The organism is Hymenobacter ruricola, assembly GCF_015694525.1.
Lineage (GTDB): Bacteria > Bacteroidota > Bacteroidia > Cytophagales > Hymenobacteraceae > Hymenobacter > Hymenobacter ruricola.
On the sequence record NZ_JADQDM010000003.1, the window covers coordinates 230686 to 346028 of the forward strand.

A 115343-nucleotide genomic window follows, 5' to 3' on the forward strand; every position below is an offset into this window, starting at 1 on the left:
TCGAAATCAGCGGCTACCCCGGCACGCCCACGCTGGCCGATTTCGACGGCCGCGTGGTGTACGACGACCTGGCCACGACGGGCGAGTTTACCACCTCGAATGCCACTATCAACCAGGTATATAAGAATGCCTACTGGGGCATCCGGAGCAACTACAAGGGCATGCCCATCGACTGCCCGCAGCGCAACGAGCGGCAGCCCTGGCTCGGCGACCGCACCACCGGCGCGTATGGTGAGAGCTTCGTGTTTGACAACTCGCGGCTGTACGCGAAGTGGCTCGACGACATTGCGCAGGCCCAAAAAGCCGACGGCAGCATCCCCGACGTGGCCCCCGCGTTCTGGCGCTACTACGGCGACAACGTGACCTGGCCCGGTACCTACCTCACCATCGCCGACATGTTGTACACGCAATACGGCGACGCCCAGCCCATTGCCAAGCACTACGACTCGATGCGTCGCTGGCTCGTCTACATGCGTGCCAACTACATGACGGACAATAATATCGTCACCAAGGACAAGTACGGCGACTGGTGCGTGCCGCCCGAGTCGGAGAAGCTAATTCACTCGCAGGACCCCGCCCGCAACACCAGCGGCGAGGTCATTGCTACCAGCACCTACTACCACCTGCTGACGCTGATGCAGCGCTTCGCCACCGTGCTCGGCAAGCCCGCCGATGCGCAGGAATACGCCGCCCTAGGTGCCAAAATCAAGGACGCGTTCAACCAGAAGTTCCTGAACGCCCACAACCAGCAGTACGCCAACAACACCGTGACGGCCAACCTGCTACCCCTGGCCTACGGCATGACACCAGATGCCGAGCGGGGCAAGGTATTCCAGAACATCGCCGATAAAATCTTGGTCGAAAACAAGGGCCATATCAGCACGGGCGTCATCGGCACGCAGTGGCTCATGCGCGGCCTCACCGCCGAGGGCCGCCCCGACATCGCCTACAAACTGGCCACTAACCGCGACTACCCCAGCTGGGGCTACATGGCCGCCAACGGCGCCACTACCATTTGGGAGCTCTGGAACGGCAACACCGCCGACCCCGCCATGAACTCCCAAAACCACGTGATGCTGCTCGGCGATTTAATCATCTGGGATTACGAGAACCTGGCGGGCATCAAATCGGCCGCGCCTGGTTTTCAGGAGCTGGAAATGAAGCCCGCCCTGATTGACGGGCTGACGTCGGTGCAGGCTTCTTATAATTCGGTGCGCGGCCTGGTGCGCAGTAGCTGGACGCGCGATGCGAAGCGCTTCACTTGGAGCATTACCGTGCCAGGCAATTCTAAAGCGCTGGTATACGTGCCGGCCAAGGATGCGAAGGATGTGACGGAAGGTGGCAAAAAGACTTCTGGCGCGGCTGGAGTGAAGTTTTTGCGGATGGAAGGGACGCGGGCGGTGTTTGAGGTTGGGTCGGGGGAGTATGCGTTTGTGGCGAAGCAGTAGAGTTAATGCTACAAAAGAAATGTCATGCTGAGCTTGCCGAAGCATCTCTACCGCTTCGTTGAATAGTAACTAATTACCATAATGAGCGACAATCAATTCGATTCTCTACAAGCCTTTTTGACAGGGACTCCTGCTATTGAAGGGCCGATTGGGCAAGGGATGAATGAAGGCATGTGGTGGGTGAAGTTCAGAATTGATATTAAGCATCCGCTGGCTTGGCAGGTAGTTCAAGAAATAGGGCACGTTGTGAATTACCTGTCATTAAATGAAAAGCTGCCAACTACTTTTTATCCGGTTTCGCCACCCCCTTATATGAACGGTGGGCCAGAAGATTTCCTGTCTTGGGTAATTGAAAATACCGACAAGGAGTTTGTCCCAGATACCTTAAAAACGTGGCTTGAAGGAAGATTGCCCCAGCCTGTAAATGATGAATCTGCGTGGCTGACTGATGATGACGAAGAGTAGCTGATTGCAACTGTACTCAACGAAGCGGGAGAAATGCTTCGGCTGCGCTCAGCATGACAAGAGAAAATAAATGACTAAAAATAAAATTATTGGCAAGGCGAAAACAGCTGGCTTGGCCCTAGTAATAGGCGCCACACTACTAGCGTGCCTACCCGCCGCCCACGCCCAAACCCCAGCGCCTGCCATCACGCAAATCCCCGCCACCGCCAAGTGGTCGGAACGCATGGCACTGTCGGTGCTGAAGCGGAGCCCGTGGCTGCAAGACCCCAACCTAGGTGATTCCTGGGGCTACACCCAGGGGCTGCTGATGCACTCACTGGAAGCCCTGGAGCACCAGAACCACGACCCGCGCCTGCGCACCGCCTTGCAGCAGTACGGTGATAAAATGGTGGATGCCCAGGGCGAGATTCACAACAAAGACTACAAGCCGCTGGACAACAGCCTCGACAACATCAACTCGGGCAAGCTCCTGTTTCAGCTCTACACCGATACCAAGCAGGAGAAGTATAAAATTGCCCTGCAAAAGCTGCACGCCGAGCTTCAGCAACAACCTAAAACCAGCGACGGCGGCTACTGGCACAAGCAGAAATACCCCAGCCAAATGTGGCTCGATGGGGCCTACATGGCCAGCCCATTCGTGGCGCAGTACGCGGCGTTTTTCAAGGAGCCGGCCGGGTTTGATGAAGCCGCCAGGCAACTGCTCTTGCTCGAAAAACACCTGCGCGACCCCAAAACCGGCCTGCTCTACCACGGCTGGGACGAGAAGCACGTGCAAGCCTGGGCCAACCCGCAAACCGGCCAGTCGCTCAACTTCTGGGGCCGCGCTATTGGCTGGTACGGCATGGCGCTAGTCGATGTGCTCGACTACTTGCCCGCCAAGCACCCCGACCGCCCCAAGCTGGTGCAGGTACTCGACCGGCTGGCCGTGGCCATGCAGCGCTACCAGGACCCCGCCAGCGGCCTTTGGTACCAGGTAGTAGACAAGGGCGGCCAGCCCGGCAACTACCTGGAGGCGTCCGCCTCGGGCATGTTCGTGTACACCTTGGCCAAGGGTGTGAACAAGGGCTACCTCAACAAGAAGTATCGCCCGGTGGCCCAAAAAGGCTTCGACGGCATCACGTCTAAGCTCATCAAAACCCAGCCCGATGGCGAGCTCAACCTGCTGCAAGTATGCGAAGTGGCCGGCCTAGGTCCCGGTGCCGAGCGCAACGGCTCCTACGAATACTACGTGAGCGAGCGCATCAAAATCAACGATTTGAAGGGGGTAGGGCCGTTCATCCTGGCCAGCCTCGAACTCAATAAATAGCGGCTTCGGCCCGCCAACGTATCGCCATGAGAAACCCCATTTTGCTACTGGCCCTCGGGCTGCTTGCGCACGGCGCATCGGCCCAAACGCAGCCGTGGAAACAGGGCATCGTCACCGACGAATTCATCTTCGAAAAAGCGCCCTTCCCCGAGAGCCACGCCGCCACCATCGCCGAAACGCCGAAGGGCCTCGTGGCCGCCTGGTTTGGCGGCACCAAGGAGCGCAACCCCGACGTGGGCATCTGGGTGAGTCGCCAGGAAAACGGCAAATGGACGGCTCCGGTCGAGGTCGCCAACGGCGTGCAAAGCGAAACCCTGCGCTACCCCACTTGGAACCCGGTGCTGTACCAGGTGCCGGGCGGCGAGCTACAGCTGTATTATAAAATTGGCCCGAAACCCTCTGACTGGAAGGGCTGGCTGCGCATTTCCCAGGACAACGGCCTGACGTGGTCGGCGGCCCAGGCGCTGCCGGAAGGCTACATCGGGCCGGTGAAAAACAAGCCCGTGCTGCTCAAAAACGGCACCTTGCTCTCGCCCACCAGCACCGAAGGCAGCGGCGGCTGGCTGGTGCACTTCGAGGCTTCGCCCGATTTTGGCAAGACCTGGACCAAAACCGCACCCGTGCCCAACGGCGCCACCCAAGGCGCCATTCAGCCCAGCATCCTCACCTACAAAGACGGCCGCCTGCAAGCCCTCTGCCGCAGCCGCGACCGCGCCATCCTCGAAACGTGGTCGACGGACCAGGGCCAAACCTGGTCGCCCCTCGCCAAAACCACCCTGCCCAACAACAACTCCGGCACCGACGCCGTGACCCTAAAAGACGGCCGCCAGCTGCTGGTTTACAACCACGTGCTACCCCCTGGCACCCTCGCCAAAGGTCCCCGCACCCCCCTCAACGTGGCCGTATCGAAAGACGGCAAAGAGTGGTACGCGGTAGCCATTCTGGAAGATTCGCCCATCAGCCAGTACTCGTACCCCTCGGTGATTCAGACTAAAGACGGGCTGGTGCATTTCGTGTACACTTGGCGCCGCCAGCGCATTAAGCACGCCGTGCTCGACCCCAAGAAGATGAAGCTGGTGAAGATTGAAAACGGCGTGTGGCCAGCCATGAAAGGCTACAAAGCGCCGGAAGGCACGGCGGAGATTACGAAGGATTAACCGCACGATAAGCTAGAACGTCAACCAAAAACGTCCGTCATGCTGAGCGGAGCGCAGCGCAGTCGAAGCATCTCTACCTCAATACTAACTCCTGACGCTAGCAACGAAGCGGTAGAGATGCTTCGACTTCGCTGCGCTCCGCTCAGTATGACCGTTTTTCTACCCAAGCTCACATCCCCACCCATGTCCAGATTCTTCCGCCTGCTCCTAGGTTCGCTTTTTCTCACTACCGCCGCCCAGGCGCAAAACTCTGACGACCAGTACCGCGAGCCGTTGCAGCAGGTGCTGGAGGAAATTCAGCAGCGCTACGGGGTGAAAATCAGACCCGATGCGGCCATGGTGAAGGACAAGTACGTGACTTACGCCGAGTGGCGTTTCCGCCCCGACGTGGACGAAACCTTGCGCAGCGTATTGGCCCCGTTCGATTACCAGGCGGCGAAAACCGGCGACAAAACTTACAAGCTCAAGACCTTCCAGTATCATCTCAAAACGCCCGAGGAAGGCGCCGCCCAACTGGCCTACCTCGCTTCGCACTATACTGATGCGGCCAGCTGGGAAAAGCGCAAAGCCGAGCTGCGCAGCTGCATGTGGTCGGCGTTGCGGCTGTCGCCCATGCCCGCTGAGCCGGCCAGCAAGCCCATTATCACCAACAAGCGGCAGTTCGACGGCTACACGGTGGAGAACGTGGCCATCGAAACGCTGCCGGGCTACTACATGACCGGCTCGATTTACAAGCCGCTCAAAGCCAAGGGTAAAATCCCGGTTATCATAAGTCCCGATGGGCACTTCGGCGACGGGCGCTACCGGGCCGATGCGCAGTTGCGCTGCGCCACGCTGGCCCGCATGGGCGCGATGGTGTACAGCTACGACCTGTTTGCCTGGGGTGAGTCGCTGCTGCAATTCAAGGGCGAAGACCACCGCCGTAGCCTCGCCATGACGGTGCAGGCCCTGAACGGCGAACGGGCGCTGGACTACCTGCTGTCGCTGAAAGACGCCGACAAAACCCGAGTAGCCATCACCGGCGGCTCGGGCGGCGGCAGCCAAACCATGCTACTCACCGCCCTGGATGATAGAATCAAGGTAAGCGTACCGGTAGTGATGCTCTCGACCTACCACAGCGGCGGCTGCCCCTGCGAAAGCGGCCAGCCCGTGCACCTCTGCGGCAACGGCACCAACAACGCCGAAATCGCCGCCATGGCTGCCCCGCGTCCCCAACTCGCCATCACCGACGGCGGCGACTGGACCGCCCAGACGCCCGAAGTCGCCTATCCTTACCTCCAAAAAATATACGGCTACTACGGCAAAACCGACCTTGTGCAAAATGTGCACCTACCCAAAGAATTGCATGATTATGGCCCCTCGAAACGGCAGGCCATGTATGAGTTCATGGCCAAAAATTTGGACCTGAATTTAGCTGCCGCCGAGGATAAAACGGGCAAGCTGGACGAGTCGCACGTGACCATCGAAAAGGAGGAAGCGCAGCACGTTTTTGGGCCGAAAGGGGAGGGGCTACCGGCCAATGCGCTACACAGCTTCGAGGACTTGCAGGCGGTTTTTGCAAAGTCAACAGCGCCCTGATGTAGCGTGGACTCTGCGAGTCCGCGTAACGAGCGCAGCGAGTATCCGCGTTTGCGCCGGTCGAATTCAACCCTAATCCAAGCGTAGCCGACAATACTCGCTGCGCTCGTTACGCGGACTCGCAGAGTCCACGCTACTTCCAGCATGACTCGAACGTTACTCATCGCCCTCAGCCTGCTAGGTGCCGCGCCCGCCTACGCCGCCGACATCTGGGTGGCGCCCAACGGCTCCGACCGCAACCCGGGCACTCAGGCCCAGCCGCTGGCTACCCCAAATGCCGCCCTGCGCCAGGCCCGCGACCTGCGCCGCCTGCACGATGCCTCGGTGGCCGATGGCGTGCACATCTGGCTGAAAGGCGGCGAATACCGACTGACGGAGCCGTGGTTCTTCCGGCCCGAAGACGCGGGCACGGCCGCCAGCCCCACGGTGGTAGCCGCCGCGCCCGGCGAGCGTCCGGTGCTGAGCGGCGGCGTATCCGTAACGGGCTGGCACAAGGCAGCTGGCAAGATTGCCGGTCTGCCCGCTGCCGCGCAGGGTCAGGTGTGGGTAGCCGCCGCGCCGCTGCTGGCGGGCCGCCCCCTCAACTTTCGCCAACTGTGGGTGAATGGCCGCAAAGCTACCCGGGCCCGCACGCCCAACAACGACAACCTGCCCCGCCTGCTCACTTGGGACACCGACAAGCGCGAAACCACTGTGCCAGCCGCCGCCCTGGGTGGCATAAAGCAATCCGGCCAGCTAGAAATGGTGCTGCACCAAATGTGGGCCGTGAACGTGCTGCGCGTGAAAACCCTGGCTGTGCAGGGCGATAAAGCCCGCGTGACATTTCAGGAGCCCGAAAGCCGCATCCAGTTCGAGCACCCCTGGCCGCGGCCCATCATCAACGGCAAAAACGGCAGCTCGGCCTTCTATCTGACCAACGCCATCGAACTACTCGACCAGCCCGGCGAGTGGTTTTATGACGCGCCGCGTGGGCAGGTATATTACTGGCCCCGCCCTGGCGAAAACCTAGCCACTGCCCAGGTGGTAGTGCCGGCAATAGAAACGGTGGTGCGGGTAGTCGGCACCCTCGACCAGCCCGTGAGCTACGTACAGTTCAAAGGCCTGACGTTCGCCTACACCACCTGGCTGCGGCCCTCGGAGCAGGGCCATGTGCCTTTGCAAGCGGGCATGTATTTGCTCGATGGCTACTCGCTGGCCAAGCCCGGAACGCCGGATAAAGCCGGCCTCGAAAACCAGGCCTGGATAGGGCGGCCACCAGCTGGGGTAGTGGTGCAAGACGCGCACCACACGCGCTTCGAGCGATGCCAGTTCCTACACATGGGCGCCACGGCGCTGGACTACCAGAGTGGCACCCACGACGATGTAATCAGCGGCTGCACCTTTCGCGACGTGGCGGTGAACGGTTTGCAAATGGGTAAGTTTTCCGACGAAAGCATGGAAACGCACCTGCCCTACAACCCCAAAGACGAGCGGGAAATTTGCACCAACGAGCTAATAGAAAACAATCTCGTCACCGACTGCGGCAATGAGGATTGGGGTGCGGTAGGTATCGGGGCGGGCTTCGTGCGCGGCACCACTATTCGGCACAATGAGATTTCGCAGGTGCCCTACACTGGCATCAGCGTGGGCTGGGGCTGGACCAAGACCGCCAATGCCATGCGGGACAACCACATGCAGGCCAACTACATCCATCACTACGCCCAGCACACCTATGACGTGGCCGGTGTGTACACGCTCTCGGCCCAGCCGGGCACGGTCATCACCGAAAACCGCGTCGATGAAATCGGTCGGGCGCCCTACGTGCACGACCCCGACCACTGGTTCTACCTCTACCTCGACGAGGGTTCCTCCAACATCACGGTGCAGGACAACTGGTGCCCGACCGAGAAATTCCTGGCCAATGCCAACGGCCCTGGCAACTTGTGGAAGAACAACGGCCCAATGGTGAGCGAGACCATCAAGCAGGCGGCGGGGCTGGAGCCAGCTTATCAGGACTTACGCAAAGCACTATCCATAACCAATTAGAACAGTCCTGCCGCGGGCAGCCGAGGCATCTCGCTCGCCCCGTTGCTACGGCACTGATTTCCTCAGCCTCTCCTGCCTCGGCTGCGCGCGGCAGGAGAGGCTATTTACAGAAAAACACATCAACCCACCTGATGAATAAACCTTGCCTGAAACGCCTTGCGGCAGTGCTTCTCCTGTTGCTCTTCGCAGCTTCCGCCAACGCTCAACAGCGCCCGCAAAAAGCCACCTGGATTTGGTACCCCGGCGACCACGAAATCTGGCTGGGCAACCAGATGCAGAACCGCCGCACCGAGCGCGGCACGTTCTTTCCGGTGTTCTGGCGGATGGACAGCCACTACGTCCTCATCGACTTCCATAAGGACTTCGACCTCGCGCAGCCCGAAGAGGTGGAGCTGCACGCCGAGGGCCAGTACAACGTGAAGCTCGATGGCAAGCCGCTGACCGGCGCGCCCACGCGTCTGACCGTGCCCGCCGGCAAGCACCGTATTAATCTCAAAGTTTACAACCAGGCCACGCCGCCGGCGGTGTTCGTGCGCGGTAAAACCATTGCTTCTGATGCCTCGTGGCTGGTGACCTACGAGGACAAGGAATGGATTGACGCCTCGGGCAAAACTTCCGACCAGTCGGGCACGACCTGGCTGCAGGCGGGCGCCTGGAACTTTGACTCGCCCGAGGCGCGGCCTTCGGTTTTTAAACTGCCGACGGAGGTGCGCCGGGCCGTCCGCATGGAGCGCAATGGGCAGGGCATGGTCGTCGATTTTGGACGCGAAACCTTTGGCTACATCAAGTTGCACGGGGTGCGCGGCAAGGGCCAGGTGGCGGTGTATTTCGGTGAGTCGAAGGAAGAAGCCTTGGCTACCGAAACTTGCGAAACGCTGGAGTATTTGCCCGTAGACCAGCCGCAGAAGGGCGACCTCACTACCACTTTATCAAAAGCGTTTCGCTACGTGAACATAAGGCCGGAGGCGGGCGTGAGCCTTGATTCGGTGTCGCTGCTGTACGAATATGCGCCGGTGGCAGAGCGGGGCAAATTCCGCTGCTCCGACGCGCAGCTGAACAAAATCTGGGACGTGGCGGCCTATACCATGCATCTGAATACGCGGGAGTTTTTCATCGACGGCATCAAGCGCGACCGGTGGGTGTGGTCGGGCGATGCCTACCAGAGCTACCTGATGAACTACTACCTCTACTTCGACACGCCGACGGTAAACCGCACGCAGTTTGTCCTGCGCGGCAAAGACCCCGTGACTAGCCACATCAACACCATCATGGACTACAGTTTTTACTGGTTCATCAGCGTGTACGATGCCTACCAGTACACGGGAGATAAAGCCCAGGTGCAGCAGCTCTACCCCCGTATGCAGAGCTTGATGGACTACTGCCTCGGCCGCCGCAACCAGGACGGTCTGATAGAAGGCCTGGCCGGCGACTGGGTGTTTATCGACTGGGCCGACGGCCTGAGCAAAAAGGGCGAAGTGAGCTTCGAGCAGCTGCTGCTGTGCCGCAGCCTCGAAAGCATGGCCCTCTGCGCCAAGCTGGTCGATGACCAAGCTGGCGCGCAGAAATACCAGCAACTGGCCACCGACCTCAAAGCCAAAATTTTCGCCACCTACTGGAATGCCGGCAAGGGTGCCCTGGTGCACAGCCGCGTCAACGGCCAGCCCACCGAGAACGTGACGCGCTACGCCAACATGTTCGCCATTTTCTTCGACTACCTCAGCCCCGAGCAGGAGCAGCAGGTGAAGAAATCGGTGCTGCTGAACCCGCAGGTGCCCAAAATCACGACGCCCTACATGCGCTTCTACGAGTTGGAGGCCCTGTGCGCGATGGGCGAGCAGCCCTACGTGCTCAAGGAAATGAAGTCGTACTGGGGCGGGATGCTGGACCTGGGGGCTACTTCCTTTTGGGAGGAATATGACCCCACCAAAAAGGGCACCGAGCACCTGGCCATGTACGGCCGGCCCTTCGGCAAAAGCCTGTGCCACGCCTGGGGCGCCAGTCCTATCTACCTGCTGGGTAAGTACTACCTGGGCGTGAAGCCACTCACGCCGGGCTACGCTACCTATGAAATCGTGCCCAATCTCGGCGGCCTGCAATGGATGGAAGGCACCGTGCCCACGCCACAGGGCGACATCACGGTGGCCGCCAGCCCCAAGCAGCTGAAAGTGAAAGGCGCCAACGGCACCGGCACATTGCGCTTCAAAAGCAAGTCGAAGCCCAGTTGCAAAGGCGGTAAAATCGTGGCCAAAGGCAGCGGGCAATATGAGCTGACGCTGGAGAAAGGAAAAGACTATATAGTAACTTACCAAGCTTTGCAGTGAACAACTTTTGCCATCTCCTATGAGAAATTCTGTGCTTCCCTGCGGTAACAGTCGTTTGCGCGGCTTGCTGCTAATGCTTCTGCTGTGCCTGCCGGCCCTGCCCAGCCTGGCCCAGGGGCCAATGTCGATAATTGAGCTGGTCGATTTGGATAAGAAGGTGCAGCCCGCCCGCCTGCAACGGCTGTGCCGGCTGAAAGGCTATACCGACGTGAACATCTATTACTGGCACCGGTCGCCCAGCCCCTTTGGATATTTGGTGGCCTATGGTCCCAAAGCCCGCATGAAGCAATTGCTGCCGCTGGTAAAGCAGGCCTACTTTCCCCTCGTCGATTTCTACGATGCGCCCTTTTACAAATTCGACCGCCATTATTGCGCCGACAAAACCACGGCCAAGCAGTGGGACAATATCCTGCTGATGGCCACGCTGGTGAAAGACCCCGCCAAGCAGCAGGAATACCTAAGCCACCACGCCACGCAGTTTCAGCAGTGGCCGGAAGTGGCCCAGGGTTTCTGCAACGCCAGCTTTCAGCAGTTGCTGGTGTTTCGGCAGGAGCGTCGGCTGATGCTGGTTATCAGCATTCCCAAGGGTGACAGCCTGGCCCGTCTGAATCCTAAAACCAGCGAAAACAACCCGCGCGTAGACGAGTGGAACGCCCTGATGAAGCAGTACCAGCAAGGCCTCGACGGCACCGAGCCCGGCGAAACGTGGGTAGTTGCAACGCCAATAGTAGCGGAGAAGCCGGTGCCCGCTAAAAAGTGAAAAAAGAGCCATGCCGAGCGCAGGCGAAGCAGCTCCACTGCTATAGTAATTGATTACTTCGGCACGCGAGATGCCTCGGCTGCGCTCGGCATGACCACCGATTGATAGCCAATAACCAACAGCCACTAATTCCCCCGAAATGCTAACCCTCGGAATCCTGGGCCTCGGCGAAGGCCGCAGCACCATGTCGGCCGCGTTGAACAGCCCGAAATGGACCCTCAAAACCATCTGCGACCGCAACGAAGACCTGTGCCGGCACCGCGCCGAGGAATTCAACTTCCCGCACTACACCACGCAGTACCAGGACCTGCTCGATGACCCGGAAATCGACGCCGTGGCCATTTACACCCCCGACCATCTGCACGCCGAACACGTGGCCCAGGCCCTGCGGGCGGGCAAGCACGTCGTTTGCACCAAGCCGTTTATCGACGACTTGAGCAAGGCCAACGAGCTGCTGGAACTCAGCCGCACGTCGGGCAAAAAGCTGTTCGTGGGCCAAAGCTCGCGGTTTTTTGAGCCCATGAAGCGGCAGCGGGCCGACTACGAGGCGGGCCTCATCGGCGAGCTCATCACCATCGAAGCCTATTACCACGCCGACCACCGCTGGTTTCTGGAAAAAGGCTGGTCGCTGGAAAACGCCTTTAAGTGGCTCTACGGCGGCCTCAGCCACCCCGTCGATTTCATTCGCTGGTACCTGCCCAACATCGAGGAGGTGATGGGCTACGGCATGCTGAGCAGCAACGGCGCCCAGGGTGGCCTTAAGCACCAGGATACCATGCACTTCATCTTCAAAGCCACCGATGGCCGCGTGGCCCGCGTGAGTGGCGCCTACACCGGCCCGGTGCAGCCCGTGACGCGCGATTCGGAGATGAGCTGCATCCTGCGCGGCACCGAGGGCGCCAGCCAGGGCGACTACATGGACCTGCGCTACGCCATCACCGACCGCACCGGCGAGGAGCGCCTCATCACCTGGGAGCATAAGCTGAAGCACTATTTTCGCTTCGAGGGCAAAAGCCACCACGCCGGCGAATACCAGAACTACCTGGAGTATTTCGCCGATTCCATCGAACAGAATTTCACGGCTTATCCTGACTTGAAAGAAGGCATCGGCACCATTGCGCTGCTGCAGGCCATGGATAGGGCGTTAGCGACGGGGCAGCCGGTGAAAGTGCAGGCGCTGCTGGCCGAGCACGGTGTTGTGTTATAGGCAGTTGAATAACCTGTAGCGTGGACTCTGCGAGTCCGCGCGTTGCGTGAACAACCCATTTAATCATCCAACGGTGCGCGGACTCGCAGAGTCCACGCTACATCTCATTCCCTCATGGGCAACAACTTACTCGGCCACCTCACCGCCTGGGACTACGCCATTGTCGTGGCCTACGTCGTGATTCTGGCTGGCATCGGCTACCGGGCCAGTGCCGCTAAGAAGACCGAAGAATCCCTGTTTCTGGCCAATAAATCGTTGGGCTGGGCCAGCATCGGGTTCAACATGTGGGGCACCAACGTGGGGCCGTCGATGCTGCTGGCGTTTGCCAGCATTGGGTACAGCACGGGCATCGTGGCGGTCAATTTTGAGTGGTACGCCTTCGTGTTTTTGTTTCTGCTGGCGGTGGTGTTTGCGCCGCGCTACCTGGCGGCCAACGTGAGCACCATGCCCGGCTTCATGGGCCGGCAGTACGGCGACTCCACGCAAAACATCCTGGCCTGGTACGCGCTGATTAAAATCCTGATTTCGTGGCTGTCGCTGGGCTTGTTTTCGGGCGGGCTGCTGGTGCGGCAGATTCTGGGCATCCCCATGTGGCAGTCGGTGATAGTGCTGGTGCTGTTTGCGGGCGCGTTCACGTTTGCGGGCGGGCTCAAGGCCATTGCCCGCGTCAACGTGTTTCAGATGCTGCTGCTCATCGGCGTGTCGCTCACGCTCACCATCATCGGCGTGATGAAGGTGGGCGGGCTGAGCAAAGTATTTCACCGCGTGCCCGGCCACTACTGGAACCTGCTGCATCCGACCTCCGACCCCAAGTACCCGTGGTACGCCATCCTGCTGGGCTACCCGGTGTCGGCGGTGGCGTTTTTCTGCACCGACCAAGCCATGGTGCAGTCGGTGCTGGGGGCCAAAAACCTGGAGCAAGGGCAGCTTGGCGTCAACTTTATCGGCTGGCTCAAAATCCTGTCGCTGCCGCTGTTCATCCTCACCGGCGTGCTGTGCTACATTTTATTTCCGGACCTCAAAGACCCCAAAGAAGCCTATATGACGATGGTGACGAGCCTGTTTCCGGCCGGCATGAAAGGCCTGGTCATCGTGGTGTTGATTGCTGTATTGGTAGGCACCATCAGCTCGTCGCTCAACGCACTGAGCACCGTGTTTGCCATGGACGTGTACGCCCGCAACATCAACCCGCAGGCCGCCGACGCCGACGTGGTGCGCGTGGGGCGGCGCACGGTGCTGGTGGGCTGCGCCTTCGCCGTGCTCATGGCCCTGGCCATCGACTCGGTGAAGGGCCTCAACCTGTTCGACGTGTTCCAGGCGGTGCTGGGCTTCATTGCGCCGCCGCTGGCGGTGGTGTTTCTGCTGTCGGTGTTCTGGGCGCGCACCACGCAGCGCGCCATCAACAGCGTTTTGTCGTGGGGCTCGGCTTTCAGCCTGGGCGTGGGCGTGCTCTACCTCTGGGTGCTCCCGCCCGACACGCACCCCTTCTGGCCGCACTACCTCATGCTGTCGTTCTACATCTTCGCCGCGCTATTCGCCGCCGCCGTGCTCATCTCGCTCACCGACCCGGCCGGCCAGGCCCGCCGCCAAGCCGTGGACTATGGCGTAATGGCCCGGCCCACGCGCCGCGTGCAGTTCCTCTGGGCCGCGCTGGCCGTGGTAATGGTGGGATTGTACGTGGTGTTCAACGGGCACTAAGGGTGTAGCGCGGACTTTGTAGTCCGTGTACGAGCGACAGCGAGTTACTTGCGTCAGGCTATTCTAGCGTCCATACTCGCTGCGCTCGTACGCGGACTACAAAGTCCGCGCTACATCACCACCACATCCTTGCGGCGCGCCTCCGGCCACACCTTCAATACCTGCACCTTTCCGCCCTCAATTACGGCCTCCACCGTCGTCTGATGCGGCGCGTGCAGCTTGAAATGCACGTCCCACGTTTTGGGCCAGGCGGGCAGCAGGTAAATTTTGTCGCCGTCCGTTTGCAGCAGCATTTCCTGCAATCCAATCATGCCGGAGCCGCCCCAGTTGTGGTCGGGCGCCCAGTCGTAGCCCGGCCCCCAGAAGGCGGGAAAGCGGCGGCCGGAATCCTGCAGCTTCTGCACGGTCAGCTCGGCGGCTTCGTTGGTGAGGCCGAGGCGGGCGGCGAAAATGTTGTGCTGCTTCCAGCCCACGTGGCTACGGAATTTTTGCACGTCGGCATCATACAGGTAAGTATTGCGGGCCGTGTCGAGGCCGGCCTTGCCCACGCCGTAAAGGCCCCACGGAAATACTGGGTAGAGCTGCGGGCTCTCGGTGTTGTTGATGCGCTCCCAGCTTTTGGCCGGCGCGATGGTGGGGTGGCCCTGGCTTTCGCGGAAGCTGATGGCCGGAATGTGGCCCAGCATGGCGGTCCACTTCTGGCGCTGCTCGGGCGTGCCGCAGCGCGGCGGCAGGGCCAGCAGGCGCGTGAGCACGGTGCGCAGACCCGCAATGGTCGAGGTCGAGTTGTAGGCCATTTTGTACGTCTCGGCCCCGGAGCCGGGGTAGAGCACTAAGTGGCCCGCGCCGTCGAGGGACTTGGCACCGCGCTGGCGGGCCAGGTACTGGTAGTGCTCGTCGAAGAAGGTGAGGCAGCTTTCCACGAAGGGCAAATAGGCGGCCACGTCTTGCCCGGCGTAGCGCTCGGTTTCCAGCATCATCAGGCAGAATTCCAGCACGGTGTCCCACTCGTATTCCAGCCAGGCGTTGTATTCCAGGCCTTGGTCGAAGTCGGCGGGGCGCTTCCAGTTGTATTCGGCGGGGTTGGGCAGGCCGAAGTTCTCGAGCTGCTCGGTGAAGCAGGCGCCGGGGTGCTGCCAGTAGGTTTGGCTGCGCAGCTCGGCGTTATGAAGCAAGCGCAGGTAGAAATCGAACTGCGGTTTCAGCAGGTCAAAATCACCGTTTTTCAGCATGGGCCAGTACACGAGGCGCTGGTTTTGGGCGGTGTGGGTGCCGCCGCCCCAGTTGCGAAAATCGGGCGTGAACTTGAGCGTGGAATCCGTCAGCACCGGGTCGTAGGTAAAGAGGCCCCCGTTGAACTTGGTGGGATATTGCCCCAGGGCATTGCAGCCCAGCAGGTACCGCATGAGTTGGTAGTTGCGGCCGGCCTGCCATTCCGGAGTATTGGCCGCGGCTTGATGCGGCTGAATGTGGATGAAGCTGCGCTGCCAATACTCGCGCCACCAGGCCACGGTGCGCTGGCGGGCGGCTTTGGGGTTTTGGTGGGAGGCGGTCAGGGCCTTTTGCACCCCTTGTTGCCACTGCGACAACGAGGGGGTGACTGCAGTGTGCAGCGCCACGACCAGCGAATGATTCCGTGCTGGGGTCTGGCTTTTGAGCTTCCAGGCGGTGTAGGAGGTATTGAGGTACTGGCCGGTGGTGGTGCCAGCCGGCAACATGTTCGAGCCCTGCATCGCGCCACCAAAAATCACTTGATTCAGCGGGTTGTAGAGTTGGGTTTTGATGCCTGCCAACCCTTGTTGCTGCACCGCTACGTCAAAAACCGTTTGGGCCTGGTTCTGGTGGAAAAATTCGACACCCTGCTTGCGGAAGCTGATGCTGTCGCGCCGGGTTTTTACCTCGCCCTGCGGGGCCCATTTGTAGGAGTTCTGGTTGTTCTCTTTGCCCTTGGTGCGGTGGTCGGCGAAGCGCCAGCTTTCATAGCTGGCCTCCGCTGTCAGTTTGGAGCTGCTGCTTATTTCGATGTGTATCACGGGCTTGAAAACATCAACCCAAATGCGTACCTGCGCCGTTGTGGTTCCCACGGCGCTGGTTAGCGTCACGTCACCCGTTTGCAGGGCCAATTCTTGCTTGAACGTGCCCTTCTCAAACGGATTGGGTGTGAGGTGCAGGCGCACGCGGCCGAGTTTCAGCAGAGAATTATTCTCATCAAACGTGCCGCTGCGGGCGATGTAGAATAGCACGTCGCCGTTTTCGGCCCACACGTTCAGGCCAATGTCGCCACCCCCGCAGGGCATTGATTCGCCGGCGTTTTTACTGGGAGTCGTCCAGGTGATGTTGTTGGTGGCGAGTTCGGGCGTTTGGGCTTGAGCTAGAAAGGGTAGGAGCAGAACCAGTAAAAGAGCTTGCCGCTTGTGCATCACCCAGAATAGACCGTCATGCCGAGCGCAGCGAAGCATCTCGCGTGCATGAGTAAATGAAGTACTGCTCCACGCGAGATGCTTCGCTGCGCTCGGCATGACGTTCAAAGGTGTGCTTGCGGTTTTACTCATTGCGCCCAATCATCCGTCCGGAACGACGAAACCGGTAGCCCTTCATTGCTAAACAACGTGGCCCGCGTGAAGTCCTGAAATGCGTAGCGCACCGCCACCGGCGACTTCACCGCATCGGCCGAAACGTTGATGACGCTGCCCGCAATAGCGGCTTTGGCCGGGTACCACTTCTGGTCGGTGCCGGCAATTTCGAAGCCTATCAACTCTTGCCCGAAGCTGGTCATGCCCATCGGCGAGTTCTTGAAGCGCACGGCTACGGTGTTGTCTTTCACGGTCATCGACTCGTAGGTGGGGGGCAGGGCGCCGAAGCCTTTGCGGCCGTAGGTCTGAGCCAGGGCCAGCAGGGCCAGGCGGGTGCCACCGGGCTCCTTGCGCATGGGGTGGATGCTGGTTTCCTCGCCCACATCGAGCAGCACGGCCATGGCCGAGTTGGGAATCTGGTCCTGGGCCTTGCGCTGGGCGTCGCGCAGGAAGGCCGAGTTGTATTTGCCGCCCTTGTTTTTGGAGGTGCGGGTGTAGTCGAAGGGCGCAATCTGGGCGTAGTAGAACGGGAAATCGCCCATGCCCCAGTGCGAGCGCCACAGCTTCACCAGCGCCGCCATCCGGGCCGGGTATTCGTCGGGGTGGTCGTAGTTCGACTCGCCCTGATACCAAATGGCGCCTTTAATGCCGTAGCCCTCAATGGGATGCAGCATGCCATTGTACAGTGTGGTGGCCGTGCGGCTCACCAGCTTGATGGTGTCGCCTTTGGCCGGCACCTTCACGCCGGCAAACTGGCGCACGGTTTCGGCGTCCATCCACGCCTCAATGAAAGAGCCGCTGTAGCTGCAGTGCAGCAGGCCCACCGGCACCTGTAGCTGCTCCTGTATCAAGCGCCCGAAGTAGTAGGCCGTGGCGCTGAAATTGCTCACCGCCTCAGGCTCGGCCAGGCGCCAAGGCGAGGGCTTGCTGTTTTCCTGCGGCTCCGTGACGGACGAGCGGGGCACGGTGTAGAGGCGCAACTGGTCGTTGCGGGAGTGCAGAATGGCCTCGTTGGAGCCCAGCACCGGCTGGCCTTTGAAGCCCTTCATGGGCATTTCCATGTTCGACTGCCCGCCGCATAGCCACACCTCGCCCACCAGCACGTTCTTGAGCTGCACGGCCGGCCCGTCGCCGCTGATGCTCAGCGTGTAGGGGGTATAGCTGGCGGCGGGCGTTTTCACTTTCAGCCGCCACTTGCCGGTCGCGTCAGCCTGGGCGGTGTATTTCTGCTTGCCCCACGAGGGGGTTACGGCAATGGTGCTGCCGGCTTTGGCCCAGCCCCACACCGCGCACTCGGCCTGCTGCTGCATCACCATGTTGTCGGTGAACAGCGAGGAGAGCCGGAGCTGGGCATGGCTCAGCAACGGGATAAACAGTGTGAGGCAGAAAAGAAAAAGGAGTTTGGATTTCATTCTTTGGATTGACGGGCAAAATTGGTTAGCGGGCTGTAGAGGCGCGACACTTCGCGTCTCCTCGTTAGGCGGAATCGAAGCGATGGTGCTCACGCCAAGACGCGAAGTGTCGCGCCTCTACATCGTGTTATCGGCTCACCGGCAGCCACACCTCCATGTCGTGCAGGCCGCGGTTGCCCCAGGCGTAGTACGGCACCAGTTTGAACGGCACGGTGGCGGGTTTTTCCTTGGAAATGGGATGGTAGAGCTGGCCCTTCCAGGCCGAGTTATCAGCAAATTCAGTCTGGCCTTCCAACCACACTACATCCGAGCCGGCAATGGCGGTGTGGCGGGGCGTAAAGACGGTGTTGGCATTCACAATCAGGCCGCTGAGGGACTTGCCGGCGGGTAGGTCGCTGGCTTCGAGGCAGTACACTACCGGGCCGCGGCGCACGGCTACTTGATTGCGGATTTCCTCCACCAGCGGGTTAGCCTCGACCAGCTGCGCGGGCATGGGCAGGCTGAGTTCTACCTTATCGCCGGCCTTCCAGCGGCGGTTGATTTCGGCGTACTGGCCGGGCGTGAGGGTGGCGGCCACGGGCTGGCCGTTCACGAGCAGCGTGGCGCCTTCGCTCCAGCCGGGCACCCGGAAAAACATGGAGAATGGCTCCTTTGGGGCGGTTTGCAGGGTCACTTTCACGCCGCCGTCCCAGGGGTAGTTGGTTTCCTGGGTTAGCTTGAGGGGCGAGCCGTCTTTGAGCTTCGTGTTCAGGTTGTTGCCGCCGTATAAGTTCAGCCACAAGCCTTTATCGGACACATTATACAGGTAATTGTTGACCTCCGAAATGGTGCGCACCACGTTGGGCGGGCAGCAGTTGGAGAGGCTGATGTAGTCGACCCGCTCCTTGGACCAGCGCTGCGCAAACGGCAAATCGACGGAATACGCCAGCGGGTTGGTGTAGAGGAAGCGCTTCCCATCGAGGCTGATGCCAGATAACACGCTGTTGTAGAGCGCCGTTTCCATCACGTCGGCGTACTTGGCATCGCCGGTGATTTGCAGCATGCGCCAGTTCCAGAGCACGTTGCCGATGTTGGCGCAGGTTTCGCCGTGGGCCGTGAGGTTGGGCAACTGGTAGTCGCGGCCATAGGCCTGGTGGATTTTCTGCACCGTGTCGGGCTTGTAGGCCGTGCCGTCGGGCGATATGCCGTCGTAAAGGGCCCCGCAGGCGCCGGTGACGTACATTTTGTGCTGCGTCACGTCGTCCCACATGCGGTCCAGGGTCGTGAGCAGGGTTTTGTCGCCGGTTTCGGCGTACACGTCGGCCGCGCCGGCGAAGAGGTAGTTGGCCCGCACGGCGTGGCCGCCGGCCTTCTGCATCTGCCGCAAGGGCAGGCGGTCCTGGTTGTCGTCGGTGCCCACCTCGGCCACCAGTCCGCGGATGTCAATCAGGCTTTTGGCCAGCTCCAGGTAACGCGGGTCGCGGGTGGTGCGGTACATTTCCACCACGCCCATGTAGTGCGAGGGGCAAATGGCGTTGCGAGCCAGCTCGGGCGAAGCCGTTTTGTAGAAATTATACAGGTAATCGGTGGCTTTTTTGGCCGCGTCGAGTAGGGTGGTCTTGCCCGTGGCGCGGTAGTGCACGCAGCCAGCCGTCATGAGGTGGCCGAGGTTGTAAGTTTCAAAATTCAGCCGGTTCTTGAATGCCGCCTTCTGCCCGGGGTTGTTCCGCTCCGCGATGGTGCTTTGGGTGCTCAGGTAGCCATCGGGCCGCTGCACTTTCACAATCAGGGCAATGGCTTCGTCGAGCTGTTTATCCAGTTGCGGGTCGTGGGTCACGGCGTAGGACGCCGACAGCGCTTCCACCAACTTAAAAAAGTCGCCATCGTGGAAGGGCGGGCCCTTGTGCTCGCCTTGGGCTTGGCCAGCGGCAATCTCAAAGTTTTTATAAGCGTGGTTGCGGTCGGAATGGTAGAGCGCCCACATAGTCGGAATCATCGACTTCTGGCACACGTCGAACCGCTCGGCCCAGAAGCCATTGGTCCACTGCACGCTGCCCATATCCACGCTGCTCAGTTTGGCGTGGGCGCTGGCCGAGGTGTTCACGAGGGCCTTTTGCTGGGCGAAAACGGGGCTGGCCAAGGCCACTGCCAGCGCACCCAGGCCGAGTTTTTTGAGGAATACTTGCATAGTCATTAATCAACTTTGAATGGGAAGGTGGGGGTGCTGCCGATGCCGATGCGCACCGGCCCGAGCAGCCCGGCCGGCAGCAGCGGCTTGGCTGCGGCCGGCGAAGGCGCAGGCGTCCAGGTTTGGCGCTGGTCGGCGGGCCGGGCCTGGTCGCCGATGAGGCGGTTGGCCCAGGTGTTGGTGACGCTGATTTCTAACTGGTTATCGCCCTTTTTTAGCGCTTCAGTAATGTTGAGGCGGTAGGGCGGCGTCCAGGCAATGCCGCAGGGCTGGCCGTTCACCCATACTTCGGCCAGGTTCGCAACCGTGCCGAGGTCCAGGTAGACCCGGGCTGAAGGAGCGCCGGCAAGTTTCCCTTTTTGCTGCTTCAGTTGCTTCGGGGGCTGCCAGCGGAAGCTTTGGGTGTAGGTGGCCGTGCCGGAGTAATGGCTGAGGGCGGCATCTGGACTTTTGCTCCAATCCGTTAATTCGGAGAAATTGATTGGCTGGACTGGTCCGCCCATTTTCGGGTCGAAACGAACTTGCCATTGGCCAGCGAGGGTTTGCACGGGCTGGGTTTCCAACCAATTAGGGCCGTCGTGGGCGCTTTGCTGCGTTGTCGGTTCGCGGAAAACCACGAACATAGAGCCGTTGCGTTCCAAGCGAAGCGGTAGCAAAGTGCGGCCATTGTCCGTTTTCCAATCGGCCGCCGGGCGAATTTCGCCGGTCACAGCGTCCCACAGTTCTGGCCGCCGGCCCGCCACACGCAGGTTCAGGTCGATGGTGCGAGCCGAATCAAGTTGGTTGGAGATGAAGTAGATGTCAAAATCCGAGGCGGTGCGGTGCGTCCAGGCAATGCCCTTGGCACGCTGGCCGCTGGCGGTGCTGTTGGCTAAAACATCCGGCGCTAAGCCAATAGGCTCAAAAGTAGTAGCGCGGTAGGGACCAAAGAAAAGTAGGATTGCATGCTCTCGTAGTATCGTTGTGTCTGACAATGTTTTCACCATTTGCTGCGCCGCTTCATCTGCGGCTGGGTGGCCGCTTAGCGATGGCGAGCGGTTTGGTTTCTTGTCAAGCATAATGATGGCCCCTTCTTCAGCCAACTCTTGTATTTTCTTTGCCACTTGAGGCGACATAGTGGTACTGTCCGGGCTCATCTTTAGTGCCCCCGGCACCACCAACAGGCCGTAGCTGGCCCCGCCCGGCAGCACGATGCGGCCGTTTTCCACCTTGGCCAAGCGTAGCAGCGCGTCCTTGTTAAAGGAATCGTATTTGTAGCCGTGCAGCGGGTCTACCAGCATGTCGGCGGTTTCCATGTTGGCCGAGGCGGATACTTTTTCGGGCTGCTCCCACATGGGCAGGCCCGCGTTGGCGAGGCGCTGGTGCTCGGCGGCCACGGCCTGCGGGCCAAAAATGCCGGACAGGTCATCCACCAAATGGTTGGGTAAGACTGCTCGGCGCGGGGTGTCCTCGCCAGTGAACACGGCTACATCTACCACCGGGCGACCGAGTTGCAGCAGGGCCTGGCAGCGACGGGCGTAATCGACCCAGGCGCGGCCGGGTTTCCACCAGGTTTGGTCGCGCTGGAAGAACAGGCCGATGCCGCTCAGCGTCATGCCCGGCTTGCGGTCGAGCCAGGGGTTGTGCACGAATACGTGGTACACCAGGCGGTTGACGCCCAGCGCGTAGTTGCGGTCCTGCAAGGCCTTGAGCATGCCGGGGTGCTCGTCCCAGGCTAGTTTTAGCTCGGTGAAGGCTTCGGCCTGCACGATGTTTTTGCCGTAGATGTGGGCGCCCGAAACGGCGTCGAGCATGTCGTTGGGTTTGTCGTGGGTGGGGCTGCGCAGCCAGAACTCGCCCATCGGCACGTCGGCGTGCTGGTAGTGCAGCAGGCCGTCGCTCACCATGGTGGGCGCAATGGCTTCGGCCGAAAACGTGCAGCCTTTGGCGTGCGCCAGGTCCTTCAGCGTGACGTAGAATTTATCATTCACCAACTCCGCAATGGTCTGGCGCACATCGGACAGCACGCGCTCCGACTGGTCGGCGCTAGCCAGGGGCACGCCGGCCATCACGGGCAGCCAGGGCAACAAGTCGTAGCCCCGCCGCTGCTTGAACTCGGCCGGAAAGTTTTGCGACCAGTTCTGCGAGCCGCATTCCCAACTATCGACATGGAAGACTTTGAGCACGCGCGCCGCCAGCTCCGGCCCGCCCTGCCGCACCGCCTCGCCAAACCACTTGTCAAACTGCAAGCTCACGGCGGCGGGGTTGAACTTGTCGCATTCCAGCCCGCGCCCGCCGCCGCCGGTGGTGTTGATTTGGCCGGTGCTGGTGTGGCCCATGCGCAGGATGGTCCAGCGGCCGAGCGGCGCGGTCCAGGTCAGGCGGCCGTTGGCGTCGAGCTTGTCGGTCAGGTTGATAACGTTGCCTAGCGGCACACACTGTGCGTTGGGCAGTTGGGCGGGCGTGGTGCGCTGGCTCACGCGCCACACGTCGCCGTTTTTGCCTTCGAACTGGTGAATGCGCGCCTCGCCCGAAAGCTGGATTTCCGACACTTTCAGCGACTGTTTCCACTTGGCCGCGTCGAGGTCTTCCGCGCCCGGCTCCGAGCCGGCGGGGTCGTAGCCGAAGCGGAAAAACTGGGCTGTGGTGGCGGGCAGCGCGTGGGTTACGGCGCTGCTGTCCTGCCAGCCGCTACGGGGAGGTTGTAGCCGCGTCAGCTCGCGGAAGGTGCGGCCGTCGTTGCTCACTTCCACCCGTAGGCGGTTGGCCTGGTAGTTATAGCCGTTGGAGCGAATGCGGATGCTGCGGCAGGTAAACGGCTGGTCGAATGCGTACTGAATCCAGCCGGTTTCGCTGGTTTTAAAGCCTTTTTTGTTGCCGGGCGTGGCGATTAAGTCCAGGTTTTCGCCGGTGAGGCTGCTGGTTATTTGCGGCTTGACAGTGGCGGTAGAAACGCTGCTGCCAGCGGGCGTGGGATAGGCGTACACGGCCACGTCGCGGTAGTAGCCCTGCACCCGGGGCGGCTGGGGCAGCATCAGGCTCAGCTTTTTGCCGCCCGTTACCTGCGTTTGGGCCGATACCACGTGCTGCATCGACAGCTCCGGCGTAATCCACGGCCCGCCCGCCAACGCAAAACCGTCGCTGACGTGCATGGCCAGCTTCAGGCCCAGCCGGTCGGCTTCCTGCATGGAATGCTTCACCATCGCCCACCACTGCGGCGAGAGCTGCCGGGCCGGAGGCGAAACGGCCGGCGGGTTTTCCACGTCCTTTATCGGCATCAGATACGCCCCGCCGATGCCAGCTTCCTTCATGGCCTCTAGGTCGGCGGTGATGCCGGCCGGGGTCACGGCGCCGTTCATCCAGTACCAGAACACCCACGGCCGGGCCGCTTCCGGCGGGTTTTTGAAGACGGATTCCAGGTCGGGCGCTTGCTGGGCGCACACCGGGGCCGGCAGCAGGCCGAGTGTCGGCAGCGCGAGCAACAGGAGCGTCTTGGAAAGCAAGCGGGTTTGCATGATGTTAAAGAGGTAGGGGCGGGGCCTGCCCCCGCCCGTCGTTGAACAGAATCGTTGCCGCGGTGCAAACGTCCGGGCGGGGGCAAGCCCCGCCCCTACACCAGCCGCCCTTTCACCCGGTAGCCGTACATGCCAAACAGCAGAATGACCAAGTAGCAGACCATCGGGATGAGGTAGCCAATCTGGATGTTATCGCCGCGCATATCGATGAGCGTGCCCATGAGGGGAGGCATGATGGCGCCGCCCACGATGGACATTACCAGCCACGACGAGCCCGGCTTGGTGTCGTCGCCGAGGCCAGCGATGCCTAGGGCGAAGATGGTGGGGAACATGATGCTCATGAAAAAGCCCAGTCCGCCCAAGGCGTAGATGACGTAGGCCCCGTCACCGAACACGGCCACTGCGCACAGCGCCATGGCGACAACCGCATAAATCGAGAGCAGCTTCTGCGAGGCGATGTACTTCAGCAAAGCCGTACCAATGAAGCGCCCCACCATGAACAGCAGCCCGTACACGGCCAGGTAGTAGCCGGCCGTTTTCTCATCCACGCCAGCGCCCTGCTTGGCCATCCGGATGAAAAAGCTCGTGACGCACACCTGCGCCCCCACGTAGAAAAACTGCGCCACCACGGCCCAGGTGAGGTGCCGGTGTTTCAGCACGGCGAAGAAGCCGCCGCCTTCCGACGGCTCGGCTTCGGCGGCCCGCACTTCGGGCAGTTTGCTGAAAAAGAACAGTACTGCCACGGCCACCAGCACGCATCCTAGCACGATGTAGGGCAGCTTCACGGCCGCCGCTTCGTGATTGAGGTAGGTGCTGCGGATGGCATCGGGCATGGCGGCCAACTGGGCCTTGGTGTATTCCTTACCCGACAAAATGAGATTGGCGCCGATGATGGGGGCCACGAAAACCGCCAGCCCGTTGAACGAGGCCGCCAGGTTCAGCCGGCTGGTCGAGGACTCGGACGGGCCGAGCACGGCGGCGTAGGGGTTGGCGGCGGTTTCCAGGGTAGTCAGGCCGCAGCCAATGATAAACAGCGCGGTCAGAAATAGGCCGTAGGAACGGGCATCGGCGGCGGGTACAAACAGAAAAGCCCCGCTCGCAAAGGCTAGCAAACCTAGAATGATAGTGAATTTGTAGCCCAGCCGCTTGAGCAGTATCCCGGCGGGAATGGCCATCAGAAAGTAAGCCAAAAACACGGCCGTATCCACGAAGGTTGACTGCCGGTTGTTGAGCTGGCAGGCTTTCTGAAGGTGCGGAATCAGAATGGAATCCAGGCTGTGCGCCATGCCCCACAGAAAAAACACGCCCACTACCAAGATGAAAGGCAGCAAGTAAGTGCGGGCACTAACGGGGCCGCCGGTAGCAACGGGTGGCGGGGTGGAAGCAGGAGCAAGGGCCATTGGGTGGGATATTAGAGATTTAGAACTTAGATATTAGAGCGTAGAACCTAGATTTTGGGTCAATGTGCGGAGCATGAAGACGGAGTTCTATGCTCTGATATCTAAGTTCTGATTCTTGAGCTTCACCACCAGCAGGTGGTCGCAGGCCAGCACCACTTCGCCGTGCTCGTTGATGACTTCCACGTGCTCGGTCACGGTGCCGTAGCCCGGCTTTTTGCCTTCTTCTTTGGCCGAAATCGTGACTTCGGAATGGATGGTGCTGCCGATGAAAACGGGCTTCACGAAGCGCAGCCGGTCGTAGCCCTTGGAGAAGGCTTCGGGGTTGATTTCGGAGGCGGTGAGGCCGATGCCGATGCTGAAAATCATGGTGCCGTGCGCAATGCGCTGGCCAAACGGCTGGGTTTTGCACCACTCCGCGTCGAGGTGGTGGGGGAAGAAGTCGCCGGTGTGTCCGGCGTGCACCACGAAGTCGGTTTCGGTGATGGTGCGGCCGAGGGTCACGCGCTTGTCGCCGATAGTATAGTCTTCGAAAAAGGTCGATTTGAAGTACATGGGAAGTGTAGCTCGGACTCGCAGAGTCCAAGCTACTGTTTGCCGTCGCTCGAAGCATAAGCCGCTTCCACCACGGCCATGGTTTTTATCACGTCTTCCACACTGGTGGGCAGCACGTCGGTTTCCCCGTTTTTGAACCGCATCAGGCTGCCCATTGTGCCCATGAAGGCATCCGGAAACCACGAACCTTCCAGCGCCGTGGTGTGCCAAACCGGCTTTTCGCCCTCGCGCATGAGGCAGTATTCAAACTTGTCGGGCACGCCGTGGGGGTAGTTCATCAGCAGGCCCATACGGGCTTTGATGGCGCCTTTCGTGCCTTCCCACTTAATGAAGCTCTCCTGGTTTTCGGGACCGAAAGAGTGGTCGTGGTTGGTGTTGATGACGGCGTGCGTGGTGTCGCCGTAGTCGAACAGAATGGTGGAGCGTGACGAGGACAGGCTCTTGGCCGGGTGCCGCAGCGTCTTGGCCAGCACGCGGCTGGGCTCACCCAGGAAGCTGCGAATCAAATCGATGTAGTGGATGCTGTGGTACTGAATTTCGAGGCGCGGGTGCACCATCACATGCGGGAATAGCTCCCAGGGCGTTTCCAGCGTCACGCGCACTTCCATATCATACAGCTCGCCGATGAGGCCCTGCCGCAGCATCTCACGGGCGGCGGCCACGTAGGGCGCAAACCGCAGCTGGCAGTTGATGGCGGCCGCCAGGTTTTTGCGGCGGCACACTTCCAGTATTTCCTGGCTTTGCCAGAAGTAGTCACCCATGGGCTTCTGAATCAGCACGCCCGCCCCGTCGGGCAGCAGGTTCAGCATTTCCACAAACTGCTCGGGCATGATGGTGATGTCGTACACGGCATCGGCGGGCGCGTGGGCCACGGCGTCGGCCACCGAGTCGTACACGTGCGGGATGCCCCACGCGGCGGCCAGCTTTTCGGCCCGGGCGCGGGTGCGGTTGGTGATGCCCACCACCTCAAATCCGGCCTTGCGGTAGGCCGGCAAATGCGCGTCGTTCACGATGCCGCCCGCGCCGATGATGACGATGGGCAGCGGCCGTTGTGGCAGCACTGGGAGGTAGGGAATCTCGGTGTTTTCCAGCTTAAACATGGTCGAGCGCGTTAATTTTCTGTTGGCCGATGGCGAGCAATTCAGCTACCGGCGCATTGGTGTTGATGGCCTGCAGCACCACCTCATCGATGATGCTGGCAATCCGGGCCCAGTTGGCTCTGGGCGGCAGGCTCTGGGCCTGCTGATGCAGCATTTCCAGCTTGTGGTAGTAGGGCACGAGGGCGTTGATTTCCGGGTCGTGCCAGGTCGAAAGCCGGCAGCCGATGCCGCCTTTCAGCGTTAGCAGCTTGTCGTTTTCGGGCCGGGTGGCGTAGCGCAGAAAGTCATACGCCACGGCCTTGTGCCGGCTGCCCGCGCCGATGGCGTAGAGCCAGTACACGTTCAGCGAAGCCGACTGCCCGCCCGCGCCGTGCGGAATGCGTGCAATATCAACGTGGCCCCGCACCGGGCAATCCGCGTCCACGTCGCACACGGCCGCAAAGCCAAACCAATTGACCATCAGCGCCGCTTCGCCCCGCGCGAACGCCTGGCCAGCGGCCACCGACTCATACTGCATGGTGTGCGGGTGCACGGCTGCCTGGTCGCGTAGCAACTCACGATAAAAGGCGAGGCCGTCAGCCGCCGCTGCGCTGTCGATGCGGACGTGGCCTTGCGCATCGGCCAGTTGGCCGCCCCGCGTCCAGAGGTGCAGGCAGAAATCGAACACCGTGTTATGGCCATCCGGGAAGCCGGCGGCGACGAAGCCGTACAGGTTGTCGGCGGGCCGCTGGAAAAAGCGCGCCACCGTCTGGAAATCGTCCCAGGTTTCGGGCACTTGCAGCGGCCGGCCGTGCTGCTGCTGGAAGCGGGCTTGCTCCTGCGGGCTATCAAACAGGTCTTTGCGATAGATGAGGCACTCCGGTCCGTCGTGAAACGGCAGGCCCATCACGGCATCAGCAATCCGCTGCATGCCCAGCAACGACGGGCTCCAGCCGGTTGGGAAATCGGCGGGCGGATTTTGCTGAATGTAGGGCGTCAGGTTTTCGAGCGCGCCGGTGCTGGCGGCTTCCGGCAGCCAGTCGGTGTTGATGTGGGCCACGTCCCAGCGGCCGTTTTGCAAGCCCTTGTCGGTGAGTAGGCTGGCGTGCAGCTCGTGCAAATCCATGGGCACCATTTCCGCGGCCAATGGGCAACCGGTTTCCTGGCAGAAGCCCGCCCACAGCTTAGCCATGGCGCTTTCAAACGGGCCAAACTTGCGCACGGCAATCCGGAAAATGGCGGGCTCAGGCGTCATGGCGGGCGGGTTGGAAGGTGGCGATTTCGGCCAGGATGGCGGCGTTGTCCTGGCCCAGTTGGGGCGAGCCGATGGGCGAGGTCAGCAGCTCGCCATCGAAGCGAATGGGGCAGCGCGTGGTGCGGTAGCGGTAGCCGTCGGCCATCGTCACTTCCTGCACCATATCCAGCACCGCGAAACCCTCGTGCGCCAGCAGCCTGTCCCAACTCAGCACGTTGGCACACCAGATATCGGCGGGCTCCAGGATGGCTAGCCAAGCCTCGGTCGTGTCGGTTTTTAGGTGCTCGGCCAGGATGGATTTTATCTCGTCGCGCTGCGTGAACGCCTGCGCGGGCTCCGGGTAGCTCAGCAGCGGCTCGCAGCCCAACAACTGGCCCAACTTGGGTATCGAACCCATGGCCAGGGCCAAAAAGCTGTTGCGGGTCTGGTAGATGCCGTAGGGCGCGCCGAGGTAGGCGTGGGCGTTGTTGTGCTGCGTACGCTGGGGCAGCGCGCCGCCGTCGTTGAAGAAGGTGGTGATGGTTTCGAACTGAAAATCGAAAGCCGATTCCAACATGCTCACCTGCACCAACCCGCCCGCACCGCTGCGGCCGCGCCGCACCAGGCAGGCCAGCAGCCCCTGCGCCAGGTGCGCGCCCGCCAGCATGTCCACAATGGACAGGCCCATGGGCACGGGGCCGGCGTCGGCGTTGCCGCTCAGCCAGGTCAGGCCCGACACCGATTGCAGCAGCAGGTCCTGGCCAGGCTTGTCGCGCCAGGGGCCTTCGGTGCCGTAGCCGGAAATTTCGCCATACACTACGTTGGAATTCTGCGCTTTCACGCTGGCGTAGTCGAAACCGAGACGCTCCATCACGCCGGGGCGGTAGTTGTGCATCACCACGTCGGCGCGCCGGATTAGCTCCCACACCTGGGCTTTGTCGTCCTCATTTTTGAGGTCCACAGCGAAGCTTTCCTTGTTGCGGTTAATGGCATGGAACACCGACGACTCGCCGTTCATAATGACGTTCGAGGTGTAGAGGTGCCGGCAGATATCGCCCGTTTCCGGCCGCTCAATCTTAATCACGCGCGCCCCCAGGTCGGCCAGGCGCAGCGCGGCGGAAGGGCCGGAGAGGAACTGACTGAAATCGACGACCAGCAGGCCGGCGAGGGGCTTGGCCTCCGCGTTAACCTCACCCCCTGATTCGCTTTCCAAAAGAGGGGCGGTACGACTTTCCAATCCTAAACCAAATTCCGCCCGAATAGCCTCGGTATCGTGTCCCGGCGTAGGCGCGGCCTTGTCCGAATACAGCTTCTCGCCATCAATCCGAAGCGGGCAGCGCGTGGTGGCTAATTGCTGACCATCCGTCAAATTCACGAACTGCTTCATGCCCAGCACCTCGAAGCCGGGGCTGCTGGTGGCCTGTTGGTAGTTCAGCACCTCGGCGCACCAGATGCCCAGGGGCTCCAGGGTGGCGAGCCAGGCGGCGGTGGGCTGTTCTCTTAGGGCGGTGGTTAGCCGGGCGGCGATGTCGTCGCGGCCGTCGAACCAGGCACTGGCGGTGGGGTAATCGGCCAGGATGCCCAGGTTCAGCCTGGCGTCCAGCTTGTCGAGGTTGCCCATGGCCAGGGCCAGATGCCCGTCCTGGGTTTGGTAAACGCCGTAGGGCGCGCTCAAGTAGGGGTGAGCGGTGCCGCGCGCCGCGCCGCGCTGGGGCAGTTGGCCGCCGTCGTTGAGGTGGGTGGTCAGCAGCTCAAACTGCATGTCGAGCACCGACTCCAGCAGGCTCACTTCGACCAGCGCGCCCCGGCCGGTGCGCTCGCGCTTAAGCAGCGCGGCCAGCAGCCCCTGCGCGAAGTGCGAGCCGCAGATGATATCGGCCACCGCGATGCCGAAGGGCGTGGGGCCATCGTCCTTGGTGCCCGACAAATACGTGAGGCCCGACATGGACTGAATGAGCAAATCTTGTCCCGGCTTGGTAGCCCAGGGGCCGGTGGGGCCGTAGCCCGTCACCACCCCGTAGATGAGGCGCGGGTTGAGGGCGCGCACGTCGTCGTAGCCGAGGCCAATTTTCTCCATGATGCCCGGCCGAAAATTGTGGGTCATCACGTCGGCGCGGGCCAGCAGCTGCTTCACCTGGGCCAGGTCATCGGGGTTCTTGAGGTCGGCGGCGTAGGATGCCTTGTTGCGGTTGATGGTGTGAAAAACTAGGCTGCTGCCTTCCACAAACAGGTTTTTGATGGCAATCTGCCGGCCGGCCTCGCCGGTGCCCGGTCGCTCGATTTTGATAACGCGCGCGCCTAAGTCGGCCAGCCGCAGGCCCGCCGACGGCGCGGCCAGAAACTGGCTGAACTCGATAACTAAAAGGCCGGATAGGGGAAGGGACATGGATGGTAGCTTGGTTCTGTTTTTTATTCGTCCGTCATGCAGCGCGCAGCGACGCATCTCGCTCGGCTTCGTCTTCACGATTGGATTACTCCCACACGCGAGATGCTTCGCTGCGCGCTGCATGACGATTTTTAGGTTCGCTCATTCCTCACGCCATCGTTCTGGATTTCACATATAGCTCGTTTAGCTGGCGCAGCAGCGCCCGTTCGTCGCCGCCGTTCAGCAGGTACTGGCGCACGGGCTCGCCGGTGTGGTCCTGGAAGAACATGTGGCCGTGGTAGCGCGGGCGTAGGAAAGCGCGCTGCAAAGCCGGCAGAGTGGCAGTGAAGTAGTTGCTGGACTGCGCGTTCACGTGCTCGTCCTGCCAGGCGGTGAGGTGGCCGGGCTGGCCGCCGTTGTCGAAATACAGCGTCTGCTGGCAGGCGGGCGAGGCCACGAATTCGGCGTAGCGCACGGCGGTTTCTACCTGGGTGCATTTGGCTGAGATGGCCAGGCCGGTGCCGCCGAGGGTGCTGCGCAGGCGTGGGCCGCCGGGCGTGAGGCTTACCATGTCGTGGAAGTGCAGCAGGCGGCGGGCGTAGCCGCGGCGAGCGTAGTTGGAGTAGCCGTAGGCGAAGGGGCAGTAGGCCAGGGCGTCGGTGAGCGTCATGGCCTCGTAGGTCTGGATGGGGTTGCGGTGGAAGCAGGCCGGGTCTACCTTGCTGGCGAGCTGGCGGAACAGCCGGAGCACCTGGATGCCAACGGCTTCGCTCACTACTTCGTCTTCGCGCTGGCAGGGGTCTTCGCCCAGCGAGCAGCAGAACATGTAGAAGCTCATCAGCGTGTCGATGGGGATGAGCGAGAAGGCCACCAGGCCGCGGTCGGCCAGGGCCAGCAGGTCGGCGAAAGTTTCGGGGAGGGCGAGGCCGTACTGGGCCAGCAGGTCGGGGCGGCTGGCGGCTACGGGCGTAGCCGCGTCGATGGGCAGCGCCCACTGGTGGCCGTTGAAGCGGTAACTCTCGAAGGAATGCCCCACGGTGTTGGCCTGCTGGTCGGCCATGAAGGCGGCCGGCAGGTGCTCATCCAAGGGCAAGATGGAGCCGGTGCGCGCCGCGAAGCCGGCCCACGGGTGGTCAATCACCAACAGGTCGAACCGCTCGGCCAATTGCTGAATCGACTCATCGGCAAACTGCTGCAACGAGCGTTTCTCCCAAACGATGTGCACGTTGGAATTCAGCTCCGAAAAGCGCTGAGCGGTGGCAGCCATTGGCACGAAGCCGCGGCTGTGGTTCCAGGTGATGCCTTTGAGGTGGATGGGTTCGGTGGGCATTTGGGATGGATTTTCGTGGGTCTTTCCGGTCATGCAGAGCGTAGCATCTCGCCCGCTTCTTTGCAATGGATTACTTCAGCACGCGAGATGCTTCGCTGCGCTCTGCATGACGGTTTGATTGACTATCAAATCGAACGCTCCGCGCCAGCTTGCTCGCGTCCTTTTTGCCGCTTACAGGCAGCAGGTAGAAGCTGTAGCTATAAGGCTTCGCGGGCAGCTGGTACTGGTCGATGGGCGCGGCTTGGGCGTCCCAACTCGTATTGCCGCCGACGCCCATTTGGGCGAGGTCGATGTTGAGGGTGATGAAGCCGGCGTCTTTGAGCTTGTTGGTGTGGCGGGCGGTCTGGATGTTCTGCTCGGTGTGGGGCCAGGCGCTCATGCTCAGGAGGCTGTCGGCCACCACCAGCAGGCCGGTTTTTTGCTGGTCGGCGAGCTGCATCCAGCGCACGTCGGTGCGGTTGGCGTACTCCATGGGCACCACGTAGGAATCGGCAAACTCGCTGAGCGGCTGGGTATAAATACCCGCGTCGAAGCCGTAGCGGCGGTCGATGTAGTTTTCCATCGGCCCCCGACCATAGAAGCTAATATTATCGTAGGCGCGCTTGACGCCCATTTGCATGCCCACGCGCGGGATATTGGGCAAGCCGGCGGCGGGAGCTAAAGCATAAGCTACTTTCAGCGTGCCATCACCGTTCAGGGTATAGGTCACGCGCACGGTGGTTTTGTCCTCGATGAGCGTGTAGGTGCTGGTGAGGCTGGGCTGGCCGGGCTGCGATTTGTCCAGCATCAGGCTTTGCAGCTTAGGCGCGGCCGTGAACCACTCCTTCAGCTTCTTATCGGCTTTCCAGCCGCGGCGGTCGTTGTCGGTGAGCGGGCGGGTGAAATGGGGCAGCAGCGGGGCCGCCAGCTGCTCAGTGCCCTGGTAGCGGTAAGAGGTGAGCGCGCCGGTGGCCTTGGCAATGCTCACCTGGAAGTCCTTGCCACTGAGCACGTAGGCGGCGGGTTCCTCCCGAACGGCCACGGCCGGGGAGGCTTTAGCGGGCTTCGTGGGCTGGGCCAAACCACTCAGGGCAAACTGGTTGCTGGCGACTTCGTGGCCCGCCTCAGCCCAGGCCAGCGCCTGGGGCAACGCGAAGGAAATAGTAGCCAGATACTCCGCCCCAGCCTTCATTTTGGGCAGGTAGGGCTTGAGCGACAGCACCGTGTCGCGTCCGGCGGCCAAACGCAGACGCGGCAGCAGTTTGGTGCTCACCACGCGGCCGTCCTCGCGCACTACCAGGGTCACGGCGTAGTCGGTCAATGACTTGCTGGCGTGGCGGTTTTCGACCTTAATCAGGCCTTGGCCCGCATCCGTCAGCGTGCATTCGGCAGGCTGGTACACGCGCTTGCACTCGTAGATGGCGGCGTGTGGCTTGCCGTCCGAGGCCACGATGCCCTTGATGGTGAAGTCGTCGTAGTATTTCTCCTGAAAGTCGCCCCCGTAGGCGTAGAAGGCGGTGCCGGTCGAGTCCTTTTTCAGCAGGCCCTGGTCCTTGAACTCCCAGATGCAGCCGCCAATCACGCGCTTGGTGGCGCGCCAGCCGTCCCAGAACTCTTTCATGTTGCCGGTGGCGTTGCCCATGGAGTGGGCGTATTCGCAGAAGAAAATGGGCCGGGTGTCGCCGTTTTGCTGGTTGGCCAGCAGCTCGGCCGTAAACAGGCCGGGGTACATGCGGCTCACCATGTCGACGTAGGCCTGGTCACGGGGCGTCTGGATGCGGTAGGCGTGGTTTTTGGGGTAGGCAGGGTCGTTGGGGTCGATGTAGCCGTCGAGGTGCGGGTCGCCCATCGCGGGCTCGTAGTGGATGGGCCGGGTGATGTCGAAATCGTGCAGCCAGGCGGCCATGGCGGCGTGGTTCGGGCCGCGGCCGCTCTCGTTGCCGAGGCTCCAGAAGATGATGCTGGGGTGGTTTTTGTCGCGCAGGGCCATGCGCATGCTGCGCTCCTGGTAGGCGGGCGTCCAGGCCGGGTCGTTGCTGAGTTTGGAGCCCAGGCCGTGGGTTTCGAGGTTGGCTTCGTCGATAACGAGGATGCCGTACTCGTCGCAGAGGTCGTAGAAGTACGGGTCGTTGGGGTAGTGGCTGGTGCGGATGCAATTGAAATTGAACTGCTTGAGTGTGCGCACGTCTTCCCGAATGTCGTCGCGGCTCACGGCCATGCCCTTGGTAGGGTGGTGGTCGTGGCGGTTCACGCCGTAGAGGTAAGTCAGCTTGCCATTAATGAGCAGCTTGCCGTTTTCCTTCGAAAACTCGATGCTGCGGAAGCCCACTTTGCAGCTTTTGGCCTCCAGCACCGCGCCGGTTTTGTCGGTCAGCGTGAGCACCAGCGTGTAGAGGTTGGGGGCCTCGTCGCTCCACTTCAGCGGGTTGCGCACGGTGGTTTCGAGCAGGCCAAACTTGGCATTGTCGAGGCGCGGGTAGGGCTCGTTGATGATGCTTTCGGCGGTGCGCTGCAAGGGCTTTTCCAATACCGCCACGCCCGCTTTATCGAAGAGCTGGGCCTTCACCTGGTAGCCGGCAATGTCGTTGTTGCCGGTCAGGTTTTCGAGGCGCGGGCGGATGCTCAGCACGGCGTCTTTGTACTGTTTGTCCAGCTTGGCCTGCCAGTGAAAGTCGGCGATGCGCAGCTTGGGCTCGGCCAGCAACTGTACCTCGCGGAAGATGCCGCTCAGCCGCCAGTGGTCCTGGTCCTCCAGGTAGCTGCCATCCGACCAGCGCATTACCTGCACCGATACCACGTTCTCGCCCGCCTGCACATACGGCGTCACGTTGAACTCCGACGGCAGGCAGCTGTCCTCGCCATAGCCCAAAAACTTCCCGTTTACCCACACCTTAAACGCCGAGCTGACGCCGCCAAAGTGCAGCGTCACGTTCTGATTCTGCCAGCCGGCCGGCACCGTGAAGCTGCGCTGGTACGAGCCCACGCCGTTGTAGTCTTGCGGCACGTAGGGCGGGTCGACGGGCCGAAACGGGTACTTAGCGCTTTTGTAAATCGGCAGGTCGTAGCCGTCCATCTCCCAGTTTGAGGGCACGGCCAACTGCTTCCAGCCCTTCACGCGGCTCTTGTAGAAGTCACGGGGCGCATCGGCCGGCTTGCTGGCGAAGCTGAAATCCCACAAGCCGTTGAGCAGCTGCACGCGTGAACTGAGGCTGCGGTTGCCGGTCAGCGCGTCTTTTTCAGAGGTGAAAGAGTAGGCTGTGGCCCGCGTCCGGTCGCGGTTGATTTCGGTGAGCTGCGGCACCTGGTAGCCGTCGGCTTCGGGGCCGGGGTAGATGGCGGGGGCGTGCGAAACGTTGGGGAAGAAGTATACGCTGGCTTCCTGGGCGCGCGTAGCAATGGGTAACAAGAAGCCAATCAGAACGATGTAGAGACGCAATACCTTACGTCTTGTCGTTGCTGAATGTGCACCATTATGGTCGTTCTGACGTGACACGCGAAGTGTTGCGTCTTTACAACCATGCAGGCATTCGGGTAAGATATTCTGAGCTAAAAACATGAGGTGGATTAGTTGCTGGTGAGCGTCACGGAAGCCGGTGACAGCCCGTCGGCTGTGGCCTTAATGGTAATGGCTCCCGCCTGTTCCTCAGTCTGAATAATCGTCAGGCACATTCCGTTGTAAGCCTTGCGCTCGGAGGCTTTAAAGGGCTCCATGCTGGCCTGATACCCATTGTCCACGCCCGCCACGAAGCCCGGCCCGCTCACCGTAAACTTCACCAGATTGGCCGCGTCAGGCACTAGGTTGCCCGCCGCATCTAGCACCCGGACTGTTATAAAGGACAAGTCTTTGGCATCGGCCCGTAGCTGGCTCCGGTCGGCGGTTAGCTCGATTTTGGCGGCGGGGCCGGCGGTTTTCACGGTGCTGGTGAGGATGGTTTTGCCAGCTCGGCGCGAGATGGCTTGCAGGGTGCCGGGCGCAAAGGGCACGCGCCACATCACGTGCAGGTCGTCGGCGCCTTTCTTTTTAACTCCCAGCGACTTGCCATTAAGGAAAAGCTCCACCTCGTCGGCCTGGCTGTAGTAGGCCCACACGTCCACGGTTTGGCCGGGGCGCCAGTTCCAGTGGGGCAGCAGGTGCAGCACGGGTTGGGTGGTCCACTCGCTCTGGTAGAGGTAGTAGGCGTCTTTGGGGAAGCCGGCCAGGTCGATGAGGCCGAAGTAGGAACTGCGGGCCGGCCAGGGGTAGGGCAGGGGCTCGCCCAGGTAGTCGAAGCCGCTCCACACGAAGGCCCCGCTGATAAACGGGCTGTTGCGGACGGCCCGCCAGGCGGCCTCGTGGGTGGCGCCCCAGTAGGGCGCAGCGTGGTCGTAGCTGGAGGCGGTGAAGTCGGCGTTGCCGGTGGTGAGCTTGGTTTTGCCGTCCTTGGGCCAGATGCGCAGGCTGTCGGAGGGCAGGTCGTAGTGGCCGCGCGTTTCGTAAGCCGCCGCGATTTCGGTAGCCAAGAATTTCTGGCCGGGGAAGCGCTTGGGCAGCTCAGGGTAATCAGCGTGCTTGTAGTTGAAGCTCAGCACGTCGAGCACGCCGGCCTGGCTGATGAAGTTCTTTTCGGGTACCTGCTCGGTGAGGGCCGAGGTGACGGGCCGCGTGGGGTCGAGGCGCTTCACGGTGGCGGTCAGCTCGCGGGCCAAGCGGGTGCCGGTGCTGTCGAACTGCTCCCGGATTTCGTTGCCGATGCTCCACACAAACACGCTCGGGTGGTTGCGGTCGCGCCGAATCTGGTCTTCCAGGTCGCGCCGGTGCCACTCCTTGAAATCGAGGTGGTAGTCCTGCGAGTTCTTCTTTTTCTGCCACATGTCGAACGCCTCGTCCATTACCAGAAAGCCCATCCGGTCGCACAAGTCCAGCAGTTCCGGTGCGGGCGGGTTGTGCGACATGCGAATGGAGTTGCAGCCCATGGCCCGCAAAATCTGCAGCTGCCGTTGCATGGCGCGCACGTTCACGGCCGCCCCCAGCGCCCCCAGGTCGTGGTGCTGGTTCACGCCCTGAATGCGCAGCGGCTGCCCGTTCAGCAGAAAGCCGCGCTGGCCGTCGAACACGCAGGTGCGCACGCCCAGCGGCGTTTCGTATTCATCCTCAACTGTCTGGCCGGCCAGCACCGTGGTTTTCACTCGGTATAAGTAGGGCTTCGTCACCGACCACAAATGCGGGTTTTTCAGGGTAAGTTTCTGCGAAACAGTAGCCGCCGTGCCGCTCAGCTTCACGCCGCTGGTCAGTTGCCACGCCACTTCCTGGCCGCCGCGGTCCAGCAGCACCGTTTGCAGGCTCACCGTGCGGGGCTGGCCGGTGGCGTTGCGCAGCTGGGTTTGCACGGCCACGGTGGCGGCCTGCGCGCTCACGTTAGGCGTGCTCACGAAGGTGCCCCACTCGTCCACCGCCACCTGGTGGGTGGTCACCAGCCGCACGTTGCGGTAAATGCCCGAGCCGGTGTACCAGCGCGAATCTGGCTGAGCCGAGTTATCGACGCGCACGGCCAGCACGTTGGGCTGGCCGGCGGGACGCAGGTAGGGCGTCAGCTCGTAGCGGAAGGAGATGTAGCCGTTCGGCCGGTAGCCCAGCGAGTGCCCGTTCAGCCACACCTCGCTGTGCTTGTACACGCCGTCGAATTCAATGAATACGTTGCGCCCAGCTGTGGCCGGTAGCACGAACGTCTTGCGGTACCAGCCGATGCCGGTGGGCAGGCCGCCGCCTTCGGGCTTGGCGGGGTTTTTCTCGTCGAATTTGCCCTCAATGCTCCAGTCGTGCGGCAGTGCCAGCGCACGCCAGGCGGCGTCGTTGAAGGCCGCGTCTTTGGCGCCGGCATCGTCGCCGAGGTAGAACCTCCAGCCCTGGTTGAAGTCGGCAGTTACCCGCGCGCCCGGCTGCTCCCCAAAGATGCTTTGGGCGCTGAGTAACAGGAGTAGAAGGAGGGAGAGAAGGCGGAGCATCGGTAGGGAATGTAGAGACGCAACATTTTGCGTCTCGTCGTTGCTGATGTTGTTTAGTATGAGCGGCTTCAAGTGGTTCGGCGCGCTTCCGGTCGTTCAACGACGAGACGCAATATGTTGCGTCGCTACTTCGTGTTGTGTCATTTTTTGGGTTCTTTCGGCCTCTTCACGGGCGGCGCGATGAATGCTACTGTGCTCTTGCCTAAGTCCTTCGACGTGGCCACGGCAATACCGCGTTGGTCGGGCTTGTTGACGGCGCAGTAGTAGTGGTACACAACACCTTTGTATTTCAGCACGAAGGACTTGTGGGCGAACAGCTCGTCGTAAGGCTCGGAGGGCTCCACAAGGTTGGCTCCCGTCCAGTCGGTCCAGTGGGTAAGGTCATAGGAGCAGGCGAAGCGGTTCACGGCGCCCTTCACGCCGGGGTAGAAGGCGCCGAAATAGAACATCGTCCACAAGCCGTTGTCCATCTTTTGCAGGTAGGCGTCGCCCGTAATGCCGGTGTGGTGGTTGAGCACGGGGTTGCGCAGGTACCGCGTCCAGTGCGTCATGTCGTCCGACACGGCCATGCCGATGCGCTCCGCGCCGCGCTTGGCGTTGAGGCTGTCGCCGTTGGCGTTGTAGTACATCACGAACGGGTGCCCGGTGAGCTTGCTTTTATCCCACACCACCGAGCTTTTATAGATGGTGTGGTTTTCCCACCAGCGCACGTCCTGGTCGTCGGGGCGCAGCACGGGTTTGGCCAGGCGCTGCCAGGTGGGCAGGGTGGTCGGGTCCTTATCGGTAGAAGCCAGGCTGATGGACAAAACCCCCTTCTCGTACCCCCGCGAGTTGCCGCCGAAGTACGACAGCCAGTACTTGCCTTGGTAGGGCTGCCACTCGTAGCTGCCGCCCCACTTGGGGTCTTGCAGGGCCACATAGCCGGCTTTTTGGTTGGTGTCCCAATCCGTGGTGTCCGTGAAAGACAGGATTTTGCCTTTCGTTTCCCACTTCAATAAATCCTTGCTGTGCGCCAGCCAGGTTTCGTAGCCGCGCCCGTCGTAGATGATGTAAGTCATCCACCACTGCCCGTTTTTGCGGAACACGCTGGGGCAGTCCATCTTCTTCTTGTTGTCGTCGGTGACGAGCACCAGGCCGTACTTGTAGGGCGTTTTCACCTCCTCGTACACCTGCTGCATCTCAGCGGCGGGCACGGCTGTAGGCTTGGTTTGGGCATGAGCGGAAGTTGGCCAAAGCCCTGCGGTCATGCAGAGCATTCTGCGCATCAAGCAGAGGACGAGGCATCTCGCCCGCACGATTGATTTACTATTCCGAGCGAGATGCCTCGTCCTCTGCTTGATGCGCAGAATGCTCTGCATGACGTTCAGCTTTTTCATATACCCGCAGAAAAATGATAAGTCCCCGAACCGGCCCTGATGCGCGCCCAGCCCTCCGCAAAGCCCAGCGACTGCAGCTCCGCGTGCTTCTCCAGCGGCTGCCCACCTTCCGTGATGCGCGCCGAAGCACTGGCGGGTAGATAAATCGTAGCTGTAGTATTAGCCGGAATGGTGACCGTCAGCTCAAAGCCGCTTGTAGATTTTTTCCAGTCCGTCACAATCAGCCCGTAAGGCGACTGGTGGCTGGCCCGGGCGCTGGTCACGTCGCCCACCGGCTCGGGCTTGATGTCAATCTGGTTGAAGGCCACCGACCCATCAGCCGGCCGAATGCCGCCCAGGCTGCCGTAAAACCACTCCTGCAAATGCCCCAGCATCAGGTGGTTGTTCGATACGGTGGGCAGCGCGGCCCACGACTCGGTGAGGGCCGTGGCGCCGTGGGCCAGCTGGTAGCCGTAGCCGGGCACGTCGGACCGGTTGTTCATCGCAAAAATCACGTCGGAACGGCCCGCGTCTTCCAGCACGCGCAGCAGGTAGCGGTAGCCAATGTCGCCGGCCGTCAGGGAGTTGTCGCGGGTGCGCAGGTCCTGCACGATATTCTCGACCACCGCGGCTTTATCAGCCGGCGCCACCAGGCCCATGTACACGGCCATCGCATTGGCGGTCTGGCTGCCGGTGGCGTACTGCTTGGTTTGGGGGTTGAAAAACTTGGCGTTGAAAGCCGTTTTGACCTCCCCGCCCAGCTTCTCGTAGGCCGTGGCATCGGCGGTTTTGCCCAGCAGCCGGGCAATGCCGGCCATCAGCGTGAGGTCGTAATAGTAAGTAGCCGTGCCGGTTACGCCCAATGGGGTGAGCTGGGAGGTGCCCGGCGGCTTGGGGCCGAGGTCGTACCAGTCGCCCAGGCCTTGCGAGAGAATGTGGCCCTGCGCCTTCGTGCCGAGGTAGGCCACGTAGCGCTGCATCAGGTCGTAGTTCTCGGCCAGCACCTGGCGGTCGCCGTACCACTGGTACACGTACCAGGGCAGGATGATGCTGGCGCTGCCCCACTCCGGCGAGTCGCGGAACATGTCGCCGCCCCACTCAAACTTCACGTATTCGGGCGCGATTTCGGGCACCAAGCCGTCGGCCGTTTGCGAGGCGCGCATGTCGGCAATGGTTTTGCGGCACAGCGTGGCAATGTCGTAGCCGTAGCGCAGCGAAGCGCCCATGAGATGTGTCTGCTCCAGCCAGCCCAGCTTTTCGCGGTGCGGGCAGTCGGTCATCACGCTGGCCAGGTTGCTTTTTACGGCCCAGTCAATCAGCGTATTGGTGCGGTTGAACAGGTCGTTGGAGCACGCGAACGTGCCCACGCTGGCCGCCGCGTTGCGGGTGTGCAGGGCCGTGAGGCGCAGGATTTCGGGCTGGCTCCTCGGGTTGGGCTGGCCTTTGGGCACGCCACCTTCCACCTGTGCGTAGCGGAAGCCGTAGTAAGTAAAGCGGGGCCGCCAGGTTTCTACGCCGCTGCCTTTCAGCACATACGTGAAGTAAAAGCCGCGCCCCGTGTTCTTCTGGGTCACCGTTTTGTCGGCCCCCAGCAGCTCGGCCGGTGTAATGCGCAGCGTGTCGCCCCGCTGGCCCTTCACCTGTAGCTCAACGATGCCCGAGGCGTTTTGGCCAAAGTCGTACACCCACTTGCCGGGCTGGGGCTGGGTCGTGCTTTGGGCCGTGAAGGTATCGAAGGTCTGTAGCGGCTCCTGCTGCTGGGTGAGCAGCTCGGCCGGGCCATCTACGCGGACAACCGGCCGCCAGCTTTTATCCTGAAAAGCAGCCGTGGCCCAGCCAGCGGGCTCCAGGCCCGCGTTGTAGTCCTCGCCGCCATAGATGCTGCTGAAAGTGACCGGCCCGGCCGCGGTGCGCCAGGTGGGGTCGGTCACCACGTCGGCGTGTGAGCCGTCGGCGTAGTCCAAGGCCAGCCGGCAAATTAGCTTCGGGTGCCCAAAAGCCGACTTCAGCTTGCGGTAGCGCTCCTTCACCGGCGGCACGTAGTAGAAGCCGTTGCCGAGCATGACGCCCAGCGCGTTGGGGCCGCTTTTTACCAGGCTCGTCACGTCAAACGTCACGTACTGCGCCTGCTTGTCGTACTTGGTCCAGCCGGGGTCGAGGAAGTGGTTGCCTACTTTCTGGCCATTCAGCACGGCCTCAAACTGCCCCAGGCCGCTGATGAACAGCGTGGCTTTGGTGGGCTTCTTGGCCGTGAACTGCTTCCGCAACAAGGGCAGAATATTATTGTCGCGGTAGGTGTCCTTGGCCCCGTCCACGGGGAGCACGGTCACCCGCTCGGCGGGCAGCTGGTCGTAGGCAATCCACTGGGCGCCTTTCCAGTCGGCGGGCGCAAACAGGCCCGTTTGCCACTCGGCCGGGGCCGACCATTCGGAAGCGCCGCCGTGGTTGTCCCAGGTTCTTACTTTCCAGTAATACGTATGGGCTGGCTGCAACGCCTTGCCCGCGTAGCTCACCTGGATGGATGCGTTGGAAGCAACTTTGCCCGAATCCCAACCGTCGCCCAATCCCTGCCTGAGCTGCTTCGGGCTCTCCGAAACCAGCACCTGGTAGGCCGTCTGCACGGTGTTGCGCTGGCCGGCGCTGATTTCCCAGCTCAGGATGGGCGCGGGGCGCTGCACGCCCAATGGGTGGGCCTGGTACTCGCATTTGAGGTTGAGGACGCGCAGGTTTTGGGTCTGAACCGAAGGCTTCCCCACGGCCCCGATGCCGCCCAGCACCATGGCCCAGCAGCAAAGAGTAAAACGTACAAAACCGGTCCTTCCCATTGCGCCGTGTCTTACAATAACCGGAGAAGGCGGGGACTTGCCTGGCTAGCTGTAAGTGGAATAGTAAATCAGATTATGCCGGTGCAAACAATTTATAATCAATGGATTAATATTGATGGTAAAAGCAGGCCGGCTCTTTACAAATGTAGAGTTTCTGGCCAGCCCCGTGTCCCCCGCTTTGGCAACTTTCTGTAGCATATTAGCATGGCCCAGGGGCCCAGGCAGGCCGCATAGCTGGGCTGGCGGCCGCGTCGAGATGGAAAGTGCGCCCGGCCCGTGGGCCGCCCTGCGGGCGTACTTCCCGCGTTGGTTCTGCCTTGCTTTTGCCCGGGGCTTGGTGGCGCTTATTTCGGCTGCACCATCTTGTAATTATCGGTCGCTTCCCAATCAATCAGCAGCTGGCGCGGGTCGATGCCCGCTTTGGCGGGGCGGGCCGGCACCGTCAGCACAATCGTCTGCTGGCCGGTGCTGATGAGGTGCTTTTTCAAGTAGAGCGGCTTGCCTGTTTCCTTGCCGGCAGCGGGGGCGAAGACGCCGATTTCCACCCATTCCGTCATCGGTCGTTGCGTTTCGGTGCCCACGCTGTCCACCACCAGCTTGCTGGCTTGCAGACCGAGCGTGACCTGCCAGGCGCCGCCTTTGAGCGGCTTGGCGGTGGCGGTTTCCGTGGCCAATTCCCAGAAGGTGTTGGCCTGGAACAGGTCGTGCAGCAACGGTCGGAGCGAGTCGGGCGTGGCCGTTTGCAGCTCCTGGTACAGGTCCAGCGACGTGGCAAAGGGCCGGGTGCCGGGGCGGTGCCTGGCCAGCAGCTGCCGGAGCGCGCCGTTCATCCGGTCGCGGCCCATGTACTGGCTCAAGGCATACAGGGCGAAGGGACCCTTGCGGTAGTTCTGGTAAAAGCCGTCGGCTTGCAGCAGCGGCTTGGCGGCGCGGGTGCGCGGGGTTTCGTTTTCCTCCCGCAGGAAGCTCAGCAGCGCCGGCAGGTATTCCGGGCCGTATTTATCCTCCAGCACGCCCATGGCCGAGTACCAGGCCAGGCTTTCGGTGATGAGGCCGGCGCCCTCCACGTAGGCCTGCTTGAGCTGGTTGCCCCACCACTGGTGGGCCACCTCGTGCGCCACCACGGCCGTCACCAGGTCGAAGCCCCGCTGGTCGGCCGTGGGGTTCATCAGGAAAAAACCTTCCCCCGCCGTGATGTTGATAGGGGAAGCGTGGTTGCCAAAATGATGCCCGGGCTGGGCCACGAAGCGCAACTGCCGGTGCGGGTAGGGCCCGAATTGCCGGGTGTAATAGTCCAGCGCCGCCCGAGTGCTGCTGACCATGCGCGCCGGGTTTTCCGTCATTCCGGGCGGGTAGTAAATCTGAATGGCCACCTCCTGCGCTGCGCCTGCCGACGGATTATGCCACTTGCCTTCCTGCACCGCGTAGTGGGCCGAGAAAAAGGCGTACTCGTTGCGGATGGGCGCGTCGGTGGCGTAGTGGAAATAGCGGCGGCCGGCGGTGGTCCAGGTGCGGCGCAGGGTGCCGGGTGCCACCACCGTCTGGCCGGCATCGGTGCCCACCACGGCCTCGAAGCGGATTTGCTCGGGAAACGGGGCGTAGCGGCGCGCCGCCACGTCGTGGAGCGAATAGGTGGCCGGCCGGGGCGCCAGGCCGTGCGCTTTGCGGGCGCCGGCCTCGTCCAGTTCCCGGTACGGTTGGTAGCCGATGACGGGCAGCCACTCCAGGTTGCGGAAGCTGCTGCCGTTGGCCACCACCTGCACGTCGGCACCGCGGTTGGAAAAGCCCCGCGCCTGGTGCCTTACGTGAAAGCGCAGGCGCAGCGAGTCGCCGGGGCGCAGCGGTCTGGCCAGGGCGAAAATGCGGTAGCCCTGTTCCGCGTCCACCAGCACTGGCCTGGCCGGCTGGTCGAAGGCAAGGGCGGTGGTTTCCACGTCCTCCGTTCCCGTTGCCAGATGCACCGAGTCGATGGCTGCCGGCGTGTTGTTTACCAGCAAGTAGGTGCCCTGTATTTCTGCTTTCTGCTGCCTGGGGTATATTTCTACCCGCAGGTTCACGCCGGTGAGCTGGGGCTGGGGCGCGTGCTGGTAGCGGCGGTAGCGCTGCTCGTAGGCCGCCCGCTGCGCCGCCGAGGCGTTGGTGTAGTCGTGCAGCACGTTGGTGTTATAAAACACAAACCCGCCCAACCCCGCAATGCCCACCGCTGCCACGGCCGCCACCCGCACCAACGAACCCGTGAAGCGCCGGCGCGCCAACTGCAGCCGGGTGGCCACTCCCGCTTCCCGGCCCCGCACCCAGAACAACACCCCCGCCACCGCCAGCAACAGCGCCCACGCCGCCCAGTAGCCCTTGAACCACAGCCACGGCGCCAGCGTCGGCCCGAAGCCAGCCATGTCGGTATACGTCCAGCGCGGGCTGGCGGAAAACACCAGCAGCTTGTGCTCGATGCCCAGCACGGGGGCAAAGACCAGGAACCCGTAAACGGCCAGCACCACCAAGTGGCCAATGAATTTCTGATTCACCAGCACGTGCACCAGCAGGGCCAGCAGGGCAAAAAGCAGGCACTCTACCCACTGCAGTCCGAAGAACGTTTGCAGGTACAGCCCGACTTCCGGAGCCGTGCCACCCAGGAGTACCTGCGCGGTCCCGCCGGCCGCCATTAGCAAGACCAGCCACGCCCCCGCCACCAGGCCCAGCGCCAGAAAGCGGCTCCCGAACAGCACCCATTCCGGCACGGGGGCCGCGTTGGTAATGTCGCTCAAGCCGGCTTCCCGCTCCCGCCACACCAGCTCGCCGGCGTAAAAAACGGTGAGCAGGGTGAGGAGTATCGTGCAAAACTTCGGTTCCGTCAGCGGCGCCGTCAGCAGGTGCAGCACAAAGTCGGTGCGGGGCAGCAAGGGCACGCCGCGGGCCTTCAGGTTGCCGCGGAGGGTGAGCGCGGCCAGCCCGGCCAGCACCGCCAGCAGGGGCAGCCCCGACTTGCTGCGGGCGAGCTGCCAAAACGCGTCCCCGGTGAGCCGGCGCAACTGGCGCAGCTGCGTGGCCACGCCAAACCGCTCCCGGGCCGGTGGGCGCGCGTCTCCCGTGCCCCACTGCGGTTGCTCCCGGGCCACCCGACCCGTTGTGGGCTGTTCGACCGGCTTCGGTTTGGAGCCGGTTTCGGGCAAAACGAAGCGAAAGCGGGCGTACGTAAACGCCAGCAGGCCCAGCGAAACGGCGAGCCAAAAGAGGCGGTTGGCCAGAAAGGAGCCCTCGGGCAACACCAGCCGCGCGTTGCGCTCCAACGGGCTCCACGCGGTCAGGTAATCCATCACCGGGGCAAAGCCCATGGGGTCCACCATGTGCCGCCAGTCCCCGGCCCGCTGCAGCGCGAAGCCCAGCAGGTAGGCCGTTGCCCAGAGGGCCGCGGCGCCCAAGTAGCTGCCCACAGCCCGGCGGCTGAGCGCGGCCACCGAAAACTGTGTGGCCGTCGCAAAAAGGGCGTTGGGCAACAGAATGAAGCCCAAGGTGGCCAGGTAAGCCGCCGGCCGGAGCGGCCCCAGCAGCTCGGCTTCCAGCCCGGAGCCGTACAGGGCCAGCAGCGTGCCCAGCGGCACGGCCAGCACCATAAAGCTGTTGAGAGCCAACGCCGCCAGAAACCGCCCGCCCAGGTAGGCAGCCTTGCTGGCGGTGGCTGGGTAGGTGAGCAAATGCATGCGGGTCTGCACGTCGCGGGCCGCCGCCTCGCCCGCCACGGAGGCCCCGATGACCAGCCAGAAACCGCTGCAAATCACCGCCACCGACGCAATGACGACGGGCGCATTCACCAAAAAGTAGCCGTCGCGCGCATCGGAGGCATAATTGGCCGTCACAATCAGAAACGCGAGGACCAGCAGGGCCCCGAAATAGAGCCAGGTGGTGGCCCGGCGCAGCTGGTAGCGGAATTCAAAGGCAAAAATCGTCTGGAATTTCATCGTGCTATTCCTCCTGGTTTGGCTGCTGATTGGCCGGGGCGAAGCAGCCCGTCATGGCGCTGAAATACACATCCTCCAGGTCCGGCTCCACCGGTTCAAACCTGGGGCCGGGCCGGTCGGGGCTGTGCACGTGCACCAGGGTGCGCCCGCTCAGGAGCTTGGCCGAAATGACGTGGTGCTCCTGCTCCAGGGCCGGCAGGGCCTGTTTGTCGGTCAGCTGGCGCCAGATGCGGCCCCTGAGGGAGGCCACCGCCGCCAGGGGCTGCGCTTCCAGCAGGATGCGGCCCTGGTTGATGATGGCCATGTTGGTGCACAGCTCCGAGACGTCTTCCACGATGTGGGTGGAGAGAATAACCACGCTGTTTTCGCCCAGCTCGCTCAGCAGGTTGAGGAAGCGCACCCGCTCGGCCGGGTCCAGGCCGGCGGTGGGCTCGTCCACTATCAGCAGTTTGGGGTTGCCGAGCAGGGCCACGGCCACGCCAAAGCGCTGCCGCATGCCGCCGGAGTAGCCGCCCAGCTTCTGCTTGCGCTTGTCCCAGAGGTTGGTTTGCCGGAGCAGGGCCTCGGTGGTGGCCCGGCGCTCCGCCCGCTGGGTGAGGCCTTTGAGCACGGCGAAGTAGTCGAGCAGCTCCTCGGCGCTGGCCTTGGGGTACACGCCGAACTCCTGGGGCAGGTAGCCCAGCGTCTGGCGCACGGCGTCTTTTTGGTTTATCACGTCGATATCGCCCAGGAAAACCTGTCCTTCGTCGGGCTCCTGCAGCGTGGCGAGCGTGCGCATGAGGGTGGATTTGCCGGCGCCATTCGGGCCCAGCAGGCCGTACATGCCCGGCGGAACATTCAGCGTCACATTATGCAGGGCTTGCACGCCATTCGCATACTTTTTGGAGATATTGCGGATGGAGAGGCCCAAGGGGTGCGTTCCCATGATATCGGTTTTGCTTCGTGAATTTTTCAGGAGCTGGCTGGAAAGTCCTTTTCTGACCTGCTGAACAGCTTCCTGGTTCAAAGCACCTGCGGCCGGCACGGCTGGCAAAACCCGATATGCTGATGCGCTCAACCACTCTACCAAGCCGGGCTTTGCGGCCGCGAAAGCACTGGCGGACTCCTTTGCCCGTCTCGTAGATTAGCCCTCGCCGCTGGTCGAAACAGCGGCCCGGGCCACCGCCGCAGCGCCCACCTTTGTGCCATGGAGCGCGTCAAAAAAATCTTCTGGCTGATTCACCTGGTCGTCTGGGGCTTGTTCACCTCGCTGGTGGTGTTGCAGCTGAGCGGGGAAACCGATGCCCATTGGCGCAGCACCACGGCCGGATTCCTGGCGACCTGCCTGTACGTCTTCTACACGCATTTCTACCTGCTGACCCGGTACGCCGGCCAGCGAAAAAGCTATTGGCCCCGGCTGGCGGCCCTCGTGCCAACGGGGCCCTTGCCGTTTCTGCTTTTCCACCAAAAGCCGTTCGATTTTGGATATTACCTGATGCACCTCGTTACCACGGTACCCATCTTTCTCTTTCTGAGCGGGCTGGCTCGAGTCACCGAAACGCTGGTGCTCAACACCATCCGGAAAGAGCAGCTGGAAAAACAGGCTGCGGAAACGGAGCTCAATTACCTGAAGTCGCAGATTAACCCGCACTTCCTGTTCAATACCCTCAACAACATCCACACGCTGGTCTACAAGCAGGCCCCGGCCGCCCCGGAGGCCGTCATGCATCTGGCCTCGCTGATGCGCTACATGATTTATGAGTCCAACGCGGCCACGGTGCCCCTGGCGCGGGAGATGGACTATTTGCGGGATTACGTGAGCCTGCAGCAGCTTCGCTACAAGAACAGCCCGGTGGTGGACCTGCAGATAGCGGGCGAGACCGCAGCCTGCCGCATTGCCCCCCTGCTGTTCATTCACCTGCTCGAAAACGCCTACAAGCACAGCCCCGCCCGCCTGGAACCCGGCGACCTAAAGGTGCGGGTAGAGGTAAGCGAAGGTACCCTGGCGTTCAGTGTGCAGAACCCGATGGGGAAAAAGGCGGCTACTGCGCTGGACGAGCCCGGCGGCATCGGGCTGCCCAACATCCGCAAACGGCTGGCGATGCTCTATCCCGGCCAGCACACGCTCGCCATTGAGAACACCGGCGACACCTTTGCGGTCCGTCTCACCATCCACGGCCTTCACGCATTGGCTCATGAAAGAAAAGCTCAGCTGCTGCATCATTGAGGACGAGTACTTGGCCCAGGAAATACTGGAGGAATACATCCGCAAGGTTCCTTTTCTGGAGCTGAAAGGGACGTACATGAGCCCCCTGGAAGCCGCCGCTCCGTTGCAGGCCGACCAGCCCGACCTGCTGTTCCTCGACATTAACATGCCGGACCTGGACGGGCTCAGCTTCATCCCGATGCTGAACCCCAAGCCCCTGATTGTCCTCACCACCGCCTACGACCAGTATGCGCTGAAAGCCTACGACTTGGAGGTGCGCGACTACCTGCTGAAGCCCTTCACGTTCGAGCGGTTCTACAAAGCCGTGCTGCGCCTCTACCAGGAGCAAATCCCGCGCCCGGCCCCCGAAAAAAGGGAGGAGAAAACCGAAGCGAAGCCCGAGCAGGAGTACATCTTTCTGAAAGTGGGCCACCGCATCCAGAAAGTGGCCACGCGCGATATTCTCTTCGTGGAGGGCATGAAAGACTACCTCCGGATTCACACCCGCGAAGAGAAAATCATGACCCTGCTCAGCTTTGCCAAGCTGGAGGAACTGCTGCCATCTCAAGAGTTTGCCCGCGTGCACCGGTCGTTTCTGGTGGCCATCGACAAAATTGACCACATCGAGAAAAACCGAATCCAGATTGCCGACCAACTTATTCCCATCAGCGACACTTATGCCGAAGGGTTTTACAAACTGCTGAGGACGGGGCAGTAAGGGGCCTTTTCTCATCTCGCGGTCTCGTTGGCCCAGGCAGAAGGGGCGGGGCCGCGGCCGCCGGGCGGGGCTGCGGATTGTCCCGAACCGCCGAAGCGCCCGTATAATGAAGCCCTTTCCGTTATTGCTCGTGTCTCAATCCCTTCACTACTTCTCCAACGCCGTGGGCTCGGTCGATTTTGTGCCCCGCGAGTACGTGGCCCTGCACTGGACGGGCGCGCCGCTGAGCAGCCTCGAATTCCGGGCCCTGTACGTGCACGCTCGCAACCTGCTGCGGCGCCACCGCCTGAAGGGCATCTTGGCCGACCACCACGCCATGCCCGAAGCCCCTACCCCCGACGACCGGGAGTGGCTGCTGCGCGAATGGCTGCCCCAAACCCTGGAAGAAACCCCGTTCACCCACTACGCGGTGATTCCCATGCCCGACCCCGCCAACCGCCTGCACACCGACGCCGTGCTGCAGGACCTGCGCCAGCTGGTGACGGTGGGCGTGTTTGATGACGTTGACCAGGCCCGCAACTGGATGCAAGCGGCCTGATTTCGGGCCGTGGGTGCTTCGCCGAGGCTCTGTTTCAGCCGCTTCACCAAGGGCCTTATGCTGAGCGCGCAAAGTCTTTACCAGAAGCGGCGTTCCTGCCCGGCTGAGGCGATGTTGCTCCTTTGCCTCTGGCGCGCGGCAACAGGAAGCCACACGGCCCGTGATTTCTCCAGTTGAGAAAGGGCAAAACAGTCGTTGGTACCAGGAAAGCGTACCTTGCCACGGTTGTGCTGGCCCAGCCGCTTGGGTGGCCGCCCCGCCCACCTCTTGCCGCCGCCCATGAGTGTTCCGCTGTTCCGTTGGCTCCGTCAGCGCTTCGACCTTTCCCATGACATGGCCGACCCGGCCGAAATCATGGCCGATGTGGAAGAGGGCATGGCTTTTCGCGGCACCAACCTGTGGGTGCTCATGTTCGCCATTCTGGTGGCCTCGGTGGGGCTCAACGTGAATTCCACGGCCGTCATCATTGGGGCCATGCTCATTTCGCCGCTCATGGGCCCGATTGTGGGCATCGGGTTCGGAGCAGCCACCGTGGAACTCGACCTCGTGCGGCGCGGGCTGAAAAACTTGTTCATCGCGGCCGGCATCAGCTTGGCAGTTTCAGCGGTGTATTTCCGGCTCACTCCCCTCACCGATGCCGGCTCCGAGCTGCTGGCCCGCACCCAGCCCACCACCTGGGACGTGCTCATTGCCCTGTTTGGCGGCGCGGCCGGCGCCGTGGGCCTCACCCGCCGCGAGCGTGGCAACGCCATTCCGGGCGTGGCCATTGCCACGGCCCTCATGCCCCCGCTGTGCACGGCCGGCTACGGCCTGGCCACGGCGCACTGGGCCTATCTGTTTGGCGCGCTGTACTTGTTTTTCATCAACTGCGTGTTCATCAGCTTGGCCACGTTTCTGGTGGCGCGCATCCTGCCGTTGCCGCACCACACCTTCGTGAGCCGGCAGCGGGCGCGGCGCGTGCAGCTCAGCCTGTGGGCCGTGGCCCTGCTCACGGGCGGGCCCAGCGTGTACCTGGCGTCGCGGATTGTGCAAAGCACGGTGTTTGCGCACAACGCGCAGTTGTTCATCGACGAGCAGTTGGACTTGCCGGGCTCCTACGTCGTCACACGCCGCATCGAGGCCGACCAGCGCCGCATCAACGTGCTGCTGGCCGGACACCGGCTCACGCCCGCGCAGCTGCGGGCGGCCCGCCAGCAACTGCCCGCCTACCACCTCACCCAGGCCAACCTCACCGTGCGCCAGGGCCTCTCGCGCCTCGACTCGACCGATGCCCAAAGCTTGCGCAGCAGCCTGCTGGAAGACGTCCAAAGCCGCAACGAGCAAACCCTGGCCACCTATGACGCCCGCCTTTCCCAACTGCAGCAGGCCCTCACCCAGGCCGACAACCCCGCCCTCACCGGCCTGCCCGCCGCCCCGGCACTGCTGCGCGAAGTGCAGGCCGAGCACCCCACCGTGCGCCAGCTCGGCCTGAGCCGCCTCGTGGAGCCCGCCGCCGACTCGCTCCGCGCCGACACCACCGTGGTGGTGGCCATCCGCACCATTCGCCCGCTGCCCGCCGCCGAGCAGCAGCGCCTGCGCCAGTGGCTAAACGCCCGCGCCGGCGGCAAGCGCACCGTACAGTTGCTGCTGGAGGTGCCGCCCAAGCGGTAGGAGTTTTTTTTCGCCCGCCGGATGTGTCGTCGGCACGGCTGCGAGCGTCTCCTTTGTTCATTTTCCCGGCAGGGAGAATCAGGGGGCGAGGTTTTCCGGCTGCGCCGTCCGGGGTTCCCGCGCGGGCGGCTCCACCGTCTGGGCCATGGTTTCGCGCAGGAAGCCGTGCTTGAGGTGGTCGTAGAAGGAATGGGAATCGACCAGCGAAGCCACGGCCTGGGCCATCATGCCGCTGAGCAGCAGCTGAAAAATGGCCGAGTGGCGGTCCGTCATTTCCAGCACCAGAATGGCCGCCGTGAACGGCGAGCGGACCACCCCGGTCAGGAAGCTCACCATGCTCACCAGAATGAGCAGGTTGCGGTCCTCCGCGGGCACGCGGCCCAGCCGGCACAGGCCGTCGCCGAGGATGGCCCCGGCGCTGAGCGAGGTGGCAAAAATGCCGCCCGCCGCCCCGCTGCTGTAGCTCAGTGCCATGCCCGCAAAGCGCGCCGGAAACAGGTACCACGGCGTTTGGCCGTCGTTCTGGAACAGGAGGCGGTTGATGATGGGCTTGCCCGTGCCCACGCCTTCCTGGCCCACGGCGTAGGCCAGCCCCGCCATCAGCAGGCCGCAGGCCAGCACCCAGCCCGCCTGCGCCGCCCGCGTGGCAAAGCGCTGCCGGTAGCGCCCCAGCCACAGCAGCGCCTTGGCAAACAGCGCCCCCGCCAGCCCGCACAGCAGGGCCACCAGCCCCACCGTGGCCAAAAACCAGCCCGCGTGGGCCGTCACCTTCGGAAAGCCCAGGTAGAGGTAGGGCCCCAGAATGGCCTGCGCCGTGAGCCCGGCAATGATGACGGCCGAAAACACCGCCATGCGGAAGCGCGCCATGTGCATCTGGGTCAGCTCTTCCACCACGAACACGATGCCGCCCAGGGGCGTGTTGAAGGCCGCCGCCAGCCCCGCCGCGCCGCCCGTGACCAGCGCAATCTGGCGCGAAAGCTGGGGCCAGCCCGCCGGCTGCAGCCGGTTGATGGCCCGGAAAATGGCCGCCGAAATCTGAATGGTGGGGCCTTCGCGGCCAATGACGCCGCCGCCCAGCAGCAGGGCCACGCTGCTGATGACCTTCACCACCGCCACGCGCAAACTCAGCAAGTAGCCCGTGCGCTGGTGGTGGGCTGGATTGGACAGCTCGATGCCGGCCATGACCTGCGGGATGCCGCTGCCGCGGGCCGCCGGGGCCCAGCGCTGCACCACCGCCCAGGCCACCAGAAACGCCAGCGGCGTGAGCCCAAACGCCAGCAGCGGCTCGCGCCGCAGCCAGGCAAAGCTGGTTTGCTCGGCCCACACAAACACCCGCTCGTAGCCCACGGCCACGAAGCCCGTGACGATGGACGCAAACCAGAACGGGAAGCTTTGCAGCAGCAGGCGCCGCACCCGGTCGGTGTAGAGGCGCCGGAGGAGGCGTTGGTCGAGCCAAGCGAGGGCCCGCTCGTAGTTGAACGGAAAAAAGGTCATTGGCAAAAGGGGGCTGCCCAGGCCCGGGCAGCGACGAAGGAGCCCTTGCGGCCCGGATGAAACGCTGGAAAAGCGGAGACGCCCGCACCAGCCGGCCGGCTCCGCGCCGGCCCCATTGAAGCCGCAGTACGTGAGTTTTGCGTGAAAAGCCGCGGCCGGCCGGCGGCGCTACAGCAGGCGGCGCAGCAGGGCGCGCACCTCGGGCACGCCGGGCACGTGATAGCGGGCCAGCGAGCGCGGGGCGCTGCCCACCTTCACGGTGTAGGCCTCGGGCGGCATGGCCCCGAAGGTGTCCTCGTCGGTGCGGTCGTCGCCCAGAGCCAGGATAAAATCCGGGTGATTCGCGCTGAGGATGCGCGCGGCGGCCGTGCCCTTGTTGATGCCGGCGCTCTTGATTTCGACCACTTTGTTGCCTTCCAGCACCTGCAAATCGGTGTTGGAAGCCATAAAGGTGAGGTGGCTGGTGAGCTCGCGGGCGCGGCTGGCGCCCAGCTCGGCGTCGGCGCGGCGGTAATGCCACACCAGGGAGTAGTCTTTTTCCTCGATGAAGGAGCCCGGCGTGCGGCTCACGTACAGCTCCAGCACGGGCCGGATGTTGCGTTTCCAGTCGTCGCGCAGCTCCTGAAACAGGCTCCAGTCTTCGCCGGCCGTGCGCAGCCACACGCCGTGCTCGGCAATGAAGTGCAGCGGCAGGTGGCCCAGCCAGGCCTCCAGCGTGGTGCGGTCGCGCCCGCTGATGATGACCACGCGGTTGCGCGGGTTGTCGGTGAGGGCGCGCAGCAGCAGGCGCAGCTCCTGGTCGGGCTGGGCGCGCTGCGGGTTGGCGTGGAAGGGCGTGAGGGTGCCGTCGTAGTCGAGCAGCAGCAGCCGGTTTTCGGCCGCCTGAAATTCCTGCGCCAGCTGCTGGGTGGTGGCGGCGCTCAGGGGCAGCGTGGCCAGGCTGTGCTGCTCGGCCTTGGCGTGGGCCAGGCGGCTCATAAACAGCTTGGTCCAGGCAAATACGTCGTACTGCTTCACCAAGGCCTGCATGTTGGCCAGGCGCGTTTGTTGCTCGTCTTCGGGCATCACCAGGGCCTCGTGCAGCGCCTCGGCCAGCTGCTTGGTGTCGGTGGGGTTGATGATGAGGGCGTCGGACAGCTCGCGCGCCGCGCCGGCCCGCTCGCTGAGGATGAGCACGCCGCGCTGGTCGGCCTTGCTGGCCACAAATTCCTTGGCCACCAGGTTCATGCCGTCGCGCATGGGCGTCACCATGGCCACTTCGGCCAGGCGGTAGAGCGCCGCCAGCTCCTCAAAGGGAAACGAGCGGTAGAAATACTGAATGGGCGTCCAGGTAATGCTGCGGTATTGGGCGTTGATGCGGCCCACTAGCTCGTCGATTTCTACCTTGAGCTCCTGGTACTGCGCCACTTGGTCGCGCGAGGGCACCACCACCATCAGCAGGCTCACCTGGCCGCGCCACTCGGGGTAGCGCTCCAGCAGCAGGGCGAAGGCGCGCAGGCGCTGGGCAATGCCCTTGGTGTAGTCGAGCCGGTCGATGCTCAGGATGACGCGCACGTCTTTCAGGCCCTCGCGGTAGGCCCGCACGTGGGCGGCGGCAGCCTCGGAAGCCGCCGCGTCGGCGTAGCGCCGGTAGTCGATGCCCATCGGGAAAGCGTCAACCAGCACCGTGCGGGTGGGCGTTTCAATCTGGCCGTGCTGGCTGCTCAGGCCCAGCAGCTGCGACACGGCGCTGAGAAAGTGCCGCATGTAGCCGAAGGTGTGGAAGCCGATGAGGTCGGCCCCGAGCAGGCCGCGCAGCAGCTCGGCCCGCCACGGCAGCACCCGGATGAGCTCATAAGAAGGAAACGGAATGTGCAGGAAGAAGCCAATGGTGGCCTCGGGCCGGGCCTGGCGCAGCATTTCGGGCAGCAGCAGCAGCTGGTAGTCGTGCACCCAGATGGTGTCGTCGGGCCCGGCCTGGGCGAGCACGGCCTGGCAGAATTTCTCGTTCACGGCCACGTAGGCTTGCCACAGGTCATCGTCGAACAACGCCAGCTGGCCGAAGTAGTGGAAGGTGGGCCAGAGCGTGCCGTTGCTGAAGCCTTCGTAATAATCCCGGATTTCGTTTTCGGTGAGAAACACCGGCGCCATGCTGTCGTCGGCGAACTGCGCGGTCACGAATTCCTGCTCCGACTCGTCTTCCACAAACAGGCCCGGCCAGCCCACCCACACGTTGTCGTCGGCCCGGTAGATGGAGCCCAGGCCCGTGGCCAGGCCGCCTTCGCTGGGCTGAAAAGTGAGGCCGTCGGCCGTGCGTTGAACTTTGGTGGGGAGGCGGTTGGAGACGATGATGGTTCTTGGCATAGGTACTGTAAGCGGTGATTAAGCCCTTGGGTTTACGGCGGGGTGGAGGAATAAGCCGGTTTTGGTGGTTTGCCGACGTTACTTTGGGCTTGGATTGAAAGCGGGCCGCGGCACCGGCGTAGCGCCGCAGCGTGGCCGAATTTTTCGCTGCTTGGGGCCGATACTCCGTACCATGGGGCATTGCCTGGCCGCCCGGCCGGCCCTTTTTCCCGTTCCCTCCCCATGAAACTCCTCCTCGTGGAAGACGAGCCCAAGCTGGCTTCGTTTGTGTGCAAAGGCTTTCGCAACGAAGGCTACGAAATCGACGTGGCCTACGACGGCCAGATGGGCCGCTCCCTGGTCGAGCAGAACCCCTACGACCTGGTCATCCTCGACGTGAACCTGCCGCTGCTCAACGGCTTCGAGCTGTGCCGCCTCATCCGCGCCAACCAGCCGCACCTGCCCGTGCTGCTGCTCACGGCCCTCGACAGCATCGACAACAAAGTCACCGGCTTCGAAGCCGGCGCCGACGACTACCTGGTAAAACCTTTCGAGTTCAAGGAGCTGCTGCTGCGGGCGCGCGTGCTCACGCGCCGCAATTCCGAGGCCACCGCCGTGAAGCGCGTGCTGCGCCTGGCCGACCTGGAACTCAACCTTGACGCCAAAACCGTATCCCGCGCCGGCCAGCGCATCGAGCTCACCACCAAGGAATACGCCCTGCTCGAATACCTGCTGCTGAACCGCAACCGCGTCATTTCGCGGGTCGACATCGCCGAAAAAGTGTGGGAGCTCAACTTCGACACCAACACCAACATCATCGACGTGTACGTAAGCCACCTGCGGAAAAAACTCGATAAGGGGTTTGCTACCAAGCTGATTCATACGGTGGTGGGCATGGGCTACGTCCTCCGCGAAAGCTAAGCAGCGCGGACTGTAGCGCGGACTTTGTAGTCCGCGGCCCCAGCGGAAACTCGCACCACACCCGAACGGCGCGGGGACGCGGACTACAAAGTCCGCGCTACTCTCAAGCTACAACACCTTCAACATGCTCATTCGCAACAAGCTGATTCTGCGGTTTACGCTGCTGGTGCTGGGTATTCAGCTCAGTTTTTCGGCTTTTGTGTACTACTTCCACGCCGCGGCCCGGGAGCAGCGCTTCACGCGCCGGCTGGCGGGCAAGGCCGTCATGACGGCCCGCCTGCACCTGCGCCACCCGGCGGATTCCGGCCGCACGGCCCGGACTTTTCATCGGGCCGATTTGCTGACCATTGAAAAAGAGGAAATCAGCATTTACGGGCCCGACAACCGCCTGCTCTACGTGAGCGCCGACACCGTGCCCCAGGCCGCCAACCGGCAGCAGCTCGCCACGGTGGCCACGGCCGGGGCGCCGGTGCGCTTCCGGGCCGGGCCGCTGGAGGCGGTGGGGCTGACGTACGGCCCGGCCGGGCGCGCCTACCGCCTGTTTGCCGCCGGGCACGACGAGCTGGGCCGGGCCCAACTGGCCAACCTGCGCTTGATACTGCTGGCCGGCAACGTGGGCGCGCTGGTGCTCATCATCCTGGCCGGCTGGTACTTCGCCGACGAGTCGCTCAAGCCCATTTCCCGGGTCATCAAGCAGGTGAAGCGCATCACGGCGCGCGACCTGAGCCGGCGCGTGGACGAAGGCAACGGCACCGACGAAATCGCGCAGCTGGCCAGCACCTTCAACCAGATGCTGGGCGGGGTGGAGCAGGCCTTTGAGGCCCAGAAAAGCTTCGTGAGCCACGCCTCGCACGAGCTGCGCACGCCCCTGACCGTGGCCCTCGGCACCTTGCAAACCGGCCACGCCTACGACCAGACCCTGGACGAAGCCAAGGCCAGCATGGCCTCGGCCGTGGACGACCTGCGCCAGCTCGTGGCCCTCACCAACGCCCTGCTTACCCTGGCCCAGGCCGACCAGGCCCGCTTTCGGGGCGAGGAAACCGTGCGCCTCGACGAGTGCCTCACCCAGGCCCTGGCCCAGTGCCAAAGCCGCTACCCGGAGCGCCACATACGCGTGGATTTTGGCGCCGTGCCCGCCCGGCTGGAAACGCCCTTTGCCGTGGCCGGCAACGCCCAGCTGCTCACCACGGCCCTGCTCAACCTGCTCGACAACGCCTGCAAGTACTCGCGCGCCGAGGTGCGGGCCACCCTGAGCTACCCCGAGCCCGGCACCGTGGCCGTGGCCGTGGCCGACACCGGCATCGGCATCGAGCCCGCCGAGCTGGCCCGCGTGACCGAGCCCCTGTACCGGGCCGAAAACGGCCGCCGCGCGCCCGGCTACGGCATCGGGCTGGCCGTGACGCAGAAGATTGCGCAGCGCCACGGCGGCGACTTGCGCCTGGCGTCGGTGGCCGGCGCGGGCACCACGGCCACGCTGCGCCTGCCGGCCGCGTAGGGCCGCGCTGGCCTGCTCTGGGCCACTTTTTAATGTTTTTTAATCTCGTGTTCAGTCCGCGTTAATGTCGCGGGGGGTGCTTTGTGGCGTTCACTGTCGCTGTGCCCCGCCCATGAAAGGAGAAAAACGCCCCCAGATGCTGCTGCTGCTGCTAGTGGGCGCGCTGCTGCTTTCCACGGGGCTCAATTTCTATTTCCTGCTCCGGCTTGATGCCCGGCTGGCGGACTCGGAGCTGGAGGCCCCGTTGCGGGAGCCCGCGCCGGAGTCGCTGTCGTTGCGCACGCCCCCGGCGCCAGCCGATACAGCCCGCTACCTCAATCCCTGACCAACCCTCACACCCTTTGGCCATGACTCCGACTTTCTCCTTTTCCGCGCTGCCCCTGGCCGCCCAGTGGCGTGCCGTGATTCAGCTGCGCCGCGACATCGTGCGCCGCCTGGGCCGTTCCAGCGCCCCGCTGGCGTGGTGGCACCGGGCCGTGCTCGAAGCCAACCCCGTGCTGGAGTGGCCCGCCGCCCACGGCCCGGCCGTGGTGCGCCGCGGCAAAGCCCTGCTCGACCGCGTGGCCCGCTGCTACCTGGTGACGCCACTGGCCACTCCCGCCACCGCCGACCCCATCGACGAGGAACTGCTGGCGCTGCTGCCCTAATCAGCTCCTCTTTCTTCATTCTGCCTTTTCGTCTTCCGCTGCCCGGTTTGGAGCAGCCATTTTCTTTTCGCTTCTGTTATGAATAACCCCGTTTTGCGCGCCGTTCGCACCTACCTGCCACTGCTGCTACTGGGGGGCAGCGCCCTGCTGGCCGGCTGCGGCCAGGGCCAGGCCGAAGCCAGCGCCGAAGTAGCCGAAGCGCCGCAGGCGCTGCCCGTGATGCGCCTCTCGCCCCACGACACCGTGCTCACCCGCGAGTACGTGGCCGACATTCAGGCCGTGCGCAACGTGGAGGTGCGGGCCCGGGTGAAGGGCTTTCTGGAGAAAATTTACGTGGACGAAGGGCAAATGGTGAAGAAGGGCCAGCCGCTGTTTCACATTTCCGACGCCGAATACCGCACCCGCCTGGCCCGCCTGCACGCCGCGCTGAGCAACGCCCTGGCCCAGTCCCGCGTGGCCAGTCTTTCGCTAAGCCAAGTGCGGATGCTGACCGAAAAAAACGTCATTGCCAAGCCCGAGCTGCAGGTGGCCGAAGCCAAGCTGCGCGCCGCCGAAGCCTCGGTGGCCGAAGCCCGCTCCGCCGAATCCAATGCCGCCCTGATGCTGTCTTACACCCTCATCCGGGCGCCGTTTGATGGCGTGGTGAACCGCGAGCCCATGAAAGTGGGCAGCCTCGTGGACGACGGCACGCTGCTCACCACCGTGTCCGACGCCCGGGCCGTTTTTGCCTACTTCAACGTGTCGGAAGCCGAGTACCTGGAGTTCGTGAAAACCCAGGCCAAGGACTCGGCCCGCGCCACCAACCAGGTGCGGCTGGTGCTGGCCGATGGCTCGCTCTACACGCCGCGCGGCAAGATTGAAACGGTGGAAAGCCAGTTTCAGGCCAGCACGGGCGCCATCGCCTTCCGGGCCCGCTTTCCCAACGCTAAGGGCCTGCTGAAGCACGGCGCCACCGGCAAAATCCGCCTCGCCAATACCGTAGAAGACGCGCTGCTGGTGCCGCAAAAAGCGGTGTTCGAGCAGCAGGACAAAAACTACGTGTATGTGGTAGACGGCCAGGGCACGGTGCGGCAGAAAAACTTTGTGCCAAAGAGCCGATTGTCGGCCTTCTACGTGGTGAAAAGCGGCCTGAACGCCGGCGAGCACATTGTCTGCGAAGGCATCCAGGACTTGCGCGACGGCAGCCGCATCACGGCGCGGCCGGTGACGATGAAAAGCCTGGCGCTGAATAAGTAACTGTAGCGTGGACTCTGCGAGTCCGCGCCCACGCGAACGGCCCAGCCATGCGCGGACTCGCAGAGTCCACGCTACATGGCGCCCGTCCTCCAATCCTCGAAACACCACCTTTCCCATGTTCAACATCTTCATCAGGCGGCCGGTGCTGTCACTGGTCATTTCGCTGTTTATCACCTTGCTGGGGCTGGGGGCGCTGTTCACGCTGCCCGTCACGCAGTTTCCCGACATCGTGCCGCCGTCCGTGACGGTGCGGGCCAAGTACAACGGCGCCAACGCCGAAGTATGCGCCAAGGCCGTGGCCACGCCGCTGGAGCGCGCCATCAACGGCGTGCCGGGCATGACTTACATGAACACCGTGACCACCAACAACGGCACCACGCTGGTAGAGGTGTTTTTTGAAGTCGGCACCGACCCCGACCTGGCCGCGGTGGCCGTGCAAAACCGCGTGACAACGGTGATTGACGAACTGCCCGAGGAAGTCATCAAGGCTGGCGTTTCGACCGAGAAAGAGGTGAACAGCATGCTGCTCTACCTCAACCTGGTGAGCGACGACAAGAGCGTGGGGGAGGAGTTCATCTACAACTTCGCCGACATCAACGTGCTGCAGGAGCTTAAGCGCATCAAGGGCGTGGGCCTGGCCGAAATCATGGGCAACCGCGAGTACGCCATGCGCGTCTGGCTCAAGCCCGACCGCCTGCTGGCCTACGAGCTGGGCGCCGACGACGTGGTGGCCGCCATCCAGTCGCAAAACGTGGAGGCCGCCCCCGGCCGCACCGGCGAAAGCTCGGGCCGCGGCGAGCAGCCCCTGCAATACGTGCTGCGCTACACCGGCAAGCTGTTTCAGCCCGAGCAGTACCAGCAGATTGTGGTGCGCGCCAACCCCGACGGCTCGGTGCTGCGCCTCAAAGACGTGGCCGACGTGGAGTTCGGCGTGCAGACCTACCGCATGCTCTCCAAAACCGACGGCCAGCCCTCGGCCGCCATCATGCTCAAGCAGCTGCCCGGCTCCAACGCCTCCGACGTCATCGACGCCGTGAAAAAGCGCATGGCCGAACTCAAGCAAAGCAACTTTCCGCCCGGCATGCGCTACACGGTCAGCTACGACGTGTCGCGCTTTCTTGACGCATCCATTCACGAGGTGCTGCGGACGCTTGTGGAGGCTTTTTTGCTGGTGTTCGTGATTGTGTTTCTGTTTTTGCAGGACTGGCGCTCCACGCTCATTCCGGCGCTGGCGGTGCCGGTGGCGCTGGTAGGCACGCTGTTTTTCATGCAGGTGATGGGCTTCAGCATCAACCTGCTCACGCTGTTTGCGCTGGTGCTGGCCATTGGCATCGTGGTCGACAACGCCATTGTGGTGGTGGAGGCCGTGCACGCCAAGATGCACGAGGAGCACCTCTCGGCCATGAATGCCACGCTGGCGGCCATGGGCGAAATTGCGGGGGCCATTGTGGCCATCACGCTGGTGATGTCGGCGGTATTTATTCCGGTGTCGTTCATGAGCGGGCCGGTGGGCGTGTTCTACCGGCAGTTCTCGCTCACGCTGGCCATTGCCATTGTCATTTCGGGCGTGAACGCACTGACGCTCACGCCGGCCCTGTGCTCGCTGCTGCTGAAAGAACCCACGGCTGACACCGCGCGCACGGGGCTGCTGGGGCGCTTCTTTGCCGGCTTCAACCGCCGCTATGAGGCCTTTGCCGAGCGCTACCAGGGGCTGGTGCGCACGCTGGCTTCGCGTCGGCTCGTCACGGTGGGCTTGCTGGTGTTTTTCTTCGCCGCCACCTGGGGCGTGAACGCCATTCTGCCCACCGGCTTCATCCCGAGCGAAGACCAGGGCATGGTCTACATCAACGTGACGTCCCCACCCGGCGCCACCGTGGAGCGCACCCAGCGCGTGCTCGACCAAGTGCAGCAAGTGGCCAAGACGCTCGGGCCGGTGGAGTCGGTTTCAACCCTGGCCGGCTATAGTTTGATGAACGACGTGTCGGGCGCCAGCTACGGCATGGGCATGATTAACCTCAAGGCCTGGGACGAGCGCAAGGAGTCGACCACCGACATCATCAACGAGCTCAAGGCCAAAACCCGCGGCATCACCGACGCCCAGATTCAGTTTTTCACGCCGCCCACTGTGCCGGGCTTCGGCAACGCCGGCGGCTTCGACCTGCGCGTGCTCGACCGCACCGGCCGCGGCGACCTGCAGGCCACCCACGAGGTGACGCAGCGCTTCGTGGCGGCCCTCAATAAGACGCCCGCCATCGAGGGCACCTTCTCGGGCTTCAACCCCAACTTCCCGCAGTACCTCATCCACCTAGACAGCGACCTGGCCGCCAAAAAAGGCGTGACCGCCGCCAAGGCCATGAGCACCCTGCAAACCCTGATGGGCTCGTATTACGCCACCAATTTCATCCGCTTCGGGCAGATGTACCGCGTGATGGTGCAGGCCCTGCCCACCGCCCGCACCCAGCCCGAGGACGTGATGAAGCTCTACGTGAAAAACGACCGCGGCGAGATGGTGCCCTTCGCCACCTTCCTGCGCCTGGAGCGCGTGTACGGCCCCGAGCAGCTCACGCGCTATAACATGTACACCTCGGCCCAACTCAACGGCGACGCCGCGCCGGGCTTCTCCTCCGGCGATGCTGTGAAAACCATCCAGGCCGTGGCCGCCAAGGAGTTGCCCCGCGGCTACAGCTACGAGTGGAGCGGCATGACCCGCGAGCAAATCATCTCGGGCAACCAGGCGCTGTACGTGTTCGGCGTGGTGCTCATCTTCGTGTACCTGCTGCTGGCCGCCCAGTACGAGAGCTTCGCCCTGCCGCTGCCGGTGCTGCTGAGTTTGCCCACCGGCATCTTCGGCGCCTTCCTGGCCCTGAAGCTATTAGGCTTGGAAAACAACATCTACGCCCAGGTGGCGCTGGTGATGCTGGTGGGTTTGCTGGGCAAAAACGCCATTCTCATCATCGAATTCGCGGTGCTGCGCCGCAAGCAGGGCGCCTCCGTGCTCGATGCGGCCGTGGAAGGCGCCCGCTCCCGCCTGCGCCCCATCCTGATGACTTCCTTCGCCTTCGTGGCCGGCCTAATTCCGCTGTGCGTGGCCAGCGGGGCCGGCGCCATGGGCAACCGCTCCATCGGCACGGCCGCGGCGGGCGGCATGCTCATCGGCACCCTGTTCGGCGTGGCGCTGATTCCGGGGCTGTACGTGCTATTTTCCAGGGATGAGAAGGTGGATGAAGAGCCGCTGACGGAGCGTGAGGAACAGCCGGTAGAATCGAGTGAAGCAGTCGCGGTCTGACGTTGCGCCTCACGGGACCCCTCCGGGGCCGGCCCCCTCTCCGGGGAGAGGGGGAGCTTGGCGATTGTAGCACAAGCTCTTGCTTGAAAATTTCAATTCAGCTTATGTCTTTGATTCACGATTTTTTATTTCTCAGCCCTTCAACCCGAAGTCGTCAGGCTCCCCCTCTCCATCAGAGAGGGGGCCGGCCCCGGAGGGGGCCCGTGAGGCGAACGTTAGGCCAACTCTTGGTCTTAATATTCGCGGCCAGCTGCACGGCCGTGGCCCCGCCCGTAGTCGCCCCCCGCGCCACGGCCGTGCCCGCCACCTTCGCAGCCGCCGCGCCTACCGACACCGCCAGCGTCGCCCAATCGTCCTGGCGCCAGTTCTTTACTGATTCGGCCCTGGTCGCCCTCATCGACACGGCCTTGCGGGCTAACCCCGACCAGCTCATTGCCGTGCAGCGCGTGGAGCAGGCTCGCGCCAGTCTGGTTGCCGCCCGGGGTGCGCTGCTGCCCACCGTCAGCATCGGGACCGTGGGCAGCGTGGATAAGTTTGCCGACTACAGCGGCGTAGGCAACACCGACACCAACGACGGCCGCCAGCTGCCCTCCCTGGTGCCCGACCTATTTCTGGGCTTCCGCAGTGCTTGGGGGGTCGATTTGTGGGGCAAGCTGCGCAATCGCCGCCAGGCTGCATTCGTTCGGGTGCTGGCTACTGAGCAGGGCCGCCGCTTAGTGCAAACGGCCCTGGTGGCACAGGTCGCCAGCCTCTACTACGACCTGTTGACCTACGACAACCAACTGGCAGTGCTGGGCAAAAACCGCACCTTGCAGGAGCGCGCCGTCGAAATTGTGAAGCTCCAGAAACTCGGCGGTCGGGCCACGGAGCTGGCCGTGCAGCAGTTCACGGCCCAGTTGCTGCGCACCCGCAGCCTCGAAGTGGAAGCCAACCAGCGCATTGCCGCCACCGAAAACACCCTCAACCGGCTGCTGGGCCGCTACCCGCAACCCATCCGGCGGGGCCGGCCGCTGGCGGCGCAGGTGGTGCCGGCCAATGTTTCAGCGGGGCTACCGGCTGCCATGCTGCTGCGCCGGCCCGATGTGCAGCAGGCCGAACTGGAACTCGTAGCGGCCCGCGCCGACGTGGCCGCCGCCCGCGCCGCGTTCCTGCCCTCGCTCACGCTTTCGCCCTACCTGGGCGTGAATGCCTACTCGCCCGCGCTGCTTTTCCAAGCGCCCGGCTCGCTGGCCTACGGCCTGCTCGGCGGCCTGTCGGCTCCGCTGCTCAACCGCAGCCTGTTCAAAGCCGACTACCGGCGGGCCACCGCCCAGCAGCAAGCCGCGTACTGGAACTACCAAAAGGCCATTCAAACCGGCTTCGAGGAAGTAACCACCAACCTGCGCGGCCTCGATAACTACCGCCGCGTGGCCGACCTGCGCCAGCAGGAAGTGGCCGCCCTCACCCAGGCCGTGGCCGTGGCCAACACCCTCTACACCGCCACTTACGCCAACTATCTCGAAGTGGTGACCGCCCAGCGCAGCGTGCTCGAAGCCGAACTAAACCTGACCGACACCCGGCGCCAGCAATTCCTGCTGCTGATTGACTTGTACCGCGCCCTGGGCGGCGGCTGGACGGCCGAGCCGGTGCAGCCGTAGCGCCTAGCATGCAGCGCAAGAGGGGAGAGGCCTGCCTCTCATCCTGAGCGCAGCGAAGGACTTGGTCACGTCCGAACAATGGCTGTTGAACCCTGATAAGGTTTTTCGCTGCGCTCAGGACGACAGCCTTCCGGGTTTTCTAAACAGCTTCACGGGAAACGCCGGGCGCAGTTGCCGTATGAAGGAAAGCCGCTTGCCTTTAATTCCATGCCCGACCCTCTTTCCCTCACCGACCGCCTGGCCCTGCAACGCACCCGCCTGGCCAACGAGCGCACCTTTCTGACCTATGTGCGCACCAGCCTGGCCATGCTCGGTTTTGGCCTGGTGCTCATTCAGCTGCACCCCGTGCGTACCGGCCTGCTGGGCTACTGGGCCGTGGCGGCAGCGGCCGTAGTTATGCTTATTGGGTTCATCCGTTTCCGCCAACGGCGGCGCGAAATAGCGGAGTCATCAATAGCGGAGTCATCAAACGAATAGGCGCAGCTATCTACCGTTGAGCACAGGGCCGACCTGATGTGGTGCGCCGATTGCCTACCAGCCCGAGCTTCCGGGTAATTGCTTGGAAAAATTGGCTAGGGAGGCACAAGCGCCGTTTTTGGCTACGCCGAAGCCGGGCGCGAAACCAGGCCGGATTTGCGTCCGGTTTCGGCTTGCCTGGCCGGGCTTCCGGCGTGCATGGCCGGGTAGCTCAGCCACAGCCCGCTCACAAACAAGGCCAGGCCCGCAAAGGCGGGGGCTAGGTGGCCAAAGTCGGTGTAGCCGATGAGCGGGTGCACGCCGATGGCCGTGGCAAAGCCCACGCCGCCCGCTAGGGCCAGCACCTGCCACAGGCTGCGGCTGGGGGTGCCGCACCACACGCAGCAAAACAGCGCCAGCCCGCAGCTGGCCAGCGCCCCGCCAAAGCCGGCGCGGTCGTGCGCGATGAGCGGCACCAAGTGCGGGCTGAGCACCGTCAGCTGCTTCACCGTCAGGTTCATGTACTGCAAGTCCTGCGGCACAAACACCTGCGTCATGCCCACCACGATGATGGTAAAGCCGGCCAGCAGCATGCCCAATCCTACGAAAAGCAGGCCCGCCCGCCCGATGCCCGCCCGTGAGCCCCACGGCCCGGCAAACGAAGGCTGCCGCACGCTCCGCAGGTGCCGGGGGCTGCGCAGCTGCGGAAACGTGCGCGCCAGGCCCAGCCCAAACACCGGCAGCAGCAGGGCCGTGGCCGTGCCGTGCCACATATCGAAATACCCAAAGCCGAGGTAGGCCAGAAAGCTGCTGAACCCCAGAATGCCGCTGCCCACCAGCACCCACCAGGCCCACGCCTGCCCCTGCCGCAGCGGAAACTCGGCCAGCCACACGTAGAGCAGGCCCGTGGCCACAACGGCCCCGCCAAAAGCGGCCCGGTCGTGGAACATGAAGTGCAGAATGCGGCCGTCGTTGGCCCCGCAAATTTGGCTGGCCACCGGGCCCAGGTAGGCCACGTCGTGCGGCAGCAGCTGGCGCGTGGCGGCCAGGAACAGGGCAAAGCCGCCGCTCAGCATCAGGCTGAGGCCCACCAGCGTGAGCAGGCGCCGGCCATCGCCCAGCAGCGCCGCTACCAATCCTTGTTCTTCGGCCGGACCGGGGTGCTCGGGGAGAGGCATAAAAAAGAGCAGTTAAAATCCTAGCTTGGTGGGCTCCACGCCCTGCTGCGCAAAATACGGGTCGAGGCGCTTGGCCAGCTCGGGCCAGTGGTGGTGCGGAATGCCGGGGTACAGGTGATGCTCCAGATGGTAGAGGTGCTCGGCCGCGATAAACGACGCCACGCGCCCCCGAAACAGCCGCGTCTGCAGCAGCACGTTTTGCTCGCGGGGCCGGTGGGGCAGGTACGACGTCACCAGCGGCAACACCCAGCTGCCCAGCGTCATCAGCCCCGCGTAGATGAGCAGCACCGGGTGCCCGGCCAGCGCCAGCCCCACGGCCGCGCCGAATACGAGCAAACAGGCCAGGCCTTCCCCGCGCACCCAGCGCTTGTCGCCGCGGTCCTGCCGCAACGCCCAGAAATACAGCTTGAAATTATAGGTAAGCCCCTCGCGCAAGGCCCCGAGCAGCGACATGCCGGCCGCCGCACCCTCAATGTCGTCGGGGGCGGGGTAGCGGGCGTGGTGGTGCAGGTGCGCCAGGCGGTAGGCGTGGCCGCTGCGCAGGGCCAGCAACTCAATCACGCTCAGAAAGAAGTCGTTGACGGGCTTGCGCAGGCCCAGGTTGGCGTGCACCAGGTCGTGCGACGTCGAGCCGTAGGTGAGAAAGCTCAGGGCCATAAGCATCAGCACGGCCGGCACCCACCAGCCCAGCGCGGCAAACCCGAAATAGCCGGCCGCGCAGCCAAAGGGCAGCGCCAGGGTCAACGCCCGCTGCCCGTTGCTAATCGGAACCAAATCAGCAAAATGCCGCGCGGGCGGCAGGCCGGCACTGCCGGTGGTGGGGTGATGGTGAGGCATGACGGTTGTACGTTTCAAGCCCGGGCGGGGGTTATCGGCCTGGCCGCGCCCGGGCAGGTCTGCGTAGCGCGCCCGGTGGTGCGCTAGCCGCCGGCCTCCTCCGCCACCGGCGCCAACTGCAGCAACTCAATGAGCAAAGGCCGCGATTGCCGCACTTCCGCCCAAAACGGCACCGTGAACAGCAGCAGCCCAACTACCAGCATGCCCACCGGAATCAGCGCCGGCCCGACCGGCCCTTCCACATCGGTGCGAAAATCGCCGTGCGCCAGCGCCAGGCCCATGGCCGCTACCACGCTGCCCACCACCCCCAGCCACAGGGCCGCAAACGCCAGCACGGCCGGGTGCAGGCTGTGTTGCAGGCGCACACGGCTTCCCCCGGCGGGCCCGGCGGCCACCTCGCCCTTGATGCGCGGAAGCATCGAATTGCGGTAATCAATCACGCGGCTGATGGTGAACTCCTGGGCGGCCACGCGGCCCGTGAAGGCGCGCGCCTGCTGCACGCTGTCTTGCACCCGGCGCAGCAACTCGGCAGGCGGCAGGGGCGAGGTAAATACTTCGGTGAGGGCCGGAAAAAAACGCATCGGTGCTTACAAGATAACGCCGGCATCGGACGGGCCGACAACGTGAGGGAATGGGTGTGGGGGCCGTCTGCGTGTGGGCGGGGCCTCCCTACGCGCCGCTACGCCGGCACCGCCGTTTTGAGCCCGGGTCTGTCAGTCAGGCGGTTGGTGGTTTTAATCCACGAGGAGCTGAGTGACGGCGGACGTGTTGCGGGCCCACTCGGCCGTGTACATTTCGTCGGCTTCGGGCTGCTCCAGCACCTGCAGGCCCTGCGCTTCGGCTTTGATGAGCAGCAAGTCGCCGAGGCTGAGCTTGCTGTCCAGCTTGCGCAGCAGGGCGCGCACGCCGGCGGCGTCCAGGTTCTGCACTACCTGGCCGTAGAAGGGCATTTCGAGCCACACAATTTCGCGCCGGGCCACGTCGAGCACCCCAAACACGAGGCCTTTGGTGAGGCCGCCGGTGATGCGCACCTGGTGCTGCACGGCCGAGGGGTCGTAGGCCACGCCCCTGGCCGACACGCGCAGGGGCTGGGCGCTGTCCATCCAGCCCACCACCAGGTTGGGCGAGAGGCTGCCCGCCGTGTAGGCGTTGCAGGCGAAGGTGACGTACTGCGCCTGCGTGTGCTGCAGCGCGTCGAGGTTCAGCTCGATGTATTCGGCCGTGCCCACTTTGCTGGGAATATGCTGCACGTCGCCGCTGTGCTGGCAGCCCGTGGCCGTGAGCCGGGCGTAGGAGCAGATTTCGACCCGGTCGGCAAACGCCACGTGGCAGCTCAAATCCATGTCGAGGTGCTGGGCCGGCAGGCCCGTGCCCCATTGCAGAAACAGCCGCACGGCGCGGCCTTCCACCCCAAATCGGGTGCCCATGAGGGCCGCGGGCAGGTCCTGCACCGTCTCGCTGCGGTCGCCGATGGCGACGGGCACTTTGAACAGCAGGGGGTCGATGTAGAGGGTGCGGTGCGTGGTGGGCTGGGCGGCAAAGCGCCGGCGCATGGCCAGCCGGCAGAGGTCGGCCACGGCGGTTTGCATGGCTTCGAGCTGGGGCTCGTCGTAGAGGTCGAGCAGGGCATTGGCCGGGATGCGCCGGCTGACGCCGCCCAGCGGCTTCACCACGCGGGGCAGGCCTTTGGCGAAGTAATTTTCGGCGTACATGTGCAGGGTGAGCACCAGCCGGGCCGGCACCTGGTCGATGATTTCGGCAAAGGCGGCCACGGCCGGCGCGGCCCCGAACCAAAGCATGTTGGCAAACAGCGAGCGGGCAAACAGGCCCGGCCGCTGCTGGAGCAGCGCAAACGTAGGGGCTTCCTCCGAGCGCAGCCGGAAATGGTTGACGCGGCCCTGCCACACCTCGTAGGTCTGGTCGTGGAACACGTTCAGGGTTTCGCGCAGCTTGGCCAGCGCGGGGCGCTTGCTGTACTCGGCCAGGCGCAGGGCCCGGATGAAGCGCACCCACATGCCGCGCTTGGGGTGCATCATTTCGCAGAGCTCGGCGGGGCGCTGGGGCAGCGCGTTCAGCCACTCGGCCACCATGCGCCCCTCGCGGCGGCTATATTTTAGCTTGAGGTCGGTCGTAGCTTTGGCCTTCGCCTGGGCGCTGCCGTCGAGCGCGGCCACCCGGTGCCGGCCGTTGTCGCGCAGCCGGCGGCGAATGGTTTTGGGCTCGATGAGCTGCAAAAAACCGGTTTTGCGGTACCAGAGGTAGCGCAGCACGTCGGTGGGGGAGGAGAGCAGCGGCTGGGCTTTCTGCCAGCGGTTGGCCTGCACGTAGGCGTCAACCACGGCCATGCGGGTTTCCTTCATGGCAATGGACACGCCCACGGGCACCGGCAGCTCGGCCAATAGCAGCTTCAGGCTGTCGAGCTGCGTGGCGTCGAGCGCGGTTTTCGAGGCCAGCAAATCGCGCAGAAAGCCGGCGAGGTCGGCTTCGGTCCACAATTCCAACACCTTGAGCTTGCTGCCCTGCCCCGTGAACCGGATGGTGCCGCGCTGGAAAGGCGTGCCGCAAAACGGGCAGCCGTTGTAGCGCTCCAGCGGGAAGGTGTTGGCCGGGATGACGTGCCCGCAGGGCAGGGCGGTGCCCGGCGCCTGAAACACGCTGGCAAAAAACGTCAGCACGTAGTCCAGCGGCCGGGCGCCGGTGGGCGTGTGCCAGTCCTTCACCAGCGGCGTCCAGTTTTTGCGCACGCCCATCACCTCCCGAAACACCGTCAGCAGCCGTTCCTGGAACGCGGGCGTGGTGCCCTCCAGGGCCCGCAGCAGCGGCTCCGATACGCCGTAGCCCAGTTGGGCCAGGTTGGCCACGAGCAGGGCGGTGGCTTCGGGCAGGGCCGGCGGCAGGGCCCCGGGGCGGGCGGGCTCGACGTACACGGCTTGCTGCCGCAGGCTGACTTTTACCAGGTTCGGGTTCATGGCCACGCAGAAAATAAGAACCGAAATAGCAAGGCCGGCCGGTAGCGCGGACCCGCGAAAAAGCGTCGGCGGCGCCGCTTCCTTTATGCAAGAAAAGCCCGCCCCGCCGACGCTTTTTCAGCGGGCCCGCGCCCGCCGCAGTGGCTTCAACCGCCGCGCCAGGCGTGGTTGGCAAGTAGCCCAATACCATTGGGTTTCACCAGGTAATTGGGCTGCTGCTTTTTTGAAGAAAGAGAAGTAAGCAACCCTTGACCTGGCACTATACCAAGCAAACGAGTGGTTCGGCCGTTGAGCGGGCAAGGTAGCAGCTTTTTTGGTTTTGGGCGGTTGCCCGGGCTGGTCAGCGGGCGGCAACTATGATTCAAGCAATGGCAGGCAGCGTCCTCTCGGCTACAATGGCTCCACCGTCAGGTGGCCCTGCGCGGGCGGTTCGACGCGCACCCGGTAGCGAGTGCCGGCCACGGTCAGGTCCAGCTGGCCGCCCTGGGCGGCGTCCACGGCGTGGTACTGCGCATCGGCGGCCACGGCGCGGTAGCGGGGGCTGCTGTCGAAGATTTCCAGGGTGAAAACCAGCTGGGGCGGCTGGCCGGCAGCCGTGCGGGTGCCCACGTAATGCAGCGTGAAATGCGTTTCGGTCACGGCGCCGTACGTCAGGCCGGCGTGGCGGTAGTCGGCCGGCTGGCCCGGCGCGGCGCGGTTCTGGTTGCTTTCGGCCCGGCTCAAGTCCCAATAGACGGGCGCGCTACGCCCAGCCGCCACAAAACCGGGCTGCCGTTGCGCCTGCCTCCGTGACTCGTCGGCTTCGCGCAGCAATTCAACCAGGTCAAACGCGGCAATGTCCTCGGGCGGAAACCACAGCGGCTCCGACACGCCCGCGCGCCAGCGCCCATCGTGCCCGGCTGGCACGCCCTGCTGCAAAATGGCCTGCTGGTTGAACGAGGCGAGGTAGCGGCCCAGGAAGCTGTTGGCCGTGAAGTAGGGCGACGTGGCCGGCTGCGGCAGCCTGGAGGTGCCCAGGCGGGCAAAAAACTGCACTTCCTGCCGCTCATTCACGCCATAAAAATAGTCGCCCACGTCCACCAAGCGCCCTGGCTCATACAGCGCCACGGCGCGCAGTGGCGGCAGGTTCGCTTCGGCCAGCTGACAGTTGAAACGAAGCAGGTTGGCCTGCACATTCGCGGCTTTGAGGGCTGCTTCGTGCTGCAAAAAATGGCGCAGGTAGTCAAAATGCCGGGCCAGTGCCGCCGGCTCGCGCCGCAGGCTGCGCAGGGCCTGGCGCAGCAGCTTTTCGGCCTCGGGGCGCGACAGCTCCCGGTCGTCGGCGCTCAGAAACAGGCGGACGCGCCGGGCCGGGTCGGTGAGAATGAGGTGCTGCTCGTGGTAGGCTTTCACCGAGAACCAGCCCGGAGAGGTTGCGGCTTCTTCGGTGAAGTAGAGGCCCTCGCCCACGGGCCGGGCCCTGGCATACACGGCTTCCCGCTGGCCGTCGTGGTAGTAGTCCTGCCGGGCAATGGCGTGGAAGTAGGCCCGGTCGGGGGCGTCGGCCAGCGGCACGTCGTCGGCGTAAAAAGTGACGCGCAGCAGCAGCGGCACCTTGCGGCCGCCAAAGCCGTAGGAATCGTGGCTGGGCAGGTAGTACGTCAGCTGCTCGGCCGATACGGGATGCTGCAGGTAGGGCTGGCGGCGCAGGCGGCGGGCGGGCGGCAGTTGTTGCTCCGGCGTTTCATCCAAATGAAAGGAAGCGGGCAGCTCCAGGGTGGCCAGGCCATCCAGGTCAACGGGCCGACTGGCGCGGTCGGACCTGAATAAGCGACTCAACAGCATCAGGAGAACGAATAAGGTAACACTGGCCAGGAGGATTTTCATCGCTGCTTCTACGTTTGCCGCCCGCAGCCGCTTCGCCCTGTACGCTGATACGCGGGGAACGTACTCCTAGCGGGGTTGCACGCCTGGCAATCCATTGACCACCAAAGGGTAGCCCGGCACCGCGCCGTGCACACTGCGCTGCTACCGCGGGCGGGCCTCCTGCCACAGGGCCGCGCCGCGCGGTAGCTCGGTGTGCTCTTTCGTGAATTTGTCCGGGTCGATGCTGCCCCAATTATACTCAAACGCCACGACAGCTCCAGAAGGCAGCGTAACTTCTCCCAATGCTAACAAGTGCGTGAACCCCGAAACGGCGTTGGTGGAATACTTAAACCCGGTGAGCGTGAGCGGCGTGCCCACGGGCACCGCGGCAATCTTCTCCCCGATATACTCGTCTTGTTCTACCAACGCAATGTTGCGAACCGTGTAAAGACCATTGCCGAGCTGGAAGAGCGTGGTCGGCCGTTTGGTGGGCAGCGGCCGGTGCAACAGCGGCTGCAGGGCAGGGTAGGCCGACACGTCGCGCACCCGTGGCCACAGGGCGAACGCCAGCACCAGGGCAAACAGCACCACACCGATGCCAACAACGAGCAGAACGACTTTAAGCAGCGACATGGCAGGAATTTAACAGAAGCGAGCGGACGAAGCTACTCCGTGAGCGCCAGCTTCACCAGCTGGCTGAGGACTTGCTGCTGGTCGGTGAGCGAGGGCCGCACGTCGCGGTAGCGCGGCACACGCCCCGGCCGCGGCCACCCCAGCCCGTCCCGGTCGTTTTTAATCCCGAACCGCGTGCCGTCGATGACGTTGGAGTCGATGGCAATGATTTCCAGGCCCGTGCTGTCGGCCCCGACCGCGCGCAGGTGGAGCAGGTAGTCGCAGGTATAGGGCAGCGGCTGGCCCTGGGCCGAGACGTATTCGGGCACCGGCCAGCGGGGCGTGGGGCTGAGGTATAAGTCGGGCGCCCGCGCGGCAACGGGCAAGGCCAGATACGCCAGCAGCGCGGTAGTCACCGTGGCCGGCGCGTGAAAGGCCGTGCTCATGGGCACTTCGTCGGAGGAATTGAACCGGTCGTAGCGCCGAAACAGATAGTCGATGCGCTGGGTCTCGTTGGTAGCCAACGAAAACTGGGCGAATTGGGGCCCGTACTCCGGGTGCGCCGGGGCTTGGACGGGGCGGGTGCTTTGCAGCCGCTGCCGCAGCCGTGCCCGCACCGTTTGCATCGGTAGGGGCAGCACGGCTTCAACCGGTGGCTGCGCCGCCCCGGTGGTCACGGCGGGGTAGCGGTCGGCATCCGACTGGCAGGCGCTGAGCGGCAGCAGCCACCCGGCCAACGCGGCGAGCAGTGAAGGACGAGGCATGGCGAGCGGTGAAGAAATGTTGACGGCGAGATTTCGGCGTATGTTTCGGACCTTAATCATATACTTGGGGCGCCGCATGCGAGTTTTAGTTACCGGTAGTAATGGATTTGTGGGCCGTCGCATTGCGGCCCTGCTGCGCGCCCGGGGCGATTTCGTGATTGGCCTGGGACGGTCGGCCGCCGCGGCGGAGCCCGTCGATAACTACCTCTGCCACGACCTGGCCCAGCCGCTGGCCTTCGCCGAGCCCGTCGACGCCGTGGTGCACTGCGCGGCCCTGGCTTCGCCCTGGGCCCGGCCCGCAGCCTACCAGCGCGCCAACGTGGACGGCACCCGCCACGTGCTGGACTACTGCGCCCGGCACGGCAATCCGCACCTGGTGTACATCTCGTCGTCGAGCGTATTTTACCGGGCCGCCGACCAATTCGACTTAACCGAGACGAGCCCCATTCCGCCCGATGCGGAGCAGATGAACGAGTACTCGCGCACCAAGCGGCAGGGCGAGCGGCTGGTGCAAGCCCACGCGGGGCCGTGGGCCGTGCTGCGGCCCCGCGCCGTGTTTGGCCCCGGCGATACCGTCATTTTTCCGCGCGTTCTGCGGGCCGCGGCGGCGGGGCAGCTGCCGCTGCTGCACCGGGCCGATGAAAAAACGGCCGTGGGCGACCTCATCTACATCGACACGCTGGCCGCCTACGTGCTGGCCGCGCTGGACCGCCGCTTCACGGGCGAGCTGAACCTGACCAACAACCAGCCCGTGGTCATTCAGGCTTTTTTGACGGACCTGCTGCAGCGGCTGGGCTACCCGGTGCCGCGCCGGCGGCTGCCGGTGGCGTGGGCCATGCGCCTGGCCCGGCTGGCCGAGTGGGTGTCGGCCGGGCTGCTGGGCTACCGCGAGCCGCCGCTCACGCGCTTCGGGGTGGCCGTGTTTGCGTATTCCAAAACGTTCGACGTGCGCAAGTGCCTGGCCGAGCTGGGCCCGCCCGCCGTCAGCGTCGAGGAGGGCCTGACGCGCTTTGTGGCCTGGTGGCAGCAGCAGCCTTCATCCTCACGCCCCACCTGATGCCCTGCCTTGCCACCGCCACGCTGGCCCTCACCGGCCTCTACCTGCTGCTGATGGCCGTGCGCCTGGGCCTGGCGTTGCGCTACCTGGCCCAGCCGCCAGCGCCCCCGGCCGGGCCGCCGGTCCCGGCCCCCGCAGTGGCCGAAATGTCGGTGCTGCAAGCCATTCTCAGCGGCGACCCCTTGCTGGAAGACTGCCTGCGCCGCAACCTGCGTCATCATCCCGAAGCCCATTTCCTGTGGCTGCTGGACGAAACCGATGCCACAGGCCGCCGCATTGCCGCGCAACTGCAGGCCGAATATCCAACTGCTCAGGTGCAGCTAGTGCTCACGCCTCCCGCGCCCCAGGGCATCAACCCCAAGTCCTTTAAGCTTCAACTGGCGCTGCCGTTGAGCCGGGCCGTCGTGGTGGTGCTGGACGATGACACGGTGCTGCTGCCGGGCGCGCTGGCCCGGGCCGGCGCCCTGCTCACCACGGAGGCTCTCGTGACGGGGCTGCCCTACTACCAGTACCCGCCGGGCCGGGTGGGGTGGGCGGCGCTGGTGCGGGCGTTTGTGAATGCCAACTCGCTGCTGACCTACCTGCCGCCGCTGTATTTTCAGGCGCCGGTTACCATTAATGGAATGTTTTACGCGACGCAACAGGCCACCTTGCGGCAGCTGGGCGGTTTTGCCGCCATCGAGGCCGAGCTGTGCGACGACTACGCCCTGGCCCAGCTCTACCGCCGCGCGGGCCTGCCCGTGGTGCAAAGCACGATAGTGCACCCGCTGGCCACCACCGTGCCGCACTTCGGCGCCTACCTGCAGCTGATGCGCCGCTGGATGGTGTTTGCCCGCCGCCTGTTTCGGGCCTCGCTCTCGGGGCCGGTGCTGGCGCTGGTGGTGCTGCCCAGCTCATTGCCGCTGCTGCTGGTGCTGCTGAGCCTGGTCAGCGGCCGCCCGGCCCTGGTAGCCGGCGTGCTGGCCGTGCTGGCCCTCAAGGCCGCCGTGCTGGCCAGGGTGCGCCGCCGCCAGCTCGGCACGCCGGAAAGCCCGCGCACGGTGGCCCTCGAAGTGCTGGCCGACCTGCTGCAGCCGCTGCACCTGCTGCATGCCTTGTTTCAGCCCCGCCGCGTGCAGTGGCGCGACAAATCAATTGAAGTGGTGGCCGACGGCCTGCGCTATGTATCAGGGGCATGATGGGTAACCTGCGCCGCCTCCGCCGCTACGACCCAGCCGATTCGCTGGCCCGGCCCGCCGCGCAGGTGGTGGCCTGGCTCACGGGCCAGAGCGACTACCGCTCCGCCTGCCTCAGCCCGGCGCAAGCCGCCCTTTTGCGGGCCGTGGCCACGCCCGGTTGGGTGGGGCTGGAGGCCAATTTTCCGTATAACCAGGCCGCGCTGATGGCCAGCCACCGGCCGGCCCCGTTGCTGGCCGCCTCGGTGCGCAACAGCGCGCAGTTTGTGGCGGCCTTGGCCAGCCCCGCTTTTCGCCAGGCCTGCGCCCGGCACTTGCAGCCGCTGCTGGATGCCGCCACGCGCCGGCTGGTGCTGCTGTGCGGCAGCTGCGGCTTGCAGCTATTCTACGCCGCCCTGCCGGGGTTGCGGGTGCCGCCGGGGCTTCAGATTCAGCTGATTGGGTTGGGGCCGGTGTGCGTGCGGTACCAGGCGCACCCGCAGGTGGCCGTGGCCGTGGTGCAGGGCCGGCGCGACTGGCTGAGCCGCGGCCTGTGCCGGCTGCCCTGCACCTACCGGGTGCCGGCCGGGCATCTGGACTACGCTGAGCTGCCGGAGCTGCCCGCGCTTATCAGGCAGCTACTTGGCCCGTAACCACGTAACTACTTCCGTGCCCGCCCTTAAAATCTGCTTCGTCGCGCCGCCGTTCAGCGGCCACCTCAATCCCCTGATTGACCTAGCTCACTATTTCCAGGGCCAGGGTTTTGCGGTGCATTTCACCACCGGGGCCGCCAAGGCCGGCCTGCTGCGCCAGCTCGGTTTTGCCGTCGACACCGTGCTGGCCCATGACCCCTTTGCCATGGAGCGCATCGTGAATACGCCAGGCCCGGTGAGCGGTAGCTTTTTGCTGATGCTGAGCCAGCTGCGCGCCAACCTGGCGTTGCTGCCCGGCATCCGGCAGGAGCTGCGGGCCATTTTCGCGGCCGAGCAGCCCGCCGTGGTCATTGCTGATTTTTGCGCCCCGGTGGCCGGGCTGGTGTGCGAGGAAAGCGGCCTGCCCTGGCTCACCACCATCCCCACGCCGTTTGCCCTCGAAACCCGCCGGGGCACGCCGGCCTACCTGGGCGGCTGGGGCCAGCCGCGCCACTGGGGGCAGCGCCTGCGCGACGCCCTGGGGCGCACGGTCATTCGCGCGGGCAAGCAAGCGTTTGGGCTGGTGCTGGCGCGGCAGCTGTGGGCCCTGGGCACGCGCATCTACCGGCCCGATGGCTCGGAGCAGGCTTACTCGCCGCACGGCATCCTGGGGCTGGGCATGGCCGAGCTGGAATTTGAGCGCGACTGGCCGGCGGCCTTCCGGTTCATCGGCCCGCTCACGGCCACGCCCGAGCCGGTGGGCGCGCGCCTGTCTTTTGCCGAGCAGCGCGCCCCGCAAGCCGTGCTGGTGACGCTGGGCACCCACCTGCCCTGGGCCAAGCAAGGCCTGCTGGCCCGGCTGGCACCCCTTATCAACGCCTTCCCCGAAGTGCATTTCGTGGTGTCGCGCGGAGAGGCGAGCCAGTTTGACGAGCAGCCCGAGGAGCTGGGGCCCAACTGGTCGGTGTACGGCTACGTGCCCTACGACGCCAATCTGCCCCATTTTGCGGCCGTGGTGCACCACGGCGGGGCGGGCATTGTGTACAGCTGCATCCGGGCGGGCCGGCCCAGCCTGGTGTGTCCCCACGACTATGACCAGTTCGACTTCGCCCAGCGGGTGCAGGAGCGGGGCGCGGGCCTGCGCGTGGCCGCCCTGGACTCGCCCGCCGCAGTAGCCGCACTGCGCACGCTGCTCACGGACTTTAACTTAACGCCCCTGCACCGGCTGGCGGAAGCCCTGAAGCAATACCACCCGCATCAGGCTGGCCTGGCAGTTGTTCGCCGGCTGCTGGAGTCAGCAGCGCCCGCAGTGCCACCGGAAACGTGCGCTGAACCCGGCGCCGCTTCAGCGTAAGGTTTTCGTCGGCCGGCGGCGTCCATTCCTGCAGGGTGAGCCGGGGCGGCTGCACCCCGTAGCGCGCCCACAGCGCGCCCAGAGCCTGGGTGGCGTGTTTACTGGCTTCGGCGGCTTCGGCCGCGGGCGTGCTCAACTGCAGGGTCACGGCATCGGGGGCGGTTTGCACGCAGCGAAAATCGAGGATGTGCGGACTGCTTTGCAGCACGGCGCTCCGAATAAAATCGGGGAAAACAGGGACCGACTGACCCGTGGGTGTGGCCAGCACAAAAACGTCGTCGCCGCGGCCTTCCACCCGGGCCAGGGCGGCGCAGGGCGAGCCGCACGGGCAGGGCTCGGCGGCTTCGATGAGCACATCGTTGAGCCGGTAGCGAATGATGGCCTGCGTAGAGCGGTTGAAATCGGTGATGATGGGCATAAAACGCCCCGTGTTCCCTGCGAGGTATTCCCGCTCCACGTGCAGCAGGTCCTCGTTGAGGTGCAGGCGGCCGTGGGCGCAGCTGATGCCCAAAAACCCTTCGGCCGCCTGGTAAATCTGCCCCACCGGCTGCCGAAACACCTGCTCGATGACGGCGCGGTCTTCGTCTTCCAGCACCTCGGCCGCCGAGTAAATGTGCGCGGGAGCCAGGCCCAGCGGGGCAGCGGCTTCGGCCTCGGCCAGCAGGCGCAGCACGTAGGCGGGCGCCACCAGCACCGTGGGTCCGAAGGCCGCCAGCTCTTGCCGCAGCCGGGCCAGCGGCCGGGTCAGGTCGAAGTAGGCAAAGCGGATGTGCCGGCCGCCGAGGGTTTCGTACAGCGGGTTGTTGGCCCGCAAAAACAGCGCGATGCGTGCGGGCCGCCACAGGCCGCCCGGCAGCGCCTTGGCCAGCACGGTGCCTGCCCACGCCAGCCGCTCGCGGCGGCTCACCAGAAACACGCCCTGCGGCCCCGCCGTGCCCGACGACAGCCCCACGCTCAACCCCTGCGGCAGCTGAGACGCCGCCGCGTCGCGGCTGGCTTCGGCGGCCCGCGCCACGGCCAGGCACCCGGCCAGCGGCAGGCCGTGGGCGTTTAGGCCCGCAAACTGCGTCAGGTACTCGCTTTTTTCCAGCACCGGCCACTGGCTGAGCGGCTGCTCCGCCCAGGGGCGATAAAACGCGAACGTCCGCCCGACCCAGCGCGCATAGCGCCGCAGCCGGCGCTGCTGCCACTGCTCCAGTTGGGCCCGGCTGTGCGGCCGGCGCCCGTACCGCGCCCGGCAGTAGTACCACAAAATCAGGAGCCGGTCCAGCCCGGCGCGCCAGCTGCTGGCCATTGGAAGGGAAATTTTGTGAGTTTTTAGCCGTTGCTTGAAATCCGAACGTCATGTCGAGCTTGTCGAGACATCCCGCGTGGGGCAGTAACTCACTTGAATGGATTACTGCCCCACGCGGGATGTCTCGACAAGCTCGACATGACCGTCAGGTGCCTTGCAACAGTGAAACCGCCAAATCTATGCTTTCCTGGCAGTGCGAGGGCACCAGCAGCAGGTCGGGCCGAGCCAAGTGCAGCGCGTGCAGGCGGTGAATCTGGGCGCGGTACTGGGCCATGTCGTGGGTGATGAGGCGCACGGGTGGCCAGGGCAGCTCCAGGTCGGTGAAGGCGCGGCGCGTCCAACAGGCATCGGCCACCAGGAAAACGGGCTGCCCGCCCTGCGCGGTGAAGAAAAGCCCGAGCTGGCCCGGCGCATGCCCCGATACCTCAACGCCGAGCAGGCTGCCGTCGCCCAGCAAGTCGTAGCCCATCTCAAACGGGGCCAGGCCTGGCAGCCGAACGCGGGGCTGGTCGTCGGCAAAGGTGCTGCGGGCCGGCAGGTCGGCGGGATGCAGGCCGGGCAGCAGGCCCCGCCGCACGTTCGCGAAGGCACTGCGCCGGCGCAGGTTCGGGTCGAGGGCGGCCCGCAGATAAAGCAGGCGGGCGCGGGGGAAATCGAGCAGCCCGCCCACGTGGTCGGCGTGAAAGTGGGAGAGGATAATGAGGCCGATGTCGTCGGAGCGGATGCCTTGGCGGGCCAGCTGGGCCACGGCCGATTGGTGGGGGGCGCACACCACGGGCGTGGCCCGCCGGTAGAGCGAGGCCGGAAAGCGCGCCGTTTCATCAAAAAAACGGGGCGCGTAGCCGGTGTCGTACAATATCAGGCCCTGGGTGGGGTGGCGCAGCAGCGCAAACATGGCCGGAAACTGCTGCGGAGCCCAGCCGCCCCGCCGCGGGTTCACCACGAAGCCGGGGTGCGTGCAGTGGCCGCCCACCAGCAACTGCAGGGTGAGGGCGGCCGCCATCAGTAGCGGAGCAGGGCGGCGCCCAGTGAAATGCCGGCGCCCGTGCCCAGCAGCAGGCCCAGCTGCCCGCGCCGGAGGCGGCCGGAGCTCACGGCGGCGTGCAGGGTGCTGGGCAGCGACGCCGACACCTGGTTGCCGTGGGTGGGCAGAATCTGGACCACCCGCTCGGGGTCCAGGCCCAGCCGCTGGGTCAGGAAGCGCAGGCCCAGGTAGCTGGCTTGGTGCGGGATGATGCAGTCGAGGGCTGCGCGCGGCTGGCCGGTGGCGAGCAGCAGGCGGTCGAGAAAAGCCGGAAACACCCCCGACGCCAGCCGGAACACGCCCGGCCCGTCCATGCGGAACAGGTAGTCTTCGGGGGTGGGCGGGGGCGTCACGGCGTTGTAGCGGGTGCCGCCGGCCGCAATCTGGCACAACTCGGCCCCCTGGCTGTGGGTTTCGAAGCTCAGGCCCAGCACCGCGGACCCGTCGGCCGGTGTGGCCGGGCCCAGCACCACCGCGGCGGCCCCGTCGCCGAAAAGGGCGCTGGTTTCGGCGCTGTTCCAGTTCAGGCCCTTCGAGGCCACCTCCGAGGCTACGATGGCGGCGTAGGCGTAGCGCCCCGCCGCCAGGCCGGCGCTGGCCGTTTCCAGGGCGTGCAAAAACCCGAGACAGGAACCGTTCACGTCGAAGCAGGTGGCGTGCGGGCTCAGGCCCACGGCCCGGTGCACCAGCACGGCGTTGGTGGGCATGGGCTGCTCGGGCAATACGCTGGTGGCCAGCAATAAATCCAGCTCGGTGGCCGCCAGCCCGGCCGCCGCCAGGGCCTGCCGCAGCGCCTCCGCAGCCATGAAGGTGGAGGTTTCGGGGGGCGCGGCGAAGTGGCGGTGCCGCACGCCCCCCAGCCGCTCGGTGGCCCCGGCGGGGCGCTGGTACTCCGCGTCGAGGCTGGCCGACGTGACCTGCCGCGCGGGCAGGTAGGCCCCCGTGCCCAGCAGCCGAACCGGATAGGAAATATTCATAAGCAGCAAGCCAAAGTTACTTCCGGGGCAGCAATGCTTTGGCCAGCCCGGCAGGACGGTTGGCAGGCGTGCTAGTGGCACCCGCTAAGGCCTGCCGCCGCGTCCGGCAAAGTAACGTTGAATGGCCCACGCGCTGGCCTGGGGTTGAGATGCCCGCTACTTGTTGCGCTGGCGCAGCCACCATATTCCGCCGCCCAGCGCCGCGAGTGCGCCGGCTACCAGCGCCACCACGGTCACGGGCGGCCCAAAGGCCTTGCACGAGCAACTGGCAAAGACGGGCTTGCCGCCGATGCGCAGCCGCCGGCGGCAGAATGCGCACGGCACCAGATTGGGGTCGACCTGGCCGGGAAGGGGCCACTGATTAGCAGGGGAAAGCATACGGCAATAATGTGAAAGGACGCCGCCACACGGGCGGCGCTGGTAGATACCGGCGGGCGCGCAAGGTAACCCAGGCAACTCAGCAGGCGGGTGGGGTTGGGGCTGTCGGCGTTCTCATTCGGCGCCGGTGATTTCCGGCTTGCGGGCGGCCCGGCCGTAGTCGGGGTGGTGCCCCATCACGCCAAAGCCGGTGGTGGGGTCGTAAAAACCGGCTTCCTGGCCCGCTACGCGGCCATCGTAGGCCACGTAGCGCACGCCGGGGCCGAGGCTGAACCGCCGCCGCACGGCCGCCTCGTCGAAGAAACAGTCGAAGTACAGCCAGTCCAGCCCCTGGCCGTAGGGGTCGCCGCGGTAGGTGGGGCCGAACCCCAGGCGCGCCAAGTGCGCGGCAAGCTGCGATAAGCCGGTTTCCATGGTTGAGTTAAGGCATGTGGGTGGCCCGCCGCTGCCGGGGGCGCCCGGAGCCCGGCGGATGCTGCGCGTGGCGGCGGTAGTACGCCAGCAGCTCGCGCAGCGTGGCCACGTCGTGCGTGCACTCGCTCAGGTCGACGCGCCGCACGGCATCGCCGACCCGGTAGGTGAGCAGCGCGGCGCTGGCCTGGCTGTGGGGCGCCGTCAGGCACTCGTCTTGGATGTCGCGCCAGTCGTCCAGCGGCTGGTTCCGGGGCTGCAGGCCGCGCAGGCTCAGCCGCAGGCGCGGCCGTTTGCCGGCCAGGTCGAGGAGCGAATCGACCAGGCCGAAGGGAAAAACCACCGCGGCGGCGCAGATGAACAGGTACTTCAGGTGCAGCACCGGCCGCAGGTGCAGCAGCAGGTACACGCACACCGCCTCGGCCCCGGCGAAAACCACCAGCCAGGGCAGGCGCCTGGCCCACGACAGGTAAACGATGGTTTCGGGAGGATGCTTGCCCATGGGCCGGGGAAATGGCTGGCCTCAGGCGGCCGGCGAGGAGTGGTGCAGCGCGAGCTGCCGGTAATAAACCAGCAACTCGCGCAGGCGGGCCGCGCTGATGCCGCACTCGCTCACGTCGAGCCGCCGGGAAGTGGAGGCTGCCGAGTAGGACAAGTACACCTTGCGCTGCTTGCCATCGGTCACCACCACTTTTTCGTCCCAGATATCGCGCCACGGGTCGAGCCGATTGGTGCCGAGCTGAATGCCCAGCACGCCCACCCGAAACACGGGCTGGTGGCGCCACAATTGCACCGCGTAATACCCGGCGTAGCCGGCAAAGGCCGCCGCCATTACCCAACCGAATGCAAACACACCCAGCGACTTCAACCCTGCCAGCGTGAACAGAAACGGGGGCGGGGATTGGTGCCGCATCAGCGCGGCGAGGCCCACGCTGAGCAGCGAGAACCAGGCTATCCACAGCGGCACTTTCCACCGGGACAGGTACACAACGGTTTCGGAAGCAGGGGAAGGCGGCACCGGCACAGCGAATGAAGGCAGGTCTTTCTACGGAAAAGCACGGCCTTGAGTGACGGTCGGCGCCACAGGAGCGACTGCTATTTCAAGTTGTGCAGGGCCTGCCGGGGCAGTTGTAACCGAAAGCATTACCCCGACAGTATAGCTATTTACTCGGTACCGCCCGGTTTGGGCGCCCGAAGCCCACCCTTCCGCGTTTCGACCCATGACCTTTGACGAGGCTTTTGCTGAAATCCGCCGGTTCTGGCCCGGCGGCCTTCCTTTTGAATTTGGGCACGGCGCGGCGGCCGGGCGGCTGGCGGTCGAATTCGGCCGGGAACTGCCGGCCGAGCTGGTGACCTACCTCGATGCCATCGCGCCAGCGGAGGAAGTGGATTTCAGCACCATCGGCAACCCGCTTTACCTGTATGGCCTCGACCGGCTGGGCGTGCGCCAGGATGGCTACAACTGGAACTCGGTGACCAACAAGGAGATTCTGGGTTGGCCCGCCGGCTTTTTCCTGCTGGGCGACGAAGGGGCCGACCCGGTTTTGATTGACCTGGACCATCCCGGGCAAGGCATTCAGAAACGGCGGCACGGGGCGGGCAACTGGGAAACCGGCGACACCCTGGCCGCTACCATTGGGCAGTTTCTGCTGTGCAGCGCCGCGCTGCACCACGCCCTCACGGCTTTTGAGGAAGACCCGTTTGTTGACGACGAGCGGGGGTTTAACCTGGCCCCGCAGGCCGCTGCGTGGCTGTTTCCGCGCCTGAAAACCTGGGCCGGGCCCTACTACGCCGCGTGGTGCTCCGATTTTGACAATGCCTGAGCCGCCGGCGCGGCAAGGGCATTCAACCTAGAATAGCCAGCCTTTGCGCGACGGCAGCTGAAATAGTTGCTGAGCTAAATCACCTGACCATTACCAAAGCAGCGCGTAGACTTAACCCGCCCGTAGCTTGCGCCTCCCCAGTAACCGCCTATGTTTCGTCATCAATTGATTTGCTGGCGGTTGTGCCTGGCCGTGTTGGCTGGCTGCCAGTCGCCGGAACCGGCCGGTCGCATCACGGCGGCCAATTACCTCACGGCCATCCCCGACCCCAAGACGCTGGGCGAGAGCTACGTCAGCGACCCCGACGGGGTGCTGAGCCCCGGCACCGCGCCCGCCCTCAACGCCCGCCTCGACAGCCTCGACCGCAGCGGCCGGGCGCACATCGACGTGGTGCTGGTGCGCAGCATCGGGGAGGAAGTGCCCAAAACGGCCGCCACGGCGCTGTTTAATAAATGGAAAATCGGCCGCAAGGACACCAACAACGGCCTGCTGATGCTGCTGGTGCTGGACCAGCGCCGCGTGGAGTTTGAAACCGGCTACGGCCTGGAAGCCGACCTGCCCGACATCATTTGCTACCGCATTCAGCAGCGCTACATGCTGGAGCCCGCCCGCGCCGGCGACTACGACCGGGCCGTGGAGCAGGGCGTGGCGGCCCTTATCGGGCGGCTGCGCCCGGCGGCAGCGGCGGCGCCCCGGCCCGTGCTGGCCACCGCCGAGGATTCCCTCCGCTACCGCCTCGACAGCCTGCAGCAAGTGGCACAGGAGCAAAGCGGAATAGTGGTTGCCGCCAGCGACCCCTTGGACGAAGCCCTGCCCGGCGAAGACCTGGCCAATAGCTACGCCACCCCCGAGCCGGGGCCCCCCATCGGCACCCTGATAGTGGCCGGACTGGCGCTGGTGCTCTACCTGGTGCTGTGGTTTTGCACCACGCGGGGCCTGCGGGGGCGCGGCTGGCTGGTGCTGCTGCCCCTCGGGCTGCTGGCGGGGCTGGTGGTGCCGGCGCTGCAAAACGAATTGGCCACGGAATCGTTTTTGGCGCTGATTTACGGGCTGCCGCTGCTGTTCCTGCACGGCTATTTCGGGTGGCAGTACCGGCGGGCGCAGCGCCCCGTGGCCCCCGCCGCCCGGCCCGAAGCGTATGCGCAGCTGCAGGCCGCGCACCGGGGCCTGGCGTTCACGGCCTACCTGTTTCCGGTGGCGCTGGTGCTGTATTGGCGCTGGTACCGCCGCCACCTGACGGAATTGCGCGACGCGCCCTTCGCCTGCCCCGAGTGCGGGCTGCCCATGCACAAGCTCGACAGCACCGCCGAACTACGCCACCTCGAACCCGGCCAGCGGGCCGAAGAAGAATACCGCGCGGTGGACTACGACGTGTGGGAATGCGCCAGCGGCCACCACCTACGGCTTTCCTACCTCAACCCCGACACCGACAAACGCATTTGCCCCGCCTGCCACTACCGCACGCTGGGCCCGGGCCGGCTGCAGGTGGAGCAGCGCGCCACCACCAGAGCCAATGGCTGGGGCTGGCGGGTCGAAAAATGCCGCTTTTGCCAGCACGAGGAGAAAACCAAAGAAATTATCCCGCAATTGCCCACTCCCGGCAGCAGTTCTTCTTCCGGCAGCTCGTCGTCGGGCAGCAGCTCGGGCAGCAGCTCGGGCAGTAGCTCCAGTAGCTCTAGCAGCAGCGGCGGCTCGTCGGGCGGGGGCGGGGCGGGCAGCAGCTGGTAAGCACGGCTTGGAGAAAGGCCGCCCTGCTCACCTGGCTTCTGCGCAGCAGGACTCGCCTTCCTGCGCAAATAGCCCGGCGTTTGTGTATCCCCAAACAGCGGCCGGCCGCTGTCAGAGCGGTGGGGCCCTCGTCGGCGCTGAGCAAAATTGGTGCAGTGAGGTGGATAATGGACTGAGGTTCGCCGCAAAACCAGAAAACCGTGTAAACAGGAAAGCGCGAAGTCCTACCGCGAGCCCAGGCCCTGGCTGGTGAGCGTGGCCTGGCTGAGTGGCAGGCCGTACTGCGTTTTAAATAGCTGCTCCACGCCCTGCTGGTAGGCGGTTAGGGTGTGGCTTTTGGCCGCGGCCTGCCAGCCGCCGTACAACACCACGGTGCGCAGCTTCAGCTCTTCCCCAAGCTGGGCCAGGGCCGCGGGCGAGGCCCCCGCCAGGCTGCGCCCGAGGCCCGGAGCAAACTGGTTGCGCACGCCCTGCGCTATGGGCACCGTGATGGCCGCGCCGTCTTGCACGTTGTGCACTATCATCCAGCCCATGAGCAGGTGCGCGGCGAGGGCGCTGGCCACGTCGTTGGCGGGCAAGCCACTGCCGCGGCTGAGGGTCGCAAACACCTGGTCGTAATCGGATTTACCCGGGCCAAAAGTGGCCGTGATGGCTTGCGCGCCCGCCGCGTTGCGGGGGCGCAGCTGGGCCGCGTAGCTGGCCACGGCCTGTTGCCGCAGGGCCGCCGTGGGCGTGTAGCGCAGGCTGGCCGGGCCGCGGGCGGCAGTAGGCCCGGCCGGCACGCCGCCGGCGCGCAGCCGGTCGTAGCGCAGCAAGTCGCGGGCGCTGGCATCCAGGCTCATGCCCAAGCTGAAATTATCAAAAATCAGGTCCGTCGATTGGGCCCGGATGACGGGGGCGGCCAGCAGGAGCGGCAACGCCAGCAGCAGTCGTTTCAGCATCGGAGTTGGATGGTGCAGGAAGTGCAGCGTAAAAAATCGGTCTGGACAATCAGAAAAAGCCTAGCTGCCGCTGCTGCCCTTCAGGCTAGCCAGCCGGCCCAACTCGTCAAACGTGGCGGTGAGCGTGCCGGCACCCACGGCCACGCTCACCGTGTCGGCGGTTTCGGTCACCGGATAGCCTTTCTGGGCAACGTACTGAATGAAAGCCGGCCGGTGATTCATCTCAAACACGCCAATGATTTGCGGGAAGACCTGCGAAATCCGGGCGAAATCGTTTTTGGAAACCCGGTCAATCAGCTCACTCTTAACGGTGACAACCATGGTGCCCTGGCCGTAGTTGGCCAGGTAGTAGCCGCTGGCCCCAAACATGCCCGAAGCAATGCAGCCGATGATGTGCAGGTCGCGGTTCGTGGCATCAAACTCACTGGTGCTGAGCAGCTCAATGCCGTGTTGCGCGCCGTAGGCCCGCAGCTGCCCCGCCTGCGCGAGCAGCCCGTCCGGCAGGTTGGATTGCGCGTTGGCCCAGGCCCACAGCCACGTTTGGGAAGCGTGCGAGAACGTGCCCAGAACTTGCAGCGGAAAGGCCAGCCCCGGGCCGAAGGTGATGGTGCCGGCCGCCATCTCCACGTTCCAGGAATTGTCGCCGATGACTTCGTACAAGTCGGTTTGCTTGTCGTAGGCAATGGCGGCGTAGCGTTCCAGTAACGCTTGCTCGGTTTGGGCGGGCGGAAAATCGGGGGCTGGTGGCATGGGGAAAGAAGGGGCTTCAAGGGCCCAAAATAGTGCGGTAAAAAGCGGATACTTACTTGGGCTGTACTAAGCCCCGGCCGGCAAGGTTGCCGGCCGGCCAACGCGGGTGCGGGCGGGCGCGTACCAGCCGGAGCGACCGGGCCCGGCGTCGGCAATTGGCGGGTGGTCCGGTCAGCTGTTCGCTTTCCTGCTTCTTATGCTGCTTTATTCATTGTTGAGCCTGCTGCCGCTAGCCGGCCCGTCCCAGGCTCCGCACGACCCCGTGCCAACCGTGCCCGCCGCCATTCGCCGCGCCCTGCCGGCCGGCTACGCCGTGCTCGACGCCGCGCGGGGCGACCTGAACCGCGACGCCCTGCCCGACTGGGTGGTGGTGCTAAACAAGCCCGACGAAGCCAACACCTCGGACGTGGTGAGCCACCCCACCAAGCGGCCGCTGCTGCTGTTTGTGGGCGGCGCGGGCGGCACCTACACGCTGGCCGCCCGCTCCGACAACGCCGTGTACTGCGTGGATTGCGGCGGCATGATGGGCGACCCTTTCGCGGGCCTTGCCATCAAGAAGGGCTATTTCACCGTGGAGCACTACGGCGGCAGCGCCCAGCGCTGGACGCGCTACGTGACCTTTCGCTACGACCCGGCCAGCCGGACCTGGCTGCTGCACCGCGACGGCCACGAGCGGTTCCAAGCCCTCGACCCCGAGCATGGCACCACCACGGCCACCACCGCCAAGGATTTTGGCCGGGTGCCGTTGGCAAAATTCGACATTTACAAAGAGTGAGGGCCGGGCGGCCGGCCCGCGCAAAGCCCCCGCGCGGCGCCCGCCAAGTACACAAGATGTCCAAAAGCTGCCCCGGCAAAAGGGCACGGTTTCGTCCGGTTGCACCCCAAACTGCAAGCGGCGCGTATGAAAAGCCCAATGGCGGTTGCCAGGCCGGCCATCGCTGGAAGCTGTTCCACCTTCTTCTCTCGCTTATGCAAAAGCGGTTTGTTTTCCTGGGCAGCGGCCTGCTGGCCGTGCTGCTTGCCTCGCCCGCCGCCCGCGCCCAGGACGGCGCCGTCGACCTGACCGGCATGGGCATTTATGCCAGCGAGGAAGCGGTGAACGAAGCCGCGCGGGAGTCGGCACCCGCGCGGGGCAAGGCCAGGCCGGTGGCCGCGGGGGCGTTTAGCTACGTTCCGTCGGCCGCCCTGCGCCAGCAAACCGTGCGCAATGCCGCCCAGCGCCTGCAAGCCCACCAACCAACTGAAGCCCAGGCCCTCGAAAGCGCTTTTGGCCCCGGCAAAACCGACTATAACCAAGTGTACGAGGGCATTATCAAGGGCAGCGGCCTGCGCAACAACGACGCCGCCGATGCCCTGGCCGCCTACATCCTCGTAAGCTGGATGGTGGTCAACAACGTGCAGGACGGCAATGCCATAACGGTGCCCATGGCCCGGGGCGTGCGCGCCCAGGTAGCCCCGCTGCTGGCCCCGAAACTGGCCACTTCCGGTGCCGCGGCCCAAACCGGGGAGGGGTTCAAATTGCAGACTGCTTTGCTGTTTTCCGGCTGGCAGGCGGCCATCAAGGGCGGGCAGCTACCGGGCTTCCGGCAGGGCGTCGCCAGTAGCTTCAAGAGCCAATACGGCTTCGACCTGGCGCCGCTAAAACTCACCGGCCAGGGCCTGGTGAAGCGCTGACACCGACCCGTGAACCCACAGCAGCCGGCCCGGCAGAAAAGCGCCGCCGCAGCCAGCGGCCCGGTCGCTTTCGGCGCCCGAAACAACGTTGCGGACCCAATTGCCAGGCCGCTCCAGGGCGGGCCGCACGAAACCCCTCAGGCCGCGAGCTGGCCCTTGTACTGCGAGAAATTGACGCCCACGCACCGCTTAAACAAGCGGCTGAAGTGCGCCACGTCGTCATAGCCCAGTTGGTAGGCAATTTCTTTGAGTGTGAGGCCGCTGCAATCTGCCAGGCGTTGCGCTTCGGCCACGATGCGGTAGCGAATGTGACCGCCGGCCGTGCGGCCGGTTTCCTTCTTGATGGTTTCGCTGAGGTGGTTGGCGCTTACGTGCAGCAGGTTGGCGTACTCGGCCACGGTTTTGAGCACTGTGTAGCGCTCTTCCAGCATGCTTCGGAAGCGTAGGAAAAGCGACCCCGCGGCGCCGGGGGGCGGCATGGGGGCCTGTTCCTCGCGCAGCCGCAGGCAGTGGAGTAAAAACGCTTTGAGGTAGGTTCGGACCAGGGCTTCCTTGCGCAGGCCCGGGGCATTGAGCTCCTGCTTCAGGGCATTCACCAAAAAGACGAGGGAATTGGCATCGGGGCCCGAGATGGGCAGGGGAGCGTCTTCGGCGGCGCGGTAGAACAGGCTGGCCGTCAGGGCCACGTCCCGAATGTCGGCTTCCTGGCAAACGAAGCCGTCGGTGAACTGCAGCACGGTGCCGGCCAGGTGGGAGGACGGGGGCGCCCCGGCCAGCTGGCCCGGGCTGATGAAGTAGAGGCGCAGCGGGGCGTCTTCGGCCAGCACAATGGTGTAGGGCTGGGGCTGGCCCGGGGGCGGCTGGCCCGCCCGCTGCCGGGCTTGCCGCTGAAAATGCGCCAGGGGCTGTAATTCAACCAATGGCCGGGCCGGGAGTCGGAATTCGTTGCTGAGCGGATTCATTATGTGGGTGCGCTTTGCCGGGAAACCATGAGCCACTTAGAGGGCTGCCGGAAGCAGCATTTTCAAAGCTGATGCCAACCAGTACGGGTGAATTATTTTGCTTGTAATGAGTGTGATATAAAATAAATGAATGAAAAATAGAGTAAGGGAACGGCCGTAATTATCCAGAAAAACTGGGGCCAGCCCTGCCCGTTGGAGGCCGAAGGCAGGCGTTGCAGCCCAGCCTTGAAAAAGACAACAGCGCCCGTGGTCCGGTCATGGCCGGGGCTGGGCGAGAAGCGGAAATTTGAGTTGTGGCGCCGGCCCGGAAATTCAAACTACGGGCGCCCGAAATCTCAGACATTGAACGCTAAACCCCACTCTTATGCTAACGGCCAACGACGCTTCCTTCGTCACCATTGCCTACCGCCCCGACGTCGACATGCTGGTTACGCGCTGGCTGCGCCAAGTGGGAATGGAGCAAATTTGTGCGGGCTACCGCGCTGCCCTTGAAACTGCGGCCCTGCACGGCTGCGCCCGCTGGCTGGTGGACACCCGCCGCCGCGCCGGCACCGACTTGGACGGGGCCGAGTGGATGTTTTCTACTTTTTTTCCGGCCGTGCAGCTCCGGTTCGGGTGTCCCGTGTACATGGCTTTCCTGGTGGCCCCGCCGCTGATGCGCAACCACCTGCCCAACGCCCTGCTTCCCATTGCCGAAGATTTTGGGAACGTCCACGGCCAGCGGTTCACCGACGAGCAACAGGCCGTGAAGTGGCTGCTGCAATTCTAAACTGACACTCCACGCGCGAAACGCGACAAGGCCGGACTCTCCGCAAAGAGTCCGGCCTTGTCGCGTTTAAGCTTTACGCAGCCTCCCCCGGCTCGTGGCCGGGCGGGCTTACGCCGGTACTTTGCGCTGGGCAATGCCCAGGCGGTTCCAGGCGTTCATGGCCACCACGGCCAGCAGCACCTGGGCCAGGTAGGCTTCGCCGAGCAGGGCCACGGCTTCCGCGTACACGGCGTCGGCCACGTGGTGCCGGGCAATGAGCGTCACTTCTTCTGTGAAAGCTAGGATGGCCCGCTCCTCGGCGGTGAAGTAGGGGGCCTCGCGCCAGGCGGGCAGGGCGTGCAGGCGCTGCTCGGTTTCACCGTGTTCGATGGCTTCCTGGGAGTGCTGCAGCAGGCAAAACGCACAGCCGTTGAGCTGGGAAGTGCGCACGTTTATCAGGTCCCAGTGCGTGAGCGACAGCCCCGACTGGCTGAGCTGTTTGTGCATCAGCAGCAAGCCGGCGTAAGCTCTTGGCTCCACAGCTGTTAGGTCGAAGCGGGAGTGGGGGACCACGCGGTCAGGAGCCGCGGAAGAAATGGTGTTTTCCATGAGAAAAAAGGTGAAATGGGTGAATGGAGTCAGGCAGTAGGTTGGCCATTATGGATAAAAAAGCTCGCCCACCTGCGCCGCTGGTGGTGCCGGGTTGTCGCGCTGATAAGACAGCTTGAGGTGAAGCACCTGCTGCTTCAGCACTTTTTGCATCAGCGAGCGGGTTGTGGCATCCAGCAAAGAGATTTCGGCCGGGCCCAGGCGCTTGCTAAAGCGGTCTAATTCCTGCCGGCGCAGGAGCTCCAGATGATTTTTCAGGCGATGAATCAGCGGCGACACCGGCATCACTTTGCTCCAGGATTGCAGCTCAGCCAAGTGTTCGGCAATGATGGCGCGCACCCGGGGCACGGCCGCCTGGCGTTGTTCGAGGGCGGCCGAGGCCTTGCACTGAATCGCGTCAATGTTGTACAGCGCCACGCCGGGCACCTGCGCCGCGGCGGGGGCCACGCTACGGGGCATGCCCAAATCCACGAACAGCTTGCAATGGTCCTGTCTCATGGTTTCGGCCACCAGCTGGGCTGTGAAAAAGGTCTCTGGGCAGGTAATGGCCGAAATCACGACGTCGGCCTCCAGCAGGGCCGTGGTCAGCGCTTCAAATTCCACCAGGCGCAAGCGGCCGCCGCTGGCCAGCGCAGCGGCTTTGGCGCGGGTGCGGTTGCAGAGGGAAACGTGGCCGAGCGAGCTGCGCGCGGCCAGGTGCCGGCACACATCGGCCCCGATGTGGCCCGCGCCCACCACCAACACGCGCGGGGCGGGCAGGTGCGCCGTTAGCCCGGCCACCAGCTCCACGGCCGCGGCACTGGCGGAGGCCGTGGAGCTGCGAAAGCAAGTGGAGGTCTGCACGCGCTTGTGCGCGGCAAACACGAGCTGCAGCAGGCGGTGCAGGAACGGCCCGGCGGCCCGGGCTTGCACCGACCAGCGGTAGGCTTGCTTTACCTGGCTGATGATTTGCGCATCGCCCAGCACCCGCGCTTCCAGGCCCAGCGCCACGGCGAACAGGTGGTGGGCCGCGGCGGCCGCGTCGGGCAGCACCTCGAAATAGCGCAGCCACTTGTGGCCGATGGCGCAATCCTTCAATTCACCCAACGCCTGCATGATTTCCGCGTTGCGGTCCTGGCCGGCCGCGTAGTACACCTCCGTGCGCTGGCAGGTGCTGAGCACCAGCAAATCGCGCAGGTTCAGCTCTTCGCGCAGCGTAAGCAGCAGCTGGTGGCAATCCGCCTCGCTGAGCGCCAGCCGCTCCCGTACCTCCAAAGGAGCGTATTTAAACGATAAGCTTAGCGCCCGAAACGGATGCGCGAAAACCACTTGTGCCATGTCACCACCCAGTTAAAAATTCTCCAGAGCCGGCCCGCCAATGCGCCCGCCTTGCTTTCCTATTGCCGCTCGCCCACCGAAATGGGGTAGGTGCGGGCCCGGTCCACCAGCATGGGGTCGGCCACGTTGATGCCGGCTGGCACGTTGTTGGGGTTGAAAAACAAGGCCTTGTCTTCGGCCACGGTATTCGGCGCCAGCCGGCTAATGCTCAAAGTGCCAAGCAGGACGCGCTTGCGGGAGTCGGGCCAGGCCACAGATGGATTTTCGATAACATCTCCCTTTTCGGCCAACTGGGCGTAGAGCTTGAAGGTGATGGGCTGAGCGGCCACGCGCTGCTTTAGCTCGGCCTGTAGGTAATTGGGGTCGGCCGTGGCGGCCTGCGCCTTGGTCAGGAACTGCTCGCCGGCGTCGGGAATCAGCTGATAGCGCACGAAGCGCACCTGCCCGGCCTGGTTGGTGAACTTGAAGGCATTGACGCCGAAGTAGCTGAGCGTGGCCCAGCTGGTCGTGAGCGGCTTCTGGGTCGTCAGGAAGGTCTTGGCCACGGGGTGCGTGGCCAGAAACTGCTGCAGGGGCGCCGCATTGCCGCTACCGGCTGCCCCAATGGCCAGCAGCAGGCTCCGGAATTCGTCGGTGGTGGCCGTGGGGAAGCCGTTGAAGCTGTGCGCGATGATGTCGGTCGAGCCCGTGCCTGGCAGCTGGAACTTGATGGCCATGCCCCGGGGCCGCGACGCACCCACGGTATCCGGAATGTCCGGAATGCCCGTGAAATCGGAAAACCGCACCACGATGGGCAGCGTCCCGCCCTGCAGATGCGGCGCCCGCGTCAGGCGGCGGGCCTCCGGCGCGGGCGTGAAGCTGCCCTCCAGAATGATGCCCTTGGCGTGCACGGCGCGGGCCGGGTGCGCCCCAAACGCCGAGTGGAACATGTCGACCATTTGAATGGGCGTGGCGGCGGTTTTCGATTCCACGCCCGCGTTGCCGTCCTGGGCGCGGGCCCGTGGGGCCAGGCAAAGCAGGAGCGCACCGGCCAGGAGCAGGCGCAGGAAGTCGAAGGCCGGGCGCCGGTTGGGAAGCTGTAGAGACAAGGTGTCCATGGTGTTAAGAGATAAGCGGTTAAGAAAGGTGGAGTGGTGCCCGGCGCCGGGCCGGGCTAGTAGGGCGGGAGCAGCTCGGGGTGCCGCAGGGGCTGCAGGGCCGTGGTCCAGCGGGCCAGCTCCTGCAGCAGGGCGGTGGTGGCCGCGGTGGTTATCTCATTGGGCACAAACAGTCCTTCCTCAATGAAATGCGTGAAAAAAGGAATGTTGACGGCTTCCACCAGCGGCACTACCCGGTAGGAAGGCAGGTCGCTTTTGAGCGCGTTCCAGGCCCGTGAGCCGGCCGATACGCCGCCGTAGCTCACGATGCCGGCCGCTTTGTAGCCCCATTCGTGCACCAGGTACTCCAGGGCGTTCTGCAAAGGGGCCGGGTAGCTGAAATTGTATTCGGCCGTCACGAAAATGAAGGCGTCGGCCTCGGCAATTTTGGCGCTCCACGCCCGGGTGTGCTCGTGCGTGTACTGGCGCAGCGCCGGGTGGTTGGGCTCGTTCATGAGGGGCAGGTCCAGCACCTGCAGGTCCAGCACTTCCACTTCAAACTTGCCGCAGGCCCGGGCCTGCGCCGCTACCCATTTGGTGATGAAAGGCCCCTGGCGGCCGGGGCGCACGGTGGCACCGATTATTTTGAGCTGATACATTTTCCTGATTAATAAGCCCGATGAATGAGTGGCCGCGGCCCCTTAGCGGGCCAGCGCCAGCAGCACTTCGCTCAGCTGGTCGGGCACCGCCAGAAAGGGGCAGTGGCTGCTGCGGAGCGTGTAGGTTTTGGCGATGCCCGCCGCCGCGGCCATACGCTGCTGCAGGCGCAGGCCCACGGCGTTGTCGAGGGCGGTGTGCACGTAGTACTTGTCGACCCGCCCGAAATTGGCCGCCGTCACCGTCACCGGATTGGTGAAGGGAATGGCCGGCTCGGCCCGGTAGTTACCCGCCACCAGCTGTTGGGCCGCGGGGCTGCCATCCTGAATGAAGACGGGCACCAGCCGGTCGGGCCGGATGTCCAGCGTCAGCTGGTCGGCCGAGGGCACCAGCGCCGCGCCCAGCTGCGAGGTGCTGTCGGTGGCGGCCAGGGCCAGCAGCGACTGCCCGTTGGCCGGCAAAAAGGCCCCGACGTACACCAGCTTCGTGATGCGGGCCGGAATGCTTTCGGCCACGGCCGTCACCACCATGCCGCCCAGGCTGTGCCCCACCAGAACCACGTTATTGGGCTGGGCCCGGATGGCGGCCACCACTTTGTCGCGGTACGCGTTGAGGGTCAGGGCCTGGGGCGGCGTGAGGTCGCTGCCGTGGCCGGGCAGCTCCACCACAATCACCTTGTGGTGCTGCTGTTCCAGGCGCTGCTGCACCGGCTGCCAAACGTAGGGCGCCTGCCAGGCCCCGTGCACCAGCACAAAGGTGGTGGGCGGGATTTCGGGGGCGGGTTTCTGGTCGGAGCAGGCCGCCAGGGCACACAGGAGCACGGCCACCAGCAAGGTGGCAAGGCGGAAAGTTTTCATAAACGTATTGGGGTGGAATGGAGGATTTCTCGCTAGTTGCTCTGGCTCACCAGTTCTATGGTCCGGCTCTTGGTTGTGGGTTCGACCTCGACCAGCTGGGCCAGCCAGGCCAGCACGCACAAGGCGTCTTCACGCCAGCCGGGCTGGCCCAGCACGAAGTGGTTGCGGCCGGGCAGCTCGCGGTAGGCCGTCACGGAGCCCGCGTGCTTGTAGCGCTTGTAGTTCGAGTAGTTCAGCGAGGCCGGGATGATGTGGTCGGTGCTGCCGGCCAGAAACAGCAGCGGCGCGTGGGGCTTGGCGAAGTCGACTTTGGCCGCCGCAGTCAGGCCGTCGCGCGAGACGTGCTTCGATTCGGGCACGGCAAAGTCGCGGTAGGCGGCCCGCTGCTCGGCCGGGGTCATGCCGTTGACGAAAGCGTACCGCCACTGCTTAAACGACATCAGGAAGCTCTCCTCCACGGGCGTGAAGTAGCCCAGCGGCCCCCACACCGAGCGGTAAAACGACCATTTGAAGGTGATGACGCCTTGCGGCGCCACCGAGTGGATGGCCACGCCCGCCGCGGCCAACTCGCGCTGCAGCAGCAGCTGCGTGAGCAGCCCGCCCATGGAATGCCCAATCAGAATGGGCTTCTCGGGCAGCCGGGCCACGAGGTCGGCGAAGTACTCGGTGAGCTGCGCCAGACGGACGGACGCCACACGCGAGTCGGGCTGGCGGTTGCGCAGGGTGAGCACGGGGGCATCCTTGAAGGGCCAGGCCGGCACCAGGCAGGTGTAGCCGTGCTCTTCAAAAAAGGCTTTCCACTGATTCCAGCACGTGCTGCTGACGAAGGCGCCGGTAATGAACACAATGGTTCGGGAAGGAGAAGTTTGCATGGGGCAAAAACGAAGGTGAGCGACTCACTGCGTGTGAGTTCGTCCCCCAGCCGTTTGCAAAATCATGCCACCTCCCCAGAGTGCTTTCTATGTGCTGGTAATTAGAATTAAGCAATTGATTTATAATAAATTATGCATAAATTGAATTGCCTGATGCGCTCCCGTATAAGTCTGGTTTTTTCGGAGTAATCCAAACGTCTCCAGAATATTCCGTAGGGGCGCGGCATTCACCGGCGCGAGCGAGCGTGAAGCCCCGCGCTTTATTCCCTGCCCTTACTGAACGGTCGGCCGCTAGCCCCGCGGCGCCAGCACCAACTGGTCAAATTCCAGCCTAATCTGCACGCCGTGGGCACTCGTCACTTCCAGGCGCGCCCCAATCTGCTTGCTCAGGCCCCGGATGAGCTCCAGGCCCAGGGTGCGGGACTGCTGGGGCTCAAAATCGGCCGGCAGGCCCACCCCGTCGTCGCCGATGCTGAGCCGGTAATGGCCCGGGGCCGGCGCTTCCAGTCCGATGCTGAGCCGCCCGCTCCGCCCCGCGGGAAAGGCATACTTGAGGGTGTTGGTGATGGCTTCGTTCAAAATCAGGCCCAGGGGCACGGCCAGGGCCACGTCCAGCTCCACGGCCGCCACGGCCAGCGCGGTTTGCACCCGCCCTTCGCAGTCGAAGGAGGCCAGCAGGTGCTCCACGATTTCCTGCACGTAGGCGTGCATGGGCACCCCCGTCAGCTGGTTGCTTTGGTACAGCTTCTGGTGGATGAGGGCCATGGAATGCACCCGGTTGCGGCCCTCGCGCACGGCGGCCAGCGCCGGGCCGTCTTTCAGGTACACGGCCTGGGAGCGCAGCAGGCTGCCGATGATTTGGAGGTTGTTTTTCACCCGGTGGTGAATTTCTTTCAGCATCCATTCCTTCTCTTCCAGCAGGCCGCTTTTTTCCGTCAGCACTTTTTCCAGGGCTTGGTTCTGCACAAAAATTTCCTGGCGCTGGGATTCCAGCAGCCGGTTGCTGTGCTGCCTGAGGCGGTAGCGGTTGTAGCCCAGGCCCAGCACCAGCGCCAGCAGCACGGCCCCCACCAGCGAGGCGTTGCGCTGCGTTTCGCGCTGCCGGAGGTTGGCGCGCTGCACGAGGTTCTGCTTGGTGAGCAGGGCCATGTCCTGCTCTTTTTTCTGGGTGTCGTACTGAATTTGCAGGCTGGCAATCTGCCGGCTTTTGCGCTCGTTGAAGATGGAGTCGCGCAGCAGCTGGTAGTGTTGCTGCTGCGCAATGGCGGCCAGGAAGTTGCCCTGCGCCGAGTCGACCTTGAACAGCAGCAGGCGCATGTCGGCCTTCTTCTTCAGCGAGACCTCCGCCCGCATGGCCCAGGCTTTGGTGGCGTAGCGGCGGGCGCGGTCGTAGCGCCTCACGGCCAGGTAGAGCTGGCCGGCCCGCAGGTAGGCCGTCAGCAGCAGCACGCGGCGGTCGGCCAGAGTGGTGTTGGCCTCCAGCACGCTGATTAGTTGCAAGGCATGCTTTTCCGCGGGCCCGAACTGCTTGTTGGCCAGGTAGCAAATCGACAGCAGGTTCAGCGAATCGAGCGCGGGGCGGTCGTGGAGCGGGTACTGCCGGAGGGCCTCCCGGGCCAGATTGAGGGCATCCTGCGTGCGGTGCTGCGCAATCAGCACCTCGGTAATCAGCGTGATGGCGTTGATGACCTCGCCGGCGTCGCGGGCCCGCTCGGCGCGGCGGCGGGCGCTGTTGTAGTAAGTTAGGGCGTCATCAAACTGATGCAGAATAAAATAGGTGTTGCCCACCCGGTAATAAAACAGGTTCAGGTTGGCGGTGTCGGCGGTGGCCCGCGCGCTTTCAATCGAGGCCAGCCCGTAGCGCAGGGCCTCGTTGTAGTCGCCGAGCCGGGCATTGGCCACGCCCAGCAGGTCGTGGGTGTAGTGCAGGCGGCGGTAGCCAACGGCCCGGTAGCGGGCCAGCACTTGCAGCAGCTCGGCCCGCGCCAGGCCTTCCTGGCCCTGCTGCATGTGCAGGTCGGCAATGGTTTTGAGCGCGTAGGCCGCCCGCGCGCCGTCGTGCACGGCTTCGTACAGGCCCATGGCCCGTTGCAGGCCGCCGATGCGGCGCGGAATGTCGGCCGCCGAAGACGAGTAGGTTTCGCTCAGGTAATAGCTGCCGTCGGCGGCCAGGCGCCGGTAGTGGTGCCGGGTGCTGGCGGCCAGCCCCTGAGCCAGCAGCCGGGCGCCCCGGGCCGCCTGGCCGCAGGCCAGCCAATAATTGCCCAGCGCGTACCAACTGCCGATTTGGGCGCGCGCATCCCGCCGCCGCTGGCTCAGGGCCAGCGCCTGCTGGCCGTACAGCAACGCACTGTCCAGCGGCGCGCCAAAGCCCCGGTTTTTAGCGGTCAGGTCCTGGCTCAGCGCCAGCAGGAGCGCCAGGCGGGTTGCGTTGGGGGGCGTCCGCCACAGCTGCCGCCGCAGGCTGTCGGCCTGGGCCGGCCGGAGCAAGGGATACAGCGGCTCGGCGCGCACCGGCCCGGCCAGCAGCAACGCCAAGAGGGCCAGAAAAGCAGCAGCACGGTTCATAGGCGGGCAGTGGTGGCACCGGGTGGTTTCGGGCAGCGCATTGCTCACGCCTCCGGCCCAGCCGCGGTGATGCTTTTGCGGATGCCCAGCTTTTCCATGCGGTATTCCAGGGTGGTGGGCTTGAGGTTCAGCAGCTCGGCGGCGCCGCCGCTGCCCCGCACCCGGCCGTTGGTTTTCACCAGCACGCCCAAGATGTACTCGCGCTCGGTTTCCAGCTGCAGCTGCTTCACGTCGAGCAGGTCCTTCGGGGGCTGGGCCGGCCGGGGGCCGCTGCCGGCCGCCTGGGCCGGCGGTGGCGCTGGCTGAAACAAGGCGCTGGCGAGCGAGCGGCCCAGCACCAGCGGCCGCTGCCCGTCGCCCACGATAACCGATTGTTCGATAATGTTTTCCAGCTCCCGGATGTTGCCGGGCCACGCGTAAGCCTGCAGCTCGGCCAGCGCCTCGGGCGCCAGGCCCCGGAAAGGCCGGCCGATGTTGCGGGCCGCCTTTTGGGCAAAGTAGGTGGCCAGGGCCGGGATGTCGGCCAGGCGCTCGCGCAGGGGCGGCAGCGTGAGCGGAAACACGGCCAGCCGGAAGTACAAATCCATGCGGAAGCGGCCGGCGCTCACCTCCTTTTCCAGCTCGCGGTTGGTGGCCACCAGCACCCGCACGTCGGTTTTGATGGGCGTGTTGCTGCCCAGCCGCTCAATCTCTTTTTCCTGCAGCACCCGCAGCAGCTTGGCTTGCAGCTCCAGCGGCAGCTCGCCGATTTCGTCGAGGAAGATGGTGCCGCCCCGGGCCAGCTCAAACTTGCCGATGCGCCGGTCGTGCGCGCCTGTGAAGGCGCCCTTCTCGTGCCCAAACAGCTCCGACTCTATCAGCGTGGCCGGCAGCGCCGCGCAGTTCAGCTTCACCAGAAGCTGGGCGCGCCGGCCCGAGCGGTTGTGGATGGCCCGCGCCACCAGCTCCTTGCCCGTGCCGCTCTCGCCCAGAATCAGCACCGTCGAATCGGTGGGGGCCACCTGCGAAACCTGGTTGAACACCCGCAGCAGGGCCGGGCTGCTGCCGATGATTTCCTCGAAGTTGGCCGTGGTTTTCACCTCGTCCTGCAGGTAGGAATTTTCCTGCCGCAGCCGTTCGCTCAGCCGGGCCACTTCCTCGAAGGCCAGGACGCGCTCCAGGGTCAGGGCCACGGGCTGCTCCAGGCGGTCGAGCAGGGCCAGGTGCCGGGCCCGGTAGGCGTCGGGCTGCCGGCTGAAAAACGTCAGCATAAAGCGGTGCTGCGGCCCCACCACCACGGGCATGACCAGGGCCGCGGCCATGCGCAGGCTTTTGGCAATGCCTTGCAGCAGCGGGTGTTGCCGGCACAGCGCCGCGTAGGCCTCGTGGCCGTAGCACCTTGGGAAATCGTAGAATTTCTGGTCCAGCTCCCGCAGCTGAGGCAGGTGCGCCGCCGGCAGGTTGATGAGCCGCAGAAAGGCCTCCTGGTCCAGGGCCTGGTACTCGTCGAACCCGGTGCGGTAGTAGCGGTACGTGAAGCTTTCGCTGCCGTGCTCGTAGCGCACGGCCATCAAATCGAAACTGATGGCCTCCTGCAACAGGCCAGCCGCCTGCAGCAGCTTATCGGGCCAGGGGCGGGCCTGGGCCAGGGTTTCGGTGAGGGCAATTTGCAGGCTTTTTTCCTTGCGCAGCTGCACTTCCACGCCGTGCGCGTGGCGGTAGCGCCCGATTTCGAGGGCCGTGAGCACGTCCTTTTCCCGAAAAGGCTTCACGATGTAGCCGCTGGGCTGGGTGGCCTTCACGGCGTCGAGCACGCTGGGGCTGTCGTTGGCCGAAATGTAAATGAACGGGACGCCCGCTTCTTCGAGCAGCGCGGCCAGGTCGAGGCCCGTTTCCGAGCCCTTGAGGAAGATGTCGAGCAGCACGATGTCGGGCCGCTGCCGGGCCAGCAGCAGCCGGGCCTCCGCCACCGAATCGGCGATGCCCAGCACCTCATAGCCCGCTTCCAGCAGCAGCAGGCGCAAGTCGTTGGCAATGACGTACTCGTCCTCCACAATTAGCACCGCGCAGGGGCTGGCGTCGGCGGGGGCAGCGGGGGAGGGCTGAGGCATGAGGCGGCGAGCGGTTAGGAAATTTTCATGGTGCCGGGGCCGCAAGCGACCAGCAGTAGGAAATATACAAATTATTGCTGCTCTGCTCAAACTGCGCGCGGCGCTGGCCCGGCTTTCACCTCGAACTTGCTAATTCACCGCTCTCGCAATCATAGAACCGTGCCAATCCGACGGCGGGCGTTCCGCACCCGCCTTGCCGCCCTCCTGCGCACTCACGCGGGCACTTTCGCAGCCAGAAAGGGCCGAGCTGCCACGATTAGCAAGAAACACAGCCTCCAACTATTCTGGATATCTCCAAATAGCTCCAGGTTTTTGTTCAGACCCGCTGCCTTCCCTCAACCTTGCGCTCGCTCGAAATGGAGCGCCGGGCTGGTCAAAATGCAACGAGAGTTCATTGCGGGAAAGGGTTTGCCTGATTGCCTGATTGCCTCACGGGGCAAGAGTACGTCACTGACCATCGGAGGAGGCCAGCGCCTGAATTTCCCGGTATATCCTCCGGGTCTCCGGTACCGGCAGGGCCAGGGCTTCGCCATAAGTGAGAATGGCCCCGGCAAACAGCTCAAGCTCGGTGCGGGGCCGGCCCGCGTGCACGTCCAGCTGCAGCGACGTGGGGGTGGGGTAGGGAAAGGTCGCGGCTTTTTGAAACGTGCGCGCGATGATGTCGGCCGGCAGGTCAATGCCTTTGGCGCGGGCAATGGCCTCAATTTCCTGCATCAGGTGCCGGGCCCGGGCGTGCAGGGCCGGGTCTTCGTTGACCTGGCCGATGGAGCGGTTGTAGCGAGCCGACACCAGGCCGAAGCTGGCGATGAAGAAAAACTTGGTCCAGATGGCGGGAAAAACATCGGCCTGGTACTCCAGGGCAATGCCCGCGGCGGTGAGGGAGCGCAGCAGCGGGGTGGGGTCGAACGACGGGAACTGCGGGTCCTGCCCAACGATGATGCGGCCGGGGTTGCCGCGGTGCTCCACCACGCCGCTCTCCTTCAGGTGGGAGGCCACGTACACGCAGGCCGGCAAAACAATGGCCTGCGGTAGCCACCGGCGGATGCGCTCGTAGATGTCCACCCCGTTCATCAGCGGCAGCACCACGCTGCCCGCGGGCAGCACAGGTTGCAGCTGGCGGCAGAGGTCCTCCAGGTCGTACTCCTTGGTGCACAGCAGCAATAGGTCCACCTTGCCGAGTTCGGCCACCGTTGCCACCAGCCGCGCCGGGTGCACGACGGGCTCCGCGTGCTCGGGCGAAAGCAGCGTCAGCCCGTGCGTGCGCACGGCCGCGTGGGTGGCGCCCCGGGCAACGAACGTGACCCACACCGCCGCCGCGCCGGCGTGGTACTGCGCCAGCTTGAAGCCAAAATAACCCCCGACGCCTCCCAGGCCAACGACGGCGAGTTCGGTGGTTTCTGTTGTAAAATTCATGATGAGTGGTCTGAAAGAGAAAGCCTGAGTTGGCTTGAATTGTCTTGTTGTAGAAACGCAGCCGCCCCGGCGGTGCCTCAGCCACCGGGGCGGCTCAGGCCAATTACTTCCTCAGACGTAAGGCCAAAGAGGGGAGGCGTGGGCACGCCCACCAGGCCCAGGTAGACGTACAACTGCCCGCGGTGGTGAATTTCGTGCTCTAAAAGGGCCCGGAGCCATTTCCACAGCGTAATCTGCCCGTTGCCGGGCGTGCGGCGCTTCTGCTGCAGGTCGTCGTCGGTCAGGCTGCTGAAAATGGCGGCTGATTCTGCCCGCAGCCGCTGGTAGTAGTCCAGCGCTTCCGCTGGCCCGTCGGCCAGGTCCGGGCCGCAGCCGGCGTAAGCACTCGGCCGCCCGGCCGCTACTTCGGCGTACAGGTAGCGCTCGATGGCCGCGATGTGGCGCACGGTTTCGCCCAGGGAAAAGCTGCCCGGCCGGCCGCGCCAGTCCAGCTGGTCCGGGGGCACCAACGCCACCACCCGGTCGGTGCGCTGGCGGATGTTGGCGCGATAGTCCAGAAACGAGGCAACGGTGCGTATTTCCATTGATGGTTGAGTTTAAAGGGCCTGTGCTTCTGCTTCCGCCAGCAGCAGCTCCATGTGAATGTTGACCCGCTCGTAGGGCGAGGGCCGGTCGGGCTCGATGCGTTGGAAACCCAGCTTGTAGTAAAGCTGGATGGCCGCGGTGAGCCGGGTGTTGCTTTCCAGGTACACGCGCCGCGCGCCCATACTACGGGCGGTGTCGAGGGCGGCCTGGGCCAGGCGGCGGCCGATGCCCAGCCCCTGCGCGGCCGCCGATACGGCCATTTTGGCCAGTTCCAGGGTGTCCGCGTCCATGCGCAGCAGCGCGCAGGCGCCCACAATTTGGCCTTGGTACTCAGCCAGCAGGATTTGGCCGCCCCGCTGCAGCACGTATTCTTCGGGGTGGTCGAGCATCTCCAGGTCGTGGGCTTCGAGCACAAAATCCTTCTCAATCCACTCCACATTCAGGCGCTTGAAATCCGCCGCGTACGGCGGCTGGTACGTCAGGATGCGGACCTGCGCCGCGGCGGGGGCGTCGGGTTGGGTTTCGGGGCGGTTGGCTGGCTCCGGGCGGGTCACGGGCCCGCGTTCGTCGGTTGCATCGGTGGTGGGCATGGACGTAGAGAAATGCGCTTTAAACAGATGGGAAATACTCTTGACCGTCCGGCACGAGGCGGCCGGCGGCGCGGCCTTCCGGCTCAGGCCGCAGAAGGTTTATTGCCCTGCAAATACTCGTCAGTGAAGTGCGCCTTGTGCTGGGGCTGGGCAAACTTCCCGGCGTTGTAGGCCTGCGAATGGCCCCGCGGAATGGAGAGCGACTGCCATTGTCCGTCCAGCGCCATCTTGCCGATGAACACGATTTGGCCCACGTGGTAGGGGTAGTGCGCCAGCTGCCGGTTGACGGCTTCGGTGATGGTGTGGCCCTGGTTGCGGATGTACACCGTCGTGTCCTGGTGGGCCTCCGTGACGGAATCGAGGGCGGCGAAGAGGCAGGCCCAGCCGGCTTCCCACTGGGCCAGCAGGTCGGCCCGGGTCTGAATGCCGGTTTCAAATTCCGCGTCGCGGTTGCGCCACGGCTTCTCGCCGTCGGAGGTGAGGAAATCGGTCCAGCGCGAGAGCATGTTGCCCCACAGGTGCTGCACGATGACGGCAATGCTGTTGCTCTCGGCGTTGTACTGCCAGAACAGGGCTTCGTCGGGCAGCTGAGCAAAGGTCTTTTCGCCGAGCAGCTTGTAGTACTCGAATTGTTTTCTGACGCTGGTAAGGTAGTCCGGAGCCATAAGAAAAGCGGTTTAGAGGTGAGAGAAAAACAGGAGGTTTCCGGGGCCAAAACGAGTTAGGGCGAAAGCGTTTCCGGCTGCCGCGTGGGGCGGTTGATGAGCCATACGCCGCCGAGTATCGCCACCAGGGCCAGCCCTTGCTGGACGCTGATAACCTCGTGGGCCAGTCCGGCCCCGAGCAGCACGGCCACCACGGGGTTGACGTAGGCGTAGGTGCCCACCACGGCGGGCGGCCGCACCTGCAACAGCCACAGGTAGGCCAAATAGGCCACGCCCGAACCAAACACGACCAGGTAGCCCAGCGCCCACAGGCTCCGGCCGCTCATCTGGGCCGGCGCCACGCGCGCCCATTCGCCCGCCGCGGTGCCCACCAGTCCACAAAACAGCCCCGCCGCCAGGAGCTGCTGCGCCGCGTTCGGCAGCGCCGGCCCTGGCGCGGCCCGGTAGCGCGTCAGCAGCGACCCGGCCGCCGTGCCCAGGCTGCCCGCCCCGATGGCGCCCACCGCCAGCCAGTACCCCGGGCCGGGCGCCCGCGTGGCCGGGGCCGTCAGTTGCTCGCCGAACAGGCCCACCACGCCCAGGCTGCCCAGCAGCAGGCCCAGCAGCCGCCGCTTTTCGCGGCGGTACTGCGCCCAGCGCGGCCAGTCGAGGACGGCCAGCCACAGCGGCACCGTGGTGGCCAGGATGGCGGCGAGGCTGCTGGGCAGCACCTGCTCGGCCCACACCGTGGAGCTGCTGCCCAGCCCCAGAATCAGGATGCCGCAGGCGGCGTTGCGGGGCCACCCGGTCCGCCGCACGGCGGGGTGGCCCCGCAGCCGGCTCAGGCCCGCCAGCAAGGTGCCGGCCACCAGCAGGCGCGTGGCCATCATCAGGTAGGGCGGCAGCGTTTCCAGCGCCACCAGCGCCGCGAAATACGTCGAGCCCCAAATCAGGTAGATGGCCGCAAAGGCCAGTGCCACGGCGCCGGCCGAAACCGGTACCGGGCCGGGCGCGAGCGGGCCGCTGCGGCGAACCGGGGAATCAGCAGTAGCAGGCATGGCGGGGCAGGAGAGAAGGTATTTTGTGCTGTTTGACTGGCCAGGAGCCTTCAGGCGCCGGCTTCAACCTCAGCAGCGAGGAAGCCGATGAGGCGCTGCACCACGGGCGGGTGCCGCAGGATGCGGGTGTGGCCCACGCCCCGGACTTCGTACTGCGCAATGGCAGGGTTGGCGGCGAGATAGCGCTGCACCGCGTCGAAGGTGACTTGCTCGTCGGTGGCGTCGTACACCCCCAGCAGGTGCCCGGCGTGGAGCTGGTTGGCCGGGGGAAGAGCAATGCTTTCCACGGGCTGCCGCAGGTGCCGGGCCAGGCGCTGGTAGAAGCGGCGGCGTATGGCCGGGGGCACTCGCAGCGGAGTAAAAGCGACGTCGAAGCTGGCCTGGGCCGAGAGCGGGCTGGCCACAAAGGCGAATTTCTCCACGCTCGTGCTGGAATCAGTTAACAGCAAAGCCGCTGCAATGCCGCCCATGGAATGGGCTATGATGGCAAAGGGCAGTCCGGCGGAGCGGGTGTAGTCAAGCAGGGCCTGCCGCATTTCCACGAGGTTGGTTTCCAGGCCTTCGGAGCGGCCGTGGGCCGGCATGTCGAAGGCCACCACGGTGTAGCCCCGGTGCAGCAGCGCGGGCACCAGGTCGCGGAAGTCGGTGGGGCTGCCTTCCCAGCCGTGCACCAGCAGCACCGTGCGCGGGCCGTTGCCCCAGCGGTAGCCCTGCAGCCGGAGAGAAACGCCGGTGAGCGCGCCCGTGCTGGCGAAGAAAAACAGCTCGGCCCCAGCCAGAAACTGCACCGGCCCGGCCCGCAGCTGCCGGCGGCGCGGCCGGAACACGCGCCACAGCAGGCGCACGCCCAGCCCCGGCAGCACGGGGCTCAGAAACCGGTAGAAAAAGCGCAGGCCGCGCAGGGCCAGAGGCAAGGGCTTGGGCATGAGGAAACGAGCAGCAAAAGCCGCGGGCTAGAATGAAAAGCTTGTTTCGAAGCGGTGGCAGGCTAGCCGTTGGCCGGCTCGGCCAGCTCCTCCGGCATCACCACGATGCCCTGCTGCAGCTTGGAGTTTTTGCGCCCGTACAGGAAGTACACGGCAAAGCCCAGCAGCATCCAGACCACGGCCACTTGCAGGGTGAAGGCGTCGAGGGCCACAATCAGCAGGGTGCAGAGCACGGCGCCCAGGGCCGGCACCAGCGGAAAGCGCGGCGAGGACAGCGGCGCCCGAAACGGCCGCGGCTGCCCGGGGTGGGAGCGGCGCATGAGCCACACGCCGATGCTCACCAGCACAAAGGCCAGCAGCGTGCCGAAAGACGTTAAATCGCCCGCCAGTGAGCCCGGCACGAAGGCAGCAAACACCCCCACAAAACCCATGAGCACGAGGTTGGACTTGTAGGGCGTGCGGTAGCGCGGGTGCAGCTCGGCAAAGGCCTGGGGCATGAGCCCGTCTTTGGCCATGGAGAAAAACACCCGGCTTTGGCCCATGAGCATCACCAGCACCACCGACGAAAAGCCCAGCAGAATGGCCAGCGTCACGGCCGTGGCCAGCCAGCCGTAGCCGGGCATGTGCGCCCGGATGGCGTAGGCCACCGAGGCCTCGGCCCCCAGCGAAGGGTCGGCAAACTCGCGCCAGTTGGCCACGCCGGTCAGCACGTGGCCGAACAGCACATACAGCACCGTGCAGATGGCCAGGGAACCCAGAATGCTGATGGGCATGTCGCGCTTGGGGTTCTTGGCTTCCTGCGCGGCCGTGCTCACGGCGTCGAAGCCGATGAAGGCGAAGAACACAATGGCCGCGCCGCCCAGGATGCCGCCGATGCCGTGCTTGTTCCAGGCCGAATACTCGCGCACCACCGCGCCCGCCGCGTTGCGCACCGGCGCGGCGTTTTCGGGAATGAGGTAGGGCGTGTGGTTGGCGGGGTTGATGAACTGCCAGCCCACCCCGATGAAAAGCAGCACCACGGCCACCTTCACCACCACCATCACCGAGTTGAACACCGCCGATTCCTGCGTGCCCTTCACCAGCAGCAAGCTCAGGGCGATGACCACCAGCACCGCCGGCAGGTTGATGAACCCGTGCTGCGTCACGCCGCCCAGCACGGCGCTTTCCAGCGGGGAGTGGCACCAGGCGTAGGGCATATGCACCCCGAAAGCTTCCAGCAGCTTGTTGAGGTATTCGCTCCAGCCGATGCTGACGGTGGCCGCGCCCAGTGCGTATTCCATAATCAGGGCCCAGCCGATGACCCAGGCCACAAACTCGCCCATGGTGGTGTAGGCGTAGGTGTAGGCCGAGCCGGCAATGGGAATCATGGCCGCGAACTCGGCGTAGCACAGGCCCGCAAACACGCAGCCCAGCGCCGCCAGCACAAAGGCCAGCGTCACGCCCGGCCCCGAGGCCTGCGACACGGCATTGGCCGTGCGAATGAACAGGCCGGAGCCAATAATGGCGCCCACGCCCAGTGCCGTCAGGTTGGCGGCGCCGAGGGTGCGCTTGAGCGCGCCGTGGCCGGAAGCGTTGGCCTCGCCCAGGAGCACGGCCAGCGGTTTGGTAGCGAAGAGGCGGCTCATAAATTCGAAGTGGCGGCTGCGGTGGAAGAAACGGCACGTTCAGACTGCTGGCCCGCCAGTTGCCGGGCCAGCGCGCTGATGCGAGCCAGGTGGTGGTCATCGTGCTCGGCCACGAACAAAAACAGGTCCATCGGCCGCATGGGGGTGCACATGCGCGGGTGCAAGGCCGAGCGGTGTAGCACCGCGTCGTCCACCTCCTGCAGGCGCTGCACCGCGCGCAGCCGCTGCTGGCGGAAGCTTTGCAGCAGCACTTGCGGCGGCGTGGCGTTGTGGTTCGCCAGGGTCGTGGCCTCATTGCTTAAGTCGGTGGGGCGCAGCTCTGCCTCACCGTTCACGATGTCCTCCAGCCGGCCCAGCCACAAGGGTTCCAGGTCGGCCAGGTGGCCCACGTTTTCCTGGATGGTCCACGTGCCGTCCACCCACGTTGTCAGCCATTCCGGGCTGATACCGGTCAGCTTTTCTTCCAGCCGGGCCGGGGTGCCCAGCAGGCGCTCCAGCAGCGAAGGCAGCAGGCGCGGGTCGGCCGATTGTGAAAATTCGCGCTCAAACCATTTGAGTTGTTTCATGCGGAGATGGTGGGGTTGGTGAGGCGGCCACAAGGCCACGTTTTCGAATGCTGAAGAATGGTGCCGCCCGCGCTACGCTGGCATTTGGGCCAAGTCAATAGCCTCGCGCACGAGCCCGCCCAGCCGCACAAGGCCCGCCTCCACTTCCTCGCCGAAAGGCAGCCCGTAGCTGAGCCGGAAGCAATTGTGGTACTGCTCATGCAGCGTAAACATGCGCCCCGGCGCCAGACTGATGCCCGCCTGCGCCGCCCGCCGAAACAGCGCCGTGGCGTCGACCCCGGCCGGCAGCTCCACCCACAGCAGAAAACCGCCCTGCGGCCGGCTGACCTTGGTGGCCGGAAAGTGCTGCTCGATGGCCCGGGCGTAGCGCCGGTAGTTGTCGAGCAAAAAGCGCCGCAGTCGCTGCAAGTGCAGCTCGTAGCGCCCGGTGGCCAGCAGGTAGCCAATGGCTTGGTGCGTGAGCCCCGGCGAAGCCACCTGCTGGTAGAGCTTCAGCCGCTTGATTTGCTCCAGGTAGCGCCCCGGGGCCACCCAGCCCACCCGGTAGCCGGGCGCCAGCGTCTTGCTCACCGAGCCGCACCAGAGCACCAGCCCGCTGGTGTCGAACGCCTTGCAGGGCTTCGGCCGTTGCGCCCCAAAATGCAGGTCGCCGTAGAGGTCGTCCTCAATGAGTGGCACCTGGTAGCGCTCCAGCAGCTGCACCAGCCGGCGCTTGTGAGCCTCGGGCATGCAGCAGCCCATGGGGTTGGTGAAGTTGGGCGTGAACAGGCACACCTGCACACGGCCCTCCGCCAGGTGCCCGGCCAGCGCGTCGAGCTCCACGCCGGTTTCGGGGTGGGTGGGCAGCTCCAGCACCTGCCGGCCCAGAGCGCGGGCCAGCTGCAGCACGCCCAGGTAGGTAGGGCTTTCCACGGCCAGCGTATCGCCGGGCTTGGTGAGGGCCAGCAGGCACAAGGAGATGGCCGCCATGCAGCCCTCGGTGGTCACCAGCTCGTGTTCGGTGAGCTGTCCGCCCCACAGCATGCTGTAGCGGGCAATCTGCTGGCGCAGCAGCAGGTTGCCCTGCACGGGCTCGTAGCGGGTGCCGGCCTGCGGCAGCTGCTGCTGGGCGCGCCGCACGGCCTCGGCCAGCCGCGCCACGGGCAGCACCGACGGGTCGGGCACCGAGAGCGAGAGCGGCAGCAGGTCCGGCCGGTGCATGTGGGCGGCGTATTCGGCAATCAGGTTCTCGGCCTCGCTGAAGGCGGCGGCCACCGGCGGGTGCGCGGCGGGCTGCGTGGGCGTGGGCAGGGCGGGGGTGGGACGGCCCGCCGGGCGCACGTAGTAGCCCGACTGCGCCCGCACCTCCACCAGCCCGCTGGCTTCCAGCGCGTAGTAGGCCTGCAAAATGGTGCTCACGCTCAGCCCCTGCTCCCGGCTCAGCACCCGCACCGAGGGCAGCTTGTCGCCCGCGCGCAGCACCCCGCCCCGAATCTGGGCCGCCAGGTGGTGGGCCACCACCTGGTACTTATGCAGCGGAGCAGCGACGGGCAGCGCAGGGTTCATGGCAGGTAAAGATTAGCAGGAATAAGGAGGATAACCTCGCGTGGGCCGGGGCATCAATCAGGCACCAGTCACCGGCGCCGCGTAGTGCGCCCGCACCCGCTGCACCCGGCCCTGGGCATTCAGCTCCATGTATTCGGCGGCGGGCCAGCCGTTGATGCTGCGGTAGTAGAGCACCACCGACTGCACGCCGGGCAGCACCTGCTGCAAGGCAAAGTGCAGGTCCGGGTAGCGGGCCAGACCGGTGGCAAAATAGGCGCGCAGGGTTTCTTTGGTGTGCAGGGCGCCGCTGGCACCCGCGCCGAGCTGCTGAATCAGCGGCGAGCGGAAGTCCAGCTCGTCGGCGTAGTGGGCCATGATGCGGTCCAGGTCGTGGGCATTCCAGCTTTCTACCCAGTCGTGGGCAAAGTCGGTGGCTTGTTCTTGGGTCATGGAAGTAAGAAAAAGGTGGTGGCCAAGTGGGCAGAAGTCCGACAAAAGTCCGGGATGCTGTGCCCCCAAAACAGTAGCAGTTTTCGACTTATCCGACCAGTACAGTTGGCCCTTGCGAGTGGCCCGGCGCAGGCCGTGGGCCAGTCCACCTTTAGCAACGCTCTAGCACGGTGGCAATGCCCTGCCCGCCCCCAATGCACTGCGTGGCCAGCGCGTAGCGCCCGCCCGTGCGCCGAAGCAAGCCGGCGGCCTTGCCCGTGATGCGCGCCCCCGTGGCACCGAGCGGATGCCCCAATGCCAGGGCGCCGCCGTCCAGGTTCAGCTTCTCGGGCGCGATGCCCAGTTCCTGCTGGCAGGCCAGCGCCTGGGTCGCAAACGCCTCGTTGAGCTCCACCACATCCATGTCGGCCAAGCGCAGCCCCGCCCGGGCCAGGGCCTTGTGCGTGGCCGGAATCGGCCCGAGCCCCATCACCTCCGGGCCCACGCCGGCCACTGCCACGCTTCTTAGCTGCGCCAGGGGCGTGAGCTGGTGCCGCCGCAGAAAGGCCTCGCTCACCACCAGCACGGCCGCCGCCCCGTCCGTCAGCGGCGAGGAGGTGCCCGCCGTCACGGTGCCATCGGCCGCAAACGCCGGCTTGAGGCCGGCCAGGCCCGCCGGTGTTGTGGCCGGACGCAGGCAGCCGTCCTGGGTCACCACCGAGCCATCGGATAGCTGCACCGGCACCAGCTCGTCGGCAAAGGCCCCGGCGGCCACGGCAGCGGCGGCTTTGGCCTGGCTCGCGGTGGCAAACTGTTCCTGAGTTTCCCGGCTGATGCCGTACTGCCGGGCCACGTTCTCGGCCGTAATGCCCATGGGGGTGTACGTTTCCGGGCGCAATTGCAGCAAGGCCGGGCTGGGGGAAGGGTGCAACCCGCTCTGCGGCACCTTGGTCATCGATTCCACCCCCAAACACAAAAACGCCTCGCCCGCGCCGGTGGCAATGCTGCCCGCCGCGGCGTGAATGCTCGTCATCGAGGAGCCGCAGAAGCGGTTGATAGTGGCGCCGGCAATGTGCTGGGGCAGCCCGGCCAGCAAGGCCACGATGCGGGCGAGGTTGTCGCCCTGCTCGCCTTCGGGGTAGGCGCAGCCCAGCAGCACGTCTTCCAGCTCGGCGGGGTCAAAGGCCTGGCGGGCCAGCAGGCCGCGCACCAGCTGCGCAGCCAACTCGGCCGGTGGCAGGGTCGCAAACGTGCCTTTGCGGGCAAACTGGAAGGGGGTGCGGGCGAAATCCAGCAAGTAAGCATCCATGGGAAAAGGGAGAGAGGTGGGAAATGGAAAGGCTCTGTCAGGAGCAAACGCGGTGCTTCAATATTATACCGATTGGTATGTTATTGGGTAAAAAAAAGTCAGGCCACCAGTTCGGTTTCAATCAATTGTTCCAGGTGGTCGAGCACCGTGTACAGCGCCTGGGGGTTCTCGGTGGCTTTGGCCAGGAGCACTCCGCCCTCAATCAGCGCCATTAAAACCGTCGCGTAACGAGTGGCGTCGGCTTCGGGCTTGAGGTCGCCGGCCTGCTGGCCCGCTTCGATGACGTGGACGAGGTTGCCGTGCCAGCCGCGCAACGTTTCCTGTACCCGCCGCCGCAGGGGGGAGGCAGGGGCGTCGTCCACTTCCACGGCCGTGTTGAGGATGGGGCAGCCGCCCCGGGCTTGCAGTTCGGCGTAAACCTGGCGGTAGAAGCGCGGTACGGCCAGCAGCTTTTCGCGCGCGGGCGCAGTCTTGGGCGCACTGGCGCGCAGGCCGTTGAACACAAACGCGAGGTTGTGCTCAAAGGCGGCCAGCGCCACCTCTTCCTTGTTTTCGAAGTTGCCGTAGATGGCCCCTTTGGTCAGGCCAGTGGCGGCCGTCAGGTCGTTTAGCGACGTGCCCGCATAGCCCTGCTTATTGAAAACAGGGGCCGTTTGCTCGATAATGAACTGGCGGGTGCGCTCGGCTTTAGACATAGGTGCTGACAAAACTACGGCAAATATACCAATCGGTATTAAAAGTGCAGCAGGGGCGTAGAATTTTTGTGAATGCGTGCTATACTAGTCAGGCTTTGGCACCTTTTACCCGGGGCAGTGGTACGTCCATTCCGGCGGCACGCAGTACTATAATGATACGCTCCACGCCCCCGCTAACTTCGACTGTCTTTTTTTCTTCAGAAACAGGGCCTATTCTACCACCAAGCGTAAGGCCTGGCTACCCACGCGCACCACGTACACGCCGGTAGCCAACCCCTGCGGCAGCGTCAGAGCGGCCTTGCCGGCGGCATCGGCGGTAGCGGCCAGCACCTGCCGGCCCAGGGCATCAAACACCGTGACGGCGTCGTCGGGCTGCGCGCCCGTGAGGGTAGTAGCCTGGGTGACTGGGTTGGGAAACAGGGCCAGTTTGGCTTGGGGGCCCACCGCCACGGTGCGCACGGGCGAGTAGCTGGCCGTGCCATCCAGGTCCACTTGGCGCAGGCGGTAGTACACCAGCGGGGCGGCGTAGCGGGCCACGTGCTCATCGACGAAAGCATACGTGTGCGCTTGGGTGCTGCTGCCGGCTCCGGCCACCGTGCCCAGGCGGGCGAAGCGGGCCCCGTCGGCGCTGCTTTCCACCTCGAAGCCAGCGTTGTTGAGTTCGCTGGCTGTCGTCCATTGCAGCAGGGCGCCCGTGCCCTGGGCCTGGGCCGTGAAGGTGGCCAGCTCCACGGGCAACGGGTTGGCGGCGTTGCCCAGGGTCCAGAGTGAGAAGTTGCTGATGCCGCTCAGGCTGGCGGTGTGGGTGGTGGGCTGGCTGCCGCTGGCGGCGGTAGTGGCCAAGGTGGCGGCCTTCTGTGGTTGCCAAGTGGTGCCCGCGTTATCGCTCTTGAACAGGCGCAGGTTGGCGGCAGCAATGCCATTGCGCTCGTCGTCGCGCACGGTCAGGGCCAGGGCCACGTTCAGGCCGGTCCTGACGGCGGGCTGGATGTCGAACACGCGCTTGACGCTCTGGCTGGTGCCCGCGCCGGTGCGGGCCGTGCCGGTGGTGCGCACCACCAGGGTGCTGCCAGGCAGGCGGCTGCTGCTGGGCGTGAGCGTGAGGCCCAGCCCGCCGAAGGTCTGGGTGGTGCCGGCCGTGCTCAGGTTGCGCGTCGTTTGCACCGTGCCCGTGGCGTAGCCGTCAGCATCTTCGCTGAGCGTGGCGGTGGGGCCCAGCGTCAGGGCATTGCTGCCGGTGCGCAGCACGCCGCCGGTGAGCGCGACGGCGCTGGTGGCCGTGACGTCGTCCGTGAGCGTGAGCCCCGCGCCGTTGCTGAGGGTGAGCGCGCGCACGGTGGCCGGCAGGCCCGTGCCCGTGACTTGCGCCGCCGACCCGTTGTAGGTGTAGCGCGCGTCGGCGTCGAAGGTGCGGGTGCCCGTGACCTGCACCGCCCCGGTGCTGCCGCTGCTGCTGATGCCCTGCGCCGAGCAGATGCCCAGCGTGCCGCCCGCTGCCAGCGTGAAGCTGCCCGGGCCGCTGAGCACGAAGCAGCCGTCGTTGAGCACGCCGCCGCTTTGCACCGTGGTGCTGCCGGCCACGCTGATGGGGCTGGCCAGCGTGCCCACGCCGGTGCTGGTGACGGTGAAGGAGGTGTAGAGGGCGTCGGCGTAAATGCCTGTGGTCGTGCTCACCACCAAATCCAGCCCGCCCAGCAGCACCCCGGCCGTGCCGCTGTTGCTGTTGGCCGTGAGCAGGTCCGGCTTGCCGTCGCCGTTCACGTCGGCCACCGCGATGTCGAAGGGCAGGCTGTTGGTGCCGGTGCTATAGGTGGCGGCGGCCCCGAAGCTGCCCGTGCCCGTGCCCAGCAGCACGCTGGCCGTGCCGCTGCTGCTGTTGGCCGTGAGCAAATCCAACTGGCCGTCACCGTTCACATCGGCCACCGCGAGGGCGTAGGTAGAACTACCGCCCGTGCTGTAGGTGCTCACGGCCCCGAAGCTGCCCGTGCCCGTGCCCAGCAGTACCCCGGCCGTACCGTTGCCCGCGTTGACCGTGAGCGCATCCAGCTGGCCGTCGCCGTTCACGTCGGCCACGGCAATATCGTAGGGCGTGCTGCCGCTGCCCGTGCTAAAGGCGGTAACGGCTCCGAAGCTGCCCGTGCCCGTGCCCAGCAGCACCCCCACCGTGTTGTTGAAGAGGTTGGCCGTGAGCACGTCCAGCTTGCCGTCGCCGTTCACGTCGGCCACCGCCAGGTCGCGCGGCTGGCTGTTACTGCCCGTGCTGTAGGTGCTCACGGCCCCGAAGCTGCCCGTGCCCGTGCCCAGCAGCACCCCCACCGCGTCGGTGCCGTAGTTGGCCGTGAGCACATCCGGCTTGCCGTCGCCGTTCACGTCGGCCACCGCGAGGCCGCGGGGAGCGCTGTTGCCGCCCGCGCTAAAAGTGGTAGCGGCCCCGAAGCTGCCCGTGCCCGTGCCCAGCAGCACCCCCACCGAGTTGCTGCTAATGCTATTGTTAGCCGTGAGCAAATCTGGCTTGCCGTCGCCGTTCACGTCGGCCACCGCGATGGCGCGGGGCAGGCCGCCGCCCGAGGAAAAGGTGGTGACGGCCCCGAAGCTGCCCGTGCCCGTGCCCAGCAGCACCCCGGCCGTGCTGTTGCCGTAGTTGGCCGTGAGCAGGTCTAGCTTGCCGTCGCCGTTCACGTCGGCCACAGCCACGCCGCGGGGACTGTTGCCGCTGCTCGTATTCGTCACCGGCAGGAAGGTGCGCGTGGCCAGCACGGGCGTGGTGTTGAGCAGCACCCCGGTCGTGTAGGCGCTGTTGTTGGCCGTGAGCAGGTCCAGCCGGCCGTCACCGTCTACGTCGGCCGCCACAACGCCCCAGGGCTCACTGCCGCTGCCCGTGCTGAGGGCAGTGACGGGACCGAAGGTGCCCGTGCCCGTGCCCAGCAGCATCCCCACCGTGTCGCTGCCCGCGTTGGCCGTGAGCAGGTCCAGCTTGCCGTCGTTGTTCACGTCGCCCACGGCAATGTCGAAGGGTATGCTATTGGGGCCCGCGCTGTAGGTCCTCACGGACCCGAAGCTGCCGGTGCCCGTGCCCAGCAGCACGCCGGCCTTGTTAGTGTCGGAGTTGGCCGTGAGCAGGTCGGGGTTGCCGTCGCCGTTCACGTCGGCCACGGCCACGCCGTAGGGTGTGCTGCCGCTGCCCGTGCCGAAGGCAGTGAAGGGGCCAAAAGTGCCGGTGCCCGTGCCCAGCAGCACCGCCACCGTGTCGTCGCCATTGTTGGCGGTGATAATGTCCGGCTGGCCGTCGCCATTCACGTCGGCCACGGCGATGCCGCAGGGCTGGCTGCCCGTGCCGAAGGTAGTGACGGCCCCGAAGCTGCCGGTGCCCGTGCCCAGCAGCACCCCCACCGTGTTGCTGCCGATGTTGGCCGTCAGTAGGTCGGGCTTGCCATCGCCGTTCACGTCGGCCACGGCGATGCCGCGGGGCTCGCTGAAGGTGCCCGTGCTGAAGGTGCTGGCGGTGCCAAAGGTGCCGGTGCCGGTGCCCAGCAGCACGCTGGCCGTGCTTTTGCCGTTGTTGGCGGTGAGCAGGTCGGGGTTGCCGTCGCCGTTCACGTCGGCCACCGCAATGGCGCGGGGCAGGCTGCCGACGCCCGTGCTGAAGGTGCTGGCGGTGCCGAAGGTGCCCGTGCCAGTACCGAGCTGCACCCCGGCCGTGCTGGTGCCGTAGTTGGCCGTGAGCAGGTCGGGGTTGCCGTCGCCGTTCACGTCGGCCACGGCGATGCCGCGAGGCCGGCTGCTGCCGCCCGTGCTAAAGGCAGTGACGGCCCCGAAGGTGGCGGGCCGCTGGGCCTGGGCGGTGCCGGCCAGCGCCAGCAGCAGGGGCAGCACCCGCAGCGGGCGGCGTAGCAGGGAAACAAAAGTCTGGTTCATACGGGTGTTGCGAATTGCCAAGGCGGCCCGCAACGTGCGGTACAGGTTTAGCATGATTTTTTGAAATACAATAAGATATTTCTGGATGGAGCTCAGACAGAAGCGCCGCACAAAAGTGCCGCAGTCCGGTTCGGCCTCCAACAAAACTCCATCCCCCAAATGGGGGAGGGGCGCGGCTGGCGTGGTGGCGCCGCCGCGGCGGTACTTTGCGCCATGAACTCGCTCAACCTGGCCATCGTCGAAGACGACCCCGAAGTGCGCTGGCTGCTCAGCGACTACCTGCGCCGGCAGCCGGGCCTGAACGTGGTGCTGGTGAGCGAGTCGGCGGAGGATTTCCTGGCCGAGCTACCCGACGGCCTGTCTCCCCACGTGGTGCTGCTCGACATCGGCCTGCCCGGCCTGAGCGGCCTCGACGCGCTGCCCCTCATCAAGCAGCGCCTGCCGCAGGCCGACGTCATCGTGCAAACCATGTTCGAGGACGCCGACCGCATCTACCTAGCTCTGAGCCGGGGTGCGAGCGGCTACCTGCTCAAGAGCACGCCCCTGGGTCAGCTACCCCAGGCCATCCGGGAGGTAGCCGGCGGCGGTTCCAGCCTGAGCCCGGTGGTGGCCCGGCGGGTGCTGGCCCACTTCAAGCCCAGCCCGCAGCCCCACGC

At 64.7% G+C, this 115343-nt stretch carries 87 protein-coding genes and 1 pseudogene (2 of these 88 only partly in view); 32 read left to right on the forward strand and 56 right to left on the reverse strand.

Going from position 1 to position 115343, the window contains the following annotated elements; all coding sequences use genetic code 11:
- From I2H31_RS08905 to I2H31_RS08950, 10 genes are all read left to right on the forward strand, one after another.
- Nucleotides 1-1448: the 3' portion of an alpha-L-rhamnosidase gene (locus I2H31_RS08905; protein WP_230687612.1), read on the forward strand. Its footprint begins 1273 nt before the window's first position; 1448 of the gene's 2721 nt are visible here — the last part of the coding sequence; the start codon falls outside the window, past its left edge; its stop codon occupies nucleotides 1446-1448.
- 81 nt (nucleotides 1449-1529) lie between these two features.
- Complete coding sequence (locus I2H31_RS08910; protein WP_196292673.1) at nucleotides 1530-1913, forward strand: hypothetical protein; 384 nt, start codon at nucleotides 1530-1532, stop codon at nucleotides 1911-1913.
- A gap of 112 nt (nucleotides 1914-2025) precedes the next feature.
- Entirely contained in the window at nucleotides 2026-3219 is a 1194-nt protein-coding gene (locus I2H31_RS08915) for a glycoside hydrolase family 88/105 protein (RefSeq protein ID WP_196292674.1), read from the forward strand.
- 26 nt (nucleotides 3220-3245) lie between these two features.
- Nucleotides 3246-4376 carry a sialidase family protein gene (locus tag I2H31_RS08920; RefSeq protein ID WP_196292675.1) on the forward strand — a complete coding sequence of 377 codons (1131 nt, stop codon included), beginning with the start codon at nucleotides 3246-3248 and terminating at the stop codon, nucleotides 4374-4376.
- 183 nt (nucleotides 4377-4559) lie between these two features.
- Nucleotides 4560-5954 carry an alpha/beta hydrolase family protein gene (locus I2H31_RS08925; protein ID WP_196292676.1) on the forward strand — a complete coding sequence of 465 codons (1395 nt, stop codon included), beginning with the start codon at nucleotides 4560-4562 and terminating at the stop codon, nucleotides 5952-5954.
- 144 nt (nucleotides 5955-6098) lie between these two features.
- Nucleotides 6099-7979, forward strand: a complete 1881-nt coding sequence (locus tag I2H31_RS08930; protein WP_196292677.1) for a right-handed parallel beta-helix repeat-containing protein — start codon at nucleotides 6099-6101, stop codon at nucleotides 7977-7979.
- 164 nt (nucleotides 7980-8143) lie between these two features.
- Nucleotides 8144-10300: an alpha-L-rhamnosidase-related protein gene (locus I2H31_RS08935; RefSeq protein WP_317192204.1), complete on the forward strand. Its 2157-nt coding sequence runs from the start codon at nucleotides 8144-8146 to the stop codon at nucleotides 10298-10300.
- 73 nt (nucleotides 10301-10373) lie between these two features.
- Entirely contained in the window at nucleotides 10374-11060 is a 687-nt protein-coding gene (locus I2H31_RS08940; protein WP_230687614.1) for an L-rhamnose mutarotase, read from the forward strand.
- Nucleotides 11061-11199: 139 nt separating this feature from the next.
- Nucleotides 11200-12267: a Gfo/Idh/MocA family protein gene (locus I2H31_RS08945; RefSeq protein WP_196292680.1), complete on the forward strand. Its 1068-nt coding sequence runs from the start codon at nucleotides 11200-11202 to the stop codon at nucleotides 12265-12267.
- Between the two features lie 114 nt (nucleotides 12268-12381).
- Nucleotides 12382-13965 (forward strand): sodium:solute symporter family transporter, encoded by a 1584-nt coding sequence (locus I2H31_RS08950; RefSeq protein ID WP_196292681.1) that lies wholly within the window; start codon nucleotides 12382-12384, stop codon nucleotides 13963-13965.
- 110 nt (nucleotides 13966-14075) lie between these two features.
- Here the strand turns inward: I2H31_RS08950 and I2H31_RS08955 are convergent, their stop codons facing one another.
- The 16 genes from I2H31_RS08955 to I2H31_RS09035 form a co-directional block, all read right to left on the reverse strand.
- Nucleotides 14076-16385: a DUF5703 domain-containing protein gene (locus tag I2H31_RS08955; RefSeq protein WP_196292682.1), complete on the reverse strand. Its 2310-nt coding sequence runs from the start codon at nucleotides 16383-16385 to the stop codon at nucleotides 14076-14078.
- 128 nt (nucleotides 16386-16513) lie between these two features.
- A complete protein-coding gene (locus tag I2H31_RS08960) occupies nucleotides 16514-17950 on the reverse strand; it encodes a sialate O-acetylesterase (protein WP_196292683.1) in 1437 nt (478 codons plus the stop codon).
- Nucleotides 17951-18077: 127 nt separating this feature from the next.
- Nucleotides 18078-20117, reverse strand: a complete 2040-nt coding sequence (locus I2H31_RS08965; RefSeq protein ID WP_196292684.1) for an aceric acid hydrolase — start codon at nucleotides 20115-20117, stop codon at nucleotides 18078-18080.
- 5 nt (nucleotides 20118-20122) lie between these two features.
- Nucleotides 20123-23611, reverse strand: a complete 3489-nt coding sequence (locus I2H31_RS08970; RefSeq protein ID WP_196292685.1) for a glycosyl hydrolase — start codon at nucleotides 23609-23611, stop codon at nucleotides 20123-20125.
- Between the two features lie 95 nt (nucleotides 23612-23706).
- Nucleotides 23707-25011 (reverse strand): L-fucose:H+ symporter permease, encoded by a 1305-nt coding sequence (fucP, locus tag I2H31_RS08975; protein WP_196292686.1) that lies wholly within the window; start codon nucleotides 25009-25011, stop codon nucleotides 23707-23709.
- Between the two features lie 87 nt (nucleotides 25012-25098).
- Nucleotides 25099-25563: a MaoC/PaaZ C-terminal domain-containing protein gene (locus I2H31_RS08980; RefSeq protein ID WP_196292687.1), complete on the reverse strand. Its 465-nt coding sequence runs from the start codon at nucleotides 25561-25563 to the stop codon at nucleotides 25099-25101.
- Nucleotides 25564-25595: 32 nt separating this feature from the next.
- Nucleotides 25596-26663, reverse strand: a complete 1068-nt coding sequence (locus I2H31_RS08985) for a Gfo/Idh/MocA family protein (RefSeq protein WP_196292688.1) — start codon at nucleotides 26661-26663, stop codon at nucleotides 25596-25598.
- Entirely contained in the window at nucleotides 26656-27897 is a 1242-nt protein-coding gene (locus tag I2H31_RS08990) for an extracellular solute-binding protein (protein ID WP_196292689.1), read from the reverse strand. Before I2H31_RS08990 ends, I2H31_RS08985 begins: the two co-directional genes overlap by 8 nt.
- Nucleotides 27887-30262, reverse strand: coding sequence for a CaiB/BaiF CoA transferase family protein (locus tag I2H31_RS25120; protein WP_230687615.1), 2376 nt, complete (start codon nucleotides 30260-30262; stop codon nucleotides 27887-27889). The genes I2H31_RS08990 and I2H31_RS25120 overlap by 11 nt, the downstream gene beginning before the upstream one ends.
- A 148-nt stretch (nucleotides 30263-30410) precedes the next feature.
- The gene (locus I2H31_RS09005; protein WP_196292690.1) at nucleotides 30411-31571 is read right to left on the reverse strand and encodes an ABC transporter substrate-binding protein; all 1161 of its coding nucleotides are present in this window, start codon (nucleotides 31569-31571) and stop codon (nucleotides 30411-30413) included.
- 70 nt (nucleotides 31572-31641) lie between these two features.
- Entirely contained in the window at nucleotides 31642-34956 is a 3315-nt protein-coding gene (locus I2H31_RS09010) for a glycoside hydrolase family 2 TIM barrel-domain containing protein (protein WP_230687616.1), read from the reverse strand.
- 158 nt (nucleotides 34957-35114) lie between these two features.
- Entirely contained in the window at nucleotides 35115-37532 is a 2418-nt protein-coding gene (gene galB / locus I2H31_RS09015; protein WP_196292692.1) for a beta-galactosidase GalB, read from the reverse strand.
- Nucleotides 37533-37672: 140 nt separating this feature from the next.
- Nucleotides 37673-38725: a glycoside hydrolase family protein gene (locus I2H31_RS09020; RefSeq protein WP_317192205.1), complete on the reverse strand. Its 1053-nt coding sequence runs from the start codon at nucleotides 38723-38725 to the stop codon at nucleotides 37673-37675.
- Nucleotides 38726-38904: 179 nt separating this feature from the next.
- Complete coding sequence (locus I2H31_RS09025) at nucleotides 38905-41667, reverse strand: family 78 glycoside hydrolase catalytic domain (protein ID WP_196292694.1); 2763 nt, start codon at nucleotides 41665-41667, stop codon at nucleotides 38905-38907.
- 389 nt (nucleotides 41668-42056) lie between these two features.
- The gene (locus I2H31_RS09030; RefSeq protein WP_196292695.1) at nucleotides 42057-45665 is read right to left on the reverse strand and encodes a M1 family aminopeptidase; all 3609 of its coding nucleotides are present in this window, start codon (nucleotides 45663-45665) and stop codon (nucleotides 42057-42059) included.
- Between the two features lie 4 nt (nucleotides 45666-45669).
- Nucleotides 45670-46575, reverse strand: a complete 906-nt coding sequence (locus I2H31_RS09035) for an ABC transporter ATP-binding protein (protein ID WP_196292904.1) — start codon at nucleotides 46573-46575, stop codon at nucleotides 45670-45672.
- A gap of 276 nt (nucleotides 46576-46851) precedes the next feature.
- Between I2H31_RS09035 and I2H31_RS09040 the strand changes: the two genes are divergently transcribed.
- From I2H31_RS09040 to I2H31_RS09055, 4 genes are all read left to right on the forward strand, one after another.
- On the forward strand, nucleotides 46852-47871 hold the full coding sequence (locus I2H31_RS09040; RefSeq protein ID WP_196292696.1) for a sensor histidine kinase: 1020 nt from the start codon (nucleotides 46852-46854) through the stop codon (nucleotides 47869-47871).
- Nucleotides 47840-48568, forward strand: a complete 729-nt coding sequence (locus tag I2H31_RS09045; RefSeq protein WP_196292697.1) for a LytR/AlgR family response regulator transcription factor — start codon at nucleotides 47840-47842, stop codon at nucleotides 48566-48568. Before I2H31_RS09040 ends, I2H31_RS09045 begins: the two co-directional genes overlap by 32 nt.
- A 130-nt stretch (nucleotides 48569-48698) precedes the next feature.
- Entirely contained in the window at nucleotides 48699-49106 is a 408-nt protein-coding gene (locus I2H31_RS09050; protein ID WP_196292698.1) for a hypothetical protein, read from the forward strand.
- Between the two features lie 279 nt (nucleotides 49107-49385).
- On the forward strand, nucleotides 49386-50756 hold the full coding sequence (locus I2H31_RS09055; protein WP_196292699.1) for a DUF389 domain-containing protein: 1371 nt from the start codon (nucleotides 49386-49388) through the stop codon (nucleotides 50754-50756).
- Between the two features lie 78 nt (nucleotides 50757-50834).
- Here the strand turns inward: I2H31_RS09055 and I2H31_RS09060 are convergent, their stop codons facing one another.
- Nucleotides 50835-52250, reverse strand: a complete 1416-nt coding sequence (locus tag I2H31_RS09060; RefSeq protein WP_196292700.1) for a chloride channel protein — start codon at nucleotides 52248-52250, stop codon at nucleotides 50835-50837.
- A gap of 168 nt (nucleotides 52251-52418) precedes the next feature.
- Nucleotides 52419-54593 (reverse strand): bifunctional alpha,alpha-trehalose-phosphate synthase (UDP-forming)/trehalose-phosphatase, encoded by a 2175-nt coding sequence (locus I2H31_RS09065; RefSeq protein ID WP_196292701.1) that lies wholly within the window; start codon nucleotides 54591-54593, stop codon nucleotides 52419-52421.
- Between the two features lie 222 nt (nucleotides 54594-54815).
- On the opposite strand from I2H31_RS09065, the gene I2H31_RS09070 reads away from it, so the two are divergent.
- The 8 genes from I2H31_RS09070 (at nucleotide 54816) to I2H31_RS09105 (ending at nucleotide 64271) form a co-directional block, all read left to right on the forward strand.
- Entirely contained in the window at nucleotides 54816-55493 is a 678-nt protein-coding gene (locus tag I2H31_RS09070) for a response regulator transcription factor (protein WP_196292702.1), read from the forward strand.
- A gap of 124 nt (nucleotides 55494-55617) precedes the next feature.
- On the forward strand, nucleotides 55618-56988 hold the full coding sequence (locus tag I2H31_RS09075) for a sensor histidine kinase (protein WP_196292703.1): 1371 nt from the start codon (nucleotides 55618-55620) through the stop codon (nucleotides 56986-56988).
- A gap of 112 nt (nucleotides 56989-57100) precedes the next feature.
- Complete coding sequence (locus I2H31_RS09080; protein WP_196292704.1) at nucleotides 57101-57313, forward strand: hypothetical protein; 213 nt, start codon at nucleotides 57101-57103, stop codon at nucleotides 57311-57313.
- A 22-nt stretch (nucleotides 57314-57335) separates the two neighbouring features.
- Complete coding sequence (locus I2H31_RS09085) at nucleotides 57336-57635, forward strand: hypothetical protein (protein WP_196292705.1); 300 nt, start codon at nucleotides 57336-57338, stop codon at nucleotides 57633-57635.
- Between the two features lie 78 nt (nucleotides 57636-57713).
- Nucleotides 57714-58871 carry an efflux RND transporter periplasmic adaptor subunit gene (locus tag I2H31_RS09090; RefSeq protein WP_196292706.1) on the forward strand — a complete coding sequence of 386 codons (1158 nt, stop codon included), beginning with the start codon at nucleotides 57714-57716 and terminating at the stop codon, nucleotides 58869-58871.
- 115 nt (nucleotides 58872-58986) lie between these two features.
- On the forward strand, nucleotides 58987-62157 hold the full coding sequence (locus tag I2H31_RS09095) for an efflux RND transporter permease subunit (RefSeq protein ID WP_196292707.1): 3171 nt from the start codon (nucleotides 58987-58989) through the stop codon (nucleotides 62155-62157).
- Nucleotides 62158-62384: 227 nt separating this feature from the next.
- A complete protein-coding gene (locus I2H31_RS09100) occupies nucleotides 62385-63794 on the forward strand; it encodes a TolC family protein (protein WP_230687617.1) in 1410 nt (469 codons plus the stop codon).
- Between the two features lie 207 nt (nucleotides 63795-64001).
- The gene (locus I2H31_RS09105; RefSeq protein ID WP_196292709.1) at nucleotides 64002-64271 is read left to right on the forward strand and encodes a DUF202 domain-containing protein; all 270 of its coding nucleotides are present in this window, start codon (nucleotides 64002-64004) and stop codon (nucleotides 64269-64271) included.
- 122 nt (nucleotides 64272-64393) lie between these two features.
- Here the strand turns inward: I2H31_RS09105 and I2H31_RS09110 are convergent, their stop codons facing one another.
- From I2H31_RS09110 to I2H31_RS09140, 7 genes are all read right to left on the reverse strand, one after another.
- Nucleotides 64394-65428 carry a hypothetical protein gene (locus I2H31_RS09110; protein ID WP_196292710.1) on the reverse strand — a complete coding sequence of 345 codons (1035 nt, stop codon included), beginning with the start codon at nucleotides 65426-65428 and terminating at the stop codon, nucleotides 64394-64396.
- Between the two features lie 12 nt (nucleotides 65429-65440).
- Complete coding sequence (locus I2H31_RS09115) at nucleotides 65441-66265, reverse strand: fatty acid desaturase family protein (RefSeq protein WP_196292711.1); 825 nt, start codon at nucleotides 66263-66265, stop codon at nucleotides 65441-65443.
- An 83-nt stretch (nucleotides 66266-66348) separates the two neighbouring features.
- Entirely contained in the window at nucleotides 66349-66846 is a 498-nt protein-coding gene (locus I2H31_RS09120; RefSeq protein ID WP_196292712.1) for a hypothetical protein, read from the reverse strand.
- Nucleotides 66847-66999: 153 nt separating this feature from the next.
- Nucleotides 67000-69234 carry a hypothetical protein gene (locus I2H31_RS09125; protein ID WP_196292713.1) on the reverse strand — a complete coding sequence of 745 codons (2235 nt, stop codon included), beginning with the start codon at nucleotides 69232-69234 and terminating at the stop codon, nucleotides 67000-67002.
- Nucleotides 69235-69624: 390 nt separating this feature from the next.
- On the reverse strand, nucleotides 69625-71058 hold the full coding sequence (locus tag I2H31_RS09130) for a hypothetical protein (RefSeq protein ID WP_196292714.1): 1434 nt from the start codon (nucleotides 71056-71058) through the stop codon (nucleotides 69625-69627).
- A 183-nt stretch (nucleotides 71059-71241) separates the two neighbouring features.
- The gene (locus tag I2H31_RS09135) at nucleotides 71242-71712 is read right to left on the reverse strand and encodes a hypothetical protein (RefSeq protein WP_196292715.1); all 471 of its coding nucleotides are present in this window, start codon (nucleotides 71710-71712) and stop codon (nucleotides 71242-71244) included.
- Nucleotides 71713-71744: 32 nt separating this feature from the next.
- Nucleotides 71745-72455: a hypothetical protein gene (locus tag I2H31_RS09140; RefSeq protein ID WP_196292716.1), complete on the reverse strand. Its 711-nt coding sequence runs from the start codon at nucleotides 72453-72455 to the stop codon at nucleotides 71745-71747.
- A 76-nt stretch (nucleotides 72456-72531) separates the two neighbouring features.
- Between I2H31_RS09140 and I2H31_RS09145 the strand changes: the two genes are divergently transcribed.
- The 4 genes and pseudogenes from I2H31_RS09145 to I2H31_RS25125 form a co-directional block, all read left to right on the forward strand.
- Nucleotides 72532-73512 (forward strand): NAD-dependent epimerase/dehydratase family protein, encoded by a 981-nt coding sequence (locus tag I2H31_RS09145; RefSeq protein WP_196292717.1) that lies wholly within the window; start codon nucleotides 72532-72534, stop codon nucleotides 73510-73512.
- Nucleotides 73512-74690 carry a glycosyltransferase gene (locus I2H31_RS09150; RefSeq protein WP_196292718.1) on the forward strand — a complete coding sequence of 393 codons (1179 nt, stop codon included), beginning with the start codon at nucleotides 73512-73514 and terminating at the stop codon, nucleotides 74688-74690. The genes I2H31_RS09145 and I2H31_RS09150 overlap by 1 nt, the downstream gene beginning before the upstream one ends.
- Entirely contained in the window at nucleotides 74687-75319 is a 633-nt protein-coding gene (locus I2H31_RS09155) for a hypothetical protein (RefSeq protein ID WP_196292719.1), read from the forward strand. Before I2H31_RS09150 ends, I2H31_RS09155 begins: the two co-directional genes overlap by 4 nt.
- A gap of 658 nt (nucleotides 75320-75977) precedes the next feature.
- Nucleotides 75978-76487: pseudogene (locus tag I2H31_RS25125) on the forward strand (glycosyltransferase); the annotation flags it as partial.
- A 13-nt stretch (nucleotides 76488-76500) separates the two neighbouring features.
- Here the strand turns inward: I2H31_RS25125 and I2H31_RS09160 are convergent.
- The 7 genes from I2H31_RS09160 to I2H31_RS09190 all read right to left on the reverse strand — a co-directional run bounded on the left by I2H31_RS09160 (nucleotide 76501) and on the right by I2H31_RS09190 (nucleotide 81754).
- Entirely contained in the window at nucleotides 76501-77946 is a 1446-nt protein-coding gene (locus tag I2H31_RS09160; protein WP_196292720.1) for a F390 synthetase-related protein, read from the reverse strand.
- A 145-nt stretch (nucleotides 77947-78091) separates the two neighbouring features.
- Complete coding sequence (locus I2H31_RS09165) at nucleotides 78092-78949, reverse strand: MBL fold metallo-hydrolase (RefSeq protein ID WP_196292721.1); 858 nt, start codon at nucleotides 78947-78949, stop codon at nucleotides 78092-78094.
- Nucleotides 78949-79947, reverse strand: coding sequence for a 3-oxoacyl-[acyl-carrier-protein] synthase III C-terminal domain-containing protein (locus I2H31_RS09170; protein ID WP_196292722.1), 999 nt, complete (start codon nucleotides 79945-79947; stop codon nucleotides 78949-78951). Before I2H31_RS09170 ends, I2H31_RS09165 begins: the two co-directional genes overlap by 1 nt.
- A gap of 156 nt (nucleotides 79948-80103) precedes the next feature.
- Nucleotides 80104-80325, reverse strand: coding sequence for a hypothetical protein (locus I2H31_RS09175; protein ID WP_196292723.1), 222 nt, complete (start codon nucleotides 80323-80325; stop codon nucleotides 80104-80106).
- Between the two features lie 114 nt (nucleotides 80326-80439).
- Nucleotides 80440-80739 carry a hypothetical protein gene (locus I2H31_RS09180; RefSeq protein WP_196292724.1) on the reverse strand — a complete coding sequence of 100 codons (300 nt, stop codon included), beginning with the start codon at nucleotides 80737-80739 and terminating at the stop codon, nucleotides 80440-80442.
- Between the two features lie 7 nt (nucleotides 80740-80746).
- Complete coding sequence (locus I2H31_RS09185; protein ID WP_196292725.1) at nucleotides 80747-81238, reverse strand: hypothetical protein; 492 nt, start codon at nucleotides 81236-81238, stop codon at nucleotides 80747-80749.
- A gap of 21 nt (nucleotides 81239-81259) precedes the next feature.
- Nucleotides 81260-81754 (reverse strand): hypothetical protein, encoded by a 495-nt coding sequence (locus I2H31_RS09190; RefSeq protein ID WP_196292726.1) that lies wholly within the window; start codon nucleotides 81752-81754, stop codon nucleotides 81260-81262.
- A 202-nt stretch (nucleotides 81755-81956) separates the two neighbouring features.
- Between I2H31_RS09190 and I2H31_RS09195 the strand changes: the two genes are divergently transcribed.
- Together I2H31_RS09195 and I2H31_RS09200 are read left to right on the forward strand one after the other, a co-directional pair.
- Complete coding sequence (locus I2H31_RS09195; protein ID WP_196292727.1) at nucleotides 81957-82559, forward strand: SMI1/KNR4 family protein; 603 nt, start codon at nucleotides 81957-81959, stop codon at nucleotides 82557-82559.
- A 150-nt stretch (nucleotides 82560-82709) separates the two neighbouring features.
- Entirely contained in the window at nucleotides 82710-84287 is a 1578-nt protein-coding gene (locus I2H31_RS09200; protein WP_196292728.1) for a TPM domain-containing protein, read from the forward strand.
- Between the two features lie 224 nt (nucleotides 84288-84511).
- Here I2H31_RS09200 and I2H31_RS09205 read toward each other — a convergent pair whose 3' ends face one another.
- Both I2H31_RS09205 and I2H31_RS09210 read right to left on the reverse strand, forming a co-directional pair.
- Nucleotides 84512-85228, reverse strand: coding sequence for a hypothetical protein (locus tag I2H31_RS09205; RefSeq protein WP_196292729.1), 717 nt, complete (start codon nucleotides 85226-85228; stop codon nucleotides 84512-84514).
- 60 nt (nucleotides 85229-85288) lie between these two features.
- Nucleotides 85289-85978 carry a DUF6882 domain-containing protein gene (locus I2H31_RS09210; RefSeq protein ID WP_196292730.1) on the reverse strand — a complete coding sequence of 230 codons (690 nt, stop codon included), beginning with the start codon at nucleotides 85976-85978 and terminating at the stop codon, nucleotides 85289-85291.
- Between the two features lie 196 nt (nucleotides 85979-86174).
- On the opposite strand from I2H31_RS09210, the gene I2H31_RS09215 reads away from it, so the two are divergent.
- Entirely contained in the window at nucleotides 86175-86753 is a 579-nt protein-coding gene (locus I2H31_RS09215) for a hypothetical protein (protein ID WP_196292731.1), read from the forward strand.
- 194 nt (nucleotides 86754-86947) lie between these two features.
- Nucleotides 86948-87652 (forward strand): DUF6683 family protein, encoded by a 705-nt coding sequence (locus I2H31_RS09220; protein WP_196292732.1) that lies wholly within the window; start codon nucleotides 86948-86950, stop codon nucleotides 87650-87652.
- 137 nt (nucleotides 87653-87789) lie between these two features.
- Here the strand turns inward: I2H31_RS09220 and I2H31_RS09225 are convergent, their stop codons facing one another.
- On the reverse strand, nucleotides 87790-88614 hold the full coding sequence (locus I2H31_RS09225; protein ID WP_196292733.1) for a helix-turn-helix domain-containing protein: 825 nt from the start codon (nucleotides 88612-88614) through the stop codon (nucleotides 87790-87792).
- A 364-nt stretch (nucleotides 88615-88978) separates the two neighbouring features.
- On the opposite strand from I2H31_RS09225, the gene I2H31_RS09230 reads away from it, so the two are divergent.
- Nucleotides 88979-89383, forward strand: a complete 405-nt coding sequence (locus tag I2H31_RS09230; protein WP_196292734.1) for a hypothetical protein — start codon at nucleotides 88979-88981, stop codon at nucleotides 89381-89383.
- Nucleotides 89384-89491: 108 nt separating this feature from the next.
- Here the strand turns inward: I2H31_RS09230 and I2H31_RS09235 are convergent, their stop codons facing one another.
- The 21 genes from I2H31_RS09235 to I2H31_RS09335 all read right to left on the reverse strand — a co-directional run bounded on the left by I2H31_RS09235 (nucleotide 89492) and on the right by I2H31_RS09335 (nucleotide 114687).
- The gene (locus tag I2H31_RS09235) at nucleotides 89492-89971 is read right to left on the reverse strand and encodes a carboxymuconolactone decarboxylase family protein (protein WP_196292735.1); all 480 of its coding nucleotides are present in this window, start codon (nucleotides 89969-89971) and stop codon (nucleotides 89492-89494) included.
- Between the two features lie 48 nt (nucleotides 89972-90019).
- The gene (gene hemA, locus I2H31_RS09240; protein ID WP_196292736.1) at nucleotides 90020-91288 is read right to left on the reverse strand and encodes a glutamyl-tRNA reductase; all 1269 of its coding nucleotides are present in this window, start codon (nucleotides 91286-91288) and stop codon (nucleotides 90020-90022) included.
- A gap of 59 nt (nucleotides 91289-91347) precedes the next feature.
- The gene (locus I2H31_RS09245) at nucleotides 91348-92385 is read right to left on the reverse strand and encodes a catalase family peroxidase (RefSeq protein WP_196292737.1); all 1038 of its coding nucleotides are present in this window, start codon (nucleotides 92383-92385) and stop codon (nucleotides 91348-91350) included.
- Nucleotides 92386-92441: 56 nt separating this feature from the next.
- Complete coding sequence (locus I2H31_RS09250) at nucleotides 92442-93023, reverse strand: NADPH-dependent FMN reductase (RefSeq protein WP_196292738.1); 582 nt, start codon at nucleotides 93021-93023, stop codon at nucleotides 92442-92444.
- A gap of 42 nt (nucleotides 93024-93065) precedes the next feature.
- On the reverse strand, nucleotides 93066-93878 hold the full coding sequence (locus I2H31_RS09255) for an alpha/beta fold hydrolase (protein ID WP_196292739.1): 813 nt from the start codon (nucleotides 93876-93878) through the stop codon (nucleotides 93066-93068).
- Nucleotides 93879-93910: 32 nt separating this feature from the next.
- Nucleotides 93911-94750, reverse strand: coding sequence for an alpha/beta hydrolase (locus I2H31_RS09260; RefSeq protein ID WP_196292740.1), 840 nt, complete (start codon nucleotides 94748-94750; stop codon nucleotides 93911-93913).
- 291 nt (nucleotides 94751-95041) lie between these two features.
- Nucleotides 95042-97318: a sensor histidine kinase gene (locus tag I2H31_RS09265; protein ID WP_196292741.1), complete on the reverse strand. Its 2277-nt coding sequence runs from the start codon at nucleotides 97316-97318 to the stop codon at nucleotides 95042-95044.
- Nucleotides 97319-97362: 44 nt separating this feature from the next.
- Nucleotides 97363-99408: a sigma 54-interacting transcriptional regulator gene (locus I2H31_RS09270; RefSeq protein ID WP_230687618.1), complete on the reverse strand. Its 2046-nt coding sequence runs from the start codon at nucleotides 99406-99408 to the stop codon at nucleotides 97363-97365.
- 447 nt (nucleotides 99409-99855) lie between these two features.
- The gene (locus I2H31_RS09275) at nucleotides 99856-100821 is read right to left on the reverse strand and encodes a ketopantoate reductase family protein (RefSeq protein ID WP_196292742.1); all 966 of its coding nucleotides are present in this window, start codon (nucleotides 100819-100821) and stop codon (nucleotides 99856-99858) included.
- 77 nt (nucleotides 100822-100898) lie between these two features.
- Nucleotides 100899-101405, reverse strand: coding sequence for a DinB family protein (locus tag I2H31_RS09280; protein ID WP_196292743.1), 507 nt, complete (start codon nucleotides 101403-101405; stop codon nucleotides 100899-100901).
- Between the two features lie 12 nt (nucleotides 101406-101417).
- Entirely contained in the window at nucleotides 101418-101996 is a 579-nt protein-coding gene (locus I2H31_RS09285) for a GNAT family N-acetyltransferase (RefSeq protein WP_196292744.1), read from the reverse strand.
- 83 nt (nucleotides 101997-102079) lie between these two features.
- The gene (locus I2H31_RS09290) at nucleotides 102080-102661 is read right to left on the reverse strand and encodes a DUF1572 domain-containing protein (protein ID WP_196292745.1); all 582 of its coding nucleotides are present in this window, start codon (nucleotides 102659-102661) and stop codon (nucleotides 102080-102082) included.
- A 56-nt stretch (nucleotides 102662-102717) separates the two neighbouring features.
- A complete protein-coding gene (locus tag I2H31_RS09295; protein ID WP_196292746.1) occupies nucleotides 102718-103698 on the reverse strand; it encodes an EamA family transporter in 981 nt (326 codons plus the stop codon).
- Nucleotides 103699-103748: 50 nt separating this feature from the next.
- On the reverse strand, nucleotides 103749-104624 hold the full coding sequence (locus tag I2H31_RS09300) for an alpha/beta hydrolase (RefSeq protein ID WP_196292747.1): 876 nt from the start codon (nucleotides 104622-104624) through the stop codon (nucleotides 103749-103751).
- Between the two features lie 62 nt (nucleotides 104625-104686).
- Nucleotides 104687-106249: an amino acid permease gene (locus I2H31_RS09305; protein ID WP_196292748.1), complete on the reverse strand. Its 1563-nt coding sequence runs from the start codon at nucleotides 106247-106249 to the stop codon at nucleotides 104687-104689.
- Nucleotides 106246-106815 carry a DinB family protein gene (locus I2H31_RS09310; RefSeq protein WP_196292749.1) on the reverse strand — a complete coding sequence of 190 codons (570 nt, stop codon included), beginning with the start codon at nucleotides 106813-106815 and terminating at the stop codon, nucleotides 106246-106248. The genes I2H31_RS09305 and I2H31_RS09310 overlap by 4 nt, the downstream gene beginning before the upstream one ends.
- Before the next feature lie 72 nt (nucleotides 106816-106887).
- Nucleotides 106888-108360: an aminotransferase-like domain-containing protein gene (locus tag I2H31_RS09315; protein WP_196292750.1), complete on the reverse strand. Its 1473-nt coding sequence runs from the start codon at nucleotides 108358-108360 to the stop codon at nucleotides 106888-106890.
- 57 nt (nucleotides 108361-108417) lie between these two features.
- The gene (locus I2H31_RS09320; RefSeq protein ID WP_196292751.1) at nucleotides 108418-108789 is read right to left on the reverse strand and encodes a nuclear transport factor 2 family protein; all 372 of its coding nucleotides are present in this window, start codon (nucleotides 108787-108789) and stop codon (nucleotides 108418-108420) included.
- Nucleotides 108790-108940: 151 nt separating this feature from the next.
- Complete coding sequence (locus I2H31_RS09325; RefSeq protein WP_196292752.1) at nucleotides 108941-110077, reverse strand: thiolase family protein; 1137 nt, start codon at nucleotides 110075-110077, stop codon at nucleotides 108941-108943.
- 98 nt (nucleotides 110078-110175) lie between these two features.
- Nucleotides 110176-110772, reverse strand: coding sequence for a TetR/AcrR family transcriptional regulator (locus I2H31_RS09330; RefSeq protein ID WP_196292753.1), 597 nt, complete (start codon nucleotides 110770-110772; stop codon nucleotides 110176-110178).
- 210 nt (nucleotides 110773-110982) lie between these two features.
- Nucleotides 110983-114687: a T9SS type A sorting domain-containing protein gene (locus I2H31_RS09335; protein ID WP_196292754.1), complete on the reverse strand. Its 3705-nt coding sequence runs from the start codon at nucleotides 114685-114687 to the stop codon at nucleotides 110983-110985.
- A 213-nt stretch (nucleotides 114688-114900) separates the two neighbouring features.
- On the opposite strand from I2H31_RS09335, the gene I2H31_RS09340 reads away from it, so the two are divergent.
- Nucleotides 114901-115343, forward strand: the 5' portion of a protein-coding gene (locus I2H31_RS09340; RefSeq protein WP_196292755.1) for a response regulator transcription factor. It continues 190 nt past the right edge of the window; 443 of the gene's 633 nt are visible here — the first part of the coding sequence; it begins with the start codon at nucleotides 114901-114903; its stop codon lies off the right edge, out of view.

Excerpts from the sequence above, each read along its gene's own strand:
- I2H31_RS09080 (WP_196292704.1), top strand. The coding sequence starts at position 57,101 with ATGAAAGGAGAAAAACGCCCCCAGATGCTGCTGCTGCTGCTAGTGGGC.
- I2H31_RS09160 (WP_196292720.1), bottom strand. The coding sequence starts at position 77,946 with ATGGCCAGCAGCTGGCGCGCCGGGCTGGACCGGCTCCTGATTTTGTGG.
- I2H31_RS09220 (WP_196292732.1), top strand. The coding sequence starts at position 86,948 with ATGCAAAAGCGGTTTGTTTTCCTGGGCAGCGGCCTGCTGGCCGTGCTG.
- I2H31_RS09005 (WP_196292690.1), bottom strand. The coding sequence starts at position 31,571 with ATGCCCACCGAACCCATCCACCTCAAAGGCATCACCTGGAACCACAGC.
- I2H31_RS09195 (WP_196292727.1), top strand. The coding sequence starts at position 81,957 with ATGACCTTTGACGAGGCTTTTGCTGAAATCCGCCGGTTCTGGCCCGGC.
- I2H31_RS09210 (WP_196292730.1), bottom strand. The coding sequence starts at position 85,978 with ATGCCACCAGCCCCCGATTTTCCGCCCGCCCAAACCGAGCAAGCGTTA.
- I2H31_RS09135 (WP_196292715.1), bottom strand. The coding sequence starts at position 71,712 with ATGTCGCTGCTTAAAGTCGTTCTGCTCGTTGTTGGCATCGGTGTGGTG.
- I2H31_RS09025 (WP_196292694.1), bottom strand. The coding sequence starts at position 41,667 with ATGGTGCTGGGCGGCATCGGGGCCGTGGGGAAGCCTTCGGTTCAGACC.
- I2H31_RS09265 (WP_196292741.1), bottom strand. The coding sequence starts at position 97,318 with ATGAACCGTGCTGCTGCTTTTCTGGCCCTCTTGGCGTTGCTGCTGGCC.
- I2H31_RS09310 (WP_196292749.1), bottom strand. The coding sequence starts at position 106,815 with ATGAAACAACTCAAATGGTTTGAGCGCGAATTTTCACAATCGGCCGAC.
- I2H31_RS09070 (WP_196292702.1), top strand. The coding sequence starts at position 54,816 with ATGAAACTCCTCCTCGTGGAAGACGAGCCCAAGCTGGCTTCGTTTGTG.
- I2H31_RS08940 (WP_230687614.1), top strand. The coding sequence starts at position 10,374 with ATGCTTCTGCTGTGCCTGCCGGCCCTGCCCAGCCTGGCCCAGGGGCCA.
- I2H31_RS09180 (WP_196292724.1), bottom strand. The coding sequence starts at position 80,739 with ATGGAAACCGGCTTATCGCAGCTTGCCGCGCACTTGGCGCGCCTGGGG.
- I2H31_RS08950 (WP_196292681.1), top strand. The coding sequence starts at position 12,382 with ATGGGCAACAACTTACTCGGCCACCTCACCGCCTGGGACTACGCCATT.
- I2H31_RS09065 (WP_196292701.1), bottom strand. The coding sequence starts at position 54,593 with ATGCCAAGAACCATCATCGTCTCCAACCGCCTCCCCACCAAAGTTCAA.
- I2H31_RS09290 (WP_196292745.1), bottom strand. The coding sequence starts at position 102,661 with ATGGCTCCGGACTACCTTACCAGCGTCAGAAAACAATTCGAGTACTAC.
- I2H31_RS09170 (WP_196292722.1), bottom strand. The coding sequence starts at position 79,947 with ATGAATATTTCCTATCCGGTTCGGCTGCTGGGCACGGGGGCCTACCTG.
- I2H31_RS09205 (WP_196292729.1), bottom strand. The coding sequence starts at position 85,228 with ATGCTGAAACGACTGCTGCTGGCGTTGCCGCTCCTGCTGGCCGCCCCC.
- fucP (WP_196292686.1), bottom strand. The coding sequence starts at position 25,011 with ATGGCCCTTGCTCCTGCTTCCACCCCGCCACCCGTTGCTACCGGCGGC.
- I2H31_RS09315 (WP_196292750.1), bottom strand. The coding sequence starts at position 108,360 with ATGAACCCTGCGCTGCCCGTCGCTGCTCCGCTGCATAAGTACCAGGTG.
- I2H31_RS09185 (WP_196292725.1), bottom strand. The coding sequence starts at position 81,238 with ATGGGCAAGCATCCTCCCGAAACCATCGTTTACCTGTCGTGGGCCAGG.
- I2H31_RS09330 (WP_196292753.1), bottom strand. The coding sequence starts at position 110,772 with ATGTCTAAAGCCGAGCGCACCCGCCAGTTCATTATCGAGCAAACGGCC.
- I2H31_RS08985 (WP_196292688.1), bottom strand. The coding sequence starts at position 26,663 with ATGTTTAAGCTGGAAAACACCGAGATTCCCTACCTCCCAGTGCTGCCA.
- I2H31_RS09225 (WP_196292733.1), bottom strand. The coding sequence starts at position 88,614 with ATGAATCCGCTCAGCAACGAATTCCGACTCCCGGCCCGGCCATTGGTT.
- I2H31_RS08930 (WP_196292677.1), top strand. The coding sequence starts at position 6,099 with ATGACTCGAACGTTACTCATCGCCCTCAGCCTGCTAGGTGCCGCGCCC.
- I2H31_RS08925 (WP_196292676.1), top strand. The coding sequence starts at position 4,560 with ATGTCCAGATTCTTCCGCCTGCTCCTAGGTTCGCTTTTTCTCACTACC.
- I2H31_RS09270 (WP_230687618.1), bottom strand. The coding sequence starts at position 99,408 with ATGCCTCAGCCCTCCCCCGCTGCCCCCGCCGACGCCAGCCCCTGCGCG.
- I2H31_RS09030 (WP_196292695.1), bottom strand. The coding sequence starts at position 45,665 with ATGAAATTCCAGACGATTTTTGCCTTTGAATTCCGCTACCAGCTGCGC.
- I2H31_RS09120 (WP_196292712.1), bottom strand. The coding sequence starts at position 66,846 with ATGCGTTTTTTTCCGGCCCTCACCGAAGTATTTACCTCGCCCCTGCCG.
- I2H31_RS09305 (WP_196292748.1), bottom strand. The coding sequence starts at position 106,249 with ATGAGCCGCCTCTTCGCTACCAAACCGCTGGCCGTGCTCCTGGGCGAG.
- I2H31_RS09200 (WP_196292728.1), top strand. The coding sequence starts at position 82,710 with ATGTTTCGTCATCAATTGATTTGCTGGCGGTTGTGCCTGGCCGTGTTG.
- I2H31_RS09110 (WP_196292710.1), bottom strand. The coding sequence starts at position 65,428 with ATGCCTCTCCCCGAGCACCCCGGTCCGGCCGAAGAACAAGGATTGGTA.
- I2H31_RS08910 (WP_196292673.1), top strand. The coding sequence starts at position 1,530 with ATGAGCGACAATCAATTCGATTCTCTACAAGCCTTTTTGACAGGGACT.
- I2H31_RS08945 (WP_196292680.1), top strand. The coding sequence starts at position 11,200 with ATGCTAACCCTCGGAATCCTGGGCCTCGGCGAAGGCCGCAGCACCATG.
- I2H31_RS09335 (WP_196292754.1), bottom strand. The coding sequence starts at position 114,687 with ATGAACCAGACTTTTGTTTCCCTGCTACGCCGCCCGCTGCGGGTGCTG.
- I2H31_RS09055 (WP_196292699.1), top strand. The coding sequence starts at position 49,386 with ATGAGTGTTCCGCTGTTCCGTTGGCTCCGTCAGCGCTTCGACCTTTCC.
- I2H31_RS09250 (WP_196292738.1), bottom strand. The coding sequence starts at position 93,023 with ATGTATCAGCTCAAAATAATCGGTGCCACCGTGCGCCCCGGCCGCCAG.
- I2H31_RS09215 (WP_196292731.1), top strand. The coding sequence starts at position 86,175 with ATGCTGCTTTATTCATTGTTGAGCCTGCTGCCGCTAGCCGGCCCGTCC.
- I2H31_RS09245 (WP_196292737.1), bottom strand. The coding sequence starts at position 92,385 with ATGGACACCTTGTCTCTACAGCTTCCCAACCGGCGCCCGGCCTTCGAC.
- I2H31_RS09140 (WP_196292716.1), bottom strand. The coding sequence starts at position 72,455 with ATGCCTCGTCCTTCACTGCTCGCCGCGTTGGCCGGGTGGCTGCTGCCG.
- I2H31_RS09235 (WP_196292735.1), bottom strand. The coding sequence starts at position 89,971 with ATGGAAAACACCATTTCTTCCGCGGCTCCTGACCGCGTGGTCCCCCAC.
- I2H31_RS09045 (WP_196292697.1), top strand. The coding sequence starts at position 47,840 with ATGAAAGAAAAGCTCAGCTGCTGCATCATTGAGGACGAGTACTTGGCC.
- I2H31_RS25120 (WP_230687615.1), bottom strand. The coding sequence starts at position 30,262 with ATGTCCCTTCCCCTATCCGGCCTTTTAGTTATCGAGTTCAGCCAGTTT.
- I2H31_RS09115 (WP_196292711.1), bottom strand. The coding sequence starts at position 66,265 with ATGCCTCACCATCACCCCACCACCGGCAGTGCCGGCCTGCCGCCCGCG.
- I2H31_RS09230 (WP_196292734.1), top strand. The coding sequence starts at position 88,979 with ATGCTAACGGCCAACGACGCTTCCTTCGTCACCATTGCCTACCGCCCC.
- I2H31_RS09320 (WP_196292751.1), bottom strand. The coding sequence starts at position 108,789 with ATGACCCAAGAACAAGCCACCGACTTTGCCCACGACTGGGTAGAAAGC.
- I2H31_RS09145 (WP_196292717.1), top strand. The coding sequence starts at position 72,532 with ATGCGAGTTTTAGTTACCGGTAGTAATGGATTTGTGGGCCGTCGCATT.
- I2H31_RS09285 (WP_196292744.1), bottom strand. The coding sequence starts at position 101,996 with ATGCCCACCACCGATGCAACCGACGAACGCGGGCCCGTGACCCGCCCG.
- I2H31_RS09040 (WP_196292696.1), top strand. The coding sequence starts at position 46,852 with ATGGAGCGCGTCAAAAAAATCTTCTGGCTGATTCACCTGGTCGTCTGG.
- I2H31_RS09085 (WP_196292705.1), top strand. The coding sequence starts at position 57,336 with ATGACTCCGACTTTCTCCTTTTCCGCGCTGCCCCTGGCCGCCCAGTGG.
- I2H31_RS09155 (WP_196292719.1), top strand. The coding sequence starts at position 74,687 with ATGATGGGTAACCTGCGCCGCCTCCGCCGCTACGACCCAGCCGATTCG.
- I2H31_RS09130 (WP_196292714.1), bottom strand. The coding sequence starts at position 71,058 with ATGCTGTTGAGTCGCTTATTCAGGTCCGACCGCGCCAGTCGGCCCGTT.
- I2H31_RS08920 (WP_196292675.1), top strand. The coding sequence starts at position 3,246 with ATGAGAAACCCCATTTTGCTACTGGCCCTCGGGCTGCTTGCGCACGGC.
- I2H31_RS09280 (WP_196292743.1), bottom strand. The coding sequence starts at position 101,405 with ATGGAAATACGCACCGTTGCCTCGTTTCTGGACTATCGCGCCAACATC.
- I2H31_RS09260 (WP_196292740.1), bottom strand. The coding sequence starts at position 94,750 with ATGCAAACTTCTCCTTCCCGAACCATTGTGTTCATTACCGGCGCCTTC.
- I2H31_RS08955 (WP_196292682.1), bottom strand. The coding sequence starts at position 16,385 with ATGCACAAGCGGCAAGCTCTTTTACTGGTTCTGCTCCTACCCTTTCTA.
- I2H31_RS09275 (WP_196292742.1), bottom strand. The coding sequence starts at position 100,821 with ATGAATTTTACAACAGAAACCACCGAACTCGCCGTCGTTGGCCTGGGA.
- I2H31_RS09060 (WP_196292700.1), bottom strand. The coding sequence starts at position 52,250 with ATGACCTTTTTTCCGTTCAACTACGAGCGGGCCCTCGCTTGGCTCGAC.
- I2H31_RS09095 (WP_196292707.1), top strand. The coding sequence starts at position 58,987 with ATGTTCAACATCTTCATCAGGCGGCCGGTGCTGTCACTGGTCATTTCG.
- hemA (WP_196292736.1), bottom strand. The coding sequence starts at position 91,288 with ATGGCACAAGTGGTTTTCGCGCATCCGTTTCGGGCGCTAAGCTTATCG.
- galB (WP_196292692.1), bottom strand. The coding sequence starts at position 37,532 with ATGCTCCGCCTTCTCTCCCTCCTTCTACTCCTGTTACTCAGCGCCCAA.
- I2H31_RS09325 (WP_196292752.1), bottom strand. The coding sequence starts at position 110,077 with ATGGATGCTTACTTGCTGGATTTCGCCCGCACCCCCTTCCAGTTTGCC.
- I2H31_RS09090 (WP_196292706.1), top strand. The coding sequence starts at position 57,714 with ATGAATAACCCCGTTTTGCGCGCCGTTCGCACCTACCTGCCACTGCTG.
- I2H31_RS08970 (WP_196292685.1), bottom strand. The coding sequence starts at position 23,611 with ATGCAAACCCGCTTGCTTTCCAAGACGCTCCTGTTGCTCGCGCTGCCG.
- I2H31_RS09175 (WP_196292723.1), bottom strand. The coding sequence starts at position 80,325 with ATGCTTTCCCCTGCTAATCAGTGGCCCCTTCCCGGCCAGGTCGACCCC.
- I2H31_RS09150 (WP_196292718.1), top strand. The coding sequence starts at position 73,512 with ATGCCCTGCCTTGCCACCGCCACGCTGGCCCTCACCGGCCTCTACCTG.
- I2H31_RS09075 (WP_196292703.1), top strand. The coding sequence starts at position 55,618 with ATGCTCATTCGCAACAAGCTGATTCTGCGGTTTACGCTGCTGGTGCTG.
- I2H31_RS09165 (WP_196292721.1), bottom strand. The coding sequence starts at position 78,949 with ATGGCGGCCGCCCTCACCCTGCAGTTGCTGGTGGGCGGCCACTGCACG.
- I2H31_RS09295 (WP_196292746.1), bottom strand. The coding sequence starts at position 103,698 with ATGCCTGCTACTGCTGATTCCCCGGTTCGCCGCAGCGGCCCGCTCGCG.
- I2H31_RS08980 (WP_196292687.1), bottom strand. The coding sequence starts at position 25,563 with ATGTACTTCAAATCGACCTTTTTCGAAGACTATACTATCGGCGACAAG.
- I2H31_RS08960 (WP_196292683.1), bottom strand. The coding sequence starts at position 17,950 with ATGAAATCCAAACTCCTTTTTCTTTTCTGCCTCACACTGTTTATCCCG.
- I2H31_RS09255 (WP_196292739.1), bottom strand. The coding sequence starts at position 93,878 with ATGAAAACTTTCCGCCTTGCCACCTTGCTGGTGGCCGTGCTCCTGTGT.
- I2H31_RS09125 (WP_196292713.1), bottom strand. The coding sequence starts at position 69,234 with ATGAACCCGAACCTGGTAAAAGTCAGCCTGCGGCAGCAAGCCGTGTAC.
- I2H31_RS08965 (WP_196292684.1), bottom strand. The coding sequence starts at position 20,117 with ATGCAAGTATTCCTCAAAAAACTCGGCCTGGGTGCGCTGGCAGTGGCC.
- I2H31_RS08990 (WP_196292689.1), bottom strand. The coding sequence starts at position 27,897 with ATGACGCCTGAGCCCGCCATTTTCCGGATTGCCGTGCGCAAGTTTGGC.
- I2H31_RS09105 (WP_196292709.1), top strand. The coding sequence starts at position 64,002 with ATGCCCGACCCTCTTTCCCTCACCGACCGCCTGGCCCTGCAACGCACC.
- I2H31_RS09300 (WP_196292747.1), bottom strand. The coding sequence starts at position 104,624 with ATGCCCAAGCCCTTGCCTCTGGCCCTGCGCGGCCTGCGCTTTTTCTAC.